Annotated in this window: 101 protein-coding genes, 2 pseudogenes and 1 riboswitch (2 of these 104 running past the window's edge); of the genes and pseudogenes, 38 read left to right on the top strand and 65 right to left on the bottom strand. The window is 35.7% G+C overall.

Features of this window, described 5'->3' with window-relative positions:
• Positions 1-136, top strand: the 3' portion of a protein-coding gene (locus JFT89_RS17815; protein ID WP_002068565.1) for a DUF2529 domain-containing protein. The gene continues 389 nt to the left of window position 1, outside the view; only the last 136 of its 525 coding nucleotides appear in the window; its start codon lies off the left edge, out of view; it ends in the stop codon at positions 134-136.
• Between the two features lie 32 nt (positions 137-168).
• Here JFT89_RS17815 and pyrG read toward each other — a convergent pair whose 3' ends face one another.
• The 8 genes from pyrG to JFT89_RS17855 form a co-directional block, all read right to left on the bottom strand.
• A complete protein-coding gene (gene pyrG / locus JFT89_RS17820; RefSeq protein WP_002016314.1) occupies positions 169-1,776 on the bottom strand; it encodes a CTP synthase in 1,608 nt (535 codons plus the stop codon).
• A gap of 257 nt (positions 1,777-2,033) precedes the next feature.
• A complete protein-coding gene (rpoE, locus tag JFT89_RS17825; RefSeq protein ID WP_002016316.1) occupies positions 2,034-2,564 on the bottom strand; it encodes a DNA-directed RNA polymerase subunit delta in 531 nt (176 codons plus the stop codon).
• Between the two features lie 165 nt (positions 2,565-2,729).
• Positions 2,730-3,359: a TetR/AcrR family transcriptional regulator gene (locus JFT89_RS17830; protein WP_002034889.1), complete on the bottom strand. Its 630-nt coding sequence runs from the start codon at positions 3,357-3,359 to the stop codon at positions 2,730-2,732.
• A gap of 64 nt (positions 3,360-3,423) precedes the next feature.
• A complete protein-coding gene (acdA, locus tag JFT89_RS17835) occupies positions 3,424-4,563 on the bottom strand; it encodes an acyl-CoA dehydrogenase AcdA (RefSeq protein ID WP_002016320.1) in 1,140 nt (379 codons plus the stop codon).
• 22 nt (positions 4,564-4,585) lie between these two features.
• Complete coding sequence (locus JFT89_RS17840; RefSeq protein WP_002016321.1) at positions 4,586-5,716, bottom strand: acyl-CoA dehydrogenase; 1,131 nt, start codon at positions 5,714-5,716, stop codon at positions 4,586-4,588.
• Positions 5,717-5,788: 72 nt separating this feature from the next.
• Positions 5,789-6,640, bottom strand: a complete 852-nt coding sequence (locus tag JFT89_RS17845; RefSeq protein ID WP_002016322.1) for a 3-hydroxybutyryl-CoA dehydrogenase — start codon at positions 6,638-6,640, stop codon at positions 5,789-5,791.
• A gap of 49 nt (positions 6,641-6,689) precedes the next feature.
• Positions 6,690-7,973 (bottom strand): acetyl-CoA C-acetyltransferase, encoded by a 1,284-nt coding sequence (locus JFT89_RS17850; protein WP_002068561.1) that lies wholly within the window; start codon positions 7,971-7,973, stop codon positions 6,690-6,692.
• Positions 7,974-7,982: 9 nt separating this feature from the next.
• Positions 7,983-10,094 (bottom strand): (Fe-S)-binding protein, encoded by a 2,112-nt coding sequence (locus JFT89_RS17855; RefSeq protein ID WP_002016324.1) that lies wholly within the window; start codon positions 10,092-10,094, stop codon positions 7,983-7,985.
• 378 nt (positions 10,095-10,472) lie between these two features.
• On the opposite strand from JFT89_RS17855, the gene cls reads away from it, so the two are divergent.
• From cls to JFT89_RS17870, 3 genes are all read left to right on the top strand, one after another.
• A complete protein-coding gene (cls, locus tag JFT89_RS17860) occupies positions 10,473-11,666 on the top strand; it encodes a cardiolipin synthase (protein ID WP_016096479.1) in 1,194 nt (397 codons plus the stop codon).
• A 33-nt stretch (positions 11,667-11,699) separates the two neighbouring features.
• Positions 11,700-12,653, top strand: coding sequence for a UV DNA damage repair endonuclease UvsE (uvsE, locus tag JFT89_RS17865; RefSeq protein ID WP_002068558.1), 954 nt, complete (start codon positions 11,700-11,702; stop codon positions 12,651-12,653).
• A gap of 126 nt (positions 12,654-12,779) precedes the next feature.
• Positions 12,780-15,458: a DUF4084 domain-containing protein gene (locus JFT89_RS17870; RefSeq protein ID WP_016096478.1), complete on the top strand. Its 2,679-nt coding sequence runs from the start codon at positions 12,780-12,782 to the stop codon at positions 15,456-15,458.
• A 17-nt stretch (positions 15,459-15,475) separates the two neighbouring features.
• Here JFT89_RS17870 and JFT89_RS17875 read toward each other — a convergent pair whose 3' ends face one another.
• Both JFT89_RS17875 and JFT89_RS17880 read right to left on the bottom strand, forming a co-directional pair.
• A complete protein-coding gene (locus tag JFT89_RS17875) occupies positions 15,476-15,622 on the bottom strand; it encodes a quorum-sensing peptide PapR (protein ID WP_002068556.1) in 147 nt (48 codons plus the stop codon).
• An 88-nt stretch (positions 15,623-15,710) separates the two neighbouring features.
• Complete coding sequence (locus JFT89_RS17880) at positions 15,711-16,568, bottom strand: helix-turn-helix domain-containing protein (protein WP_016096477.1); 858 nt, start codon at positions 16,566-16,568, stop codon at positions 15,711-15,713.
• Positions 16,569-16,738: 170 nt separating this feature from the next.
• Between JFT89_RS17880 and JFT89_RS17885 the strand changes: the two genes are divergently transcribed.
• On the top strand, positions 16,739-18,490 hold the full coding sequence (locus tag JFT89_RS17885; RefSeq protein ID WP_002068553.1) for a M4 family metallopeptidase: 1,752 nt from the start codon (positions 16,739-16,741) through the stop codon (positions 18,488-18,490).
• A 38-nt stretch (positions 18,491-18,528) separates the two neighbouring features.
• On the opposite strand, the gene JFT89_RS17890 is transcribed toward JFT89_RS17885, so the two are convergent.
• Genes JFT89_RS17890 through JFT89_RS17905 form a run of 4 tightly spaced genes read right to left on the bottom strand, consistent with a single transcriptional unit; the run spans position 18,529 to position 21,892 of the window.
• Positions 18,529-19,131 carry a response regulator transcription factor gene (locus JFT89_RS17890; RefSeq protein WP_002123732.1) on the bottom strand — a complete coding sequence of 201 codons (603 nt, stop codon included), beginning with the start codon at positions 19,129-19,131 and terminating at the stop codon, positions 18,529-18,531.
• Entirely contained in the window at positions 19,128-20,258 is a 1,131-nt protein-coding gene (locus tag JFT89_RS17895; RefSeq protein ID WP_002068550.1) for a sensor histidine kinase, read from the bottom strand. The genes JFT89_RS17890 and JFT89_RS17895 overlap by 4 nt, the downstream gene beginning before the upstream one ends.
• Positions 20,259-20,993, bottom strand: coding sequence for an ABC transporter permease (locus tag JFT89_RS17900; protein WP_002144692.1), 735 nt, complete (start codon positions 20,991-20,993; stop codon positions 20,259-20,261). It lies immediately after the preceding gene.
• Positions 20,990-21,892 carry an ABC transporter ATP-binding protein gene (locus JFT89_RS17905; protein ID WP_061673819.1) on the bottom strand — a complete coding sequence of 301 codons (903 nt, stop codon included), beginning with the start codon at positions 21,890-21,892 and terminating at the stop codon, positions 20,990-20,992. The genes JFT89_RS17900 and JFT89_RS17905 overlap by 4 nt, the downstream gene beginning before the upstream one ends.
• Before the next feature lie 157 nt (positions 21,893-22,049).
• On the opposite strand from JFT89_RS17905, the gene map reads away from it, so the two are divergent.
• From map to JFT89_RS17925, 4 genes are all read left to right on the top strand, one after another.
• Positions 22,050-22,844, top strand: coding sequence for a type I methionyl aminopeptidase (gene map, locus JFT89_RS17910; RefSeq protein WP_201040424.1), 795 nt, complete (start codon positions 22,050-22,052; stop codon positions 22,842-22,844).
• 786 nt (positions 22,845-23,630) lie between these two features.
• Positions 23,631-31,943, top strand: a complete 8,313-nt coding sequence (locus JFT89_RS17915; RefSeq protein ID WP_201040425.1) for a SpaA isopeptide-forming pilin-related protein — start codon at positions 23,631-23,633, stop codon at positions 31,941-31,943.
• Positions 31,944-32,592: 649 nt separating this feature from the next.
• On the top strand, positions 32,593-33,993 hold the full coding sequence (locus JFT89_RS17920; protein ID WP_016096473.1) for a M28 family metallopeptidase: 1,401 nt from the start codon (positions 32,593-32,595) through the stop codon (positions 33,991-33,993).
• A 145-nt stretch (positions 33,994-34,138) separates the two neighbouring features.
• Positions 34,139-34,513: a hypothetical protein gene (locus JFT89_RS17925; protein ID WP_002016341.1), complete on the top strand. Its 375-nt coding sequence runs from the start codon at positions 34,139-34,141 to the stop codon at positions 34,511-34,513.
• 337 nt (positions 34,514-34,850) lie between these two features.
• Here JFT89_RS17925 and argS read toward each other — a convergent pair whose 3' ends face one another.
• The gene (gene argS, locus JFT89_RS17930) at positions 34,851-36,521 is read right to left on the bottom strand and encodes an arginine--tRNA ligase (RefSeq protein WP_002068538.1); all 1,671 of its coding nucleotides are present in this window, start codon (positions 36,519-36,521) and stop codon (positions 34,851-34,853) included.
• Positions 36,521-36,958, bottom strand: coding sequence for a YwiB family protein (locus JFT89_RS17935; protein WP_002089794.1), 438 nt, complete (start codon positions 36,956-36,958; stop codon positions 36,521-36,523). Before JFT89_RS17935 ends, argS begins: the two co-directional genes overlap by 1 nt.
• Before the next feature lie 148 nt (positions 36,959-37,106).
• On the opposite strand from JFT89_RS17935, the gene JFT89_RS17940 reads away from it, so the two are divergent.
• The gene (locus JFT89_RS17940) at positions 37,107-38,147 is read left to right on the top strand and encodes a S66 family peptidase (protein WP_195743304.1); all 1,041 of its coding nucleotides are present in this window, start codon (positions 37,107-37,109) and stop codon (positions 38,145-38,147) included.
• A gap of 25 nt (positions 38,148-38,172) precedes the next feature.
• On the opposite strand, the gene JFT89_RS17945 is transcribed toward JFT89_RS17940, so the two are convergent.
• Positions 38,173-38,535: a YxeA family protein gene (locus JFT89_RS17945; RefSeq protein WP_002130097.1), complete on the bottom strand. Its 363-nt coding sequence runs from the start codon at positions 38,533-38,535 to the stop codon at positions 38,173-38,175.
• A gap of 234 nt (positions 38,536-38,769) precedes the next feature.
• Here JFT89_RS17945 and JFT89_RS17950 point away from each other — a divergent pair, with 234 nt between their 5' ends.
• Entirely contained in the window at positions 38,770-39,807 is a 1,038-nt protein-coding gene (locus JFT89_RS17950; protein WP_002068536.1) for a PTS sugar transporter subunit IIC, read from the top strand.
• A 203-nt stretch (positions 39,808-40,010) separates the two neighbouring features.
• Here JFT89_RS17950 and JFT89_RS17955 read toward each other — a convergent pair whose 3' ends face one another.
• From JFT89_RS17955 to JFT89_RS17975, 5 genes are all read right to left on the bottom strand, one after another.
• Positions 40,011-40,166 (bottom strand): hypothetical protein, encoded by a 156-nt coding sequence (locus tag JFT89_RS17955; protein WP_002068534.1) that lies wholly within the window; start codon positions 40,164-40,166, stop codon positions 40,011-40,013.
• An 82-nt stretch (positions 40,167-40,248) separates the two neighbouring features.
• Positions 40,249-41,121 carry an agmatinase gene (speB, locus tag JFT89_RS17960; protein ID WP_002016350.1) on the bottom strand — a complete coding sequence of 291 codons (873 nt, stop codon included), beginning with the start codon at positions 41,119-41,121 and terminating at the stop codon, positions 40,249-40,251.
• 218 nt (positions 41,122-41,339) lie between these two features.
• Positions 41,340-42,167 (bottom strand): polyamine aminopropyltransferase, encoded by an 828-nt coding sequence (gene speE, locus JFT89_RS17965; protein ID WP_000424693.1) that lies wholly within the window; start codon positions 42,165-42,167, stop codon positions 41,340-41,342.
• Positions 42,168-42,353: 186 nt separating this feature from the next.
• Positions 42,354-43,517, bottom strand: a complete 1,164-nt coding sequence (locus JFT89_RS17970; RefSeq protein ID WP_201040426.1) for an MFS transporter — start codon at positions 43,515-43,517, stop codon at positions 42,354-42,356.
• 5 nt (positions 43,518-43,522) lie between these two features.
• Positions 43,523-43,930: a MerR family transcriptional regulator gene (locus tag JFT89_RS17975; RefSeq protein ID WP_002016353.1), complete on the bottom strand. Its 408-nt coding sequence runs from the start codon at positions 43,928-43,930 to the stop codon at positions 43,523-43,525.
• Positions 43,931-44,080: 150 nt separating this feature from the next.
• Here JFT89_RS17975 and JFT89_RS17980 point away from each other — a divergent pair, with 150 nt between their 5' ends.
• Positions 44,081-44,806 carry a glycerophosphodiester phosphodiesterase gene (locus JFT89_RS17980; protein WP_002068526.1) on the top strand — a complete coding sequence of 242 codons (726 nt, stop codon included), beginning with the start codon at positions 44,081-44,083 and terminating at the stop codon, positions 44,804-44,806.
• A gap of 100 nt (positions 44,807-44,906) precedes the next feature.
• Positions 44,907-46,958, top strand: a complete 2,052-nt coding sequence (locus tag JFT89_RS17985) for a transglycosylase domain-containing protein (protein ID WP_201040427.1) — start codon at positions 44,907-44,909, stop codon at positions 46,956-46,958.
• A gap of 32 nt (positions 46,959-46,990) precedes the next feature.
• Here the strand turns inward: JFT89_RS17985 and JFT89_RS17990 are convergent, their stop codons facing one another.
• Positions 46,991-47,500 carry a YwhD family protein gene (locus JFT89_RS17990; protein WP_002016357.1) on the bottom strand — a complete coding sequence of 170 codons (510 nt, stop codon included), beginning with the start codon at positions 47,498-47,500 and terminating at the stop codon, positions 46,991-46,993.
• Positions 47,501-47,525: 25 nt separating this feature from the next.
• Positions 47,526-48,200, bottom strand: coding sequence for a site-2 protease family protein (locus JFT89_RS17995; protein WP_002016358.1), 675 nt, complete (start codon positions 48,198-48,200; stop codon positions 47,526-47,528).
• A gap of 112 nt (positions 48,201-48,312) precedes the next feature.
• Here JFT89_RS17995 and JFT89_RS18000 point away from each other — a divergent pair, with 112 nt between their 5' ends.
• Complete coding sequence (locus JFT89_RS18000; RefSeq protein WP_001147171.1) at positions 48,313-48,498, top strand: 2-hydroxymuconate tautomerase; 186 nt, start codon at positions 48,313-48,315, stop codon at positions 48,496-48,498.
• Between the two features lie 39 nt (positions 48,499-48,537).
• Here the strand turns inward: JFT89_RS18000 and JFT89_RS18005 are convergent, their stop codons facing one another.
• From JFT89_RS18005 to JFT89_RS18030, 6 genes are all read right to left on the bottom strand, one after another.
• Positions 48,538-49,842, bottom strand: a complete 1,305-nt coding sequence (locus JFT89_RS18005) for an HD domain-containing protein (protein WP_000262735.1) — start codon at positions 49,840-49,842, stop codon at positions 48,538-48,540.
• A 145-nt stretch (positions 49,843-49,987) separates the two neighbouring features.
• Positions 49,988-50,923, bottom strand: coding sequence for an ABC transporter substrate-binding protein (locus JFT89_RS18010; RefSeq protein WP_002068515.1), 936 nt, complete (start codon positions 50,921-50,923; stop codon positions 49,988-49,990).
• 202 nt (positions 50,924-51,125) lie between these two features.
• Complete coding sequence (locus JFT89_RS18015; protein WP_002034935.1) at positions 51,126-51,938, bottom strand: ABC transporter ATP-binding protein; 813 nt, start codon at positions 51,936-51,938, stop codon at positions 51,126-51,128.
• A gap of 15 nt (positions 51,939-51,953) precedes the next feature.
• On the bottom strand, positions 51,954-52,970 hold the full coding sequence (locus JFT89_RS18020) for a FecCD family ABC transporter permease (protein ID WP_201040428.1): 1,017 nt from the start codon (positions 52,968-52,970) through the stop codon (positions 51,954-51,956).
• The gene (locus JFT89_RS18025) at positions 52,967-54,022 is read right to left on the bottom strand and encodes a FecCD family ABC transporter permease (RefSeq protein ID WP_201040429.1); all 1,056 of its coding nucleotides are present in this window, start codon (positions 54,020-54,022) and stop codon (positions 52,967-52,969) included. The genes JFT89_RS18020 and JFT89_RS18025 overlap by 4 nt, the downstream gene beginning before the upstream one ends.
• 237 nt (positions 54,023-54,259) lie before the next feature.
• Entirely contained in the window at positions 54,260-54,484 is a 225-nt protein-coding gene (locus JFT89_RS18030; RefSeq protein WP_000526075.1) for a YuzB family protein, read from the bottom strand.
• Between the two features lie 289 nt (positions 54,485-54,773).
• Between JFT89_RS18030 and JFT89_RS18035 the strand changes: the two genes are divergently transcribed.
• Together JFT89_RS18035 and lipL are read left to right on the top strand one after the other, a co-directional pair.
• Positions 54,774-55,466 (top strand): RsfA family transcriptional regulator, encoded by a 693-nt coding sequence (locus JFT89_RS18035; protein WP_016096470.1) that lies wholly within the window; start codon positions 54,774-54,776, stop codon positions 55,464-55,466.
• Between the two features lie 148 nt (positions 55,467-55,614).
• Positions 55,615-56,460, top strand: a complete 846-nt coding sequence (gene lipL / locus JFT89_RS18040) for an octanoyl-[GcvH]:protein N-octanoyltransferase (RefSeq protein WP_016096469.1) — start codon at positions 55,615-55,617, stop codon at positions 56,458-56,460.
• Between the two features lie 75 nt (positions 56,461-56,535).
• Here lipL and pta read toward each other — a convergent pair whose 3' ends face one another.
• Positions 56,536-57,507 carry a phosphate acetyltransferase gene (pta, locus tag JFT89_RS18045; protein ID WP_002016367.1) on the bottom strand — a complete coding sequence of 324 codons (972 nt, stop codon included), beginning with the start codon at positions 57,505-57,507 and terminating at the stop codon, positions 56,536-56,538.
• A 277-nt stretch (positions 57,508-57,784) separates the two neighbouring features.
• Here pta and hemQ point away from each other — a divergent pair, with 277 nt between their 5' ends.
• The 4 genes from hemQ to gerQ all read left to right on the top strand — a co-directional run bounded on the left by hemQ (position 57,785) and on the right by gerQ (position 61,057).
• Positions 57,785-58,528 (top strand): hydrogen peroxide-dependent heme synthase, encoded by a 744-nt coding sequence (gene hemQ / locus JFT89_RS18050; RefSeq protein WP_002068598.1) that lies wholly within the window; start codon positions 57,785-57,787, stop codon positions 58,526-58,528.
• Positions 58,529-58,723: 195 nt separating this feature from the next.
• On the top strand, positions 58,724-60,001 hold the full coding sequence (locus JFT89_RS18055; protein ID WP_016096468.1) for a serine hydrolase: 1,278 nt from the start codon (positions 58,724-58,726) through the stop codon (positions 59,999-60,001).
• A 174-nt stretch (positions 60,002-60,175) separates the two neighbouring features.
• Positions 60,176-60,598, top strand: a complete 423-nt coding sequence (gene cwlJ / locus JFT89_RS18060) for a cell wall hydrolase CwlJ (RefSeq protein ID WP_002068596.1) — start codon at positions 60,176-60,178, stop codon at positions 60,596-60,598.
• A 27-nt stretch (positions 60,599-60,625) separates the two neighbouring features.
• Positions 60,626-61,057 carry a spore coat protein GerQ gene (gene gerQ / locus JFT89_RS18065; RefSeq protein WP_201040430.1) on the top strand — a complete coding sequence of 144 codons (432 nt, stop codon included), beginning with the start codon at positions 60,626-60,628 and terminating at the stop codon, positions 61,055-61,057.
• A 30-nt stretch (positions 61,058-61,087) separates the two neighbouring features.
• On the opposite strand, the gene JFT89_RS18070 is transcribed toward gerQ, so the two are convergent.
• The 4 genes from JFT89_RS18070 to JFT89_RS30800 all read right to left on the bottom strand — a co-directional run bounded on the left by JFT89_RS18070 (position 61,088) and on the right by JFT89_RS30800 (position 62,177).
• Complete coding sequence (locus JFT89_RS18070; RefSeq protein ID WP_002089827.1) at positions 61,088-61,456, bottom strand: DUF423 domain-containing protein; 369 nt, start codon at positions 61,454-61,456, stop codon at positions 61,088-61,090.
• Positions 61,457-61,519: 63 nt separating this feature from the next.
• Entirely contained in the window at positions 61,520-61,807 is a 288-nt protein-coding gene (locus JFT89_RS18075; protein ID WP_016096467.1) for a YwdI family protein, read from the bottom strand.
• A 6-nt stretch (positions 61,808-61,813) separates the two neighbouring features.
• Positions 61,814-62,113, bottom strand: coding sequence for a cation:proton antiporter regulatory subunit (locus tag JFT89_RS18080; RefSeq protein WP_016096466.1), 300 nt, complete (start codon positions 62,111-62,113; stop codon positions 61,814-61,816).
• The gene (locus JFT89_RS30800) at positions 62,076-62,177 is read right to left on the bottom strand and encodes an ion channel (RefSeq protein ID WP_002130114.1); all 102 of its coding nucleotides are present in this window, start codon (positions 62,175-62,177) and stop codon (positions 62,076-62,078) included. The genes JFT89_RS18080 and JFT89_RS30800 overlap by 38 nt, the downstream gene beginning before the upstream one ends.
• Positions 62,178-62,348: 171 nt before the next feature.
• On the opposite strand from JFT89_RS30800, the gene JFT89_RS18085 reads away from it, so the two are divergent.
• From JFT89_RS18085 to JFT89_RS18095, 3 genes are all read left to right on the top strand, one after another.
• Positions 62,349-63,632 carry a purine/pyrimidine permease gene (locus tag JFT89_RS18085; protein ID WP_002167308.1) on the top strand — a complete coding sequence of 428 codons (1,284 nt, stop codon included), beginning with the start codon at positions 62,349-62,351 and terminating at the stop codon, positions 63,630-63,632.
• 205 nt (positions 63,633-63,837) lie between these two features.
• On the top strand, positions 63,838-64,659 hold the full coding sequence (locus tag JFT89_RS18090) for a Cof-type HAD-IIB family hydrolase (protein WP_002068608.1): 822 nt from the start codon (positions 63,838-63,840) through the stop codon (positions 64,657-64,659).
• A 209-nt stretch (positions 64,660-64,868) separates the two neighbouring features.
• On the top strand, positions 64,869-65,162 hold the full coding sequence (locus JFT89_RS18095) for a DUF3817 domain-containing protein (RefSeq protein WP_000953390.1): 294 nt from the start codon (positions 64,869-64,871) through the stop codon (positions 65,160-65,162).
• A 38-nt stretch (positions 65,163-65,200) separates the two neighbouring features.
• Here JFT89_RS18095 and JFT89_RS18100 read toward each other — a convergent pair whose 3' ends face one another.
• From JFT89_RS18100 to JFT89_RS18120, 5 genes are read right to left on the bottom strand one after another with little or no spacing between them, the layout of a single operon-like run.
• The gene (locus JFT89_RS18100; RefSeq protein WP_016096465.1) at positions 65,201-65,878 is read right to left on the bottom strand and encodes a uracil-DNA glycosylase; all 678 of its coding nucleotides are present in this window, start codon (positions 65,876-65,878) and stop codon (positions 65,201-65,203) included.
• Positions 65,879-65,897: 19 nt separating this feature from the next.
• Positions 65,898-66,890: an ABC transporter permease gene (locus JFT89_RS18105; protein ID WP_002138969.1), complete on the bottom strand. Its 993-nt coding sequence runs from the start codon at positions 66,888-66,890 to the stop codon at positions 65,898-65,900.
• The gene (locus tag JFT89_RS18110; protein ID WP_016096464.1) at positions 66,883-67,800 is read right to left on the bottom strand and encodes an ABC transporter ATP-binding protein; all 918 of its coding nucleotides are present in this window, start codon (positions 67,798-67,800) and stop codon (positions 66,883-66,885) included. Before JFT89_RS18110 ends, JFT89_RS18105 begins: the two co-directional genes overlap by 8 nt.
• Complete coding sequence (locus JFT89_RS18115) at positions 67,797-68,678, bottom strand: SGNH/GDSL hydrolase family protein (RefSeq protein WP_002191323.1); 882 nt, start codon at positions 68,676-68,678, stop codon at positions 67,797-67,799. Before JFT89_RS18115 ends, JFT89_RS18110 begins: the two co-directional genes overlap by 4 nt.
• A 10-nt stretch (positions 68,679-68,688) precedes the next feature.
• Positions 68,689-69,666 (bottom strand): LacI family DNA-binding transcriptional regulator, encoded by a 978-nt coding sequence (locus JFT89_RS18120; RefSeq protein WP_016096463.1) that lies wholly within the window; start codon positions 69,664-69,666, stop codon positions 68,689-68,691.
• A 98-nt stretch (positions 69,667-69,764) separates the two neighbouring features.
• On the opposite strand from JFT89_RS18120, the gene JFT89_RS18125 reads away from it, so the two are divergent.
• Positions 69,765-70,391 (top strand): YczE/YyaS/YitT family protein, encoded by a 627-nt coding sequence (locus tag JFT89_RS18125; RefSeq protein ID WP_016096462.1) that lies wholly within the window; start codon positions 69,765-69,767, stop codon positions 70,389-70,391.
• Positions 70,392-70,420: 29 nt separating this feature from the next.
• Here the strand turns inward: JFT89_RS18125 and JFT89_RS18130 are convergent, their stop codons facing one another.
• The 3 genes from JFT89_RS18130 to JFT89_RS18140 form a co-directional block, all read right to left on the bottom strand.
• Positions 70,421-71,716: a homoserine dehydrogenase gene (locus JFT89_RS18130; protein WP_002166390.1), complete on the bottom strand. Its 1,296-nt coding sequence runs from the start codon at positions 71,714-71,716 to the stop codon at positions 70,421-70,423.
• Positions 71,717-71,857: 141 nt separating this feature from the next.
• Positions 71,858-72,763, bottom strand: coding sequence for a homoserine O-acetyltransferase MetA (gene metA, locus JFT89_RS18135; protein WP_016096460.1), 906 nt, complete (start codon positions 72,761-72,763; stop codon positions 71,858-71,860).
• The gene (locus JFT89_RS18140) at positions 72,747-74,045 is read right to left on the bottom strand and encodes a bifunctional O-acetylhomoserine aminocarboxypropyltransferase/cysteine synthase (RefSeq protein WP_016096459.1); all 1,299 of its coding nucleotides are present in this window, start codon (positions 74,043-74,045) and stop codon (positions 72,747-72,749) included. Before JFT89_RS18140 ends, metA begins: the two co-directional genes overlap by 17 nt.
• Before the next feature lie 234 nt (positions 74,046-74,279).
• Positions 74,280-74,384, bottom strand: a riboswitch (SAM riboswitch).
• 319 nt (positions 74,385-74,703) lie between these two features.
• Here JFT89_RS18140 and JFT89_RS18145 point away from each other — a divergent pair.
• Entirely contained in the window at positions 74,704-75,933 is a 1,230-nt protein-coding gene (locus JFT89_RS18145) for a chloride channel protein (RefSeq protein WP_016096458.1), read from the top strand.
• Between the two features lie 60 nt (positions 75,934-75,993).
• On the opposite strand, the gene JFT89_RS18150 is transcribed toward JFT89_RS18145, so the two are convergent.
• The 3 genes from JFT89_RS18150 to JFT89_RS18160 form a co-directional block, all read right to left on the bottom strand.
• Positions 75,994-76,620 carry an FMN-dependent NADH-azoreductase gene (locus tag JFT89_RS18150; protein ID WP_002167303.1) on the bottom strand — a complete coding sequence of 209 codons (627 nt, stop codon included), beginning with the start codon at positions 76,618-76,620 and terminating at the stop codon, positions 75,994-75,996.
• A 190-nt stretch (positions 76,621-76,810) separates the two neighbouring features.
• A complete protein-coding gene (locus JFT89_RS18155; RefSeq protein WP_016096457.1) occupies positions 76,811-77,458 on the bottom strand; it encodes a response regulator in 648 nt (215 codons plus the stop codon).
• Between the two features lie 20 nt (positions 77,459-77,478).
• Positions 77,479-79,050: a GAF domain-containing sensor histidine kinase gene (locus JFT89_RS18160; RefSeq protein WP_201040431.1), complete on the bottom strand. Its 1,572-nt coding sequence runs from the start codon at positions 79,048-79,050 to the stop codon at positions 77,479-77,481.
• 134 nt (positions 79,051-79,184) lie between these two features.
• Between JFT89_RS18160 and pdxK the strand changes: the two genes are divergently transcribed.
• A complete protein-coding gene (gene pdxK, locus JFT89_RS18165) occupies positions 79,185-80,009 on the top strand; it encodes a pyridoxine/pyridoxal/pyridoxamine kinase (protein ID WP_002113152.1) in 825 nt (274 codons plus the stop codon).
• Between the two features lie 118 nt (positions 80,010-80,127).
• Here the strand turns inward: pdxK and JFT89_RS18170 are convergent, their stop codons facing one another.
• The 8 genes from JFT89_RS18170 to JFT89_RS18205 form a co-directional block, all read right to left on the bottom strand.
• The gene (locus JFT89_RS18170; protein ID WP_016096455.1) at positions 80,128-81,183 is read right to left on the bottom strand and encodes a diguanylate cyclase; all 1,056 of its coding nucleotides are present in this window, start codon (positions 81,181-81,183) and stop codon (positions 80,128-80,130) included.
• 146 nt (positions 81,184-81,329) lie between these two features.
• A complete protein-coding gene (locus tag JFT89_RS18175; RefSeq protein ID WP_002144639.1) occupies positions 81,330-81,533 on the bottom strand; it encodes a YbdD/YjiX family protein in 204 nt (67 codons plus the stop codon).
• Positions 81,526-83,601: a carbon starvation protein CstA gene (cstA, locus tag JFT89_RS18180; RefSeq protein ID WP_016096454.1), complete on the bottom strand. Its 2,076-nt coding sequence runs from the start codon at positions 83,599-83,601 to the stop codon at positions 81,526-81,528. The genes JFT89_RS18175 and cstA overlap by 8 nt, the downstream gene beginning before the upstream one ends.
• 122 nt (positions 83,602-83,723) lie before the next feature.
• On the bottom strand, positions 83,724-84,440 hold the full coding sequence (locus tag JFT89_RS18185; RefSeq protein ID WP_016096453.1) for a LytR/AlgR family response regulator transcription factor: 717 nt from the start codon (positions 84,438-84,440) through the stop codon (positions 83,724-83,726).
• A 208-nt stretch (positions 84,441-84,648) separates the two neighbouring features.
• Positions 84,649-85,848, bottom strand: a complete 1,200-nt coding sequence (locus tag JFT89_RS18190) for an MFS transporter (protein ID WP_002138953.1) — start codon at positions 85,846-85,848, stop codon at positions 84,649-84,651.
• A 154-nt stretch (positions 85,849-86,002) separates the two neighbouring features.
• Positions 86,003-86,743 (bottom strand): WecB/TagA/CpsF family glycosyltransferase, encoded by a 741-nt coding sequence (locus tag JFT89_RS18195; protein ID WP_016096452.1) that lies wholly within the window; start codon positions 86,741-86,743, stop codon positions 86,003-86,005.
• 21 nt (positions 86,744-86,764) lie between these two features.
• Entirely contained in the window at positions 86,765-87,874 is a 1,110-nt protein-coding gene (locus tag JFT89_RS18200) for a glycosyltransferase family 4 protein (RefSeq protein WP_002089874.1), read from the bottom strand.
• Between the two features lie 95 nt (positions 87,875-87,969).
• Positions 87,970-89,421: an O-antigen ligase family protein gene (locus tag JFT89_RS18205; RefSeq protein ID WP_016096451.1), complete on the bottom strand. Its 1,452-nt coding sequence runs from the start codon at positions 89,419-89,421 to the stop codon at positions 87,970-87,972.
• Between the two features lie 495 nt (positions 89,422-89,916).
• Between JFT89_RS18205 and JFT89_RS18210 the strand changes: the two genes are divergently transcribed.
• From JFT89_RS18210 to JFT89_RS30810, 3 genes and pseudogenes are all read left to right on the top strand, one after another.
• Positions 89,917-90,549, top strand: a complete 633-nt coding sequence (locus tag JFT89_RS18210) for a trimeric intracellular cation channel family protein (RefSeq protein WP_002016412.1) — start codon at positions 89,917-89,919, stop codon at positions 90,547-90,549.
• A 241-nt stretch (positions 90,550-90,790) separates the two neighbouring features.
• Positions 90,791-91,171, top strand: a pseudogene (locus tag JFT89_RS30805) (protoglobin family protein); the annotation flags it as partial.
• Entirely contained in the window at positions 91,166-91,972 is an 807-nt protein-coding gene (locus JFT89_RS30810; protein ID WP_374191880.1) for a methyl-accepting chemotaxis protein, read from the top strand. The pseudogene JFT89_RS30805 and the gene JFT89_RS30810, both read left to right, overlap by 6 nt.
• A 91-nt stretch (positions 91,973-92,063) precedes the next feature.
• On the opposite strand, the gene JFT89_RS18220 is transcribed toward JFT89_RS30810, so the two are convergent.
• A complete protein-coding gene (locus JFT89_RS18220; protein WP_016096449.1) occupies positions 92,064-93,377 on the bottom strand; it encodes an ArnT family glycosyltransferase in 1,314 nt (437 codons plus the stop codon).
• A gap of 366 nt (positions 93,378-93,743) precedes the next feature.
• Here JFT89_RS18220 and JFT89_RS18225 point away from each other — a divergent pair, with 366 nt between their 5' ends.
• From JFT89_RS18225 to JFT89_RS18255, 7 genes are all read left to right on the top strand, one after another.
• The gene (locus tag JFT89_RS18225) at positions 93,744-94,256 is read left to right on the top strand and encodes an acyl-CoA thioesterase (protein ID WP_000412118.1); all 513 of its coding nucleotides are present in this window, start codon (positions 93,744-93,746) and stop codon (positions 94,254-94,256) included.
• A 218-nt stretch (positions 94,257-94,474) separates the two neighbouring features.
• Complete coding sequence (locus JFT89_RS18230) at positions 94,475-95,203, top strand: glycosyltransferase family 2 protein (protein ID WP_000021472.1); 729 nt, start codon at positions 94,475-94,477, stop codon at positions 95,201-95,203.
• A gap of 6 nt (positions 95,204-95,209) precedes the next feature.
• Positions 95,210-95,554, top strand: coding sequence for a DUF2304 domain-containing protein (locus JFT89_RS18235; RefSeq protein ID WP_002191336.1), 345 nt, complete (start codon positions 95,210-95,212; stop codon positions 95,552-95,554).
• Between the two features lie 231 nt (positions 95,555-95,785).
• The gene (locus JFT89_RS18240) at positions 95,786-96,766 is read left to right on the top strand and encodes a glycosyltransferase family 2 protein (protein ID WP_201040432.1); all 981 of its coding nucleotides are present in this window, start codon (positions 95,786-95,788) and stop codon (positions 96,764-96,766) included.
• A gap of 93 nt (positions 96,767-96,859) precedes the next feature.
• Positions 96,860-98,281 carry an oligosaccharide flippase family protein gene (locus JFT89_RS18245; RefSeq protein ID WP_088040507.1) on the top strand — a complete coding sequence of 474 codons (1,422 nt, stop codon included), beginning with the start codon at positions 96,860-96,862 and terminating at the stop codon, positions 98,279-98,281.
• A gap of 322 nt (positions 98,282-98,603) precedes the next feature.
• On the top strand, positions 98,604-101,276 hold the full coding sequence (locus tag JFT89_RS18250; RefSeq protein ID WP_201040433.1) for a YfhO family protein: 2,673 nt from the start codon (positions 98,604-98,606) through the stop codon (positions 101,274-101,276).
• A 92-nt stretch (positions 101,277-101,368) separates the two neighbouring features.
• Positions 101,369-102,307, top strand: a complete 939-nt coding sequence (locus JFT89_RS18255; protein ID WP_002130144.1) for a glycosyltransferase family 2 protein — start codon at positions 101,369-101,371, stop codon at positions 102,305-102,307.
• A 48-nt stretch (positions 102,308-102,355) separates the two neighbouring features.
• Here JFT89_RS18255 and JFT89_RS18260 read toward each other — a convergent pair whose 3' ends face one another.
• Together JFT89_RS18260 and JFT89_RS18265 are read right to left on the bottom strand one after the other, a co-directional pair.
• Complete coding sequence (locus tag JFT89_RS18260) at positions 102,356-103,294, bottom strand: SDR family NAD(P)-dependent oxidoreductase (protein WP_016096445.1); 939 nt, start codon at positions 103,292-103,294, stop codon at positions 102,356-102,358.
• A 58-nt stretch (positions 103,295-103,352) separates the two neighbouring features.
• Entirely contained in the window at positions 103,353-103,925 is a 573-nt protein-coding gene (locus JFT89_RS18265) for a TetR/AcrR family transcriptional regulator (RefSeq protein ID WP_002130146.1), read from the bottom strand.
• A 169-nt stretch (positions 103,926-104,094) separates the two neighbouring features.
• On the opposite strand from JFT89_RS18265, the gene JFT89_RS18270 reads away from it, so the two are divergent.
• A complete protein-coding gene (locus tag JFT89_RS18270) occupies positions 104,095-105,648 on the top strand; it encodes an ABC-F family ATP-binding cassette domain-containing protein (protein WP_002130147.1) in 1,554 nt (517 codons plus the stop codon).
• Between the two features lie 23 nt (positions 105,649-105,671).
• On the opposite strand, the gene JFT89_RS18275 is transcribed toward JFT89_RS18270, so the two are convergent.
• Entirely contained in the window at positions 105,672-106,553 is an 882-nt protein-coding gene (locus JFT89_RS18275; RefSeq protein WP_016127608.1) for a TetR/AcrR family transcriptional regulator, read from the bottom strand.
• Between the two features lie 297 nt (positions 106,554-106,850).
• Here JFT89_RS18275 and JFT89_RS18280 point away from each other — a divergent pair, with 297 nt between their 5' ends.
• Complete coding sequence (locus JFT89_RS18280; RefSeq protein WP_201040434.1) at positions 106,851-109,967, top strand: efflux RND transporter permease subunit; 3,117 nt, start codon at positions 106,851-106,853, stop codon at positions 109,965-109,967.
• 25 nt (positions 109,968-109,992) lie between these two features.
• On the opposite strand, the gene msrB is transcribed toward JFT89_RS18280, so the two are convergent.
• The 7 genes and pseudogenes from msrB to lytS form a co-directional block, all read right to left on the bottom strand.
• On the bottom strand, positions 109,993-110,445 hold the full coding sequence (gene msrB / locus JFT89_RS30815) for a peptide-methionine (R)-S-oxide reductase MsrB (RefSeq protein ID WP_374191881.1): 453 nt from the start codon (positions 110,443-110,445) through the stop codon (positions 109,993-109,995).
• 45 nt (positions 110,446-110,490) lie between these two features.
• Positions 110,491-110,958: pseudogene (gene msrA / locus JFT89_RS30820) on the bottom strand (peptide-methionine (S)-S-oxide reductase MsrA); the annotation flags it as partial.
• A gap of 101 nt (positions 110,959-111,059) precedes the next feature.
• Entirely contained in the window at positions 111,060-112,094 is a 1,035-nt protein-coding gene (locus JFT89_RS18290; protein ID WP_002068682.1) for an AI-2E family transporter, read from the bottom strand.
• A gap of 333 nt (positions 112,095-112,427) precedes the next feature.
• The gene (lrgB, locus tag JFT89_RS18295) at positions 112,428-113,120 is read right to left on the bottom strand and encodes an antiholin-like protein LrgB (protein ID WP_016096441.1); all 693 of its coding nucleotides are present in this window, start codon (positions 113,118-113,120) and stop codon (positions 112,428-112,430) included.
• Between the two features lie 34 nt (positions 113,121-113,154).
• Complete coding sequence (gene lrgA / locus JFT89_RS18300) at positions 113,155-113,586, bottom strand: antiholin-like murein hydrolase modulator LrgA (RefSeq protein WP_002068680.1); 432 nt, start codon at positions 113,584-113,586, stop codon at positions 113,155-113,157.
• 132 nt (positions 113,587-113,718) lie between these two features.
• Entirely contained in the window at positions 113,719-114,459 is a 741-nt protein-coding gene (locus tag JFT89_RS18305; RefSeq protein ID WP_016096440.1) for a LytR/AlgR family response regulator transcription factor, read from the bottom strand.
• Positions 114,437-115,343, bottom strand: the 3' portion of a protein-coding gene (lytS, locus tag JFT89_RS18310) for a two-component system sensor histidine kinase LytS (protein ID WP_016096439.1). The gene runs 863 nt beyond the window's last position; only the last 907 of its 1,770 coding nucleotides appear in the window; its start codon lies beyond the right edge, outside the window; it ends in the stop codon at positions 114,437-114,439. Before lytS ends, JFT89_RS18305 begins: the two co-directional genes overlap by 23 nt.

Consider the following 115,343-nt stretch of genomic DNA (forward strand, 5'->3'; position numbering starts at 1 on the left):
TATTGATACAAAGCTGTTAAAAGGTCTTATTCCAGATGATGAAGGTAACCGCTATGGGTTCCCAAGTTTAATTATAGCTTTATTTGCTTATCACGGATTGAAATTTACAATTGATGAAATGTTAAACGAATATTAAAAAAAGCGCCCTATTTCAGGCGCTTTTTTTTATTACTTGCTCTCTTTATTCGTAATAGAAGCACTTACGAAGTCATGGAACAATGGTTGTGGACGGTTTGGACGAGATACAAGTTCTGGATGGAACTGTGCTGCCACGAACCAAGGGTGATCTTGTAATTCAATAATTTCCACTAGACGACCGTCTGGGCTTGTACCAGAGAATACAAATCCTGCTTTTTCCATATCTGGACGGAATTGATTGTTGAACTCATAACGATGACGATGACGCTCATATACAACCGGCTCATTGTAAGCATTGTAAGCATTTGTTTCTTCAGCAAGCTTACATGGATATAGACCAAGACGAAGTGTACCACCTAAATCTTCTACATCTTTTTGTTCTGGTAATAAATCGATAATTGCATAAGGTGTGTCAGGATTAATTTCAGAAGAGTTAGCTCCTTCTAATCCTAATACGTTACGTGCAAATTCGATTGATGCAAGTTGCATACCTAGGCAAATTCCTAAGAATGGAACTTTGTTTTCACGAGCATATTGAATTGCAACGATTTTACCTTCTACACCACGATCGCCGAAGCCACCTGGTACAAGGATACCATCTGTGTCGCCAACTAATTCTTTTACGTTCTCTGCTGTTACGTGCTCAGCATTTACCCATTTCACTTCTACATCTGTGTCGAATGAATAACCTGCATGACGAAGCGCTTCTACAACAGAAATGTATGCATCTTGAAGCTCTACGTATTTACCAACAAGAGCGATTTTTGTTTTCTTAGAAAGGTTACGTACTTTATTAACTAGCGCAGTCCAATCTGTCATATCTGCAGCTGGATTGTCTAACTTCAAGTGATCACAAACGATTTGGTCCATGTTTTGTTCTTGAAGAGATAATGGAACGGCATATAAAGTATCTGCATCGCGTGCTTCGATAACTGCTTTTGTATCGATGTCACAGAATAATGCAAGCTTGTCTTTCATGTCCTGAGAAACAGGTAGTTCTGTACGAACAACGATAATATTTGGTTGAATACCTAAGCTGCGAAGCTCTTTAACGCTATGTTGCGTTGGTTTTGTTTTCATTTCACCCGCTGCTTTTAAGTACGGGATTAACGTACAGTGAATGTACATTACATTGTCACGACCGATGTCGCTCTTAATTTGACGAATTGCTTCTAAGAATGGTAGAGACTCGATATCACCAACAGTTCCACCGATTTCTGTAATAACAACGTCGGCATTTGTTTCGCGACCAGAACGATATACACGTTCTTTAATTTCGTTAGTAATGTGAGGAATAACTTGAACTGTTCCTCCTAAATATTCACCACGACGCTCTTTTTGAAGAACTGAAGAGTAAATTTTACCTGTTGTTACGTTGCTGTATTTATTTAAGTTGATGTCGATAAAACGCTCATAGTGACCTAGGTCTAAATCCGTTTCTGCACCATCATCTGTTACGAATACCTCACCGTGTTGGTAGGGGCTCATAGTCCCTGGGTCTACGTTAATGTATGGATCAAACTTTTGAATAGTTACGTTTAAACCACGATTCTTTAAAAGTCTTCCAAGAGATGCTGCTGTAATACCTTTACCTAAAGACGATACTACACCGCCTGTTACAAAAATATACTTAGTCATGAAAATACTCCCTTCTACTTCGTTGTTATATAATCACCGTTGCAAAGCGCAACGTATGTAGATAACACTGTATCTATCTTATTGTTAGGCTCTTTTTATTTTCTAAACAAAAAACAAAAAAGAAAATTGCTCCCCTCATCACATAAAGTAATAAGTAGGGAGCAATTTTCTTTTATATTTACACTTTAAAAGTATTATCGTCTTTTTTTAAAGAGCCCAAAAATGATTCTACATGGACGATAATGAAAAGTCAAGAACTACCGCTCTTCCTCTTCTTCTTCTTCAGTTTCATCATACTCAAGTTCTTCTTCTGCGAAGTCTTCATTATCTTCTTCTAAATCATCAAGATCATCATCTTCATCGTCTGCGTCTTCGTCTTCAAGAACTTTGTCCAAATCTACTACATCTTCTTCTACTTCTTCTGCTTCTTCTTCTTCTACATCATCTTCTTCAATGTAGTCGTCAAAACCGTCTTCTTCAACTTTGCGTTTCTTCTTCGGTTTTGGCTGAGGCAGAATTTCTTCATCAATTTGCTCATATGGGTACCAGCTACGTAGCCCCCAACGATTTTCTCCTAAATTAATGAAACGTCCATCGATGTTTAAATCTGTATAAAATTGTGCGAGTTTCGTATTAACTTGCCCTTGAGATAGTCCCAGCACTTGAGCGATTTCTTGAACCAACTCGTTGAATGTCGTTGCTTGTCTTTTATTCCCTAAAACACTATGTACAACTTCAATCATTGAACATTCTTTTAGCTCTTCTGGTGAATATTGCTTAAAACCCACTTATGCGGCACTTCCTTTCTTCAAATATAAGCTTATATATAACGGTCTGCTTAAAAAAATCCATACTATTCATTATAAACAAAAGTCGCACAAATATGCTACAAAAAAAACGGGAAACTTTTATCCCGCTATTTACGGGCAATAAAATTATAATTTGTCCATTCTTTATTTCGGAGACATATGTGCTCCTTGCAGTACATACCTAATTTGCATTTCTGTATATTCTTCGAGAGTATACAGTTTTTGCAGGGCCCAACGTCTAAATCCCCACATTTGTCCTTGTATGAAAATATTATGTGCAAGAAGCTGTATTTCCTTTTTATTTAGTGTAAATGTCCCATTTTCCGTACACTGCTCTAAAATATCCTCAAACATCCCGACCATTTGAAACTCTTTTTCTAATACATATGGGAGTGATTCTTTCGGTAAAAAACGTACCTCTTGATACATAATTAATACTTCTTCTTGCAATTCATCCATCACTTTAAAATAATTCATTATCGCTATCTTTAAGCTTTCTATACTTCCCTTCTCTGTACACACTACTTCCTCTAACCGCTCTTTTACATGTTCATAAATACTATCACAAACTAAATATAATACATCATCTTTTGTGCGAATATACTCATAAAGTGTTCCGATACTAAATCCAGCCGCTTTCGCAATTTCTCTCGTTGTTGTACGCGGGAATCCTTTTTGCTTAAACAGCTGCACCGCACCTTTAATCATTTGTTCACGTCTTAACGCAACTAACTTTTCATCTTTCACTGACGCATGTACATTATGTTTAACCATCCCTTCACCTCTCTCTATTATTTTTGGAAGTAAAAAGCGTAGGAAAATACCTACGCTTTCGTTCCTACTTCGTTAACATACGAGAAATTACAAGCCTTTGAATCTCTTGTGTTCCCTCATATATTTGTGTAATCTTTGCATCGCGCATATAACGCTCTACTGGATAATCTTTCGTATAACCATAACCACCAAATACTTGTACCGCTTCAGTCGTTACCTTCATCGCTGTATCACCTGCAAATACTTTTGACATCGCTGACTCTTTCCCATACGGAAGCCCTTCAGATTCAAGCCAAGCCGCTTGATATGTTAAAAGACGCGCTGCCTCTACATCCGTTGCCATATCCGCAAGTTTAAAGCCAATTCCTTGTTGCGCCGCAATTGGCTTCCCAAACTGATGACGTTCTCTTGCATATTCTACAGAAGCATCTAAAGCGGATTGTGCAATACCGACTGCTTGTGCCGCAATACCATTACGGCCGCCATCTAATGTCTGCATCGCAACTTTAAATCCTTGGCCCTCTTCCCCTAGTAAATTCTCTACAGGAATACGGCAGTCTTCAAATATAATTTCAGTTGTTGGCGAAGAACGAATCCCTAGCTTACTTTCCTTCTTCCCAACCGAAAATCCTAGCGTATCACTCTCCACAATAAATGCACTCGTGCCGCGCTGCTTCGAATCAGGATCTGTTAATGCAAAAACAACATAAATATCAGCAATACCGCCATTTGTAATAAAAATTTTCGAACCATTTAAAATGTAATGGTCTCCATCTCGTTTTGCAGTCGTCCTCATTCCACCAGCATCTGATCCAGAGCTTGGTTCTGTTAAGCCATATGCACCAATTTTCTTCCCTTCAGCCATTGGGCGCAAAAACTTTTGTTTTTGCTCTTCCGTTCCAAATTTAAAAATTGGCCATCCAGCAAGTGAAGTATGTGCAGACAACGTTACACCTGTAGAAGCACAAACGCGGGATAATTCTTCAACGGCAATTACATACGCCAAGTAATCGCTTCCAATTCCGCCGTATTCTTCAGGCCACGGAATACCAGTTAAACCAAGCTCTGCCATTTGATCGAATAAAGCGCGATCAAATCGCTCTTCCTCATCACGCTCTGCTGCTGTCGGTGCTACTTCATTCCTCGCAAAATCCCGAACCATTTTTCTTATCATTTCATGTTCTTCTGATAATTTAAAATGCATTCCCGTCTCCCCCTCTGCCTTTTTATAAAGCTCGACTAATTACAAGCTTTTGTATTTCGCTCGTTCCTTCATATATTTGTGTGATCTTCGCATCACGGAAAAATCTTTCTACTGGATAATCTTTCGTATAACCATAGCCACCAAATACTTGCACCGCCTCAATCGCAACTTCAACAGCCGTCTTAGAAGCAAATAATTTCGCAATAGAAGCTTCTTTACCGCATGGTAATCCTTGTGCTCTTAGCGATGCTGCTCTGTATACAAGTAATCGCGATGCTTCTACACTTGTTGCCATATCTGCAAGTTTGAATCCGAGTCCTTGCTGCGCCGCAATTGGCTTTCCGAATTGCTCACGCTCTTTCGCATAATCAATCGCACATGCAAGCGCCGCTTCCGCGATTCCTAATGCTTGCGCTCCGATTCCAATTCGCCCAACATCTAAATTCGCCATTGCCACCTTAAATCCTTGTCCTTCTTCACCAAGTAAATTCTCGGCCGGCACTTTCATATCTTCAAACGTAAGTTGCACTGTACGAGAACCAAGAAGACCCATCTTATGCTCATCTTTTCCAATGATTAAGCCTGGTGTATCTTTCTCTACTATAAATGCTGAAATCCCGCTTTTCCCCGCATCTGGATTTGTAGACGCGAAGACGATATATGTACTTGCTTCACCACCATTTGTAATAAAGACTTTCGATCCATTAATGATGTAGTGATCGCCCTTTTTTACAGCTCTTGATTTCAAACTACCTGCATCTGATCCTGCATTCGGTTCTGTTAGAGCAAATGCGCCTAAATATTCACCAGTCGCCAGTTTAGAAACATATTTCTGCTTCTGTTCTTCTGTTCCGAAGTATAAAATCGGATTCATTCCAACTGACGTATGTACAGCTAAAATTACACCAACCGTTGCACTTACCTTTGAAATTTCCTCAATTGCTAGAATGTAAGAAATAAAATCCATTTCTGCCCCGCCATATTTTGCAGGCGCTGGAATACCCATTAGTCCAAGCTCACCCATCTTTTGCAAAATCTCTTTCGGGAACACCCCTTGTTCCATACTAGGAACAAAGGGAGCTATTTCCTTCTGCGCAAAATCTCGAACCATTTTCCTCATCATTTGTTGCTCTTCAGTAAAATGAAAATTCATGTACTTCGCCTCCGTTTGCTATATATCTTCTTAACAATTTGGTCAGACCACTACTTTAATAAAGGGAGGAATTTATTCGTAAACGTAGAAACCACGACCCGTTTTACGTCCTAACCATCCTGCATTCACATACTTACGTAATAATGGACATGGGCGATATTTACTATCTCCTAATCCTTCATGCAACACTTCCATAATGTATAAACACGTATCTAAACCGATAAAGTCAGCTAACGTAAGTGGTCCCATCGGATGATTCATACCGAGTTTCATTACTTCATCAATCGCTTCTTTCGTCGCCACTCCTTCGTATAACGTATAAATCGCTTCGTTAATCATCGGTAATAAAATACGGTTCGATACAAACCCTGGGAAATCATTTACTTCAACTGGCACTTTCCCGATTTTTTTCGTAATATCCTCAATCGTTTCGTACACTGCATCATCTGTAGCTAAACCACGAATAATTTCAACGAGTTTCATAACTGGAACTGGATTCATAAAGTGCATGCCGATTACTTTCTCAGGACGTTTCGTTACCGCTGCAATTTCCGTAATTGGTAACGATGACGTATTCGTCGCTAAAATTGCGTGTTCTGGAGCGATTTCATCTAAATTCGCAAAAATTTTCTTTTTAATATCCATTTTTTCAACAGCTGCTTCAATAATAAGATCAGCTTCTTTGACACTATTTAAATCGAGCGTCCATGTAAGACGATTTAAAGTCGCATCTTTCTCTTCTTCCTTCATACGGCCTTTTTCTACTTGGCGGGCTAAATTTTTCGAAATAACAGCTAACCCTCTATCTAATTGCTCTTGCTTTAAATCTTGCACTTTCACATCATAGCCTGCCATTGCACACACTTGTGCGATACCTGAACCCATTTGCCCTGCACCAATTACAACAATCTTTTGTACACTCATTTTTTCTTCCCCCTTAATTGTTAATAAACTATATATCTTCTAATCTTAATTAGTGAACTTCAATCATCACTGCATCACCTTGACCGCCACCGCTACAAATAGAAGCAATTCCAATTCCGCCGCCGCGCTGCTTCAGTGCATGGATAAGTGTAACGATAATACGTGCTCCGCTCGCTCCAATTGGATGTCCCATTGCTACAGCACCGCCATTTACATTCAATTTCTCCGGATCGATCCCTGCGATTTCTGTACTTGCAATTGCTACAGCCGCAAATGCCTCATTGATTTCAAATAGATCTATGTCTTCAATTGTCTTACCTGTCTTTTTAAGCAATTTATTAATTGCATAACCTGGCGTTCTTGGGAAATCCTTCGATTCTACCGCAATCGCCGTATGCGCCAAAATTGTCGCTAATGGTTTTCTTCCTTCTTGCTTCGCTCTGTCCTCGCTCATTAATACAAGTGCAGCACCGCCATCATTTAGTCCCGGAGCATTACCTGCTGTCACCGCTGACGTCTTATCAAATACAGGCTTTAATTTCGCTAATTTTTCAATCGTTGTATCCGCGCGTGGCGCCTCATCCTTAGCCACGACGATAGGATCGCCTTTTCTTTGCTGAATTGTTACTGGTACAATCTCCTCTTCAAAACGCCCTTCTTTATGTGCCGAAACCGCACGTTGATGGCTACGATATGCCCATTCATCTTGTGCTTCGCGAGAGATTCCATCTTCCTTCGCAACTTCTCCGCCATAAACACCCATGTGTATACCTGAAAATGCGCATGTTAAACCGTCTGCAACGTTTAAATCGATAACTTCGTTGTTACCCATTCTGTATCCCCATCTTGCCCCTCGTAAAATGTAAGGGCTGTTACTCATCGATTCCATTCCACCAGCTACAATCAGTGATTGATCACCAGTACGAATAATTTGATCTGCTAACGTAACTGCGCGAAGCCCTGATGCACAAACTTTATTTATTGTTTCTGTCTGCACTTCCCAAGGAATGCCGGCCGCTCTTGCTGCTTGGCGTGATGGAATTTGTCCTTGCCCTCCTTGGATAACCGTTCCAAATATAACTTCTTCAACATCACTAGCGGAAACATTCGCTCTTTCAAGCGCTGCCTTAATTGCGATTCCTCCAAGCTCTGTTGCTTTCACGTCTTTTAAAGTTCCTCCAAATTTTCCAACCGGTGTTCTTGCAGCACTTAAAATAACTGTTTTACTCATGTTTCTTTCCCCCATTTCTTTTTTTAGCACCGAGCGCTCGCTCGGTATCCTTGCGCCTAGAAGAGGTGCAATTTTTGCACCTCTTTCTAAATTTGAATGCATTCCTACAAACTACATTGCTTCTTTCTTCTGTCCGATAACTGAGCGTTCTAAAATCTCTGTTACGTCCAAAGTTTGAACTGTTTCTTCAACTTCTTTCGCTTTCGTGCCGTCACTAATCATCGTTAAGCAATACGGGCATCCTGTACCGATAATTGACGGCTGTACAGCTAGCGCTTGTTCTGTACGAGCAACGTTAATACGAGAACCTGTCGTTTCTTCCATCCACATTAGGCCGCCACCCGCACCACAGCACATTCCCGTTTCACGGTTACGCGCCATTTCTACAAGGTTTACACCTGGAATTGCTTTTAGAATATCGCGCGGAGCTTCGTATACTTCGTTGTATCTTCCTAAGTAACAGGAATCATGGTACGTAACTGTCTCTTCAATAGAATGGACAGGTTTTAAACGACCTTCCTTCACCCACTGGGCTAGTAATTCTGTATGATGATAGACTTCTGCTTGTAAGCCAAAGTCCGGGTACTCATTTTTAAAAGTGTTATAAGCATGAGGGTCAATCGTAACGATTTTCTTCACTCCTGCTTTTTCAAATTCTTCAATATTTTTATTCGCCATTTCCTGGAATACAAATTCATTTCCAAGGCGGCGCGGTGTATCACCAGAGTTCTTTTCCTTATTACCAAGAATTGCGAATGAAATGCCTGCTTCGTTCATTAGCTTCGCAAATGATATCGCAATCTTCTGACTGCGATTGTCATACGAACCCATTGATCCAACCCAGAATAAGTATTCAAACTCTTCGCCAGCTTTTGATTTCTCCTTTACAGTTGGAACTGTTACTTCATCGTCACCTTGGCGCCATGTTTCACGCTCTTTACGGTTCAGTCCCCACGGATTACCTTGACGCTCAATGTTTGTCATTGCACGCTGCGCTTCCGCGTCCATTTTTCCTTCTGTTAAAACGAGATAGCGGCGTAAATCAATAATTTTGTCAACATGCTCATTCATAACTGGGCACTGGTCCTCACAGTTACGACACGTTGTACATGCCCAAATCTCTTCTTCTGTAATAACGTCTCCGATTAAACTTGGGTCGTACGCTAGCGCTGTAGCCGCTGATTCTTGTTGTCCTTTTCCAGCTGCCATCATCGCTAACTGATTTCCTTGTGTATTATTAAAAGCAACAACTGGAACCCACGGTGCTTTTGATGTTACCGCTGCTCCTTTATCAGTTAAATGATCACGAAGTTTTAAAATTAAATCCATCGGTGATAACATTTTCCCTGTTCCTGTTGCCGGACACATATTTGTACAACGACCACATTCGACGCAGGAATATAAGTCGATAAGTTGATTTTGTCTAAAGTCTTCAATTTTACCAACACCGAATGTTTCTTGTGTTTCATCTTCAAAATCAATTTTTTCAAGTTTTCCCGGATTTGAAAGACGACCAAAAAACACGTTAACTGGTCCAGCAATTAAATGCGCATGTTTTGATTGTGGAACATAAACTAAAAACGTTAACAAAATTAGTAAATGCACCCACCAAGAGAAATAGAACACTGAAATGGCTACGGTTTCATTTAATCCCGAGAAAACGTAAGCGATTGCAGAAGCGATAGGTTCACTCCATGAAAGCTCCTCGCCGTGCCATATAATTCCCATCCCATTACCAAGTAGCACAGAAATCATTAAGCCACCAATAAAGATAAGAACAAGGCCTGATTTAAAATTACGTTTCAAACGAACAAGCTTTTCAATATAGCGTCTGTGAAAAGCCCAAAAGACTGCAATTAAAATAACGAGTGTGACAATTTCCTGGAAGAATGTAAATGCAGGGTATAGTGGTCCAAGTGGAAGATGCGATCCTGGTGCAAGTCCTTTCCAAACGAAGTCAATTGCTCCAAATTGGACAAGAATAAATCCGTAAAAGAACATAACGTGAATGATGCCGCTCTTTTTATCTTTCAGCAGCTTTTTCTGACCGAAAACATTGACCTTAAGAAGATCCCAACGCTCTTTAAAACGACGGTCAAATTCAATCTTTTTTCCTAATTGTATGTAGGCCATCCTTGTTCGTATAAGATATACAAACAAATACCCCGCATAAGCAATAACAGCAATGGCAGCCAGCCAATTAATGATTAGTAAGCTATTCATTTTATGCTACCCCTCTCTTTGTAAGCTCTCTTTCTTTTTTAGAATCTTCGAAAATATATAATTTTCTGAATTATATCCCCTATTCCCATTATATAATGAGTGAGCATTCAGTCAACAGTTTTTTGTTATACAACAACACATTTTTTAATAAAGCTGTTTATTTCGGTGAAACTATAAAGTGAAACTTTAATCGGCGGAGAGCTATTCATCCCCACTGAGTAAAAGCCCTCACCAATCGGGCTTTTACGGGCGGCCCGAATCCCAACCAACTTCTTTGCTTTAGGTGGGCGTCTTACTGTCCGCAAATAGCGGGATACAGTGAAATTTTGATTTGTAAAAAATTGATGGTGAAAAGACCGTGAAGGAGGGAATTTACTTATGTTTTTCTTATCTCTCTTATTATTAGGCAGCGCTCTCTGGATTACAATCGACCTTTCATATGGGAGAATTGTTCATTTAAAGCGTGTACGTTCTCGTTCTTTCCCTTTACGTCAAAGTGATTTTCGCCTTTATACATATGGAAATGATCTATACGATGCTCTCTTTACTGATATAAAACAAGCTAAACACCATGTGCACGTTTTATTTTTTATTGTAAAAAACGATGATATAAGTCGTACGTTTTTAAAGTTACTTATCGATAAAGCACAAGAAGGAATTGAAGTAAGACTTTTACTCGACCGGTTTGGAAGTCATTATTTATCAAAAGAAGCGATTTACTCCCTACAAAAACATGGTGTCTCTTTTTCATTTTGTCATAAAGTAAAATTTCCTTTTCCTTTCTTTTCTGCAAATCAAAGAAACCATAGAAAAATTACAGTTATTGACGGGAAAATTGGTTATATTGGTGGATTTAACATTGGCGAGGAATATTTAGGGCATAATCAAAGGTTAGGGTTATGGCGAGATTATCATTTACGTCTTACAGGAGAAGGGATACAAGATTTACAAAAACAATTTTTACATGATTGGCTCGACGATACAGACCAAAATTTATTAGATTCATCTCTTTATTTTCCTATGCAACAACCAGGGACCATTCTACATCGTTTCATCCCTACTGATGGTGCCTATTTACAAAATACATTTTTACATTTAATCGAAAGCGCGAAAAAAGAACTCTTTATCGGTACACCATATTTTATTCCTGGAAAAAAAATTATGAATGCATTATTAAAAGCGCGAAAACGTGGGGTTCAAATAACTATTCTCGTTCCACAAAAGGCTGATCATGCCCTCGTTCGAGAAGCAAAATTCCCATATTGCCGAAAGTTAATACAAGCTGGTTGTAATATTTACGCTTTCCAGCAAGGATTTTTCCACGCAAAAATCATTATAGTAGACGATCATATTTGTGATATCGGAACTGCTAATTTCGATATGAGAAGTTTATATATTAACCATGAAATCAATTGCCTTTTATACGATAAACATTTCATACAAGAAGTAAAAAGTAAATTCGAGGAAGATTTGGGACGCTCCTCATTACTTTCCTTTGAAGATGTCAGCCCTCTCTCCATTATCGATAGAGGAAAGGAATGGATAGGAACGATACTCGCGTTCTTTTTATAGAGAAATTTCAAGAGCCAAAGAGGTGCATCACATATGATAATTCGATTTGGATATGTCTCACATGCTACGGCATTATGGGACTGTTCGCCCGCCAAAACAATGACATTTACAAGCTGGAAAAAGCTAAAAAAACAAGAGCGTGAAGATAAATTATATAATGTTACACTGCAAAATCTAGAACACACAATACGCATCCTTCATTACAATATTGCACACGAAATTCCATTATATCGTTTATCATCTTCTATCGTTCCGCTTGCAACACATCCTGAAGTTGAATTTGATTACATTCAACTATTTGCTCCACTATGGCGTAAAATAGGAGCATTAATTCAAGAACACAATTTACGCGTAAGTTTTCATCCCAATCAATTCACACTATTTACAAGCGACAAACCACATATTACAACTAATGCTATTACAGATATGACCTATCATTATAATGTGTTAAATGCTATGGGAATTGCAGATTCTTCCTACATTAATATCCATGTAGGTGGTGCGTATGGAAATAAGGAGAAGGCAATCGAACGTTTTCATGAAAACATACAAAAACTTCCTTACCATATAAAAAGACAAATGACTCTTGAAAATGACGATAAAACATATACAACTTCTGAAACTTTGGCTATTTGTCAAAAAGAAAAAATCCCTTTCGTGTTCGATTATCATCATCACATAGCGAACCTTTGTAATGAACCGCTAGAAGAATTACTTCCTATGATATTTAAAACTTGGTCACATACAAATGTCCTTCCTAAAGTTCATATTTCTTCTCCTAGATCAGAAAAAGAATTTAGGGCCCACGCAGATTATATTGATTTAGAATTTATTAAACCCTTTTTGCACATCGCAAAAAAAATTAATCATAATTTTGATATTATGATTGAAAGTAAACAAAAGGATTTAGCACTTCTTCAGTTAATAGATGAAATCGCTTCTATAAGGGGAGTGAAAAGAATAAAAGGCGCAACACTACAATGGTAAATTGTAACGTTGCGCTATTTTTTTCAAAAAGTATTTCTTATAGTAAAAAAGCTCCTGTTTTATATGCTATTATTTAAATTAGCATTTTCCCCCTGTGATTCAACTTTATTGAAACGGAGCCATTATATGATTAATCAAAAAAAATATGTACAATTTGTCATGATGTATATAATTATATTTTCTCTTTGGATATTCCTTATCCCTAGGAATTTAAATATAAAAGAAATTGGAATTCTCTTCTTATTTTGTTTTGCTACACTCTTTTCTTGCTATTGCTTATATAAAGCAATTAAGAAGATGAAGCACGGTGACAAACTATTTTGGGTTCTAGTACTATGCACTTGTATATGTGGATTAGCTATGGAAATAACTTTATTTCTTCATTCACTTTCTATATATGATCAAGTCATATTCTCATATAAGGCATTGCCTTTTTTCATCATACAATATATTTTGCTCTTTTCTGGCTTTGCTATAAAGTTTATAAAACATTACTCTATTAGAGGCCTTGCTCAATTTTCATTCGACAGCATCTTTATTGTTATTATGAATATTTATTTTACCTTAACCTTTATTTTAGATATTTCAAGCTTTCGTATGTTAACGAAGGAAGCGTGGATTTTGATTGGGTATTTTATTGCACAATCATTAGTAATTTACGCCGTTATTAGCCTATATAGAAGAGAACGGTATTCTTCTAGTAGAATCTCATTAATTATTGGCTTTACTATCATACTTGTGTACGGATATATACATCTATTCCAATTAAACACGGGCATGGGAACTTCTTCTGAAGTCTCTTATTTAATACATACTGCTTCGATTTTACTAATCGGTTTATCATCCATACTGTACATTTTGGATAAACCAATGCAACATGAAACGAAAACGAAATATTATCGATTCGATTATGTACGCTTTATATTACCTTATTTTAGTATAATCATTACTTTTTCCTTTGCTGTTATTCAGCCTTGGGATGATAAGTTCATGCTAATCGGTCTAGTATTATCACTAGTCTTATTATTCCTACGACAACTTTTCATGTGGAAAGATAATCAAGTATTAATCGATACGTATGAACAGTTGACTACACAACTAGAAGGTGAAGTTGAAGAAGGCGTATCTGCCCTATCAAAAAGTGAACAACGTTATAAATCTTTATTCGAAGATCATCCTGATGCTGTTTTTTCTTTAAATATGAATGGGATTTTTCAACAATCTAATAAGGCTTGTGAAAGTTTATTTACAGCCTATTATTGTGAAGTAACAAGCTATTCTCTTCAACACTTCATTGATCCACAAGATCATGAATTATTGAAGAAATCTTTACAAATTACAAAAGAAGGTAGACCACAAACTCTAGAAATTCGTACAAAAGAAAAAGAAGGATATTATTATCACCTTCACATTACATTCATCCCTATTTTTATAAATAGAGAAGTTGTTGGGATGTTTGGTATAGCACGTGATATTACAACTTTATATGAAAAACAAAAGCAAGTAGAGCATATGGCTTTCCATGATGCACTTACAGGACTACCGAATCGACGGAAATTCGAAAAAGATTTAAAAACGATTTTAAATCTAGCCCAAAACAACACTAATGACGTTGCGGTCATGTTCCTCGACCTAGATCGATTTAAAAAAATTAACGATCGACTCGGCCATGATGTTGGGGATCTATTATTAATTGAAGTAGCAAAAAGATTACGTGGATGTTTGCGTTCTAAAGATATCGTTGCCCGCCAAGGTGGAGATGAATTCACGATTCTATTACCAGATATGTACTCTGAAAAAAGTGCTTCTTTTATCGCTGAACAAATTTTAACTATTTTAAATAAGCCTTACTTTATTAAGGATGAAGAACTTTCTGTTACACCGAGTATCGGAATTGCGATGTACCCTGACTACGGAACCGATGTAACCGAATTAATGAAAAATGCAGATATGGCTATGTATCGAGCAAAGGCAAATGGAAAAAACAGATTCGTTTTCTTCTCAAAAGAAATGAGTATTGCTCAAAATGAAATACACTTCCTAGAAGGTGAGCTTTCAAAAGCACTACAACAAAATGAATTTTTCCTTGAATACCAGCCACAAGTAAACACAAAAACAAAACAAATTATCGGTTTTGAGGCGTTAATTCGTTGGAAACACCCAAAACTCGGGATTGTATCACCTGCCCAATTCATCCCTCTAGCAGAGGAGACAGGATTTATTATTGAACTTGGTAATTGGATTTTACGTACAGCCTGCTTAGAAGCAAAGAAGTGGCATAACCAAGGATTTTCTCACTTAAAGGTTGGTGTGAATTTATCTGTTGTTCAATTTAATCACGCAGATTTAATATCAACTATTTCAAAAGTCTTGGAAGAAACAGAACTAAAGCCGGAAGCGCTAGATATTGAGATTACGGAAAGTATCGCGATTAATCAAAATCATTCTGTAATTGCTAAACTAGAAGAACTTCAAAATCTCGGTATTCAAATTTCAATTGATGACTTTGGAACTGGTTATAGTTCTTTAGCTTATTTAACGAAATATCCAATCAATACATTAAAAATTGCTCGAGAATTTATTTGTGGAATTACAAATAGCCCTTTAGAAGAAGCCATTATCGCTTCCATTATTACGCTATCAAAAGAATTAAATTTAGAGGTTATTGCGGAAGGTGTAGAAACAGAAGAACAATGGAAGTTTTTACACGAGCAAAACTGTGACCACATTCAAGGATTCCTCTTTAGCAAACCTGTTTCTAGTAAAGATGTTTGGATGTTACTCCATAAAAAAACAACCGTCTAAGTAAGACGGTTGTTTTTTTAATACTCAAAAGGCATATCTGAAGCTAATTGTACCTCTTGATCATTATGAGAAATTACTTGGCTTTTCTCTAAAGCTGTATCTGCTAATGAAATACCCCATGCCATCGCTAACGTTAATAGACTACCAATAAGTAGTTTTTTCATATTCCATCACCCACATTTTTCTTTTAATATATCATGAAAATTTATCCATATCGTATGCAATTATGCATATTTATTTTTTAGGTCGTTTTTATTTCTTCATTTTTTTTATAAGCGTTTCTTTATACGCATGCATTTCTAATATATCGAAAAAGAAGCAAGCTTTTTCATAAGCATCTTCAATCTCTGCCCCATCATACTCTAGCTTTTCTAAGCATTCACCTTTTTGATAGTATAACTGTCCAATCAATGCCATACTATTAATTCGACATGATATTTCAATGGCTTTATTTATTTGATAAAGCGCTTCTTCATATTGATTATCTAAGTATAATGTTTTTGCATGATTATGTCTTACCTTCACATCAAACTCTTTATTTTCAGGCAATACCTCTAATTGCTTTAATATACCTTCAAATAACTCCATACCCTTCTTAAAATAACCATTTTCAGCATAAATATTTGCAATTGCATTTTCTATATAAAGTTTTTGATACACGTCTATTCCAGTTAACTGTTGATTTAGTAGCTTTTTTAGCTCCAGAATACAATATTCATAATCAATCTTCTTTAGCACATACGCAGATACATGATATTGCCATTGAAGAAACTGCTGAAACTCAGGATGATATTCTTCCTTTTTCAGTTCATTCCATACTTTATTATATATTTCTTTATATTTCTTTTGCTTACAAAGCATAATGATTTGATCTTTTAACTGCTTTTTCCTCTCAATATCAGAATAAATGAGTACCTCATAAAAATGAATAATGGGAACTTGTAACTTTGCTGCAATACCTTGCAATATATCCATACTTGGGTATACCGCGCCCGACTCAATTCTGCTCACCTCCGATTGATGACATACATTATCGGAGAGTTGTTTCTGTGTTAATCCTCTCATTCCCCTAATTTTCTTTATTTCGCTTCCTAGTTTTTCTGCGTGCATACTTGCTCACCGTCCCATTATAACAATCTAATTTTTTAAGTTGTCATACCACTACAATAATGTGAATTCGACAATTTTTGATATGAAATAATGCATAATATATATAAAATTCGGCAAATTCCTCATACAATTCATCTCACATACACAATACAAGATTAGGAGTGTTATAGATGAATTATAGAAAACTTGCTAGTGCTTTCGTTACATTCGGTCTTCTTTGTCCTTTATCAACAGAAGCTATTCACGCTCAAGAATTAGATAAAAATGAAGTGAAAGTTGAAATTGCTCAGCCTGGTTTAACAATCGGAAAATTAACACAACCTCAAAACGATACAAAAGAGAATATTGCTAAAAAGTATTTAAAAGGTGAGGTAAATGGGGCTAAAGCTCAACAAGAGCAAGTTACTACTGAAAAGAATGTCGATTTTCAACCTACAAATACAGAAACAAAAGAAAATCAAACCGAATTACGCCTTGCACAAACATACAAAAACTATAAAGTATATGGTCAAGATCTCATTGTAAAAGTAGATAAAAATGGAGTAATTACAACTGTTAGTGGTAAAGTTGCCCAAAATTTAGACCAACAACTTAATCTTACTATAACAAATTTTTTGTCGAAAAATGAAGTAAAATCTAAATTACGCAATATACTTCAAATTCCAAGTGATGCGACAGAAACAGAATTTTCTAGCGAAACGGTAGTTTATACGAAAAAAGATGGGCATTATACATACGCAACGGTCCTTACATTTACTTATGAAAACAATGAACAAGTTATAAACGGAAATGCAATCATGGACTTACAAACTGGTGAAGTACTTTTCCAAGAAAAGTTCATTAAAAATAAAGAGAATAAAACTATTAATCAAGTAACAGCACCTAAACTATCACCAGCGAAAGAACAAGGAACTGGGAAAAATGCGCTACAAGAAAATGTATTATTTAATATCGCAAAAGGTACTGACGGAAAATTTTATTTAGCTGATTTATCCCGTGGAAATGGTATTTATATTTATAACGCAGACTATGCTGACTCTCTTGGTGGCGATAGCCAAGCCGGTTATCCAGGGACACTTATTTCAAGCAATACTTCGAGCTTTGCAGATAAAGAAGCGGCTGGTGTTATGAAAAATATGAGTGATATTTACGACTATTTTAAGAAAGAACATAATCTAAAAAGTTATGATAATAAAGATTCGAAAGTTGTTGCTAGCGTCCACGGATTCGATTCTACTGAAGTTAGTGATGGTGTAAAAGAAAACTATGTAAATGCATTTTGGCATCCAGGTTGGAATCAAATGGTCTTTGGTGACGGGCTAAATGGAAAATTAACCTCTGCTCTTGACGTAACAGCCCATGAATTTGGACATGCTGTATTTAGTGGTACGACAAAGAATAAAATTGTGAGATATCCAAGCGCTGAAACATCTGCGTTAAACGAAGGACTAGCAGATTTCTGGGGCACGCAAATCGAATATTATGTAAAGAAAGATAAGGGAAACTGGATTATGGGCGATACACTAGGTGGCCTAACAATCCGTGACATCCCGGGAGAAATTGGTGACGGCGGCAACAAACTATATACAAACTTACAAGATTTCTATAATGACGGAAATGATCAAGAGTCGCACGTAAATTCTGGTATCATTAGTCACGTATTATATCAATTAGCTGAGGGTAAGACATATAACAATGTTGCTGTTCAAAAACAAGGCAATGAAAAGGTAAGTAAAGTTGTTATGCTGGCATTGCAAAACTACGCAACTTCAGCTGAAGATTTTGAATCACTTCAGTCCCACATCGTACAGGCTGCAAAAGATTTATACGGAAATGCCGTATCAAATGAATTTGCAAAAGCATTTGAAGCACATGGTTATAAACCATTACAAAAAGTAAATAGAGTAATAGAAGTACAATAATAAAAAAGAAGTTTACCGATTATAGGTAAACTTCTTTTTCATATCCATCCCTTTTCTTCCGCAATTGTAATTGCCTCAATTCTATTTTTCGCATCGAGCTTCGTTAATACTTCAGAAATATAATTACGCACTGTACCAGGTGAAAGATAAAGTGCCTTCGCAATTTCATTTGCTGTCTTTCCTTCTTTCGCAAGTAACAGCACTTCTTTTTCACGATCCGATAACGGATTCTGCTCTTGCCATAAGCCAAACATTAACTCTTGAGAAATCTCTCGTTTCCCTTTCATTACGTTACGAATCGCCGAAGCTAAATCCTCACTTGGGCTATCTTTTAATAAATATCCGTGAACACCAGCTTTCATTGCCCTTTCAAAATAGCCCGGTCGTGCAAATGTTGTTAAAATCATTACTTTACAAGATGATTTTTCTTTCTTTAACGTTTCAGCAACATCTAAACCACTTTGAATTGGCATTTCAATATCCATAATACTTATATCGGGTTTTAGCGATTCGATTAATTTTAGCGCCTCTTCCCCGTTCGCTGCTTGCCCAATTACTTCGATATCATCTTCTAGATCAAGCAGGGCTCCTAATGCACCACGAAGCATTCGTTGATCTTCCGCAATAATAATTCGAATCATGCCCTCACCTCATCTTTTCCTGTTCTAATGACAACTGGTACTTTTACTGTTAATAGCGTCCCTGGATGTATCGTATTTAGTTCAACAAATCCATCAATAAGAGCAATTCGCTCTTTCATACCGCGGATACCGTTTCCATCATGATTTTGATCCTCTAAACCGATACCATCGTCTTCTACTGTTAAAATTAATTCACCCTGTGATTCCAATACAGAAACTGTACACCGCGATGCCTTACTATGCTTTACAACGTTCGTAACAGCCTCACGTAAACACATCCCGACAATATTTTGTTCAATTGGTGATAACGAACTTGAACTTGCTTCCTGCTTTATTTCCAATTCAATATTAGCTGCTTGTAAGATTGCTTTTATTTGCTCAAGCTCTTCTTCTACTGTAATCATGCGCATATCAGAAATTAATTCCCTCAGCTGTTTTAAAGCGGTACGAGATGTTTGTGTAATTTCCTTTGCTTCTATACTTGCACGCTCTGGATTTTTTACGATTAACTTCTCAACAAGCTGGCTTTTTAACGTAATAAGAGATAACGTATGACCTAACGTGTCATGAAGATCCCGTGCAATTCGCTGCCGTTCTTCCCGTTTTACTAAATCTTTAATTTGCTCGTTTGCTTCGTTTAATTGGTTCTTTAACATCTTTTTCTGATTAAAATTACGCATTCCAAATGGCGTAAGAAGCATTAAAATAAACATCGGAACGATATTCACTAAACTCGGGATTGTTAGTTGATTAATATTTATAAATATAAAAGCTCCAAGCATTACAACTAATAAACATAACAACACACGAAATGCCTTCTTACTTGGCGCAAATCCCATCGCACTCGCCGTGAAATATCCGAACAATATCATGAAGGGATTATAAAATAAAGCAAATGAGAAAGTGAGCATCATTTGAATACACGCCCATAAAATGAACGTCTTTTGAACGAAATAAAGTTGACGGTACGTGACGATGAAAACCATCAACATACCAATACCTATTACAAGCTTCCATCCCGATACTTGTGTTAAATTATAAATTGGAAATAACAGATAAACGAACCACATATACGGGAAGAAACCCATATGTTTCGGAAAAAACTCAAATCTCTTCTTCTCTATCATTTATACCGCTTCCTGTCTTTTTCTTATATATATTGATACTACAACAAATATAAGGAAATAACCTCCTAGTACCGCGATATTTTCCCAACCAATCGACTTTCCAGCTACAATATCCCATGCCCCGCTTCCGAAGTGATATGTTGGTGTCCATTCACCGATAGATCTTAATATTTTTGGAAATATTTCAATTGGCATCCATAAGCCGCCAAGAATTGCTAAACACATATTTAAAATATTGGCTAAACCAGCTGCTGCATCCGCCTTCTTAATTGAACCTATTACTGTTCCAAGGGCTAAAAATGGTGTCACGCCTAGTAATAGCCATAATCCTGCACCAATCCATTGGCCTATCGTTAACTCAACATTATTAATTAATATTCCTGCCATAAAAATAACTAAGATTGAAAAAGCATTCACTACTGTTTGAGCAATAATTTTAGCTGCTAAATATGCCCCCTCTGGAAGCGGTGTAATTTTTAACAAATGTGTCCATCCTTGCCCTTTTTCCTGAGAAAGTCTCACACCAAAACTAAAAAGGGCAGTCCCTACAATACTGAAAGTCGCCATTGAAATTAAATAATGTGCTTTCCATGCATCTCCGTTTTGCGGGACTTGAACAACATTTGTAAAGATGTAATAAAACATAACTGGCATTAATAATGAGAAAAAGATGAATAATTTATTGCGGAACGTACGTAAAACCTCTATTTTACATTGCATCCATAATGCTCTCATGCGATTCCCTCCTTCTGATTTGCAACAAACTGTTCAAATGCTTCATCGAGGCTTCCACGTTCAACTGAAACGTCTGTTACAGGTAGATTCCTCTGATAAATTGCTTGTAAAGTGGCATCTGTATCTTCCGTCGTTAAAGTGAAGCGCCCTTCATTTGACTGTACTTCTGTTACATGCGGTAATTCCTTTAGTAAACTCTTAGGAATTTTCTCTTTCGAATAAAACGAGATTGTTTTTCTAGAAATCGTCGCTTTCATCTCATCTGGTGTGCCATCTGCGATAATCTTTCCGTTCGCAAATAATAAAATTCGATCCGCTAGCGCATCCGCTTCTTCTAAATAATGTGTTGTTAAAATAATCGTTTTCCCTTCACTTGCTAATTTTCTAATCGTTTCCCAAAACGTTTTTCGAGACGTAATATCCATCCCTACAGTTGGTTCATCTAAAAATAACAACTCTGGATTTCCTGCAAGTGCCAGTGCAAAATTTAACCTTCTCTTTTGGCCACCCGATAATTTCTCACATCTTTGCTTTCGCTCTGATTCTAAATTTGATAGCTGAAGTAATGTTTCTTTCGCTACTGGATTCGTATAATAACTACGGAATAACTCAATTGCCTCTTCTACCGTGATACTATCAATCACACTTACTTCTTGTAGCATCGCACCAAGGCTATTACGAACATCTCTATGCTTCGGACTCTTTCCAAATATAGAGACATTCCCCTCTGTCGGATCTTTTAATCCGAGCATCATTGAAATTGTCGTTGTTTTCCCCGCACCATTTGGACCGAGTAATGCTACTATTTGCCCTTTATTTACATGAAATGAAACGTTATTTACTGCTTTTTTATGTTTAAATGTTTTAGAAACACCATTTACTTCAATAATCTTTTCCATCTCTCCACCCCCGCCGTTTCTTATATTTACATTGTATGCTCTGGAAAAGTTAGGAAACAGTATGATGCGTCATGACATCAATATGACAATTGTCATGTATTCTTTATGAGAGGAATCAACCCGCATACCGCACGCGAGTAGCAGTACAAAAACAAACATGATACAATCGGATAAGACATATATTCGAGGAAGGACAGTGGTTTTCATGATTATTCGTAATGAACAAGATTTAGAAGGTTTACGAAAAATCGGCCGCATCGTTGCACTTGCACGCGAAGAAATGAAAAAGCAAGCGAAGCCAGGTATGACAACGAAAGAGCTTGATTTAATTGGTAAAAAAGTATTAGATGAGCACGGTGCTATTTCAGCGCCTGAAAAAGAATATAAATTCCCAGGTGTAACTTGCATTAGTGTAAACGAAGAAGTTGCTCACGGCATTCCAAGCGATCGCGTATTAAAAGAAGGCGATTTAGTAAACGTAGACGTATCGGCCGCACTTGACGGATATTATGCAGATACAGGTATCTCATTTGTTCTTGGCGTCGATGAAGAAAAAGAAAAACTTTGCCAAGCAGCAGTAGACTCATTTTGGGAAGCAATGAAAAAAGTAAAAGCTGGCTCAAAACAAAATCAAATTGGTCGTGCTGTTTCTAACTTTGCACATAAAAATGGATATAATGTAATCCAAAACTTAACTGGTCACGGCATTGGTCTTAGCTTACACGAAGCCCCAAATCACATCTTAAGCTACTATGATCCAATGGATAATGCACTTCTAAAAGACGGCCTTGTTATCGCTGTAGAACCATTCATCTCTATGAAAGCTGATCATATTATTGAGCGCGGTGATGATGGTTGGACATTCGTTACACCAGACAAAAGCCTTGTTGCACAATGTGAACATACAGTTGTCGTAACACGCGGTGAACCGATTATTTTAACAGAAATCTAAAATAAAAAACGATCGATTTGTAGATTTCTTCTACTAAAACGGTCGTTTTTTTCACTTTTGGAAAATATATGAAATGTTATTGAACTCTTTATCATTTAAGTATATAATCTTTAGCGGAGGTTATTCATAATTATCTTTAACAAAAGATAATATCACTATAGTTTGAAATACCTTCTTTTTTATTATGTAAAATAACTTCAAAAATGACCGGAGAAATGATTTAGTCAAATATTCTAAACACCTTATATTTGTCTAATATGTAAGGAACAATAATACCTAAACTTCGGTCCACTAAGCGTACAACTCTCTTTTGACAAAACAGATAACTATGTTCAAAGTACATATTGTCTTCATCCTGACCAAAATCAACCCTATCTAGATTTTTATTTCCACATAACTTTAAGGCGAAAAACTGGCCTTCACAATGGGATACATTACTTTGGTTAGCATGTATCGTAAAACTTACCTTTATAACCATTCTTTTTTACCAACTTTACATGAAAATCATCTCACATATAAAGGGCTGATATCGTTCCTTTTATCAGTGTTTTTTCGACATTTTTTGTCGAATTATGCATATTTCATTCCATATAACTGTTTGAATATGCATTTTGTTTTACGTTATACATAATATTACTTTGAACATAATTTGTTTTTATCAGAGAACGTGTATAGAAACGGAGGGATAGTAAAAATAAATAGCTTATAACAAATAACTTTTTTATATTCCATTTGTTCATATGGAATAAGTCCCCAATGGACAAATGAATGTTCAAGGGAGGAAAAATGAAAAAACTTTTTAATATATGTTTAATTTTATTTGTACTATTTTCACAGTTTATTAGTTTCCCATACAATCAAGCAAAAGCTGAAACGTTAAAGGAAACTTCTTTATTTGACACTGTTGAAATGAAAGATGCAACTGGCCATATTATTGACGAAGCATTAAATCCTAAAAACTTAATAAAGATAGGATCAACCATTCAGTTAGAATATGCTTGGTCAATAAAAGATTCTCAAGTTTTACATGCAAACGATACAGCAGTGCTTCAAATACCACTTGCATTAAAAGTATCTAAAGATACGCAAGGAGATTTGGTGGTTGATCAAAAACATATTGGTCAATATTTTGTGACAGCTAAAGATAACAAACTGAAACTAATATTTAATGATCAAGTAGAAACTTCAAAAGATGCTAAAGGTAAAATTAAACTTGAAACTGTATTTAATCCAACTTTAAAATCCGATACAAAATCAGTTCAAATTGCTTTTCCTTTAGGTACGATGATTCATTCTATATCCGTTCCTGTTCAATTGGAAGATACTAAAGATAAAGAACAACCGGTTAAAGAAGCTGAAAAAGATGTAGCTAAACCTGCTACCGGGAAGCAAGAACAAGATCCAGCTAAGCCTGCTACTGAGAATCCGGAACAAAATGCAGCTAACAAACCTGCTGAGAATCCAGAACAAAACACAGCTAGCAAACCTGCTGGAAATCCAGAACAAAACGCAGCTAACAAACCGGCTAAGAATCCAGAACAAGACCCAACTAACAAAACTGCTGAGAATTCGGAACAAAATACAGCTAACAAGCCTGCTGAGAATCCGGAACAAGAGTCAGTTAACAACCCTACTGAGAATCCGGATCCATCTCCAAAACAAATAACGGAGAAAATTTTAACAAGTGTAAAATTGACGGACAAGGATGGGAAACCATTTAATAACGATGATAATCGTCCGAGCACAGATTCCCCTGCCAACATTGAGTTTGAATGGGAGCTGTTAAAATCAATGAATGTAAAAAGTGGAGATTACTATATTTTTGATCTTCCGAAACATTTTAAGATTTACAATACAATTAAAAGCCCCTTATATGATGATAAAAATAATGTGATTGGGGAATTTATCGTTACAAAAGAAGGAAAGGTCACAATGACATTCAACGATTATGTTGAAGAACATCCAGATCTTGTTGGTAACCTACAATTAAAGACAGAATTTAATAAAGCTGAAATTAAAGGTACAACAACACAAGAAATTCCTTTCCCAATTAAAGATAAAGATGTTTCTATTACAGTTGACTTTAAGCCTAATGTCCAAACAGCTACGAATAAAAAAGGGTTACCTGATAGGCCAATTAATACAAATGAAATTAATTGGACAGTAGAAATGAATAAAACGAAAGATAAGCTTATAAACGCTGTTTTTAAAGATACTATCCCACAAGGTACAAACTTAAATAAAGATTCTATTAAAGTTTATTATTTAGAAGTTGATGTTAATGGGAACGCAACACGTGGTGCAGAAGCTGATCCAGCAGATTACAAAATCACTTCATCGGATGGTTCAAAATTGGAGATTGCTTTTAAAGATAACATCGATAAAGCATACCAAATCGAATATACCACAAAAATTACTGATGAAAATGTTGAAAATTTCCAAAATAACGTTACGATAACGAGTGATAATCAAAAGCAACAAAACGCAAGCTCTACTGTAACAGTTTCTCGTGGTACACATTTAAACAAAACGAGTAAATATGATCCAAAGACGCAAATGATTGAATGGACAATTACTTACAATGGTGATCAAAGAGATATCAAAAAAACAGATGCAATTTTAAAAGATGTTTTTGACGCTGCACATGTACTAGATGAAAATTCTATTGTCGTGAAAAATGCTTCATATGATGATAAAGGAAAGCTTGTAACAGGAGACGCTGTTACTAATTACACTGTAAGTAAAAAGAAAAATGGATTCGACCTACAGTTTAATGAGGATATTAATAGTGCTTATGTAATTACCTATAAAACAAAGCCAACTGATAACGTCATAACAGATGGAAAAGTCAAAAATACAGTTACCGCAGATAATGGTTCAAGTAAAGAAAATGAGGCTAGCTTCAAGCAGCAAAACATTATTAAATCTAATAATAAAGCTGAAACAAACTACAAAGACAAAACAACAACTTGGACAATTATAGTAAATAATAACAACTATCCATTAAACAACGCGACCATTACGGATACCTTTGATCATGGTGGATTGCAATTAAAAGATAAGCAACTAGAAATTAAAGACGGAGATTATACTCTTCAAGCTGGGACTGACTATGTTTTAGATGTGACGGATAAAGGTTTCAATATTACGCTTATAGGTACATATCAGTCTAATATGACAAAGACATTAGTCGTAAAATATACTACAGACTTTGATTATACAAAATTAGAAAGTGGCCAAACTTCATTTAAAAATACAGGTAACTTATCTTGGATAGATACCGATTCTAAGCCACAATCAAATAAAGATGCAGCGAATTTTGATCCTGATACTTTCACAAAGGCGAATGGGTATAAATACGGTTCTTATAACGCCCAAACAAAGGAAATTACTTGGATAATAGGCTTCAATTATAATAATGTTGAGATTAAAGATCCTTATGTTATAGACGTAATAAAAGATAAACAAAAGTTAGTACCAGGATCCATTGAAGTACGTGACATGATTTTAAATGGAAGCCCGGATAATGCAAGACCTGGTAATGCTGTACCAACTGAGCAATATGAACTTGAAGAACCTACAGATAAAAATAACAACACCCTAAAGGTTCATTTCAAACAATCAATTAATTCACCTTATTATATTATCTTTAAAACAAGCCTTGATGGTGAGCTTATCCAAGCTACCTACAACAACGAGGCCGATTTAAAAGATGGCTCTAAAATTGTTAACACTCTTAAAGGTGATGCTCAAGTAAATAAAGGTGGCAGCTTCGTCACAAAAAAAGCTGTACAAGACGACAACTATATTAATTGGAGTATCGCAATTAATGAAAGCCAATCAACCATCGCAGACGCGGTTGTAACAGACGATCCAACAGATAATCAAGTGCTTGTGGAAGATTCATTCCACTTATACCCGACTACTGTTGATCCATATGGGAATTTAACAAAAGATACAGCAAATGAATTAAAAAAAGGAACAGACTATAAGTTAACGATCACAACAGACAATAAGACCGGAAAGCAACATTTCGAAATTGCCTTCTTGAAAAAAATTGATCGAGCTTATATTTTAGAATACCGCTCATTTATTAATGCGGACGATAAAGAAAAAGTGAGTAATAAAGCAAAAATCGCAGGTAATAGTTTAACAGTAAAAAATACTGAAACTACTGAAACGATTGAAGTTCGAATGTCTTCCGGTTCCGGTGGGGGCTCTGCTACTAAAGGCCGCGGAAACCTTGAAATTATAAAGGTAGATAACGACAATAAGAACGCACCATTGGCCGGAGCAGAATTTACTTTATACGATCGTACAGGGAAAACCGTTATCCGTAAAATAACAACAGACAAAGACGGTATCGCTAAGTTTAATAACTTAAAACGCGATAAATATTTATTAAAAGAAACGAAGGCCCCAGCAGGCTATGTAATTAGCTGGGATTTAAAGCAAGGCAGACTTGTTGAACTTGGTTCACAAGAAACGACAACATACAAACTTAGCAATAAGAAATTCGTTGGTAAAGCTGTGCTTACAAAGGTTGATGACCTGAACAATAACAAAACACTTAAAGGTGCAGTTTTCGCCTTACTAGATAAAAATAACAAAGTAATTCCTGGCTACGAAAAATTAGCAACTAATGAAAATGGACAAATTACTGTAGATCCATTGAAACCTGGAACTTATCAATTAAAAGAAATCGAAGCTCCAGTTCATTATGATCTAAATAGCCAACCAATCTGGTTTACTGTCTCAGAAGATCAAACAACAGTAATTAATGTAACTGCTAAAAATAGTCTGAAGAAGGGTTCAGTCATCTTAACGAAATTTGATGAGAATAAGAAACTTCTTGAAGGTGCCATTTTTAGCTTACAAGACGAAAAAGGCAAAGTAATCCCTGGCTATGAACAATTAACAACAAATAAAGATGGATATATTGAAGTAAAAAACTTACGTCCTGGCAAATATCAATTTGTTGAGACACAAGCTCCTCTTCATTACGTTACAGACCCGACACCTATTAAGTTTGAAATTGAAAAAGGACAAACAAAGGCGGTCTCTGTCAAAGCAGAAAATAACCTAATTAAAGGTGGCGTCACTTTAACGAAAGTTGACGACGTTGAAGAAAATGTAACTCTTGAAGGTGCGGTATTTAAAATCGTCAATGAAAAAGGCGATACAATTCAACAAAACTTAAAAACAGGATCAGATGGAAAGTTAATCGTTAAAAACTTAGAGCCTGGTAAATATAAATTTATCGAAACAGAAGCTCCTAAGTACTATGAATTAAATAAAGAACCGATTGATTTCACTATTGAAAAAAGTCAAACCTCCTTCGTTTCTGTTACTGCAAAGAACAGTTTAACGAAAGGTGACGCTGAATTAGTAAAAGTTGATAACGTTGATAAGAAAGAATCTCTAGAAGGTGCAGTCTTCAAGGTTATTGACGAACACGGAAAAGATGTTCGTACTGACTTAACTACAGATGCTGAAGGGAAAATTAAGGTTTCTGATTTACGTCCTGGCAAATATCAATTTGTTGAAACACAGGCTCCTGAGCATTATGAACTAAGCACAGAACCTATCAACTTCACAATTGAGAAGGGCCAAAAAGAAATCATCACTGTTACAGCAGAAAATCGTTTAGTACCGGGTAATGTTGAACTATTAAAAGTGGATGATGTGGATGGAAATGCTCTTGAAGGAGCAGTCTTCAAGATCGTTGACGAAAACGGAAAAGATGTTCATATGAACCTTATTACTAACAAAGAAGGTAAAATAGCTGTTTCTGGACTACGTCCTAGTAAATATCAGTTCATCGAAACAAAAGCTCCTGAACACTATGATTTAAACAAGAAACCGATTGATTTCACTATCGAGAAAAGTCAAACTGCTACAAAATCTATTACAGCTACAAACAGCTTAACTAAAGGCGGTATCGAATTAACGAAAGTAGATTCTTTAAACGATAAAGAAAAACTTGAAGATGCCGTATTTAAAATCGTTAACGACAAAGATGAAGACGTTCATACAAACCTTACTACTGATAAAGAGGGAAAATTAATAGTAAAAGATTTACGTCCTGGCAAATACAAAATTGTCGAAACAAAAGCTCCTATTTACTACGATGTAAATATAGAGCCTATTGAATTTACAATTGAAAAGAGTCAAAAAGAACTTCTTCCACTTACATTTAAAAATAGTTTAACGAAAGGGAAAGTTAAACTATTTAAAGAAGATGATGTGGACAGCAAAATAGCTCTTGCCGGTGCGGTATTCAAATTACAAGACGCAAACGGTACAGAAATTGCAAAAGATTTAAAAACAGATGATTATGGAGTACTAGTTATTCCTGATTTAGCACCCGGGGATTATCAATTTATTGAAACAGCTGCTCCTGAACATTATAAATTAGATCAAACACCTATTAAGTTCACGATTAAAAAAGGTAACGAGGCAGATTTACCTGTACCTGTCACTGTGAAAAATAGTTTACTTACAGGTGGCGTTACTTTAACTAAAGTTGATGACGTTGATAGCACTACTCTTGAAGGTGCAGAATTTATAATTGTTGATGCTCATGACACTAAAAAGGTAATTCGCAAAGGCTTAACGACTGATGAGAACGGTATAGTTACCGCTTCTGATTTACGTCCGGGAGATTATCAATTTATTGAAGTAAAAGCTCCAAAAGACTATGACTTAAGCAAAGACCCTATTCCGTTCACTATCGGAAAAAGTCAAAAAGAAAATATTACCGTTACTGCTAAAAACAGCTTAACGAAAGGTGCTGTCACTTTAACAAAAATCGATGACATCGATCGTACGATGCTGAAAGGCGCAATCTTTACAATCGTTGACATGGACGGTAAGGAAGTTCATACAAACCTTGTTACAGACGACAACGGCGAAATTTCTGTTTCTGACTTACGCCCTGGAGACTATCAATTTATTGAAACTCAAGCTCCTGAACATTATGTGTTAGACGGAACACCGATTCCATTTACAATTAAAAAGAGTCAAACAGAAACTATCACCGTTACAAGTAAAAACACTTTTAAAAAAGGTAACGTTGAATTAACAAAAATTGATGATATAGATACAAATACAACACTTGCTAACGCTGTATTTAATTTATTAGATGCAGACGGAGAACTAGTTGAAGAAGGCTTAAAAACAAATGATGAAGGAAAAATTGTTGTTGAAAATCTACGTCCTGGTACGTATCAATTCGTGGAAACAATAGCTCCTGAACATTACGGTTTAAATAAAAAACCGATCGTATTTACAATTAAGAAAAGCCAAACTGAAATTCTTCATGTTACAGCTAAAAATGCTCTAACAAAAGGTGCAGTGGAACTTTCTAAAGTGGATAACATCGATGACACTACCCTTGAAGGTGCAGTATTTAACATTGTTGATATGAATGGTACTGTAATTCATAAAGACCTTGTTACAAATAGTAAAGGGAAGATCGAAATTAACGACCTACGTCCTGGTGATTACCAATTCATCGAAACAGAAGCTCCTAAGCATTACGTTTTAGATGAAACGCCTATTGGTTTCACTATTGAAAAAGGACAGAAAAAATCTATTTCTTTAACTGCTAAAAATAGTTTAAAACAAGGTAGTATCGAATTAATTAAAGTTGATGATTTAAACGATCAAACAAAACTTGCCGATGCTGTATTTAATTTACTAGATCAAAATGGCAAAGTACTTAAAACAGATTTAAAAACAAACGGTGAAGGAAAAATCGTTGTTGAGAACCTACGTCCTGGCACGTATCAATTTGTTGAAACAACAGCTCCTAAACATTACGATTTAGATAAAAAACCTATCGTATTTACAATTGAGAAAAGCCAAGTAAGTATCGCTACTGTTACTATGAAAAATAGCTTAACAAAAGGCAGCGTGGAACTTTCTAAAGTGGATGACATCGATGGCTCTACTCTTGAAGGCGCAGTATTTAAAATTGTTAATATGAATGGCGATGTGATTCGCAAAGATCTTATCACGAATCAACAAGGTAAAATTAGCGTTTCTGACCTGCGTCCTGGTGATTATCAATTTATCGAGACAACAGCGCCGAAACACTACGATTTAAATAAAGAACCAATTCCATTCACAATCGAAAAAGGACAAGCTGAACCTATTTCTGTTACTGCTAAAAACAGTTTAACGAAAGGTGCAGTTGAATTAACTAAAGTCGACAACATCGACGGCTCTACTCTTGAAGGTGCTATCTTTAAAATCGTTGATATGAACGAGCACGACGTTCGTTCTGATTTAACTACTAATAAAGATGGGAAAATTAGTGTTTCTGATTTACGTCCAGGAGACTATCAATTCGTTGAAACGAAAGCTCCTACTGGCTATGATTTAAGTGCTAAGCCAATTCCTTTCACAATTACGAAGGGACAATCTGGGGTTACCTCTGTTAAAGCTTTAAATGGTTTAACAACAGGCTCAATTGAGTTAACTAAAGTTGATATTGATCACCGTGGAACACTTGAAGGTGCCATTTTCAATATCTTAGACCACGATGGAAAAATAATCCACGAAGGCCTAAAAACAGACCAACACGGTAAATTAATCGTAAATGATTTGAAACCTGGTAATTATCAATTAGTGGAAACAAAGGCTCCTGAAGGCTATCAATTAGATGCTTCACCGATAAGCTTTACAATTGAAAAAGCTCAAGCTACACCACTACAAATTACAGTTTCAAATAAGAAGATCGAATCTTCACCAGGTGGAGATGATAAACCAATTACTCCTCCAAATAAAGAGGAGAAACCAGGAAAAGAAACTTCCGAAGAACTAGAAAAAGGAAATCCTGAGACTCACGGAAAAGAAACTTCCGAAGAACTAGAAAAGGGAAATCCTGAGACTCACGGAAAAGAAACTTCCGAGGAACTAGAAAAAGGAAATCCTGAAACACAGACAAACAAACAGCAAGATGATCAAAATACAGATAAAAAACTTCCAAATACAGGTCATAAAGAAGATCATACACAAGCAGCAGGTATCGTTCTTCTACTAGCTGGATTGTTAAGTATTTTAGCCACAAAACGTAAAAAACAGTATAAATAATATATTTTACAGCCAATCAATTTATTAATTGATTGGCTGTTTTTTTTGTGCAAAAAAGACGATACACAAAGTATCGTCTTTTTAACGGGGTGAGGCTGTCCAAAAGTACGGAAAACTCTTGAACAGCCTCGTATTTTCATATGGATGCCTTACATATATCACTGATGACAATTATGAAATGCGGAAACATAGTTACCATCACATGATTGAAACAAAACAAAAGAAAAGAAACCCTATAACGGATCCCTTTTCCCTACATAATCTAAAGTTTGGGTACACTAGATTCATGCAATGTAGGAGCCTTCAGAACAGAAAGCGAACCTTCATTTAAAATGATAGCATACATATATCCGCTGAAAATATGCAAATGTGCATATAGCGTTTTTTATTTCTCAACATATATTTATTGAAAATTCAGATATATAAAGGTAAGATAAAGTGAAACTTTAATCAGTGAGGGTTTTGTCCATCCCTCATTGATTATTAGTTGAACCAATCGGGCTTTTACGGGCAGTTGATCTCCCATCTAACTTCTTTGCTTTACAGCTGAATTTTGAGATGGGGGTTCTACTGCCCGTTAATGCGGGATATAGTCGTTATCCGTCTTCTTTTGTCAGTCAGAGAGAATAGAAGAATGGGAGAGGAAAAAATGAGAAAATCACTGAAACAAAAAATAGTAAGCTCCTTACTTGCTGTATCACTCGCCGTTAGCTTAGCTCCAATCGGACAAGCAAAAGCTGATTCCACGTCAGAAATTACACAGACTCCACCTATTACAAAACAAGTTGATGCAAACCGCGCCATCGAGCATATCCGTTTCTTATCCGAAACAATCGGTCCCCGTCCGGGTGGTACAAAATCAGAAGAATGGGCTTCTCGCTATGTTGGTATGAAGCTTAAATCAATGGGATATGAAGTAGAGTATCAGCCCTTTCAAGTGCCGGATCAATACGTTGGATTTATCGAATCACCATTAGGGACAAAGCGTAATTGGCAAGCTGGTGCTGCTCCAAATGCACTAATTTCTACAGAAGCTGTTACAGCTCCGCTTATCTTTGTTCAAGGTGGTACAAAATTAGACGATATTCCAAATGAGGTAAACGGAAAAATTGTTTTATTCGAAAGAGGTGCAACAATAGCAGATTATAATAAACAGGTTGAAAATGCTGTTAGTAAAGGGGCAAAAGGTGTTCTTTTATACAGCTTAATTGGCGGACGCGGAAACTATGGACAAACTTTCAATCCTCGCTTAACTAAAAAACAGGCTATCCCTGTCTTCGGTCTTGCTTATGCTCAAGGAAATGCATTTAAAGAAGAAATCGCTAAAAAAGAGACAACAATTCTTTCCCTAAAAGCGAGACATGAATCTAATTTAACATCCTTAAATGTCATCGCTAAAAAGAAACCAAAAAATAGCACAGGTAATGAAAAGGCCGTCGTTGTAAGTTCACACTACGATAGTGTCGTTGGAGCACCTGGGGCAAATGATAATGCTTCTGGTACAGGATTAGTATTAGAACTGGCTCGTACTTTTCAAAATGTAGAAACTGATAAAGAAATTCGTTTTATTGCTTTTGGTTCTGAGGAAACTGGCTTACTTGGCTCTGATTATTATGTTAATAGTCTGTCCCAAAAGGAACGTGATCGAATTTTAGGTGTCTTTAACGCAGACATGGTTGCAACAAATTATAATAAAGCAAAAAATTTATATGCAATGACTCCTGATGGCTCAACAAACCTTGTAACAGATGCTGCCTTACAAGCAGGTAAACAATTAAATAATGATCTCGTTCTCCAAGGAAAATTTGGCTCTAGTGATCACGTACCATTTGCTGAAGTGGGTATTCCTTCTGCACTATTTATTTGGATGGGCGTCGATAGTTGGAATCCATTAATCTATCATATCGAAAAGGTATATCACACGCCTCAAGATAATGTATTAGAAAACATTTCGCCTGAACGTATGAAAATGGCATTGGAAGTTATCGGAACTGGTGTTTATAACACACTCCAAAAACCTGTTAATCAAATAGAACAAAAAGCGGCTTAATAATACGTAAAACCATCGATCTCTTCGGTGGTTTTTTATTGAGAAAAAATATATATGCATAAACGCATATTTTCTCCTATCAATTATCGTATACAATGTTAACTGTAACGAAAATGATTACAACTAATAAGGAGGCTTTTCTACTATGAAAAAAATTATTCTAGCAGGCGCGTTGACTTTAGCAGGTGTTACAGGAGCTACCGCTTTTATTCCTGAAACAAAGGCTGCTGCAGCTACTCAAGAACAGAACTTCACAAAATTTTATTCTATTCAAACTGGCAGTAGCTCTGAAAAAGAACCCATTTACCTTAAAAAAGGACAAGAGCTAACAATTCATCCTAATAGTAAAACCCCTAGTTACAGCATTTACGATACAAATAATAATCTCATCGGACGTTATTCTGATGGTTATGGGAGAATTTTTACCGCAAAAACAGATGGGAATATGTATGTTCAATTTCATGCACCTTTCGTTTACTACAGTCCTGTTAGCTTTTCTGTTACTTATACAATTCAATAGAAAAAGGGCCTCTTACAAGGCCCTTCTTTATGAAACAAATCCAATACTCGATCTCTCCACCTTTTCTTCCATCGTAACCCCTCTGTCACTTATATAAGACGATGCAAACTCTCCTTTTGTTGGATAATTTTTTTATTATTCCATATAAAAAAGCAATCACAACATCATGTGATTGCTTTTTATTTAAAACGAACACTCGGCTCCGCTTTTCTTTATGTCCAGCTCTGCCTCCTAGCCCCTTCTGTCTAAGAACCTTCCCCACGAGAAGATAAAATGCATCTTCTGTAGGAAAGAACCTTAGCCTTCGGGACTAAACAGTCGGCTCCGCTTTTCTTTATTACATTTTTTCTGGTGCAGATACTCCTACGATTGCTAATGCATTTTGAAGTGTCGTGCGTACTGCTTTCATTAATTCGTAACGAGCTTTACTTAATTCTAAGTTATCTTGGTTTAATACTTTTTCTGCATTGTAGAAGCTGTGTAATGCTGCAGCTAATTCAAATGCATAGCTTGTAATGCGGTGTGGCAAACGTTTTTGCGCTGCATCCGCAACTACAGCCGGGAATTCACCAAGTTTTTTCAGTAACTCTACTTCTTTCTCAGAAGTAACAAGTTTGTAATTCACGTCTCCGCCTGTAGCTAATCCTAACTCTTCACCTTGACGAAGGATACTGCATACACGAGCATGTGCATATTGTGCATAGTATACTGGGTTTTCATTAGATTTTGATACAGCTAAGTCCATATCGAAGTCTAAATGAGAATCACCGCTACGCATTGCGAAGAAGTATCGCATTGCGTCCACGCCTACTTCTTCCATAAGCTCACGAAGTGTAACTGCTTTACCTGTACGCTTACTCATCTTCATTTTTTCACCATTTTGGTACAGTTGTACCATTTGAATGATTTCTACTTCAAGAGTGTCTTTATCGTAACCAAGCGCTTGAATAGCAGCTTTCATACGAGGAATGTAACCATGATGGTCAGCACCCCAAATGTTGATTAGCTTATCGAAACCACGCTCTAATTTATCGCGGTGGTAAGCGATATCTGGCGTTAAGTATGTGTAAGAGCCGTCGTTTTTAATTAATACACGGTTTTTATCGTCACCGTAAGTCATTGAACGGAACCAAGTTGCTCCGCCTTCTTCAAAGATTTCGTCACGCTCTTTTAATACAGCAAGAGCCTGATCAATTTTTCCGTTTTTGTATAATGATGTTTCTGAGAACCACACATCGAAGTTAACACGGAAGCTTGCTAAATCTTTTTGAAGTTTTGCTAACTCATATTTCAAACCGTATGAACGATAGAATTCATAGCTTTCTTCTGCATCAGCTTTTGCATAACGATCGCCAAACTCTTCAGCTAAGCGTTTACCGATTCCAATGATGTCCGCACCATGGTAACCGTCTTCTGGCATTTCTTTCTCTAAACCTAAAGCTTGCATGTAACGAGCTTCAACAGAAAGAGCTAAGTTATGAATTTGGTTACCAGCATCATTAATGTAGTACTCGCGAGATACATCATATCCTGCTTTTGCTAATACGTTACATAAAGTGTCACCTACTGCCGCACCACGTGCATGTCCTAAGTGAAGATCGCCTGTTGGATTCGCAGATACGAACTCAATTTGTACTTTTTCACCTTTACCAGTATTCGTTTCACCGTATGCTTCACCGGCGCTTACGATTGTTGGGATTAAGTCTGTTAAGTAGCTATTATCCATGTAGAAGTTAATGAAACCAGGACCAGCGATTTCAATTTTTTCAATAGAAGCTTTTGCTTTATCGAAGTTTGCAACTAATTCTTCTGCAATCATACGAGGTGCTTTTTTCGCAACGCGTGCAAGTTGCATTGCCATATTTGTAGAGAAGTCACCATTTGTTTTATCTTTTGGAGATTCTAATACAACGTTTGGAATTTGTTCTTCTGTCGCTAGTTCTGCCTTTAATACAGCAGCTTGAATTTCTTCTTTAATCAATCCTTTTACTTGTTCTAAAGAATTCATTATTTTGCCTCCTTCAAATTAAGTGTAATTGTATATCTGCCAGCTTCTTGTTCACTTAGAAGCAATGCGTACGTTAAGAAGAGTTGTCCTTTTTTCTTTTCATCCGACCATTTAAAAAGAACGTTATCAGTTTTCGTTTGCAATGCAAACGTACCAAGTTCACTCGTATACGTACCAGTTGTCCATTCACCTTTCACATGCGTCTGACGCATAGAAATAGCACCTGAACGCATAATGAGAACTTGTTCATCTTGAATTTTAATAATTGTTTTCACTTCGCCTTGTTCGTTCGGCTCTTGGAATGTTATATATGTACCTTGACCTTTTACATAGTATTGACCATTTGCTTCAAAAGCAACGGTTTCCTTCCTCGCCCCTTCACGGATTTCTGTTACGAAATGAACGTGTACCGGCAAGCCTGCAAGTTGTTTCTTCACGTCTTGCACACCCTTCAAATGTTATAGATATTAAATACTACTTATAATAAATCACTTTTCCTATCATATCAAAAAAAGACTCTGTCTGTCTGCTGAAAAATCAGGAAAACTCCTTTTCAAAAAATAATTCACCTTCACTTTATTTCATATGTTAAAATATTTTTTAAATCTAAATATTCTTTCATTTAAAGGGGTGAATTTGGTGATACCAACAAAATTAAAAAAAGGTGATGAAATAAGGGTTATTTCACCATCTTGTAGTTTAAGTATTGTCTCAAATACGAACCGAGAGATTGCCACAAAAAGATTAACCGATATGGGCTTTCACGTTACATTCTCAAAAAATGCTGAAGAAATAGATCGTTTTTCTTCAGCCTCTATTTCTTCACGAGTTCAAGACCTCCACGAAGCATTTAGAGATCCTAATGTAAAAGCCATTTTGACGACACTTGGAGGATACAACACTAACGGTTTATTGAAACATCTCGATTATGATTTAATTCGAGAAAATCCGAAGTTTTTCTGCGGTTATTCTGATATTACCGCTTTAACTAACGCGATTTATGCTAAAACAGGCTTAGTTACATATTCAGGTCCTCACTTCTCTTCATTTGGAATGGAGAAAGGCCTCGATTATACGACCGATTACTTTTTAAAATGCTTAACTTCTAATGAGCCTATTGAAATATTGCCGGCTGAAACATGGAGCGATGACTCTTGGTATATTGATCAGGAAAATCGAGAATTTATTAAAAATGAAGGATATGTTTCAATTCAAGAAGGGGAAGCGATGGGAGATATTATTGGTGGCAATATGAGCACATTTAATTTACTGCAAGGTACACCATATATGCCAAGCTTACAGGGCAAAATTTTATTTCTTGAAGAGGATAGTTTAACAGGAAAATCTACCCTAAAAACTTTTGATCGATATTTACATTCTCTTATGCAGCAACCTGACTTTGAACATGTAAAAGGCATTGTTATAGGACGAATGCAAAAAGGAGCAGAATGTACGATAGAAGACATTCAAGAAATGATTGCTTCAAAGCCTGAACTTACACATATACCTATCATTGCAAATACAAGTTTCGGACATACAACTCCTATTTTTACTTTCCCAATTGGCGGAAGGGCAAAAATCATTTCTAATAAAGAAAGTTCAGCTATTACCATTTTAACTCACTAAAAAAGGAGCGAACGATTCGCTCCTTTTATGGTTTTTCTATTTTTTGCAACGCTTTTTGCGGGATTGATTCTTTCGAGATTTCAGCCCATCCTTTTCCCTGCATACCTTTTGCATAAATTTTTATAAAAGCACCCGTATGCAATTCACGGTTCACCATTCTTTTAATAACTTGTAACTTTCCATCTTCTGTATACCCTTTAAATGTATACAAATATTCATCGTCTTTTTTCTCACTTTTATCTATAACAGCATAATAATCTTGTATTTCTTTATTTGAAAAGAAGTTGTCTACAAAAGCATGCACACCTTCTGTTTTCGTGTTTAAATAATATGCTGTTCCACCTAAAATAATGGCGAACACAGCTAAAACTTTAATTACCAATTTCATAAATGCGCCTCCTGTTTGCACTTCTTTCTCACTAACTGTCTGTCTATACCTGTATTATACGAAAAAAAGCATACTATACTCTATCGAAATGCCTTACACTTTCCTTACATTATTGTAAGAGTTTTTCACCTTACAGCAATTTCCCAATAAAATTTTTTTCCGTTTAACAAACTTTTATATTATTATTGAATGATACAAATTTTTATTACAAAAATCAAAGGAGACAGTTTTCAAATGGCTATCTTGCAAGGTTTAGCACTATTACTTGTTGTACTTTGTCTATTTACACTTTTCAGTTACCGTGCGCCTTACGGAATGAAAGCAATGGGCGCTTTAGCTAATGCAGCAATCGCAAGTTTTCTTATTGAAGCATTTCACCGTTATATTGGTGGAGAAATGTTTCATAATGACTTTTTACAATCAGTAGGAGAAGCTTCTGGTAGTATGAGCGGTGTCGCAGCGGCAATTTTAGTCGCATTAGCAATCGGTGTTTCACCCGTATACGCTGTTTTAATCGGTATAGCTACTAGTGGATTCGGTATTTTACCAGGATTTTTCGCTGGATATGTTTGTGCTTTCGTCGTGAAATTTCTCGAAAAGAAATTACCAGCTGGTGTAGAATTTTTAGCAATCCTATGTATTGCCGCACCAATTTCACGTGGAATGGCCATGCTTATGGATCCACTCGTTAACGCAACACTCGGTAAAATCGGTTCTATGATTTCAGTTGCGACTACAGAAAGTCCTATCATTATGGGTATTATGCTTGGTGGATTAATAACAGTTATTTCTACATCTCCATTAAGTTCTATGGCACTAACTGCAATGCTTGGATTAACTGGTTTACCAATGGCAATTGGTAGTCTTGCCGTAGCAGCTTCTGCCCCAATGAACTTCATTTTCTTTAAACGACTAAAAATCTGTTCAAAGAAAGATACAATCGCCGTGGCAATCGAGCCGTTAACACAGGCCGATGTTGTCTCAGCAAATCCAATTCCTATCTATATGACAAACTTTGTTGGCGGTGCGCTTGCCGGTATTATTACGTCGCTATTCCAGCTCGTTAATAACGCACCAGGGACAGCATCACCAATTCCAGGACTTCTCGTACTGTTCGGATTTAATGATGTAATAAAAGTAACGATTGCTGCCGTATTATGTGGAATCGTTACCACTATTGTTGGATACGTCGGTTCCATTGTGTTCCGCAAATATCCAATCCGTTCTGCTGATGAAATTCGCGGAATTACTTCGGAAGAGAAAGTTGCGTAAAGAAAGGGAGCTATTCTCATCGTTTGAGAATAGCTCTTTTTTATGTCGCCTGACGGTAAGTGAAATTATATTGAACACAACTCCGCATATATCGACGTTTCGACAAAGGATATCGACTTAACTACTAAATAAGACAATAATAACCTACCTATTAATAAAAGAAACCGGCTCAAAACACTTTTTGAGTCGGCTTCACTTTTACTTTATCTAGCTACAGCGGCTAGAATGATCGGTGGCTTCTCTTCTTCCTTCGAGGCAAAAAACGCCTCTACGTCTGAAGCTCCATCCCCCTCATATTCTAAACGAGCCGCTTCCGCTTTTATTTCTATCCAGCTACGACAGCTAGAATCTCCGGCCATTTCACACTCTCGTTCGAAGCCAAAAGCGCTTCTCGGTCGAGCGTTCCAATGACCTGCGATTCTGAGCGAGCTGCCTACGCTTTTATTTAACCCAACCGAGCAGCATTTCCCGCACGAATTTGCTTGCTGCGATTGGTGTTTGATCACTATGATCGTAGACTGGAGCTACTTCTACTAAGTCTGCTCCGACTACTTTTATATTTGAATTTGCAATTGCTACGATGGACTCTAATAGTTCTTTAGATGTGATACCTCCAGCTTCTAATGTTCCTGTTCCAGGAGCGTGAGCTGGGTCTAATACGTCGATGTCAATTGTGACATAGACTGGGCGTCCTGCAAGTTTCGGTAATACTTCCTTTAACGGTTCTAATACGTCAAATTTATATAAGTTCATACCTACTTCTTTTGCCCATTCGAATTCTTCCTTCATTCCAGAACGAATACCGAAAGAATATACGTTTTCCGGACCAATTAAATCGCACACTTTACGAATTGGTGTAGAGTGGGATAAAGGCTCTCCCTCATATGACTCACGTAAGTCAGTATGAGCATCCATATGGATGATTGCTAAATCCGGATATTTTTTTGCCATTGCCTTAAAAATTGGCCAAGACACTAAGTGCTCTCCGCCGAGACCTAGTGGAAACTTACCGGCATCTAATAGTTTTGTTACATATTCTTCAATCATGTCTATGCTGCGCTGTGGATTCCCAAATGGTAATGGGATATCACCCGCATCAAAATATTTTACCTCTTCTAGTTCACGATCTAAATACGGACTATATTCTTCAAGACCGATTGATACTTCACGAATACGTGCAGGGCCAAAGCGAGATCCTGGACGGAAACTTACTGTCCAATCCATAGGCATCCCGTAAATAACTGCCTCTGACTCTTCAAAACTTGGATGACTTTTAATAAATACTTTACCTGAATAAGCTTCATCAAAACGCATACTCTTTTCCTCCTTATGTGGAACTTAAGGTATCCCAACCTTTCACTATTTCTCAAATTTGGAGCGCATTGCTCCTCTTTCTCGATTTACCTGGGCCTTCTTGTTATCACAAGAAGACTACTTCATTTGTAGCAGTGTAAGTAACTAGCATGTTCAAGCCTTCTAGACAAACACCTTAAATGAGTTACTTACACTTTATTTATTTCAATTTAACGCTCTTACTTAATTAAATCGCCAACAAATTTCGGTAATGCGAATGCTGCATTGTGTAATTCTTTTGTGTAGTATTTCGTTTCGATTTCGTGGAAACGCTCTTCACTTACTTCTAATGGATCATGTTTTTTAGATCCGATTGTGAACGTCCAAAGTCCACTTGGATACGTCGGAATGTTTGCTGTGTATAGACGAGTAATTGGGAAAATCTCTTTTACGTCTTTAAACACAGTTGTAATTAGTTCTGGTGTAAACCAAGGGTTGTCCGTTTGGGCAACGAAAATACCATCTTCTTTTAACGCTTTTGAAATTCCAGCGTAGAAGCCTTTTGTAAATAGGTTTACTGCTGGACCTACTGGCTCAGTAGAATCTACCATAATTACGTCATATTCGTTTTCGCTTTCTGCGATGTGTAGGAAACCGTCTCCTACTTTTACTTCTACACGCTCATCATCTAATGCACCTGCAATTGATGGTAAGTACTGCTTAGAGTACTCAATTACTTTTCCATCGATTTCAACAAGAGTTGCTTTCTTCACGCTTGGGTGTTTTAACACTTCACGAATAACACCACCATCGCCACCACCAACAACTAATACGTTCTCAGGGTTTGGATGTGTAAATAAAGGTACGTGCGCTACCATTTCATGATAAACGAACTCGTCCTTTTCTGTCGTCATAACCATGCCGTCTAAAATAAGCATGTTTCCGAACTCTTCCGTTTCAACCATATCAAGTTTTTGGAATTCTGTTTGCTCCGTATGTAATGTGCGGTTAATACGCGCCGTAATTCCAAAATGCTTTGTTTGTTTTTCAGTGAACCATAGTTCCATCGTACAATCACGCCTTTCAATGCAAATTTATAATAGGGACATCATTAATGTCCCCTAACAAAAATAAAACAAAACATCCAAAAAGTATAGTTAAAAGTAAAAAAATACCGAAAATATATTTTAGTCAGAGGGTTCTAACATATATGTGAAAAGGGATTGCTCTGTAATAGGAAAGAAAACCCTTTCTTAAGAAAGGGTTTTTGTCTCTATTTCTATCGGTTTACGAATCGGAATTAAGATCATTACGCAACCAACTAACACAACAATTCCACCGACTAAAAACGGACTTTGTGGTGAAACTGTATGACCGATGACTCCTGATAAAATTGGAGCAATCGCGCCCCCTAACCAACGAACGAAGTTATAAACACCTGATGTAACAGATCTTTCATAAGGTGAAATATCCATTACATAACTTGTAAATAACGCGTTATTTAAGCCTGATGCTAATCCTGATAGAACGATTAACACGATTTGTAACCACATGATTTTAACGAAGAATAGTGCAATTAAGAAAATCGCAAATACGAGTAAACTACCTTTTAACAATGTTTTTGGTTCATATTTACCTTCTAGCTTATGTGCTAAAATTGCTGATCCGTAAGCTAATGCTAATCCCCATCCGCAAAATACAAATCCTAATTGAATAGCAGATAAATGCATAATAAGTGGTGAATATGCTAACACGACGAAAAATCCGTAGTAGTATAACATTCCCGAAATAGCACCTTGCATAAACGGTTTATACTTCACCAGGTTAAGTAATTCACCTACGCCTGCTGCTTTACGCTTCACTTTTCGCTCCGGTTCTTTTACAAAAAAGAAAACTAAAATAAATGCTAAAGAAATTAAAATACTCGTCGCAAAAAATGGGTAACGCCAAGAATGTCCACCTAATATACCACCTAACAATGGGCCACCTGCCATCCCTAAACCGATAGCTGCTTCATATAATCCTACTGCTTCATGAACTTCTTTACTTAATGCAATTAATAATGTCATCGCCGTTGCAAAGAACATCGCATTTCCTAATCCCCACCCCGCGCGGAAAAGAGATAATTGAGCAATCGTTTGCGATATACCACATATAAATGCAAATACAGTTACAATCGCAAGACCGATCGTCATCATTCGTTTATCACCAAATCTTGATGCAAATATTCCAGCTGGTAACATCATAATTGCCATCGTTAAAATATATGCTGTAAATAACATCTCGACTTGCCAATGCGAAGCACCAATTTGTTCAGCAATACTTGGTAAAATTGGGTCGACTACTCCTATACCTGAAAAGGCAAGGAAGGTAGCCACCACTGTAATCAATCTCCCTAATTTTTGTTTGTTCTCCATTTTGATTACTCTCCTTTTGTATTCTCTAAAAATGTAACTGCACGGCTTAAACTATCCTCTAGCTCTGCCTTAACACGCTGCATTTGCTCCATTTTTTCGTCTAACGTTTGCACTTGTTTTTCAAGCATCTCTTTAATTTCTTGAATCACTTCACGGTCACGCGGATTCTCACTATTTCTTCTTTGTTCCATTCTTTCTTTTAACGATAAGAAATGTTGCATTTCTTGAAGCGTAATTCCTAGTACTTCTTTCGCTTCCACAATCCTTTTAATTCTCGCAATGTCTTCGTCTGTATACAGGCGAATGTTCCCTTCACTGCGTTCTGGGGGATGAATTAAACCAATTTCCTCATAATAACGAAGTGTACGCTTTGTTAAACCAACTTGCTTTGTTACTTCATCAATTTTATACATGTGTATTCCTCCCTTCACCGATTATTACATTTTACGTTAACGTTAACTTTTGTGCAACTGTTATACTTTTGTAAATGTTTGTCATATGAATTGTATTTTTCTCAAAGCAGTTTCATAATGAAAGAAAAGAGATGATAAGGAGATTTTCACATGAATAAACCACTTATTTTCGCTCATCGCGGGGTAAAAGGAACACACCCAGAAAATACGATGATTGCCTTCCAAGAGGCTGAACGCATTGGGGCTCACGGAATTGAACTTGATGTTCATCTATCAAAAGATGGTGAACTAGTTGTTATTCATGATGAAACGGTGGACCGCACAACAAATGGCGTGGGACTTGTTTCTGAGAAAACTGTAGAGGAATTACAAGCCTTAGATGCTGGTAGCCATAAAGATCCTTCTTTTCATGAGGCGAAAATCCCAACATTACGAGAAGTATTTATTTGGCTCTCTACAACAAATTTACAACTTAACATTGAATTAAAAACAGATGTTCTTCATTATCCAAATATTGAAGAAAAAGTTGTTGCTCTTGTTCGTGAATATCATCTATCCAATCAAATTGTATTTTCATCATTTAACCACGATTCCGTTTCATTATTAGCAGAAATTGCTCCAGAAATTCCAAGAGCGATTTTGTACGATACACCACTTGCAGATCCTATTGCTGAAGCAAAAAGGCGCGAGGCGACTGGATTACATCCAAACTTTCAATTATTAACGAAAGAGTTTGTCCAATTAGCACAGGGGCAAGGATACGTTTTTCGTCCTTACACCATTAATGAATATAAAGATTTACAAACTATGATTGACTATGGTGTAGATGTCATCATTACCGATTGGCCAGCACGTGCCTTTGAGCTCCTTTCTTAATTGAAGGGGCTTTTTTGTTTTCAAAATTTCATTGTTTAAAATAAACGAAAACCCTCAATACTAATACAATAATGCTTGTATTAATGAGGGGCTGAAAAAGATGGATCAAACTATGAATCCAAAACTTAAAAAATATAAACGTCTTTTCTTCACCGTAATGTTTTCTTGTGTTCTTTTTTTCGTTTTTTCCTTTTTTATTATCATTATAGCTGCAAAAATTACGGGGCCTCCCCCTGTTGCAGTGCCGCAAACGAGTGTCTTTTACGCTAATGATGACACTGTTATAGGACAAAGTAATGAAACACAAAAGCGCTATAATGTATCTCTTGATGAAATTTCTCCTTATGTAAAAGAGGCAACACTATCTATTGAAGATCAACGATTCTACAAACATCATGGATTTGATATAAAGCGCATTGTTGGTGCCATTGTTGCCGATTTAAAAGCAATGGCAAAAGTACAAGGTGCTAGTACTATTACACAACAGTATGCTCGTAACCTATACTTAGATCATGATAAAACGTGGAAGCGTAAACTATTAGAGGCAATGTATACCGTTCGCCTTGAAGTGAACTATAATAAAAATCATATTTTAGAAGGATATTTAAATACAATTTATTACGGGCATGGTGCTTACGGAATCGAAGCTGCTTCTCGCCTGTATTTCGATAAAACTGCAAAAGAATTAACATTAGCAGAAGCTAGTATGCTCGCAGGCATTCCGAAAGGACCTAGCTTCTACTCTCCCTTTTTAAAAGAAGAGCGTGCTAAAGGGCGTCAATCTCTCATACTAGATGAAATGGTAGAACAAGGTTATATTACAAAACAGCAAGCTGCCTCGGCAAAAAAGGAACCGCTAACTTTCGCCTCATTAGATACGAAAAAAGTGGCAGAGGTCGCGCCTTATTTCCAAGATGCTGTACAAGCTTCTCTTCTTCGTGATATCGGATTAGATGAGCAAGCCTTACAGCGAGGTGGCTTACGTATTTATACAACGCTAGACCCTAAATTACAATCTGTAGCAGAGCAAGCTGTAAAAAATCATATACCTGAAACAACAAACATCCAAACTGCCCTCGTCTCTATGAATCCAAAAACGGGTGAAGTGGCTGCCCTTGTTGGTGGAACTGATTATAATACGAGTCAATTTAACAGAGCTACACAAGCCGCTCGTCAGCCCGGCTCTACATTTAAGCCATTCCTATATTACGCAGCCTTAGAACGAGGATTCACCCCTGCTACGCGCTTAAAAAGCGAATACACTGTATTCACTTTAGGTGATGGTGTTTCCAAATATAAACCGAAAAATTATAAAAACTATTATGCAGACGACTTTGTGACAATGGCACAAGCACTCGCTGTTTCTGATAACGTATATGCTGTGAAGACAAATCTATTTTTAGGCGAAGACATTCTTACAAAAACAGCGAAGCAATTCGGTATTACTAGCGCATTAAAAGATGTTCCGTCTCTTGCTCTCGGCACATCTCCTGTAAAACCAATTGAAATGGTCAATGCTTATAGCATGTTTGCAAACGGCGGGAAAGAAGTAAAACCAATCTTTATAAGACGCATCGTTGATCATGAAGGAAATATGCTATACGACGCTCATTTAGAAAGTAAACAAGTTCTAGATAAAAGCAAAGCCTTTGTGATGGAAGAAATGATGGCAGGTATGTTTAATAAAAAACTAAGCAGTTATGCCGCTGTGACCGGTCAATCGATGTTATCAAAACTATCAAGAACATATGCTGGAAAGTCTGGTTCTACAGAAACTGATAGTTGGATGATTGGATTTACCCCACAACTTGTAACAGGGGTTTGGATTGGATACGATCAACCTAAATCCATTTCAAACGTAGCAGAACAAGGATACGCAAAAAAAATATGGACCGATACAATGGAAAAAGGATTAGATGGACAGCCTAAACAAGAGTTCAAACAACCAGCAGATGTTGTTGCAGTCGATGTTAATCCTGAAAACGGTAAGATTGCTACAAAAAATTGTCCCATTTCTGTGAAAATGTATTTCGCAAAAGGTACAGAGCCAACAGAGTATTGTATGGATCACGTTGATGATAAGGAAGAGTTCGAAAAGGTTAGTGAAGAGAAGAAAAAGACGGGTTGGTGGAAAAAATATCTCCCGTGGTAAAAAAATAGCTGACGGAAATCCGTCAGCTATTTTTATTCGCCTAATAATGCGTGGCGCAATTCTTCACTAGATTCGTTCCAAATTGCTTCATTATGCTCTTTTAAGAATGTACCAAGTACTTTTTTAGATGATTCATCCATATGATCAATCATGATGTGACGCTTTAGTGATTTATCCATTTTATTTACATGCTCTGGAAGTGATTTATATCCGCGGCGAATTTCACGATCAACTGTCATTTCACAGGCTGTTGCACCTGCGTAATAAGCACCGTTTGGTGTTCTTTCAATTGTTACCCAAACGAGCCAAAACGGTTTTCCGTTTGGAACTTCATCTTTATTTGTTAAAAACTTAATTCCTTTTTCTACTGTACTACGCGCATGCATCGCACCGATATCAACGAACGCAGTTTTCTCTAATACATCAACAAATACAGGAGAAATATTTTCTAAACTTAATGCCCCAACGCCAAAACCACCATGTCCATCTGTTGAATCATTTTTCACGATATTAAAACCGATTTTTTTCTTTTTCTCTGTCATATGTAAACTCCTCCTCGCTTAATGATTAAAAAAGCCTGAAAATAGGCGCAATGATATTTTGTAAAAATACTAATACATATGGAATAACAACATTGAAAATAGGTTGAATTGTGTAATTGCTAAGCGGTGTAATAACAAGAATTAATAACGCAATTGATCCATACTTTTCATACTGTGTCATTTTCGCACGAATATTTGCTGGTGCTAAATCTTCCACAACGCGATACCCGTCAAGTGGCGGGATTGGTAATAAATTAAATACAAGTAAAACAATATTAAGCATAATAAAAATCTGGAAAAATTGATCCAGCGTATCTGCTACTGCAAGTGGCATCGCATCTAACACACCAAATGTTATTAAGCTATACCAAATAATTAAACCAATTGCACTTAAGATAAGATTACTTATCGGTCCCGCAATAGAAACTAATATTCCTGCAAGACGCGGTCTTTTAAAGTTATATGGGTTAACAGGCACGGGTCTTGCCCAACCGAATCCAAGAATTAATACAGCAATCATCCCAATAGGATCTAAATGAGCCATCGGTGATAACGTTAACCGTCCTTGTTTTTTCGCTGTATCGTCTCCAAATTTATATGCAACATACGCATGTGCAAATTCATGCACAGATAGCGCAATAATAATCGCCATTGCTACCAATGGAATTTGTTGCAATGGGTATCTAAATAACTGATCCATAACTCATCTCCTCTTCAATATGTCAAAAAAAGAAATTATTTGTTTTTCCGATTGTTCTTCCTCATAATCCGCTATAATAAGAGTGTAACTTACATAAAAGGAGCGATTATATATGCCATACGTAACAGTGAAAATGCTAGAAGGACGCACAGAAGAACAAAAGAAAGCTCTTGCTGAGAAAGTAACAGCAGCAGTAAGCGAAACAACTGGTGCTCCTGAAGAAAACATCGTTGTTTTCATCGAAGAAATGTCTAAAAACCATTATGCAGTTGGCGGAAAACGCTTAAGCGACAAATAATTTCAAGTTTTTTCATAAGAAGCAGCTCTTAGCTGCTTCTTATTTCTTTCCTTCTAACAACTCGATAATTCTCTCTTTATATTTTCCTTTTCTTCCATCTTCATAGATTAAATCATGCGGATAGAATAGCTTTTGATCCGTTCGCTTCTTACCTGTAATCGCCTCAACAATATCCGATTCACGCGAAAGCTCTCTAAGTTCCCCGTTCGGCATAAGAAGTAAGATTGGCAGGCGCTCTTCTTCTTCTCCTGCGCGGTAAAAGTCATACGGTAAATCCGATGTTGAATCCACAACTAAGTAATACTCTGGATCGAGTCCAATCTTTTTAAATAAGCTACTTAGCTCCATCCAATTATCTAAGCCGTGCTTATCTGTAAACTCTACATATTTAAATAGATTTCGATTCATAAAACGGCGGCATAAGTCACTTAAAATCGGGTCTTCTTCGTCTTGCCATACTTGGAAGTAATAATACATTACGTTCTCGTCTAACTTTAAATAATCCTCTACTGTCACTTCTTCTTCAAATAAAGAATAGAAATGAACAGGATGATTTTTAAACGCATAATACTTCTCATGCAGTGATTTAGCTCGGTGTAAAATCTTCGTTAAAATTACTTCTGCACTACGTGTTACCGGATGAAAATATACTTGCCAATACATTTGATAACGGCTCATAATATAATGCTCTACAGCATGCATACCACTATTTTTAATGACAACTTGATTACCGTACGGGCGCATGACACGCAGTATACGTTCCATATCAAAGTTCCCATACTTTACACCAGTAAAATATGCATCTCTTAATAAATAATCCATACGATCGGCATCAATTTGGCTCGAAATCATACTAATCGCTAATTTATTAGTAGATGTTTTCGCAATTACATCTGCTACCTTTTGCGGGAAATCCTTATCCACACGGCTTAACACACGATTAATTTCCGTATCACCAACGATAATCTTTTGTGTAAATTTCTCATGATCTAACGAAAATACTTTTTCAAACGAATGAGAAAATGGGCCGTGACCGACATCATGAAGTAATGCCGCACATAAACATAATAATCTATCTTCAGCATTCCAGTTCGGTCTGCCATCAAACACATCATCAATCATACGACGAATAATTTCATATACACCTAACGAATGAGTAAAGCGACTATGCTCTGCACCGTGAAATGTAAAAAATGTCGTACCAAGCTGCTTAATACGGCGCAAGCGTTGAAATTCTTTCGTTCCGATTAAATCCCAAATAACGCGATCACGCACGTGTACATATTTATGTACTGGGTCTTTAAACACTTTTGTTTCGCTGAGTTTGTCGTTTAAATATACCACTTTCCGACATCCCCCTTTCTTTACTGCATTCTTACTATATATTATAAACGATATAGGAAACAGAAAGAAATGAAAGACTGTATTAATTCCTTGTATATAAAGAAAAATCACCTTTACCAAAGCAAAGGTGATTTTTCTTTATATATTATTTTCCTAAAATGAATTCAGTAACTTCGTCTAGGATCATTTCTTTACCTAGTGGGAAGTATCCTTTGTTTACATCTTCATTACTGATTGTAAATACGTGATTGTTTTTAACAGCGTTCATATTTTTCCAAATTGATTCTTCTTGGAATTCTTTTAGACGCTGAGAACCGTCACCAGTTGTAAATACGAATAAGTAATCTGGGTTGTAATCAATTAAAGCTTCTTTTTGTATTTGTACTAGCGGTTTATCAGTTGGTGTACCTTTAACTGCTGGTAATTTTAAATCACCAAAGATTACGCTACCGTAACCGTAGTCACCGTATACACGGAATGCATTTGGATATGCAGCCATTTTCATGAACGTTGCATCGCCAGTTTTAGCAACGATTTTGTCATGTAATTTGCTTGCTTTTTCATCATACTTTTTGAACCATTCTTTTGTTTCTTTCTCTTTACCGAAGATTTGACCTACTTCTTCGAATTTTGGACGCCATTGGTCTAATGGAGTTTTTAACATAACTGTTGGTGCAATTTTAGATAATTGATCATAAATCTTTTCTTGACGATTGTTTACAATAATTAAATCTGGTTTTGCAGCAGCCACTGCTTCGATGTTAATTTTATCGCCCCACGCAGAACCAACCGGTTTTACATCTTTCAATTTCTTCTCAATATGTGAATCAATTTTTTCTTGTGTTGTATTTGCAGTAATAATCGGTTTCATACCGAAAATTAATAATTCTTCTGTTGAACCACTAAGGTCAGCAATTTTCTTTGGATTTGCAGGGATTTTAATTTCCCCTTTTGCGTGTTGTACAGTGCGCTCTTCAGTCTTCGCATCTGCTTTCTTTTCTTCTTTGTTAGAACAAGCTGCAAATAGTACAGAAGTAACAACTAGTACCATTGCTAATAGTGCCATTTTAAAATTCTTCATATTCCGACTCCTTCTAGCTGTATTTCTCTTATAATTTGCATGTAACTATAAGAAACGCAAACAACATTTAATTAATATATTTTTATTAATTGTTGTTTATAACCCGTTCTAACGGGCGTTCAACTTCCCATCCGCGGGTAAGAAGCTCAACGTCCATTAGAACTCCCCCTCTCACCTCTTTAAGAGGGGGAAATTCTATTAATTATGCTTTTTTACGCAATTGATTATTAATCATCGCTAAATCGTATGTTAAACAAATTGGTTTACAGTTTACTGGACATGGAACGATTTGAGCTTCGATTTCAAATACGTTACGAAGCGTTTCACTTGTCATAACTTCATCTGGCGTTCCTTGTTTCATTAACTTCCCAGCTTTTAATGCAATCATATGATCAGAGAAACGAGAAGCATGATTTAAATCGTGAATAACCATAACAATCGTTCTGCCTTCTTCTTTGTTTAACTTCTTCAGTAAGTTTAATATCTCAAGTTGATGAGCCATATCTAAGTATGTTGTTGGTTCATCTAACACAAGTAAATCTGTTCCTTGTGCAAGAGCCATCGCAATCCATACACGTTGACGTTGACCACCTGATAAAGCTTCTGCTGGACGATTTGCGAATTCTGTCATCCCCGTCACTTCAAGTGCCCAATGAATGTAGCGATAATCCTCTTCTTTCAATGTTCCAAATCCTTTTTGATGAGGAAAACGTCCATATGAAACAAGTTCAAACACAGTAAGGCCTGTTGGCACTTCTGCAGTTTGTGGTAAAATCGCCATTTTCTTTGCGATTTCTTTCGTTGGCTGTTTCTCAATTGCTTTTCCATCAAGATAAACAGTACCTCGTTTTGCTTTCAAAATACGAGAAGCCGTTTTTAATAATGTGGATTTCCCACAACCATTTGGTCCAATAATCGTTGTAATTTGTCCTTCCGGAATTTCAACTGTTAATCCATCTATAATTAACCCTTCATTATACCCAACAGATACCGCATCAACTGCTAAAGTTGCCATACAAAAAGCCTCCCTTTATTTTGTCCTCATAAGTAAATATATGAAATATGGTGCACCAATTACAGAAATAACAAGACCGACCGGTATTTCTGAAGTTGGTAACACGCTTCTTGAAATTACATCTGCAAATAAAAGCAAGAACGTTCCTATTAATGCAGCCGTTGGTAACATAATTTGATGTTTACCACCAACGAGGCTTCTCGCTAAATGCGGAGCCATTAAACCGATAAAACCAATACCGCCCGCAACAGCGACAGATGCACCAGCTAAACAAACTGCAATAAATAATAATTTACGTCTTTCCTTTTCTACGTTTACACCAAGACCAACTGCTGTAGAGTCGCCTAAATTCATTACATTTAATATGTGCGCTTTACTAATGGCAAGTGGTAAGAAAATAACCATCCATGGGAGTACACTTAGTACGAACTTCCAATCTGTTCCCCATAAACTTCCTGCCAACCAAATCGTTGCAAAACGGAAGTCGTTCGATGTCATCTTCATAGAAAAAATTAAACTAACAGCACCAAATCCGGCTGCAACAGCGATACCAACAAGAATTAATCGAGTGGATGAAACGCCGTCTTTCCATGCTAGTAAATAAATAATAACCGCTGCTAATATCGCACCAACTAGCGCAAAGAATGGAAGGATAAATACAGATAAAAATGTACCTGTTCCAACTTTTCCAAAGAAAAAGTAGACGAATACAACAACTGTTAATCCCGCTCCAGCGTTAATACCTATAATACCTGGATCAGCAAGTGGATTTCGTGATAACCCTTGCAAAATTGCGCCTGACATAGCTAATGCAGAACCAACTAATATAGCAATAACCATACGTGGCATACGAAATTCAAATAAAATAACAGATTGATCTTCTGCACCTACTCCAACCAATGACTTTAATACATCTATTGGAGGAATTTTAAATGTTCCTGTATTTAAACTTATTAAAAATACAGCAACGATTAATCCTACTAAAATTGTTAAAATAGAAATGTTCTTTTTTGTTAAGACGCTCGTCCTCACATTTTCCCTCTCCCTTCATTACGTGCTAAGTAGAGGAAGAATGGAACTCCAATTAGCGCTGTAATTGCTCCAATTGGCGTTTCAAATGGTGGATTAATAACGCGAGATAACATATCTGCACATTCAATTAACAATCCACCTAAGACTGCAGAACATGGAATAACCCATCTATAGTCTGAGCCTACAAGGAAACGAGTCATATGCGGAATTACAAGTCCAACGAATCCAACCGATCCTGCCATAGAAACCGCAGAACCTGTTAATACAAGAACAAGTACTGTTCCGATAAATTTAATTAATGTCGTATTTTGACCAAGTCCAATCGCAATTTCTTCACCAAAGCTTAAAATGGTAATATACCTCGACATCATAATTGCTATAATGAGACAAGCAAGACCAATCGGTACTAACATATTAATACTTTGCCATTTCACTCCAGCAACACCGCCTGCATTCCACATACTTACCTCTTGGGCAAGGTTGAAATACAATGCAATTCCAGATGAAATTGCCCCTAATAAAGCACTAATTGCCGCACCAGCTAAAGCTAATTTCACAGGCGTTAATCCACCTGGTGAAGAAGACCCAATACCATATACAATGCTCGCTCCAAACGCAGCTCCAATAAAAGATGCAATAACAAACATTAAATAAGGTGAATTAGGGAAAAATGCATACATAATTGCAATCCCGAATACAGCACCATCTGTAATCCCCATTAACGATGGGGATGCAAGTGGATTTCGTGTCATACCTTGCATAATTGCTCCTGATACCGCTAAAAAGGCACCTGCAACTACGCCCCCTATTGCTCTAGGCATGCGAAGTTCTTGAATTACGTTATGATGCGTGATAGACCCATCAAACTGAAATACAGCTTGCCAAACGGTCTTTAAACTAATATCTGCTGCACCAAACGAAATAGAAACTGCCATGCTTAAAGCTAACAAAATTGTACCTGCTATTAAAATAATAGAAGCAACGAGCGGTCTGCTCTTAATCTCTTTAACATTCACATCTTGCTGTTCTATACTCCTTGCGCTCGCTTCCATCCCTCAACCATCCTAACCAACAACATATATTTAATAAAATGAAATTTATTCTCAAATAATAATAAAAAAATTAGGTGAATTGACCTTTTTCATGATAATGATTATCAGAATCAGATACTTTCTATTCTACCTACCACGTCAAAAGACTGTCAACCATTATTTTGAAATACGAATTCATACAAAGTGCTATCTCATAGGCATAAAAAAAGAAGAGTAATCTGTTCACTCTTCTTTTTCTTACTTATTTAACTTTGCTTCAATTTTTACAATTAATTCGTCTTCTGTTGGAGCCGCAACTGGACGATTATTTACAAACGCGAATGATTTTTTACGACCAGGGCCACAGTAAGACTGACATGCAACCTCAATCGTTGCACATGAATCTACTTTTTTTAACTTCGGAATCAGCGTTTTAACGTTCGTCGCCTGACAATCATCACACACACGAAATTCGTTTCCCATTATATATAACACTTCCTCTATTTTAAACTTTTCACAAGTACATTTAAAAATAAACACTAAATGGTATTTTACCGCTCTTTGAAGCTTGTTGCAAGTCTCCGGGCGTAGCTCTATTCCTATATAAAGCTACCTATTTTTTATATTTTCTCCTTCAAAAGCTTTCATCATTCATAGCCACATTTCTTCTCTTCATTGAAATCTACCATATTTTTAAAAGCTTTGTATAAAAGCTCATTTTTTTGCCCATTATAAAAATAGGAAGTTCATAAAAAGAAAGGGAGTTGAATCTATGAAAGTAAGACAAGATGCTTGGACAGACGAGGACGATTTATTACTTGCTGAAACGGTGCTTCGCCATGTTCGAGAAGGAAGTACTCAATTAAATGCTTTTGAAGAAATAGGAGATCAGTTAAATCGCACATCTGCTGCTTGTGGTTTCCGCTGGAATGCTGTTGTTCGCTATAGCTATGAACAAGCTCTTCAACTAGCAAAAAAACATCGTAAAGATAAAATGCGTGCTGCGGGCGGTGAACAGGCAAAAAAACGTTTGCTTTATACACCACCAGCTTCAGAGGCGATAACTGATTATGAAGAACACGTACCGTATGAAACAGCTGTTCAATATACAGAAGCTATTCCATATCAAGAGCCGACTGTTCCTGCTCCAAAAAGCTCAATAACAATGCAAGATGTTATTTACTTTTTACAAACAGTTGGATCTTCAAATATAAAAGTAACAGCTCTTGAAAACGAGAATACGAGATTGAAACAAGAAATTAAAGCGCAAATCTTACGAAATGAAGAACTAGAAAAGAAACTAGAAAGATTAGAACAACAATCTCATACTGTACAAGAAGATTACGAAACACTTATGAATATTATGAACCGTGCTCGTAAATTAGCAGTAATGGATGATGAGGAACGCTCACAAACATCTTTCCGCATGGATCGAAACGGTAACTTAGAAAAAATTGCAGAATAAAAAGGATGCATATGTGCATCCTTTTCTTATTTCACTTCAACCATATGTGCTTCTTCAACTTTAGAATCTCCCTTTATATATGGGAAACCCCTTTCTTCATTTTTTGCTATAATAAAGATTGTCATTTTATAAATAAGGGGTTAGTTATATGAGCAATTCCCGTTCGATTTTATCTCAGCCAGAGTGGCGCATTGTGGATCAGTCTAGTTTAGGACCAACATTCCATGCACTTCAGTCATTCGCAATGGATGACACATTATGCACAAGTATTGGAAATGGCGAATCAGCTGCAACAATGCGCTCTTGGGTTCATCACAATACAATTGTACTGGGCATTCAAGATTCACGCCTACCACATTTAGAAGAAGGTATTTCCTTTTTAAAACAAAACGACTTTAATGTTATCGTTCGTAATTCCGGTGGACTTGCGGTCGTACTTGATGAAGGTGTTTTAAACGTATCACTTTTATTCCAAGAAACAGAAAAAGGTATCGACATCAATCTTGGATACGATACAATGTGGCATTTAATTAAGGAAATGTTAAAAGATTACGATGTTACTATCGAGGCAAAAGAAATTGTTGGTTCTTATTGCCCTGGTAGCTATGATTTGAGCATTCGCAATCAAAAATTTGCTGGTATTTCTCAGCGTCGTATTCGCGGAGGCGTTGCTGTACAAATTTACTTATGTGCGACGGGAAGCGGATCTGAGCGCGCAGCCCTCGTTCGTGATTTTTACAACGTAGCAATTCAAGGAGAAGAAACACGATTTACGTATCCTGAAATTGTGCCAAGTACGATGGCTTCACTATCTGAATTACTTGGCGAAACAATTACAGTGCAAGATTTAATGATGCGTCTTTTAAAAACGTTGCAACAATTCGCTCCAAAGTTAACACCATCTCAACTAACATTGGATGAAGTCCCTTTATATGAGATGAATTTACAACGTATTATTGATCGTAACAATAAGGCACTTGGTTTAGAAAAATAAAAAACAAAAATGACCACCCTCATTCCGTTATACACGAAATATGGTGGTCATTTTTCATATCAATTCGTTATAGAATTAAAGTGCTTGAGCTGCTGTAATTAAAGCTAACTTGTACACTTCTTCTTCGTTACATCCACGAGATAGATCGTTTACAGGCATATTTAAACCTTGTAAGATCGGTCCTACTGCTTCGAAGTTACCTAAGCGTTGAGCGATTTTGTAGCCGATATTACCAGCTTCTAAGCTTGGGAATACGAATACGTTAGCATCACCTTTAATTGTAGAACCTGGAGCTTTTTTCTCAGCTACAGATGGTACGAATGCAGCATCGAATTGGAATTCTCCATCTAAAGTTAATTCAGGAGCCATTTCTTTTGCAATGCGAGTTGCTTCTACAACTTTTTCTGTTTCTGGAGATTTCGCAGAACCTTTTGTAGAGAAGCTTAACATAGCAACGCGTGGATCAATGCCGAATAGTTCAGCAGTTTTCGCACTTTCGATACCAATTTCAGCTAAATCTTGGCTATTTGGTGCAATGTTAATTGCGCAATCAGCGAATACATACTTCTCTTCTTCACGTACCATGATGAATACGCCTGAAGTTTTTGTAACGCCTGGCTTTGTTTTAATAATTTGAAGTGCTGGACGAACTGTATCAGCAGTAGAGTGAGCTGCACCACTTACTAAACCTTGTGCTTTGCCCATGTATACAAGCATTGTACCGAAGTAGTTTTCGTCTTTAAGGATTTTACGAGCGTCTTCTTCCGTTGCTTTACCTTTACGGCGTTCAACGAAAGATGCTACCATTGCATCCATTTCTTCGTATGTAGCTGGATCGTAAATATCAACGCCTGCTAATGTTAAGTTCATGCTAGCAGCTTTTGCGCTAATTTCTTCTTTATTACCAACTAAAATTGGTTTTACTAACTCTTCTTTTGCTAAACGCTCTGCAGCGCCTAAAATTCTTTCATCAGTTCCTTCAGGAAGTACGATAGAAATGCCTTTTCCTTGAACTTTTTCTTTTACTGCTGTAAATAAATTGCTCACGAATAAACCCTCCTACAAATGTTAAAAACTCTACCTTTAAGAATACTTCTTTTCAGCTATATTTTAAACTTATAGCTCCCAAAAAATAGATAAAATGAAAATGATTATATTTTCATAAAATTCAGCCATAAAATAAGGCCTACTTAAACCTTATTTTCTCCCGTTTTCCGGTAAATATAAATGTGACAGTTTTATGCACCGAAACTTTATTTAGATGTTTTTAATCCTATATATGCTATAGTTAACGTGTAAAATATCATTAACTGAGGTGAATAGAATGAGTGAAGCAACAACAACGTTAGATGGCTGGTATTGTTTACATGATTTACGTTCTATTGATTGGGCAGCATGGAAAACATTATCTAGTGACGAACGCGGACAAGCAGTGTCTGAATTTTTAAATGTCGTTGAAAAATGGAACGAAGTAGCTACTGCAAAAAAAGGCAGTCATGCAATGTATACAGTTGTTGGTCAAAAAGCAGATATTATGCTTATGATCTTACGTCCAACAATGGAAGAGTTAAATGAAATCGAAACAGAATTAAATAAAACAACATTAGCTGAATATTTAGTTCCTGCATATTCTTACGTATCTGTTGTTGAACTAAGCAACTATCTTCCAGCTGATGAAGACCCATACCAAAACCCACAAGTCTTAGCTCGCTTATATCCTGAGTTACCGAAAGCAAATCATATTTGCTTCTATCCAATGGACAAGCGTCGCCAAGGTAATGATAACTGGTATATGCTTCCTATGGATGAACGTAAGAAACTTATGTACAGTCATAGCAAAATCGGTCGCCAATACGCAGGGAAAGTACGCCAAGTAATTTCAGGATCAGTCGGATTCGACGATTTCGAGTGGGGCGTAACATTATTCGCTGACGATGTTCTTCAATTTAAGAAGCTTATATATGAAATGCGCTTCGATGAAGTAAGTGCTCGTTACGGTGAATTCGGTACATTCTTCGTTGGGAACATTTTACCAGACGAAAAAGTAGAGAAATTTTTACACATATAATAATGAAAAAGGAACGAATTTCGTTCCTTTTTTTATTATCCTCTATATTTACCCACAAAAAACTTCTTTTCTCTGCAAATTTGAACAAAAATCGTCAAATTCTTTTCAAATTCCTTGTAAGATTGTAACCTTTTCACATCCAAATTTATGCTAAAATGGTACGAGCTATATGCTAATAACGATGCGAAGGTGATAATGTATATGAAGAAAATCTTGTCTATTTTACTAATGTCTCTATTGTCATTTTCTTCCTTAGGAGTAACAACATCCCATGCGGAAGAAAAAATACATATAGAGGCAGCTGCTGCACTGCTATTTGATGCAGATACAGGAAAAATACTGCATGAACAAAATCCAGATGAATTACTAGCTATCGCTAGTATGTCAAAATTAATTGTTATTTATGCCGTATTAGAAGCAATTAAAGAAGGAAAAATCACTTGGGATACGAAAGTAAACATTTCTGATTACGCTTATGAAGTTTCACGTAATAATGAATTCTCTAACGTACCGTTCGAAAAGGGACGCCAATATACTGTAAGAGAATTATATCATTCTATCGTTATCTTCTCTGCGAATGGATCTAGTATTGCTTTAGCAGAATTACTTGCAGGTAGTGAGAAAAACTTCTTAAATCTTGCAAATGAACATGCAAAAAAACTAGGGTTAAAGAAATATAAATTTGTAAACGCTACTGGGTTGAATAACGCTGATTTAAAAGGGAAGCATCCTGAAGGAACTGATCCGAATGGAGAAAACTCTATGTCAGCTCGCGATATGGGTATTCTTTCAAAAACAATTATTACAAAGTATCCAGAAATGCTAGAGGATACAAAACAAAGATTTAGAAACTTCCCAGATAATCATCCGAAACCAATTCGTATGGAAAACTGGAACTGGATGTTACCAGGTGCTGCTTTCGCTTATGAAGGAGCAGATGGTTTAAAAACAGGAAGTTCTGATACTGCTGGATATGGCTTCACTATTACAGCAACACGTGGTGATTTACGCCTCATTTCAGTTATTATTAAAACAAAATCAATGGATGAGCGTTTCACAGAATCTCGTGCATTAATTGAATATGGATTTAATAACTTCGAAAAACAGAAATTAAAAATAGATAAAAATAACAAAATTTCTGTAGTAAAAGGAAAAGAAGACTACGTAACAGTTGCACCAGAAAAAGAAGTGACAGTAGTTACTGCAAAAGGTAGCAAATCACCTTACAAAATTTCTACTGAAGCAGATAAATCACTTGCTGAAGATGGGCATTTAGTTGCTCCTATTAAGAAAGATGCAAAGGTAGGTTCAATCGTCTTAGAACCATCTGATAAATATGGTTTCTTAGACGGAAATAAAAGTATAAAAGTTACTGCAAAAACGACTGAAGAAGTAGAAAAAGCAAATTGGTTCGTATTAACAATGCGTTCAATTGGCGATTTCTTCTCAAATTTATGGTCTAAAGTATTTTAATGATGAAAAGCTAGCTCACGCTAGCTTTTTTTATTTTCCCCTCTAGATGTAAAACTTCGTTTGGTTGTCATATCTGCGTCCTTTTTCTCATACGTATGAACTAGTAATTGTTCCACACTTCATCTAGAAAAAACCTCTTTCCGAAGGGTATTCCAAAAAGAGAGGTGACACATAATGGGTGTTATCGCGCATACAGAAGAAGATGTAAAGTTATTAGCTAGACTCATGCGTGCCGAAGCTGAAGGAGAAGGACAACAAGGCATGTTAATGGTTGGAAATGTCGGCGTAAATCGTGTCCGCGGAGATTGCTTAGACTTTAAAAAAGTCCGAAATTTACGTCAGATGGTTTATCAAAATCCTGGTGGTTTTGAAGCAACTCAAAAAGGGTATTTTTATCAACGAGCGAGAGAACAAGATATCGCCTTAGCCCGCCGGACAATTCAGGGACAACGTTTTTGGCCCGCCAACTTTTCCTTATGGTTCTTTAGGCCTGAAGGTCCTTGCCCGCCAACTTGGTATAACCAACAAAATTCAGGACGTTTTAAAAAGCACTGCTTCTTCCAACCATCTGGTGAAGATTGTCCTGGCGTATATTAAGGAATGAAAATGAGGAGGGATTTTTGAATGGCACAGCAACAAAACCCATACTATGGAACAGGTTTTTATCAACCATCCGGAACTTATGTGCAGCCACAACAAATGACCCCACAGCAACAGCAGCAACAACAGCAAGCGATGCAACAACAAGCTGCTCAGGCTCAACTTGCAGTTTCTCAAGGTATGTTACCACTAGAGCAATCGTATATTGAAAACATCCTTCGTTTAAATAAGGGTAAGCCAGCTACAGTTGTAATGACTTATGAACGCGGTAGTTCGCTTGGTACACAATCTTATACAGGGATCATCGAGGCAGCTGGCCGTGATCATATCGTAATTAGTGAGCCGAAATCTGGAAAACGCTTTTTACTACTAATGATTTATTTAGATTATGTAGAATTCCCAGGAGAAATTACGTATTTACCTGGTCAACAAGCAACTTATGCTCCAAGACCATAAAAAAAGCTGGCGAATGCCAGCTTTTGTTTTTTATAACCCTTTTACAACTGCAGTTCCGACTAAAATCCACGCCACAATAAACGCTACACCACCAAGGGGTGTAATTGGGCCAAAGAATTTAATACCTGTTGTACTTAATGCATAAAGACTGCCTGAGAACATAATAATCCCAGCTACCATAAGCCAACCTGCAGTGTTTAAAAGTGATGATTGCATTTTGTCCATTAATAGAGCAACTACGAATAAGCCACCTGCATGAAACATTTGATATGTAACGCCTGTCTTCCACACTTCTAACATTTTTGCAGAAATTTTATTTTCTAAACCATGTGCTCCAAAAGCCCCTAATGCAACAGATAGCCCCGCTGCAATACAACCTAGTAAAAAGAAAATTTTCATCTTAATTCCCCTTTTTATTTTTATCATAAGCAATTTTCACATATAATCCAAACGATTTAATCCCTAAAAATCAAATAAAGAATTACCATTTGCACCTTCTTCTTTTATATACACAGGTTCTCCAGAAGCTGGCATAACCGGTTGAACTGTTGTTATAGGCTGAGATCCGATTATTTGTGATTGAACTTGTGGTTCTCTATACGTAGAAGGCTCAACTTGTTCATCTAATAATAAATCACATAATGCACGCACAACTAATAAATGCTCTTTTGATTTTTGTCCTTCACTACTTTTTGCCTTTGCAATTTCACTCGCCATTTTATTTAAAACCTTATCGCTAGATACTTGCATTCCTTGTCACCTCTTACTTTGTAGTTCTTTCTCAAATTGCCTCAGTTTCTCCACTGAACCAAATACTATTATCATATCATGTTCTTGCAGTTTTTCCTGCCCCGTTGGATTATGGATAATATCCCCATCTCTTAAAATCGCTACAATTGTTACAACAAGTTGATTTCTCACATTACTCTCTAATAACGATTTACTAGCTAAGTTAGAATCTTTACCAACTTGAATTTCTTCAATTACAAATGATTTCTCTATTCCATACAATACTGTATCAATATAATGCACTGTTAACGGATTCGCAATATCCAACCGTTAATACAGTAATCATCGTCATCCAAAATGCTTGAAACAGGCTAATCTCTTCGATTGTCATAAATCATAGCATTCCTAGAATTACAACAAAAGTCATACATATAACCGCTATCCATAATTGCTTCCGTGCATTCATATTATGTTTCAACTCTTTTCTCTATCTACAATCTTTGCCAGAGGAAATGAAATACGTATATACTAGAAAACGGAATCTATGAAAGAGGTTGATATAATGAAGCTATTTCTTTCTGCCTTACAATGGGCACTATTTATTTTAGCTGGAAGTCTTATTGTACCAATTAGTGTCGCAACTAGTTACGGCCTTGATGGCGCTGAAGCTATCGCGTTTGTACAAAGAACATTATTTGTTCTCGGTTTTGCCGGTCTCTTGCAAGCTATATTTGGTCATAAACTTCCTATCCAAGAAGGTCCTGCAGGCCTTTGGTGGGGAATTTTCTCCTTGTATGCAAGTTTAGGCGTCGTATTATTTGGATCAAGCAATGAAACACTTAAGGTCCTTCAGTACGCTTTCCTACTAAGTGGCATCATTTGTATTATTCTTAGTGTTTTTGGACTTATTGATAAACTAGTTCGTTACTTTACACCGACAGTAATTGGAACGTATTTATTCCTTTTGGTCGCACAACTTAGTGGCTCCTTCTTAAAAGGCATGTTTGGCCTTGATGGACAACATACAGAAGTACAGCCAAAGGTATTTATTCTTTCACTCATTGTTATTTTACTATCTTTTTTCATTATGAAGCTACCTATTATTGGACAATATTCCGTTCTTTTCAGTATCGTCTGCGGCTGGATATTATTTGCGTGCTTCGGATTATCTAATCCAGTAACACCTGTGACAGATATAATTCGTCTTCCATCTCTGTTTGTTTTCGGAATGCCTCGCATTGAATGGAACATGGCAATTACGGTAGTTTTCGTCACACTACTACTTCTAACAAATATGTTAGCAAGTATTCGCGTTGTACAAAAGGTTGTTTCTAAGTATGAAGAAGATGCTGCGGAGAATCGCTTCAAACAAGCTGGCATTATAACAGGAATAAATCAATTGCTAGGCGGTCTATTTTCAGCCATTGGTCCTGTTGCCATTTCTGGATCCGCAGGATTTATTGCAACGACAAATATTTATAAGCGCCTTCCATTTATGTTAGGGTCAAGCTTTATCATTCTTGTTAGTATATTCCCAAAGATTACTTCATTCTTTGCAGCCATCCCCGTTGCAGTTGGGTATGCTGCGATTTATCCTGTATTTGCAAGCATGATTGGTCTCGCTTTCCGCGAATATGACACTGTACAAAATAAAGAACAATTATTTAAAGTAGCAGGCCTTTCAATCTTTACAGGAGTCGGCGTTATGTTCGTTCCAGCAGGAGCGTTTTCTACGCTACCACCATTTTTAGCTTCATTTTTAAGTAACGGTCTTGTTCTTGGATCTGTAATGGCTATCTTGCTGGAAATATTATTTTCTCGTTCGCACGAAAAACAACCATCGTAAATTGGAAAACTTCCATTATTGCACTCTATCTTTAGAGTTGTTACGATAATGATAAATTATCATGGGCAACACGCTCATGATAATTTATACTAACAATGCAGAACTTCTCCTAGTTTCATGCAAAGAAGTTCGATGTCTTACTATATATTCCCCACTATCTTCATAAAAATTTATTTCTATTTCAACAAAGAAAGGGATTTTCTATATGACTTATAAAATGATTGTTTTAGATTTAGATGATACTTTATTACGCGACGACCATACAATTTCACCTCGTACGAAAGAGGCTTTAATGACAGCACAAGAGCAAGGAGTTAAAGTTGTACTTGCTTCTGGGCGCCCAACGTTTGGTATGCGCAATGTTGCAAAAGAACTTCGTTTAGAGGAATACGGTAGCTTCATTCTATCTTTTAACGGCGCAAAAATTATTAACTGTAAAACAAATGAAGAAATCTTCAGTAGCACGCTATCTCCTGAAATCGTTCACAACCTATTTGAAATTAGTAAAACTGAAGATGTATGGATTCATACTTATATTGGCGATGATATCGTAACAGAAGAAAATAATCCTTATACTAAAATTGAGGGCGAAATTACTGGCATGCCGATTATTGAAGTAGATGATTTTAAAACTGCTGTTAAAGAACCTGTAGTAAAAGTATTAATGAATAAAGAAGCTGAACGCCTTGTTGAAGTAGAAAAGAAACTACAAAAACAACTAGAAGGTCAATTAAGCGTTATGCGCTCTAAACCATTCTTCTTAGAATTTACTGAACACGGTGTTACGAAAGGAACGAGCTTAAACCAATTAATCCAAAAACTTGGTATTAAACGCGAAGAAGTTATCGCAATGGGCGATAGCTATAACGATCAAGCGATGATTGAATTTGCTGGTCTTGGCGTTGCGATGGGCAATGCACCAGATGATATTAAAGAAATTGCAAACTATGTAACAGATACAAATATGAACGATGGCGTTGCTAAAGTTGTAGAGAAATTTGTACTAAAAAGCAAAGCGCTTGTTTAATATTTTCATTCATAAAACCTATTTGAAGTCAAATACTTCAAATAGGTTTTTATTTAAATTGCAATGCTTTTGTGACTATATTTTGAACTTTGCACTATTCTCGTAGTGTAAACTTTCTTTTTGTATATAATTAAACAAAATAGACTATTTCATTTTGAAAAAGAATACAAATTTACTATATACAAGCATACATTAAAGGAGGCTACTTCATGTTATCTACACCAATCGGAAGATTAAGAGCAATCGGCTTAATTGAGGGGATTTCTTTCCTATTACTATTATTTGTAGCAATGCCATTAAAATATTTTGCAGGGTTTGCAACAGCTGTTAAAATTACAGGCATGGCTCATGGCGTTTTATTTATTCTATTCATCTTTGCAGTAATTCAAGTAACAATCGTACACCGTAAATCAATTTTATGGGCACTTGGGGCATTCGTTTCATCAGTTATCCCATTCGGTACTTTTGTACTAGATGCAAAACTAAAGAACGAACAACAATAATAAAAAGGTAGTTAACAACTGTTAACTACCTTTTCTATTTATAAATTTGGAAGTTCCCAATCAATTTCTCTTTCGCCCATATTAACTAAAATCGTATTTACTTTAGAGTACGGCTTACTTCCAAAGAAACCTCGTCTTGCTGATAATGGACTTGGATGTACGGACTCGATAATATAATGATTCGTATTCGTAATTAACTTTTTCTTCGCCTGAGCATGGCGTCCCCATAATATGAAAATAACTGGCTTTTCACGTTCATTTAATAGCTCAATTATGCGATCTGTGAAATGCTCCCATCCTTTTCCTTTATGAGAATTTGCTTCAGCTTGACGAACCGTCAATACCGCGTTTAATAATAAGACTCCTTGCTCCGCCCATTTTACTAAATAACCGTTATTCGGAATTTCATAACCATATTCATCTCGAAGTTCTTTATACATATTTAGCAATGACGGTGGCGTTTTAATGCCAGGTTGTACAGAAAAGCTTAAACCATGCGCTTGATTCGGTCCATGATATGGGTCTTGTCCTAAAATAACGACCTTTGTACCTTCATAACTTGTATACTGAAGAGCGTTAAAGATATCTTCTTTCTTTGGATAAATCACATGCTCCTCATACTCTTCTTTTAAAAAATTAGCTAAAGCTTGATAGTATTCTTTCTCAAATTCTGACCCCAGTAATGGTCCCCAATCATTCTGCAAAATGTTTTCCATGCCTTCACTTCCTATCCAATTAATTCACCATATCCTGCCTTGTAAATACTACAAATGAAATGATAAGAGATACTACTGCCCAAACCGTTAAATTCATTAAAGAAAATCCCATTGATAATCCTTGTAATGCAGGCAGTTTTCCTGATAAATAATCCGTTAACGATAAATTGACACTAAAAATGTATTTCGCACCTTCCCAAGACGTTGCGAATGAACTTAAAATGCCGCCTGCGATTAACGCAGCTAACATAACGCCCATACCAGCTGGTGTATTTCGAATTAAAACAGAAACCATGAATGATATAGTTCCAACCACAATGGCAACAAACCAAGCTAATCCGTACGCCATTAAAATGTATTGCCACTGCGGAATAAGGTGTACAAAGTTTGTATTTAACGTTTCCTTATCAATGACGAATCCTGTTAATACAGGTAAATTCCATCCAGAGTATCCAAATACAAGCCCTGATAATGCGTAAGCAAACAAACCGACAAGAAGCAATATGAGCGAAATGAAAAATAACATCGTCACATATTTACTAAGGAGTATTTTCCAGCGCCGAATTGGCCTCGTCAGAAGCATTTTCATCGTACCATCGCTTCGTTCTCCTGAAACAATATCAATGGCGACAATCATAACGAGCAATGGAATAAATAACGTTATTCCTTGTTCAATAAATGCCCTCACAAATGTCGGTGCTCCTGGCGCAGTCGGATTAATATTATGATCTAAATAATATTGTTGTTGTTCCACTCTTACTTTTAACCAATCCCGCCATTCTTCTGGCAATCTAGAATTGTTCAAACGGTTTTGTGAATCAACAATTTGTTGCTGTAATGATACTTTCCAATCGGTCGTGCCCAGCCTTTTTTGTGTCGTTTCTATTTCACGATACTGAGCATACACAAAAAGTGGAATCAAGATTGCTAAAATAAGCATGACAACAACAATTCGTTTCTTACGATAAATCTTTTCTGATTCATTTAAAACTAGATTCGCAAATTCACGCATGTTGCTCACCCCTCGTGAGTTCAATAAATAAATCTTCTAGCGTAAATACAAGCTCTTTGACGCTATGTACATCTATCCCGTTTTCTACAAAATGCTTATTCCAAACATTAATAGACGCAACATCCATACGACATAATAAACGCTCATCTTCTACACTAACTTCCTCTATCTCTTCAGCAGCTTCTAACATGTCTTTCGCTTTGGAAATCGGTGTAACGGCCCATTCCACACGATCACTCGCTGTTTTGATCAACTCTTCAATAGGTGCAACTGTTATCATTTTTCCTTTATGAATAATAGCAACACGGTCGCATATCAGTTGCACTTCACTTAGCAAGTGACTCGAAATAAATACACTCATATTTTCTTCTTTTACAAGCTTATGTATAAATTCCCTAAGTTCTCTAATCCCAGCTGGATCTAAACCATTCGTCGGTTCATCTAATATGAGCAATTTCGGGTTTCCAAGTAGCGCCTGTGCAATTCCAAGGCGCTGCTTCATACCAAGGGAATATGTTTTTACCTTATCGTGAATACGCTCATCTAAATGAACCATTTTTGCAATTTCAATAATACGTTCATCTGATATATCACCAAGCATGCGCGCAAATTGCTTTAAGTTTTCCCATCCCGTTAAATATGTATAAAGCTCTGGGTTTTCAACGATACTTCCAATTTGACGCATCGCTTCTCTGAAATTTTCCTTAATAGAATAACCACCGATAGAAATAGTACCTTCTGTCGCTTTAATCAGTCCGACTAACATTCGAATTGTTGTCGTTTTCCCGGCTCCGTTCGGTCCTAAGAAACCAAACACTTCTCCTTGTTTTACATCAAATGAAATCTCCTCTACAAGCGTCTTCTTTCCAATTACCTTCTTCAAGTCTCGTACAGAAAGTATCGTCGTCATTTTATCCCTCCTTGCTCTAGTTTTAATTTACTTACAACATTTTGGACTAAACGCTCCGCCATATATGTGTAACCTACTTCATTCGGATGAAAATGATCTGAGTATAATAAATCTTTCCCACGATTTTGGAATAAATCAAATGTCGGTGTAATATATACATTTTTATCATTTAATGCTAACTTCTCTAAAGAAGCGTTCCAATCAACAACAATATTTGATGAACCTCTCAAATCTTCTACATCTTCAAAAGGATTGTATAATCCTAACCAAAAAATAGGGCTATCTGTGTTTAATTTACGAATTTCTTCTATAATTTTCTTCGCTTCATTTTGAAACGTTTCCGTATCAGGACGATACGTCTCTAAATCTATCTTTCCGAGCGATTCCCATCCTGGGAACAAATCATTTCCTCCAATTGTTAAAACAATTACATCTGCTTGCTTAATTGAATATTGAGCTCCGCTGCTTTCGATTTGTTTTAATAAATCGGGCATTTTCGCACCACTAACTGCCAAATTGCTTAGTGCAACTTTTTGTTTATAATCTTTTTGTAAATTCTCTTTCATTCGTCCAATATAGCCAATTCCTTCTTTATCACCAACGCCGCGCGTTAACGAATCACCTAAACTAACTACTTGTAACGTTCCTGTTTTCTTTTTCTCTTTTTCCACTACGTCAGTCTTCGTAATTAATTTTGAAGCTTTCGGATTTAATACATCATTTACACCCGAAACAAAACCGTATGCAAATAAACAGAAAGACGCAATTGTAATGAGTAGAATTACTTTTACTAATTTTGATCTCATATCAAAACCCCTTTTAGCCCCTATAGATTGTCCATAATTATACCAAACGAATTTTCGAAAAGCGATTTTCACACCTTCTCTATTATGTCGTTTCCCTATCTACCAAGTTTGGTAATAACTCTACATGTTTCACATCTATTTCCTCATCATTAATCTTTTCATATAATAATTCAAATGCCTTTATACCAACATTTTTACTAGAATGCGAAATCGTCGTAATACCTAATATATTTGCCACCTCTTGATCATCACATCCGATAATCGTAATATCCTCTGGGATACGAATTCCTTGTTTTTTCGCCTCCGTTACCATTCCTGCAGCAATATGATTGCAAGATACAAGAAAAGCCGTCGGTTTTACAGACATACGAGCCCATTCCCTGACTACATTGCGCCCATCTTCCACCGTAAAACAGCCCTTAAACTTCCAGGCATCTAACGGTGTTACAACAATCTGTTGAAGTGAATCCTCATACGCCTTTTTTCGCCTCTGGCTATTAATACTATTACTTCTTCCAATGCAATATCCGATACGTGTATGACCAGCATCTATTAAGCTTTTCATCCCGCGCAAAAATACTTTGTAGTAATCAATATGTACACTCGAAATGAAATTCGAATCTATTTCTTCACACATCACAATTGGACCAAACTTCGTATACTCTTCAAGTTTTTCCTTACTATTTGTCCGTGAACATATAATTACTCCATCAAGCTTTTTCATTTTTAACATATGTAAAATTTCAAGCTCTTTTTCTTCGCTATAATTTGTCTGGCAAAGCATCATATTATAATTGTTCTTTGCGGTTTCCTTTGATATCCCCCCAATAATGGCACTGTAATATTGATCATTTACGTGCGGCAATAAAACGCCAATTACATTCGTTTTTCCTTTCACTAAATGAATCGCATTCACATTTTGCGTATAATTTAATTCTTCAATAATCGCTAAAATCTCTTTTCGTTTCTGTTCATTCACATACGGATGATTATTGAGTACACGTGAAACAGTTGAAACAGATACCCCAGCGAGTTCAGCAATCTTTCTTATATTAGTCATCTCATTCTCCCCTTCCTCTCAAAAATTCTCGCTTGACCTGGTAAGCTTTCCACAGTATATCCTTTCTTAGCAAATACATTTTGAAAGGATATACAACTATGCTTCGATTCAAACTAGAATATATATTTTTCATTGGCGGTTTACTCATTCTCGCCATCGGTATTAATATGATGACGACAATTACTTCCTTTGGACTTAGCCCTTATGATTCCTTCTTTATTGCACTATATCAAAATTTTGGGATAAGTATTGGTTTTTGGATTTTCATGATTAACTTTGTTTTTACCCTGATCGTACTCTTTTGGGACAAAAAACAAATTACAATCGGCACAATTGTAACGATGATTCTTATTTCTCTTTTTGTTGATTGGGTTGGTTCTATTACGACCATTATGGACATTATCCGCTCTCTTCCAAAATATATAACACTTATTTGCGGAAATCTATTCGTCGGAGCCGGAATTGGTCTTTACGTCTCTACTAACCTTTGCGCAGCACCTCAAGAGGCTTTCGTTTTAACTGTTGCTGAGAAAAAGAAATGGACATTTAGAAGAACAGAAATTTCATTAGCTTTTTTATTTTTAACATTAAGCTTCTTATTAGATGGGCCAATCTATTTTGGAACAATTATCTTATCCTTTACAACAGGTTGGATTATTCAAGCATTTATTCAAGTTGGTACGAAGATTTTAAATAGAAAAAACCCTATTAAGCAAGCCGCTTAATAGGGTTTTTCGTTTTATTAGAAGAGATACTACTTAGCATCTCCTTCAATTCGATAGTTTGCTTTCACACAATCTATTTCTTCATACGATTGCAATGTATGTAGAATGTACTCATAATCCGCAAGAGAAGCACGATGCGTTACAATTACGATTTCTGCTTTCCCTTTCTCTTCAAGTGGCATTTGAATAATCTTTTCAAAACTAACACCGCGTTCAGAGAACAATGATGTAATTTTTGCAAATACACCAATTTCGTCTTTCACATGAAGTCTTAAAAACTTTTTCACAATAATTTCATCTGGCTCTTTTAGTACCTTTTGATATTGCGGGACTACCGCACTATTTCCTGTTACACCTAACCTAATATTTTGCATTACAGCAACTAGGTCAGAAACAACAGCTGTTGCTGTCGGTAAGCTTCCTGCTCCCGGGCCATAAAACATCGTTTCTCCTACCGCTTCACCATACACATAGACAGCATTATATTCATTTTGCACTGCCGCAAGAGGATGTGCATTTGGAAGTAAAGTTGGCTCAACTGTAACCTCTAATTTCTCGCCATCTCGCTTTGCAAGGCCAATTAATTTAATTGTATAGCCTAAGCTCTTACTATATTCAATATCTTCTGCTGTAATAGAAGTAATCCCTTTTACCTTCACATCTCCAAGCTCTACATTTGTAGAGAAACCGAGAGTAGCCAAAATCGTCATTTTTCTTGCTGCATCCAAACCTTCTACGTCTGATGTTGGATCTGCTTCTGCAAATCCAAGCTGCTGAGCTTCTTTTAACACGTCGTTATATGCTCTCCCTTCGTCTGACATTTTCGTCAAAATAAAATTTGTCGTTCCATTTACAATTCCCATTACTTTCGTAATAAGATCTGAGGAAAGTCCTTCTACGATGCTTCGTAAAATTGGAATCCCTCCAGCTACACTTGCTTCGTAAAATAAATCAGCCTTATTATCTTTTGCTACCGCTAAGAGTTCCGCTCCGTGTAACGCCATTAAATCTTTATTTGCAGTCACAACGTGCTTCCCGCTTTTTAAAGCTTGTAAAATATATGCTTTTGCATCATCAATGCCGCCCATTACTTCAATGACAACATCAATATTAGGATTATCTAAAATTTCATTCACATCTTGTGTTAATAGAGTAGAAGGCACGTCTACTTCTCTCTCTTTCTCAATGTTTTGCACCAATACTTTCGTTACTTTCACTGGACAACCTACTTGGTGTATAAGTCGTTCTTGATGATCTGTAATAATACGAACTACACCACTACCAACTGTCCCAAGACCTAATAACCCCACTTGAATGTCTTTCATAATACTGTCCACCCCTCAAAAATTGTGTTTAGATGCCATTATATAGACAAAAAATCTGAAAAACAATGTATTTTGAATATTAAGAAAAATAAAGGTTAATCTTTACAAATAAAACGCTACCACGTGTTATACAATCATTATTTACAATATATAAGGGGTTTCTTGATACACATAATAATTCAGCCAATTAGAGAATAATAAATTCCCATGACTCCTCCACCTAACAAGTGGCTTCTCATCTGGATTATTATGTTTAAAATAATTTTTTGGCACATCAATATTTAACCCTCTTTGGCAGTCCCGTTCGTATTCTTGCTTTAACGTATCACAACTATATTCACTATGTCCGAGTGCGAAAACTTGCCTTCCCTCTTGCCCAATAGCAAGATGAATACCTGCTTCTTCAGAATTGGCTAATAACGTTAATTCTTTCACCTTTTCAATATCACTCTCTCTTACTTCTGTATGACGAGAATGCGGAGCAAAAAACACTTCATCAAACCCTTGTAACAATTTCACATGTTGCTCGCGAACCTCATGTTCAAATACACCAAACATTTTTTCCGCAAGAGGATACTTCGGCACACCATAGTGATAATACAAACCTGCTTGTGCCCCCCAGCAAATATGAAGCGTAGATGTTACATTCGTTTTTGAATACTCCATAATACGTCCAAGCTCTTCCCAATAATCTACCTCTTCAAAAGAAAGAGTTTCAACTGGTGCTCCTGTAATAATGAGTCCATCAAATTTTTCATTCTCAATATCACGGAATGTTTTATAGAAGCTCGTTAAATGGTCCTGCGCTACATTGCGAGACAGATGTGATTCCATATGAAGTAAATGAACATCTAATTGCAACGGTGTATTTCCAATTAAACGAAGTAATTGCGCCTCTGTTTCTTGTTTTGTAGGCATTAAATTTAATATAGCAATTTTCAAAGCACGTATATCTTGTGTTACTGCTCGCTCCTTCGTCATTACAAAAATATTTTCCTTCTGCAATACTTTGCGAGCTGGTAAATCTTTCTCAATTATGATCGGCATGTTGTTTGCCTCCGACTAGCGCCGCTTCTAAATCTGCAATAATATCAGAAACATCTTCTATACCGACCGATAAACGGATTAAATCAGATGTAACGCCAGCTAAACGCTGATTTTCTGCGCTTAATTGTCTGTGCGTCGTACTAGCAGGATGTATTACACAAGTTCTTGCATCAGCTACATGCGTTACAAGAGTTGCAAGCTTTACATTTGCGATAAATTCTTTTGCTGCTTCTAATCCGCCCTTAATACCAAATGTTAAAACTCCACTAGCACCTTTTTTCAAATATTTTTGTGCTAACAAGTAATTTTCATTACTATCTAACCCCGGATAATTCACCCATTCAATACGATCATGATTAGCAAGCCATTTAGCAACTTCGAGAGCATTTTCACTATGACGCTCCATTCGTAAATGCAACGTTTCCAAGCCAATGTTGCTAATATATGCATTGAATGGGCTCATACAGTTTCCGTAGTCTCTTAATAACTGAACGCGTGCTTTCACAATATACGCTGCTGCTCCAAAATTTTGAACATAGCTTACGCCGTGATAACTCGGATCAGGTTCGACAAGCTCAGGGTACTTTCCATTTGTCCAATCGAAGTTCCCTCCATCTATTACAATGCCGCCTAGAGAACTTGCATGGCCATCAATATATTTCGTTGTAGAATGGACAATGATATTTGCCCCATGTTCAAAAGCCTGGCATAAATAAGGCGTCGCTAATGTATTATCAACGATAAAAGGTACTTCTAATTCTTTTGCTGCTGCTGAAAGTTCTTTGAAATTCAAAACGTTCATTGCTGGATTTCCTAACGACTCTGCATAAACGAGTTTTGTCTTATCATTAGCAAGTGCCGCAATTTCATCTGCCGTTAAATTAGGATTAAAGAACGTAACATCGATGCCAAGCTTACGCAAACTCACTCCAAATAAATTAAACGTCCCTCCGTAAACAGTTGAAGAACAAAGTAAATGGTCCCCACTACTGCAAATATTTAAAACCGCAAGCATAATAGCTGCCTGCCCAGAAGCTGTTGCAACAGCCCCTACACCGCCTTCTAAATCTGATAACTTCTGCTCAAATGCAGCTAGAGTAGGATTTCCAATACGCGTATATATATATCCTTCTGCCTCTAAATTAAATAGTGCTGCTAAATCATCTGACGTATCGTATTTATACGTTGTACTTTGATAAAGTGGCAAAACACGCGGCTCACCATTTTTTGGCGTATAGCCACCTTGCACACAAATCGTTCCTTTCCCCCATGATTCTCCCATCTCTCATTCTCCTTTCTTTTATCCCGCTATTTGCGGGTAGTAAGACTCCCACCTCCAAATTCGGCAAATGCGAGGAAGTTAGGTGGGAGATAACTGCCCGATTGATGAAGGCTAATAATTAGCGGGGGAGGGGCAAAACCCCCACTGATTAAAGTTTCACTTTATCCAAAATAAAAAACTGCCCCTTCCCTGAAAACAAGAAAGGAGCAGTTTGAAAACACGCTCTAAGGCTCTTTCTTATCTCTCAGGATTATTACCTGCAGGATTTGGCACAATTCCGTTATACGGCTGTTGCCAAGGTTTCATCGGGCCTGTCCCTCCACCTTTTCTTGATAAGACTATGCAATTACCGTTGATTTTATAGCAATAATTTCCTGATGTCAAATATTTTTTCTGAATGTTCTAAATTAAACGCAAGGAATTTAATACAAACAATAAAAGAAATATATTCCATATTCATTTGAAAAAGACCTTTTAAAAACTCCAATCCATATATAGAATTAAATAGGTGGTTTAACCGCGTTAGTTTCAAATTTTCATGAGATCCCAATATATTGAATAAGCCACCCCCTCAAAAAGATACTATATATATTCAAGTCATTTCACACTAGCATATTTAATCCTTTCTACATGAAAACTTACATAACGGAGGTAGAACATGACAAATAAAAAAGACATGCACCATATACTCGTCCTATATGGCATTCTTTTAGGCTCTATAGTAGGAGTCACAGTCTGGTCATTTTTAGTCACAATAAATATCGGAATTCACTTTATTTGGGGATACTTGCCTACTCTTTTCTCTTCTCCCCCTTATTACACCATTTGTGTAACAATCATCGGTGGTATCCTCGTTGGTTTAACACAAAAATACTTCGGTACATATCCACGTCTTATGCCGGAAGTGATGGCTGAATATAAAAAAACAGGTAGAATTGAATACCGTTTTGTACATAAAGCTACTTTAACTGCGATTATCGTTTTAATATTTGGAGCTAGTTTAGGACCAGAAGCTGCACTTGTTGGAATTATCGGTGGACTTTGTACATGGGTAGGAGATCGCTTTAAATTTGCTTTAAAGGGAATGAATGAACTAACAGAGGTTGGAATTGGTGCCACTTTAAGTGTTATTTTTAATGCACCATTATTCGGTTATTTAGCTCCGAATGAAAATGAGGATAAGCAAATTAATGAATTTTCAAAAGGAAAAAAAGCAATCGTATATTTAGCTACCACTTTTGCTGGTTTTTCCGTTTATTTATTGCTTAGTAAACTCGATAATCGTGGATCCTTTATTGTTGATTTTGGGGAAGGGTCTCTTGCTCTTAATGAATGGATCGCCTTTCTACCACTTGCTAGCATTGGTGCTATAGTTGGTTTCTTTTATTTCAAATTAGAATTCACATTAGAGAAATTAATCCACCCCTTCAGGGAATACAAGGTATCACTTGGAATTATAGGCGGTATTTTATTAGGGGTTACAGGAACTTTTCTCCCGTACACGTTATTTTCAGGGGAACATCAATTAAAAGATTTAGTCGTTGAATGGAGCCATTTATCCTTCTGGGTACTACTTCTTTCAGGAATTTTAAAATTATGTATTACTGCCGTTTGTTTAAATACGGGTTGGCGCGGCGGACATATTTTCCCAATTATATTTGCTGGATCAAGTATCGGATATGCTATAGCTTCTATTATCCCTATAGATCCAATAGCTTCTGTAGCCATCGTCACGACAGCTATTTCAAGCTATGCATTAAGAAAACCAATAGCTATAACATTACTATTACTCATGTTTTTCCCGCTCAATTTATTATTACCGATGCTCGGGGCAGCAGCGATTGGGAATGCATTTCCGCTTCCTAAACATAACGAAACTACAAATTAATATAAAAAAACAGCATTAACATGTAAATGCTGTTTTTTCGAGTGACGATTATATTTTTAATTAAAATTTACTTGCTACTTTAGCCGCTTCTTCAAGACCTGCTGCAATGATCTCTTCTGCTTTATCTGGGAATTGGTTATGTCCTTCAATAACTACCGTTTCCATATTTGTTGCGCCGAAGAAGCCCATCATGCTCGCTACATATTTTACAGCCATTTCCATTTCAGCTGCTGGTCCTTCAGAATATACGCCGCCGCGTGCATTTAATAACGCAATCTTCTTATCTCCAATAAGCCCAACTGGACCTTCTGGTGTATATTTAAACGTTTTACCAGCACGGTTTAAATAATCAATATACGTGTGTAATACGGCTGGAATCGTTAAGTTCCATAATGGGAAACCGAAAACTACTTTATCAGCTTCTAGAAATTGATTTAAATACTTATCAGCAACTGCTACCACTTTTGCTTCTTCTTCTGTTAAATCAAATCCTCTACCTGCTTTGAATGTACCATTAATCATATCTACGCCTACATATGGTAATTCTTCTTTATATAAATCAAGTTCTACCACTGTATCATTTGGATGCGCTTCTTTATAGTTTGCTAAAAATGCCTCGTATAATTTCACACTAACTGCTTGTTCCGCTGGGCGGTTGTTTGCTTTTACGAATAAAACTGTTGCCATTGTTTTTCCTCCTACTACTCACTCTTATGTTGTTATATATCACTTACGAAAAAGGGTACTCCCTTATAATTATTGTTGCTTACAAATACATTTTATCTTTATATCAAGACAATTACGTCCTCACATAGACGTATTTTTCCATAAAAAAAGTCCACCTTCTAAAGGCGAACTAGGTCTTACGACTTTTGTCTTATACAATTCCATTTTTCACTGCATATAATGCTGCTTGTGTGCGATCGGATAAATGTAACTTACTCAAAATACTACTCATATGAGCTTTTACCGTTTTTTCTGTAATAACTAAAACAGAAGCAATTTCTTTATTACTCATCCCTTTCGCCAATAACTGCAATACTTCATTTTCTCTCGCTGTTAATACATCCACTTGAACGGAAGGTTCTTCTTCTTTCTCTTCCTGTGGTAATGTTTGAGAAAGAAGGGCATTTGCTATATCTGGATGTAATTGAATATTACCTTTATACGCGCTTCGAATAGCTTCAACAAGCTGATCTGGTTCGATATCTTTTAAAATATAACCGCTCGCCCCAGCTTTTAGTGCCGGCAATACATGAGCTTGATCAGAAAAACTAGTCAATACAATTACTTTCACGTTTGGATATTCTTTTTTAATACAAGTTGTTGCCTCAATTCCATCCATCTCAGGCATATATAAATCCATTAATACGACATCTGGACTCGTTTCGCCTACTTTCACTAGCGCCTCTTTCCCATTGTTTGCTTCCCCAACTAATTCAAAATCTTCCTGTGTGCTTAGAAAAAATGCTAATCCTTTTAAAACAACTGTATGATCATCAACTAACAATACTTTTATTTTCACAAACTTCCCTCATTTTCACATCATAATGGTACATTTACTTTTACACTCGTTCGTTTCTTACTACTTACAATTTTAATTGTTCCACCAACTAATTCTACTCTTTCACGCATCGTAGTCATACCGAGTGATTTCTTCTCTTTTATATCCTTTTCTACAAACCCATTTCCTTGATCGACTATTTCTAATGATACATTTTTCTCCGTCACTTTGAAATAAATCGTCGCTTCTCTTACATTCGCATGCTTGCTTACGTTATTTAAAGCCTCTTGTCCAATTCGCCATAGCGCTTCTTCTACTACACGCGGCAAATCACGTACACCTGTAACTTGTTCCCGAATTTTCAATCCTAAACTTTCACCATATTGCTTTAAAGCTGGTAATAACCCTTTCTCTAATCCAGCCGGACGGAGCTGCCAAATTAATGTCCTCATTTCCTTTAAGGCACCTTGTGCTAATTCACGCATCTCATACAAAGACTGATCTACCTTTTCATTTTGACCCTTTAAGACAGCTTCAGCGCCTTTCGTCATAAATGTTAATGAAAACAACTTTTGTGAAACAGAATCATGTAAATCTCTAGCTAAACGATTACGCTCTTCCATTCGTACAAGTTCGCGGCGTTTTTCATTTAATCTTAAGTTCTCTATCATTAATGAAATATGATTTGCTAACGCTTGTACTACATCTATCGTATTTATATCAAATTCTCCATTATTAGAACTTACACTTAATACTCCAAATATATGATCTTGAATATGTATCGGAATAGCGATAACCGTCCCATTGGGATGCTCTATATTACCAACCTGACGCTTCGACAAGACAGACTCTTCTTTTTCCAACGCTTCCTGTGCTACTGCCCTCAAATCATCTTGTAGTTCACCTTTCTTATAAGAAGCTCTCACAGCTAGTTCATTTTCTTCTCTAATAAAGAATACAACTTGCTCCCATAGAAATAAGCTCCCTATTTGCATTACAATCTCTTCTGGTAATGCATTAAATTTATGAATTGTCCTTAAAGCTTGAATAAAGCGTTCTAACTTTACATAATAATGAGCTCTTCTCTTTTCATTTTCATACAGTTTTGTACGCTTTAATGCCGTTCCAATTTGAAAGGCAACTGATTGTAATAGTACTAATTCTTCTTCAGAAAAATGCGTTTTACCTGGGCTAGCTACATTTAACACGCCAAATTCATCTTCTCCCGCTTTTAGCGGTACTGTCGCATGATGTACAATCCCTTCTGTATCTCCCCAGTTGTATTCAATCGCATTATTAATTCTCTTACATTCAATAATATTAACTGCTCGCTCTAGTTTTCCTTCCACAAAGCGGTGTAAGCACCAGCAATTCCCCTCACACATCGGTCGTTTATTTTCGAATTTCAATCCCTCTGGTAATTGGTAATCAATTAATTTTGTATATCTACCATTTTCATCCGCAAGGAAAATCCATCCTGTCGTTAAACCAGTTACATTCAACAGCTTTTCCAGCACAGCTTGAAGTACGTGATATGTATCATTTGAGGTATTCAACGTTTCTGCAATCTCTTTTAATATAACTAATTCATTTGTACGATTCTCTTGAAACATAATTCGTCTCCTACATACAAGATTTTAAATAGTACTTAACATAAATCATCTACTTTTCACTTTGTACTTATTCGTAACATTGATATAATGGTGAAAACATAGTTTTCATTATATCACTTGAGGGGGCTTTCATAATGACATTGAATAAGGCACTTACTATCGCTGGTTCTGACACAAGTGGCGGTGCTGGTATACAAGCAGATTTAAAAACATTCCAAGAACTTGGTGTATATGGGATGACATCTCTTACGACAATCGTAACAATGGACCCACATAACGGTTGGGCACATAACGTATTCCCAATCGCGGCTTCTACATTAAAACCACAATTAGAAACGACAATTGAAGGCGTTGGCGTAGATGCTTTAAAAACGGGTATGCTTGGATCAGTAGAAATTATCGAAATGGTTGCGGAAACAATTGAAAAGCACAATTTCGAAAATGTAGTAGTTGATCCTGTTATGGTATGTAAAGGAGCGGATGAAGCGTTACATCCTGAAACAAATGACTGCTTACGTGACGTTCTTGTTCCAAAGGCATTAGTCGTAACGCCAAACTTATTTGAAGCATATCAATTAAGTGGTGTGAAAATTAATTCTCTTGAGGACATGAAAGAAGCTGCAAAAAAAATCCATGCTTTAGGTGCTAAATACGTACTGATTAAAGGTGGTAGCAAACTAGGCACAGAAACTGCTATTGATGTATTATATGACGGAGAAACATTCGATCTTCTAGAATCAGAAAAGATTGATACGACAAATACACACGGTGCAGGTTGTACATATTCTGCTGCAATTACAGCAGAACTTGCAAAAGGAAAAACGGTGAAAGAAGCAGTAAAAACTGCGAAAGAATTCATCACAGCTGCAATTCGTCATTCATTTAAGATTAACGAATATGTAGGACCAACACATCACGGTGCATACCGCAAATTCGTTGCACCGAAAGAACTTGTCTAACATAAAGCTTTTTATTAATAAATTTAAAAATAGATTAAAACCCACAGAACATTTATTGTTCTGTGGGTTTTAATTATTTCAGGAGCTTTTTGGGAAGATCCCCTTCCCTCCTTTGCCCTTATGATGCTGTACTAACTTTGTTTCTACCATTTCTTTTTGAATAGTATAATGCATCATCTGCTGATTGAATAAATTGTTCTGGGGATTTTTCATACTCTGAAATTCCGACCGAAACTGTAATTTTTATTTTTTCTCCATTTTGCAATTGGAATGAATACTTTTCAACAGCTAGACGAATTTGTTCCCCTATACGCGCTCCATATGCTAACCTCTTTTTTGGTAATAGCAGGGCAAACTCCTCGCCACCCTTCCGAAAAACCAAGTTTGAGAATGGTGCATTCTCTATTAAAATACGCCCCACTTGTTTTAATACTTCATCCCCAGCAGGATGACCATACGTATCATTTACATACTTAAAATGATCAATATCTATAAGCAATAAACAAAGTGAATCATTCTTCATATGTTTGTTACCAATATGACGATTCATCTCTAAATCAAACTGTCTTACATTTCCTAGATTCGTTAATGCATCTATCGTTGCATAATGCCTCATCGTTTGAAATAATTCATTGGATTGCAATACGTAACTTGCACTTACAAATGTGATGTATCCTGCAACAATACTACAAACAAAATATAATACCACTACAGATACATCCTTAAATAAAATAGACAGTGGTAATATTAAAATAGACAAGCTATACACATTAAGCCATATCCACTTTGTAAATATAGAAATTTTCATCCGCCAAATGAAGACAATACCAATTCCGGTTACTATGATAGTATAGCAAGCCAATTCAGAGGCTAAAGAGTAATCAGTAAAAAGTAGCCGAGTTATTAAAATGATAGCAACTGTTATACTACTGGCTATCGCCCCCCCAATTATAACCGCCAAAATAACTGCCAAGTAACGTAAATCCAACAGACTATCTTCAATATGTACACCAAAATGCATTAATAATACACCTAATATTCCAGTGAAAATACCTACTACACATTTTTGCCAAACAGCGAATCCCTCTTTTAACGGCTTATCTCTTAAAAGCTGACCACCTACAAAGATAAAGGAAAGAATAATTGTCATATTTACAAATAGATCTCTGAACATAAAATAATCTCCCTACTTTTTCTTTTCCATCTATCCCTTTCCATATGTTATTGTATTACGAAATCCCTATAATTCCCAAACTTTTTTATTTTGTTGTTCCACGTGGAACAACAAAATAAAAAAGGGACGAAATTTCGCCCCTTCCATTAACAACATCGTGATATTTTTCCGCCTTTTGCATTGAATCTAGCTTCTTGTGCCTCAGCAAAAAATTGTTTTTGACATAGGATTTCCTCTTCTGGATGATGTACTTTCATATGATTTACATATGTTTCATAACTTGGAACTCCGACAAGTAAACTAATAAATTGGTTTCTCTTTCCCCATACCTTCCGTAATCTTTTAAGCATAGTTCCTCGACTCACTTTCGTCTCTTGGAATATATGGAGCCTCTTTTAACGGCATTGGCTTATTTCTTAATACTTGAATCCAAATTCGAAGTGCAGAAATTAATACAGCAATTACAACTATCATAAAAATCCCACAAAGAGCTGCATCAATATAATCATTAAAAATAATTTGTTTCATTTGCGCAACGTTTTTAGCTGGAGCTAATACCTTTCCATCATCTAATGCTCCTTGGAACACTTTCGCATGGGATAGAAACCCTATTTTAGGATTTTCATGAAATAACTTTTGATAACCAGCTGTCATCGTTACAATCAGTAATCCTATAGTCGGAATAAGCGTTACCCAAACGTATGCCTTTTTCCCCATTTTGAATAAAATTGTCGTTCCAAGTAATAGTGCAATCCCCGCTAACATTTGATTTGCAATACCGAAAAGTGGCCATAGCGTATTAATTCCACCGAGAGGGTCAACCACCCCTTGATATAAGAAGTACCCCCAGCCTAATACGCATAACGTTGTAGCAACCACATTCGCTATTGTGGAATCTGTTTTCGCAAACGGCTTGTACACATGCCCTAAAATATCTTGAATCATAAATCGTCCTACACGTGTTCCAGCATCAATCGTTGTTAAAATAAATAGTGCTTCAAAAAGAATGGCAAAATGGTACCAAAATGCCATCATCGCCGTTCCGCCCATTACTTGTGAAAATATATGTGCCATACCAATTGCTAATGTTGGTGCGCCACCTGTACGTGATAAAATGGTCTGTTCTCCGACGTTAACAGCAAGTTCTTTTAATTCATTCGGTGTAATAGCAAATCCCCACGAAGAAATAACTTGAGCCGCTTGTGATACATCTGTTCCGATCAGTGCTGCTGGACTATTAATTGCAAAATAAGTTCCTGGTGTTAATACACAAGCTGCAATCATAGCCATCGCTGCTACAAATGATTCCATTAACATTGCCCCATAACCAATTGGCTGTGCATGACCTTCTTGCTCAATCATTTTCGGCGTCGTACCTGATGAAACGAGAGCGTGGAATCCAGAGACAGCACCGCAAGCTATTGTAATAAATAAGAACGGAAATAAATTCCCGGAGAAAACAGGGCCTGTTCCATCAATAAACTTAGATACTGCCGGCATCTTCAAATCTGGAGCTACAATTAAAATACCAATTGCTAATCCAAGTATCGTTCCTATTTTTAAAAATGTACTTAAATAATCACGTGGTGCAAGGAGCATCCAAACTGGTAATGCCGATGCAATGAATCCATATACGATAAGCATAATAGCAATTGTTTCACCACTAAAAGTAAACATACTTGCAAGTGTTGGATTTTCTGCTACATACTGTCCACCAATAAGCGATAGGACTAGTAGAACAATACCGATTACTGATCCTTCCCCTACTCGCCCTGGTCTAATATAACGCATGTAAACTCCCATTAAAATAGCAATTGGAATCGTTGCTGCGATTGTAAACATTCCCCATGGGCTCCCAACAAGTGCCTTCACAACTACTAAAGCTAATACCGCTAATAAAATGATCATAATACCTAAAATACCAATCATTGCAATTAATCCTGTAACAGGACCAATTTCATCTTTAATCATTTCTCCTAATGATTTACCATTACGTCTCATTGAAGCAAATAAAATTACAAAATCTTGTACAGCTCCGGCAATAACTACCCCAACAATAATCCAAATAGTCCCAGGTAAATACCCCATCTGCGCCGCCAAAATTGGTCCTACTAAAGGACCTGCCCCTGCAATCGCAGCGAAGTGATGTCCGAATAAAACCCATTTATTTGTTGGAACATAATCCTTCCCATCATTTAACGTATGAGCAGGCGTTTGCCTATTATTATCTAGGCCAAAAACTTTCCTTGCTATAAATCTACTATAAAAGCGATAAGCAATCGCATACACTGATACAGCAGCAACTAATAGCCATACAGCATTAATTGTCTCACCCTGTGATAAAGCTATTACACCAAAAGCAGATGCTCCTACTGCTGCAATAACTCCCCAAAGTAAAATTGATTTCAATGTTTTCACGTACAATCCCCCCATTACTACTTCTTAGAGGAGATTGTACTAAATTTTCTGAATATTTAATTTGAATCCTCCTTATCATGAAGGATTTCTAGGCTATTATGTTAAAATTCTCTCATTACTTGTCATAGCTCAATTTTATTTCGAAGTCGTTTTACATAATTACGGCTTACTGGAATCGGTTGCTCATCGTACCTGTCTAAATGCAAATTATACGTGCCATTATAATAAGGTTTAAGTTCTTGTACATATGACATATTAATTAAATAGCTTTTATGTACACGTAAAAAATCATATGCATTTAGTTTATTTTCTAATTCCTGGAGTGTGTATGTTGAAATATACTGATTATTCGTTGTATAAATTGAAACGGTTTTGTTTTCCTTATTTTTACTAATATATACAATATCCTCCGGGAGAATATATCTAATTCCCTCATGGCCTTCTATCGGCAGTTTACGCAGATGACTCTTTGCTTTCTCACCTTGTTCTTTTCCCATTTTATATAAAATGAATTGTAAATCTTCTTCACGAAATGGTCGTAATAAATAATAAAACGCTTGGAAACGAAAAGCTGTAATTGCCTCTTCTATATCCTCACCAATAAAAATAAATTTCGTATAACAATTCACTTCTCGTAACAAACTCGAATATTCAAAACCAGTACCATCCATTAATTGCGAATTTAAAAAAACAAAATCAGGTGTATGTTTTTTCATTATTAGCAAAGATTCTGTTCCAGTTTTCGCTTCAAAACATTCTACATTTCGAATGTTTTCAGTAAAGTCCTCAACTAATTTTCTTCGCTCTTCTGTTTCTTCCATGATAAGTAAGATTTTCATTTATCCAGCCACCTAATTCCTTTGTCCATATGTCTTGTTGTATACATTCGCTTTAGTAAGAAACATTCCCTTTTTCTTACTATACCATTATTTATCTAAAAAAACAGAAAAAAGGAAACCACTTTGGTTCCCCTTTTCTTTTATCCCGATTGGTGCGGGCTAATAATCAGTGGTTGATGGACAAAACACCACTGATTAAGGTTTCTCTTTATACTAATTCCCTCTGTTTCGTTTCTTGACCAAGTATAACTACAGCAAGTGCCCCAATTAAAATTGATCCACAGAAAATCGTAAATATTAGCGATAGTGAAGCTTGTGAAGCAACTAAATACCCTACTAATAGTGGTCCAAGAATACCACCAATACGCCCAAATGCAGCTGCCATTCCTGCACCTGTACCGCGAATAGTTGTTGGATACTGTTCCGGTGTATAAGCGTATAATGCACCCCAAGCACCTAAATTAAAGAAGGATAGTAACATACCCGCCACTATTAATGCTGTTAATGAATCCGCAATTCCGAACACATAAGCACTACATGCTGTACCAATTAAATACGTAACCAATACAAATTTACGACCAAGACGTTCAATAAACCATGCAGCTGTGAAATATCCTGGAAGTTGAGCTAAAGTCATAATGAGTACGTACTGAAAACTTTTTATTAAACTAAAGCCTTTCAGTACCATTACACTAGGTAACCAAAGGAACATTCCATAATAGGAAAAGACCACACAAAACCATAGAATCCATAACATAATTGTTGCTTTACGATATTCCCCAGACCAAACCGATTTTATATTTTCAATAACAGATGGCCTTTTTGCAACCTTTTGGAACCTTGGAGAATCGGGTAAATTCCATCTTAAATATAAAGCGTATAACGCTGGAACTGCACTTATTACCATAGCAACTTCCCAACCGTATTTAGGAATAACAAAATATGAGATAAGAGCTGCAATTAACCAACCACCAGCCCAAAAGCTTTCTAATAGTACAACTATTTTTCCACGTTCGTGCGCTTCAACACTTTCTGATACAAGAGTAGATGCAACTGGAAGTTCCCCGCCAAGTCCCATACCAATTAAAAAGCGTAAAACGAGGAACATCGCGAATGTCGTCGTTAAAGCAGTTAAACCACTACCGATAGAAAATAGTAATAATGTAATAATAAAGACTGATTTCCGTCCTATTTTATCTGATAGTATCCCAAAAAGGAGCGCTCCTACTGCCATACCAATTGAATTAACGCTACCTATCCAACCCATTTCTTGAGTACTTAATCCCCAATCTTTTTGGAGTGCTACAATTACAAATGAAAGCATTCCAACATCCATTGCATCAAATAGCCAGCCAAGCCCTGCTATACCAAGTAGCTTTCGCTTCGAAATTTCTTTTACCTTGCTCACAAGAAGTCCTCCTTACACAGCTGTCTTTACACATCATTTTACATGTGTGTATTGCATAAGTAAAATACTTTCTTATAAAAAATTCTCCTTCATCATTCCCAAAAAGTAAAATGTTTATCAAAAATAAACAAATAAAAAAAGTAGCGATGTTCCGCTACTTTTTTGAACGCATTACTTCTTTTAAAAATTCAGCTAATACTAACTGACGACGCCAACGTGTTGGATTACTACATAATCTGTAAAACCACTCTAAATGAATAGATTGAATCCATTTTGGCGCACGCTTTACCTCTCCAGCCCACACATCTAAACTACCGCCTACTCCAACAGCCATTTTCGTTTCTAAACGATGCTTATTGTTTTGGATAAAGTTTTCTTGTCTTGGAAAGCCAAGTGCAACAAGTAATAGATCTGGTTTTGCCTCTTGAATACGTGAAACAATATTCTCTTCTTCTTCTTGTTTAAAATATCCATCTTGTATCCCCACGATAGATGCAGACGAATATGTCTTCGTTAAATGATCAGCCGCGGCTTGTACAACATGTGGTTTTGCACCTAATAAGAAAACAGATACTGGTTTATTCTCTTCTGATAACTTCGCAAATAAATTACACATTAAATCAAAACCTGCTACACGTTCTTTTACAGGTGTACCAAGCATACCACTTGCTTTTACAACCCCAATACCATCAGGTGTAATTAAATCGGTATTTAGTAATGTTTTATGGAACTCTTCATCCTTTTTTGCACACATAACAATTTCAGGATTTGCTGTTACTACCTGAAAAGTATGAGTTTGCTCCAATTCTAGTTGTTCCTTTAAATATTGGACCGTTTCATCCATTGTCATTGTAGAGAAAGGAACACCTAGAATATCAACCGTTTGTACTGCCATATTTAACTATCCTCTCTATCATTAAAGGTTTTTCGCTATTAATTGCTTATATGTTTCTTTCGTATCTTCATATAATTTTTGAAGCGAGAAGTTCATAGTAGCATGCTCATAAATATGCTTGCCCATTACTGATAACTCTCCAGTTTTCCACTTATCATACGCCTCTTCTAATGCCGATGCCAATGCTTTTCCATCACCAGTTGGTACAATCCACCCATAAGTTTCATCTGCAATTAACGGTTCGATTTCTCCTGCTCTAGTCACAATTGATGGTACACGTTGATTTGCCGCTTCTAATAAAACTAATGGAAATCCTTCGCTATGGGAAGTTAACAAATTGACATGTGATGAAGCAAATAATTGTTTCACATCTTGACGATGCCCTAAAAATTCAACTTTATCATTAATCCCTTTTTCAGTAGCTAACGCCTTTAGTTCTCTTTCTAACGGCCCGTCACCAACTAATAATACTTTAATTTTCTCCAATTTTGTTTGTTGTAACGCATCGAATAAAACTTCATGTCCTTTAACAGGATGCAAACGCGCTACTTGGATTGCCGTAAACACATCTTCATCAATATTAAACATTTCCTTTTTATTATAGCCATCTGCTTTTTCCTGATCATATTCAATCCCGTTATAGATAACATGCATCTTTTCATTTGAAATACCTAATGCGGCTAAGCTCTTTTTCAACCTATTCGTTACAACAAAAAATAAATCTATATTTTTTAAAGCTTTCAAATTTAACTTAGTAAAAATCCAGCCTTTTAAGCCTTGTTTAGTAAAGTCTTGAAATGGATCACTATGAATTGTCGTTACCCATTTTGCCGCGAATTTCTTCTTCATTAGAGAAACAAAGAAATTCGCCCTAGGACCGTGTGTATGAACTACATCAAATTTTTCTTTATTAATGAATTCACTTATGTTCTTTAAAATGGATAAATCATAGCGAGATTTTTGTGAAAACACATGAACTTTTATTCCTAGCTCTCTTGCTTCTTTCGCAACAATTCCATCTTCAAATACTGCTAATTCTACTTCACCGTCCGGAAACTGATCGAGCAGTGAAATAATATGTGTTTTTCCTCCACCATCTTCTGCCCCTGCATTCATATGCAATATCCTCATATTTTTTCCTCCTTTAAATCCTCGCTACATTTCCATCTATCTTTATTTTACTGTACTAAAAAATAAAAGCTAACAAAAGTTAGCTTTTATTTTTATCATTCAATTTCTAGATCTACGATTAGATAAGCTAACACCACTACAAAGTAAATCCCGACTCCTGGTGCTGTCAAAATATGTCCTGCAATATATGCAATACCTAATGCTAATAATAAGCTTGCTGTAATCATTCCATATTTCACATTAAATATTTCCTTAAATCTTGTAACAAATGCTAGTAGGATTCTTACGCCGTAATAAATAAATGGAATCATCATTAACGCAAAACCAATAATTCCGAAATCATAAAACCAATCATGGAAGTCCATTTCGATTAGCTTCGGATCTGGCTGCTTTTGTTCATTATATTTATAGTTACCTGCATAACCCATTCCTAATAACTTTTGTGACATCGGCGCTTCTTTAAAGAACTGCTTATGTCTCTCTTCATATACTTGACGTCCACTGAAAATAAGATTTTCTTGATTTTCTTTCTTTTGCTCTTTCTCAAGCTCTTTCTTAACTTCAGCTTCTACCTTCGCCTTTTCTTCTGGTTTCTCAACTTTATGTTGTTTTTCTTCTTTTTTAATTTTCTCTTTAATTTCTTTTTCTTTTTGACCTTGCTGCGCTACATTTTGTTCTGATAAATAGTTGTTATGAATACCCATATTTTGTGCTAATGGCGTCATTTTAAACGTTCCAACAACACCAGCCAATAGAACAATAGCAATTAATCCATTAAGTACAAGAGACTTTTTGTTTGGATTTCTTCTATCAAATAATAATTGTAGTACGATAATCCCGATTGCTGCTGCTAACGTAGCACCAATTGAGCCCATCCCTACTTTCGTACCAACTTGAATTAACGAGTAAATCATTAAAAGCGATGGAATCCAATATAAAACGTGTTTCACGCTCTTTGTTTTTTGAATAGAATATAGTACCACAATAGGGAAAATAATAGCTAAGATTGACCCTAGTTCATTACCTGCATAGAACCACCCTCGGGAACCAACTTTCATCCATTGATAACTACCAAAGTCTGTAGATGTCGAAATAGAAATAACCATAATAGCGTTAATGATTAATGTTGAATACACAATACTATTTCTGACTTTGTCACTAATATTTACTTTCTTTTTCAATGATTTTAAAGCTAAAATGTATGATCCTAGCATAATATATATATATAATGCCTTCGCAACAAACTTAACTTCTTCACCAAGTACAATAGGATTCTTAACTAGTTTATTATTAATAAACCCTATCCCTAAAACTACTGCTAATAGTATTAAGTAAATTAAAAACTTCCTATTTTCCTTCTCTTTTGCCTGAATTAAAATGTAAATACCACCAACAGCCATAATAAGAAATCTTACCAAGATTCCAACAGTGGCATTTGACTTTAATAAAACGATGCTAAGAGACGTTAATAAATCTAAAACAGGCTGTAAAATAATAAAAAAGAGCAAAAAATGCTCAAATCTAACCCTAGCTTGATTTGCTAACATTCCAAGACCTCCATACAAAATCTTCACATTATCTTTTAATCATAGTTTTCTACTGTTTAAACACACCTAGCAATTATAACATAACTCATATTTAAATTGAGAACTATTTTTCATGCCGAAACTAGTCAAGTCCAGCATTATTAGTAACCGAAAACATTGTCCTTTAGCTATCCTTCCCTATCCCTATAAAAACTATCTAACACATATGCACTTATTTTCGACCGTACAGAAATATTTTTTTATCATTTTATACAAATGTAAAAAACGGACTTATCTTATTGTACCATCCCTCCAACTAAGCTACATCAAAAAACTATACTATTAATCTCTCCACACTTTTTCGCTTTACTTTATTGCTACTTATCAAGCATTTTCAAACGCTTTCTTTAGCTATTTCATCCATTTTTCTACATGTAGCGAAAAGTAATTGTTATTTCCAAAACTTTAGTGTATATTTTTTCTCTGGAACATCTTTAAGAGGAAGGAATTAAAGCCATGTTATTAATCGATATATTTACGTTTCTTGGCATTATCGCCGCTGCCATTTCTGGTACATTAGTTGGTTTGAAAAAAGATCTAGATTTATTTGGTGTCCTTTGTTTAGCTGTAGCTACTGCGCTCGGCGGCGGTATTATTCGTGATATTATGATTGGTAACCTGCCTCCTGTCGCATTTGTAAAACCCATTTACTTTTTCGTAAGTGTACTATCAGCATTATTCACATGTATGTTTTTTGAGCGCATCAATAAACTTCAAGTTGTTATTATGCTTTCTGATGCTGTTGGTTTAGGTGTATTTACAGCTATTGGTGCAAATGCAGCAATGTCACATCACGTTGACGCCTCGTTTTTAGTCGTTTCGATGGGAGTTATTACAGGTATTGGGGGCGGTATTTTACGTGACATTTGCGCTCAAGATATCCCGTATGTATTCCGAAAAGAGATATATGCAATTGCTTCTATTTTAGGAGCAGTTAGTTTCTTAATTACACATGCAATGGGGGCACACATATTAGCTTTCTATGTTTGTTTATTAATAACATTCGTTATTCGTGTAGTCACCGTAATATATAATGTACATTTCCCCGTTTTCTTTAAAACACATGCAAAAATTAATAAAGGCCATTAAGAGAATTCTACATAGAATTCTCTTAATTTATATACAATTCCATATACTATAGAGTAATTGTATATAAAAATATATAATTACATTAGAATAAAGAAATGAAAACGTTTTATAAACAGGGGGAAGAATGATGCTTGGGGTTTTTAAAAAAAATAAAACAAACACCAGTATAATTGAATTAAGCAAAGGCCAACAAATCATATTTAACGTGCCTGCTAATTCTGAACTAAAAACTCAAATGGATATGCTACATATTTCAAAGGAAGATTTAAAAATTGTTAAAGTATTACAGCCATTTATTTATGAGGAAATAGATTGGATAACAGAAAAATTCTACACCAACATCACAAAACAACCTAATTTAATTGCTGTTATTGAACGCTATAGCTCTATTCCCAAATTAAAACAAACTTTAAAGACACATATTAAAGAATTGTTCAGCGGGAATATGAATGAAGATTTTATTGAACAACGTGTTAGAATTGCAAAAAGGCACGTACAAATTGGTTTACATAGAAAATGGTATACTGCTGCTTACCAAGAATTATTCCGCTCCGTCATGAAGATTTTGCAAACGAAAATTTCAACGATAGACGATTTTTCTTATTCTATAAACGTAATAAACAAATTATTCACATTAGAACAAGAACTTGTTATTGCGGCTTATGAATCCGAATATGAAAGAATCCAAAAAGAACATGAAAAAGAAAAAGAACTGACAGCTATGACGATTACACATATTGCAACAGAACTAGCGGCAGTATCTGAAAAAACAAGCTCTTCTATTCAACAGTTAACATCTAAATCAGAAAGTATCGTAGGAATTGCAAAAACAGGTACATCATTAGCTACGACATCAGAAGAAAAGGCCAATAAAGGCAAAGAACAATTAAATCTGCAAAACAAACGAATGGAAAGCATCCAAACGAATATGGAAACTATCATTACTGATACTCGTGAACTTCTTGATATTTCTAACAAAATTAACGAAATCATTGATATTGTAAAATCAATCGCCGAGCAAACAAATTTACTAGCATTAAATGCTGCTATTGAATCTGCACGTGCTGGCGAATTTGGTAAAGGTTTTTCAGTCGTAGCGGGAGAAATCCGAAAGTTATCAGAGCAAACGAAAGAATCAATTTCCAACGTTACAAAACTCGTTGAAAAAACTAATGAACAAATTATACACGTCTCTTCTTCCGTGGAACAAATAAGCTCTCTCGTATCTGAAGGAACAGATAGTATGCATGCGACAGATCAATATTTCCAAGAAATCGTAAAAGATATGTCTAACTCTAAAGAACAAAATAAAAAAATTGAAAATGAATTAGAGACTATCTCACAAGTAATGAAGAGTATTCAAGACGATTCCTCAACAATGGCCTTAACAGCGGATAATTTACAACTAGAACTAAACCGATAAGACGAATCGATACAAAGTGGAGATTCTTCATCTCCGCTTTGCATTCATCCTTATCATCCATCTACAAAAAAAGAATCCAAAATGGATTCTTTTATTTTCTGAAAAATATTTTTTGGCAATAAAAATAACTCATATAAACACCAAAGCTTTGTAAAATAAACAAAGCTGGCATAATAATATTATAATATGCCATATCTACTCGGAAGAGCCTTAACGACACGTATCCGGTAATTAATAATACAAACAACATATATCCTTCATTTTGCTGTTTCTTAATTAGAAAATGTAATAAAGCTATGGCCATAAATAATGTCACCACTATATATATAAGCTTTTCACACTTAAAAATAATAGAATTTATTCCCTCGTCTGAAAGCTGGTTAATAACTGGTTTTAACAGTTTAAATCTTTCTACTTCCATTTCTTTTAACTCTTGATCAATGTGCTCTTTTACACTTTTATTTTTGGATGTTTTTTCTTCATTTTGACTTTTTCCAATTAAAACAGATTGAACATAAGTCTGATTAGAAATCGTATACTGTGACATTCCCATCATCTTGATACCATAGCTCACACCAAAATGAGTACTATAAAACAGAATAAGTATTCCCATCATTTTTAATAGTAATTTTTGTTTCGCCCCTGATTGAAATAATTCAATTAACAGCACATATACAGCTATAAAAATAGGTAAAAATAATCCCATTGGGAAAATCATATTGCTAAGCGCAAATAAAATGGCTGAAATTACCCACATATAAGGATGGTCTAATCCCTTATATAAAAATATGTAACAAGCACAATAAAATAAAAATATTGCGAGTGATTCCGCCGTTAATACAGAACTCATAAATATATTTGGAATATATAAAGCATAAAACATTGATGCAATACGACCACACTCTTCTCCAAAGACCATTGACGCAATGCGATAAATGAAAAATGCAGTTCCTGTACAAAATAAAATATTAAATAATTGTAAAGCGAATACCGTATCACCAAATATACGAATGATGATCGATTCATAAATAATAAAAGGTAACTGTGCTATATTTTCTATATTATTGCCAATTGCAATCTGCTTTGCAGACTCATACATAGCTTTCATATCACCTATCATTGGAACATCTACAAATAGAACTGTGATAAGTCTTACAACTATAGATATGCTTATAAGAAAAACAAGAAATTGTTTATCTGTAAAACGATATTGCAAAATTGATGCTACTAACAAAATAAGAATAACAAAAATCACTAATACAATTGTTATACTTGTTGTACTTCCCCCAAAAAATTGCTTACTTGTTTCAAAAGCCGCCCAACAACTATAGACAAAAAATGCGAGCATCGCACCAATCATTATTTTACTGAAGAAAGACGAAAAATTTGTTCTTATATGATTCATATGTCCATTGCACCTCTATTTCCATTCATAACAAAACGATTCTATCATGAATAAGCACAAGGTTAATAGGGAATTTCTATGACAAATACATAGTCATTACTTTTTCACTTGCAATGTAAGCGAATCCTCTTTTACACTACATTTTATATATGATAAATTTTCTTTCAGTTACATGAATACAAATACAGAAATTTCAATAAAGTGAAACTTTAATCCACGGGGGTTTTGTTCATTCCCCACTGACTATTAGCCCGCAAATAGTGGGATAATCCTCTTTTGGAACACTTTACTTCATTAAATATCTAATATGGGTACTCCACTTACACATGTCACTCTGATTGAAAACAGAAAATAGGGGATGAATATATGGAAAAGAAATTCATGCGAGAATCAAAAGCAATTAAAACAACACGTGTTTTTCCTAACGATTTAAATAATCACCAAACACTTTTCGGGGGGAAATTATTAGCAGAAATTGATAGTATAGCTTCAATTGCAGCTGCGAGACACAGCCGCAAACATTGCGTAACAGCATCTATCGATTCCGTTGATTTTTTAACTCCAATTCACCAAGCAGATTCTGTTTGTTATGAAGCATTCGTATGTTATACAGGAAAATCTTCAATGGAAGTTTTCGTAAAAGTAATTGCAGAGGATCTACTAGCAGGCGAGCGTAGAATGGCCGCAACGTGTTTCATTACATTTGTCGCATTAAAAGACGGAAAACCTTCATCTGTACCACAAGTAATTCCTGAAACAGAGGAAGAACATTGGCTACATACAACTGGTTCAGAGCGTGCAGAAAATAGAAAAAAGGGACGTTTGAAAAGTAAAGAAATGGCTGAAGTGTTAACTTTAAGTAAGCCTTGGAATATGTAACATTAGGATTTTATCTTATACATGCACAGGTTTTTTCTTCCTTGCATGTATTTTTTATTATAATAAAGTGTTACGCCTTAGCATTTTTATTCGATGCCTGTTTCCTAAAATCACCCATCAGCTTTTCCTTTATTTTGTTATACTATTAATGGTATATTAAATAATGTTCGTTTAAAAATAACCATAATATGATTAAGTATATAAGGGATGGTGCGGTAATGTCTATTGAGGTACCAATTTCAATACCAAAAACGTTAATTATTATTCCAGCGTATAACGAGGAAGAAGCAATTGCAGATACATTAACAAGATTATTAGAACTAAAACAGCATTTTACAGCATTAAGCATTTGCGTTATTAATGATGGATCAAAAGATAAAACAGCTCAAATCGTAAAAGATTTCCCTGTTCATCTTGTTAATTTACCATATAATCTAGGTATCGGTTCAGCTGTACAAACTGGATATAAATACGCCTATGAGAACGGATATGATATTGCGATTCAGTTCGATGCTGATGGACAACATAATCCTGATGATTTATACAAAATCATACAGCCTATTGCCGAGGATCAATGCGACATGGTGCTTGGTTCACGCTTTACAGAAAAAACAGCATATAAAGGTAGTATTTCCCGAAGAATCGGTATTTTTTATTTTACCGCTCTACTGAAAGTACTAACAAAACAAACATTTATGGATCCAACTTCTGGGTATCGTGCTATCAATCGAGAAGTAATTAAGATTTTTGCACACAATTATCCAAAAGATTATCCAGAACCAGAAGTCCTTATTCATTTAAAAAAGAAAAAACTTCGCATTAATGAAATATCTGTAAATATGCAAGAGCGACAAGGTGGACAATCTTCCATCACTCCCCTTAAATCTGCATATTACATGGTTAAGGTGAGTCTTGCTATATTGATGCAAAAAATCGTGAAAGGTTGATAATGAATGCATATAATTACCTTTTCATTCATCTTTATTTTATTACTATTCTTCTCAATTATTAATTCCATTCGTCGTGGGACTTTAGAAACAAAATATGCTATTTTATGGATTTTCGTTTGTATTGCAATGGCTATTTTAAGTTCTACGGATAAAATTATAAATTGGATTGGAAAACTATTAAACGTAGAATATCCTCCGTCCATTTTATTCTTATTCGGACTATTATTCTGTTTTATCTTAATTTTTGACCTGACGAGAAAAATCTCCAAATTACACCATCAACTTGTAACATTAACGCAAGATTATGCATTATTAAAACAAAAATTAAAGATAACAGATAAGGAATAACTTCCTAACTAAATACTAATATACTAAAGCTCCTGAATTTTGCTTGAAAAATTCAGGAGCTTTTATCATTTCAAATTATTTCTTTCTAATTATACGAGGTACCACAATAGAAAGTTGATTTACAAAGTTTATATGCGTTAAACTTATACAGATGTTCTTGTAGTCTTCTTCCTTTCAAAAGACTTGTATATATGGTACAAAACATAAAAAATTTGAGGAGATAAAAACTCTATGATGGAACAAAAACAACTCGTTTCCGTTGTCATACCTCTGTATAATACGGAAAAATATATTGAAGAAACGATGCAATCAATACTAGATCAAACATATAAAAACATTGAAATTGTAATTGTAGATGATGGAAGCAAAGATCAATCACCTTCCATCGTAAAAAACCTTGTACAAAAGTACCCCGGACAAATAAAATACGTCCCACAAGAAAATCAAGGCGTTTCAGTTGCTCGTAATACAGGAATTGAAAATGCTAGCGGAGAATATGTTGCTTTTCTTGATAGTGATGATTTATGGCACCCAACAAAAATAGAAAAACAAATCGATAGTATGCATACAAACAACATGAACGCTTGTTATTGTGGCTATATGAACTTTTACGAAGAGACTGGTGAAAAAGTTGAGCACACGACAAACTTTATTAAAGGTGATATGACAAAAGCTTTCTTAACACATCAAGTTGTTGCTCAGACGAGCACTTGGATTTTCAAAAAATCTATCGTGATGGATCATAATATTCGTTTCACACCAGGATGTAGCTGGGGAGAAGACTTAGAATTTCTATTTAAATTAATGAGTGTAACAAATGTATGCTATGTAGATGAATATTTAACATATTATCGAATCTTATCCGAAGGAAATCTTTCTTCAAAGTATAAAGATTATGAATTAAAAACAGCAAAAGAATTAGAAGTATTTAATTGCATGAAGGATTGGGTTCATAATAAATCAAAAGACTTGATCGTGAATGATTCTACGGAACTTATTGAAATCCTTGAAACTTATCTATTCCCATATACAGTCATTAACAATGCTTGTATATACATTAAAGGAAGCTCTAAGTTAGATAAATCACAAGTTCAATTAATCAAGGGCGATATAAATAAATATTGTCGCAAAATTTATTCGAAAAATGGAAAACGAAGCAAAAAGCTATACGCAATGCTTTGGTTTGTACGAATAAAGTTTATGTTTTCTTAAATAAAGAATACGCTTTTAAACATACTTTCCGTAAACAAATCAAATTTACAAATAGGACGAAGTGCGTCCTGAAAAATAGAAAGGTCTTGTTCCATGAAAACAAATAAAATCCTTAAAAACGCCTCCTACCTATTTGTAGGAAATATTACTGTTCGATTTGTACTTGCTATTGCGACCATTTTCTTTGCAAGATATGTTTCACCAAAGGAGTATGGGATGTTTACAACTGCTTTAGCAGTTTCCGCTGTTATTTGTTATTTTACAGATGCAGGTTTGACACATACATTTATGCGTGAAGGAACGAGAAGCAACGCTAACATTAGCGTACTAATTAGTAGTTATTTACGTATTCGTTTAGTATTAGCTATCGTAATTTCTGTGCTCTTCGCTATTTTCGCTCAGTTCTTCTATCCTGATGCTTACTTACGTGCGATGGTATATTGGGTTGTACTGCCGACCATGTTTGGAGCCACTTTACAAGGTGTTGGGATGGCTTACTTCCAAGTAACAGAACGCATGCAATTTACAGCGATTATTTCTGTAATACAAGGTGTAACAGCCGCAGCTGCTCTTCTACTAGGAATGTCCTTTAAATGGTCACTTATGATGGTTGCTGCCATGTACGGGATATCCAGTCTCGTAACAGGACTCATCGCCTTTATAATGGTAATTCGCCATACAACAGTTCATAAGGGCTGGGATAAAGGTATTTTAGATCAATTGCTCATTTTCACAATCAATGGCATTATCATTATGCTCTTACCACAGTTAGGGCCCATTATATTAGAAAAAGTCTCAACGTATGAGCAAGTTGGATTCTTTGGAGCTGCTTCTAAAATACCTGCTGTCCTTTATCAAATTCCTGGTGTAATTGCAGCGGCCTTTTATCCAAAGTTATTTGCTTTTGGAAATGAAAAGAATATTGATGAACATAGAAAACTATCTCAGTTCGAATTAAAACTTATGTCTTTCTTAGGAATGGGAATCTCGATTCCATTTATCGCCGACCCAAGTTTTTGGATTGTTACTTTATTAGGTGAAAAATATGCACCAGCCGGTGATGCTCTTGCAATTTTAGCCTTTATGGTTATTTTACAATCTATCAACTATCCACTTGCTGATAATTTAACAACTATTGGTCAACAGTGGAAGCGTGCGACAACGATGGGAATTGGATTAGCTGTCGCTATCGTAAGTTACATCGTATTAGGTAGCCAATTTGGAATGATGGGAGCTGCGGGAGCTGCTATCATTACTGAGGTTACTTTATTAATCGGATTTACTTTATTCGTTCGTAAAGGATTTACATTACTATTCAAAGGGATTGTATTTAATACACTAGCATTTATAATCAGTTACGCCCTATACCGCACAGTATTAATTAACTTACCACCACTGGTAGCTCTAACACTTACTGGTATATTGTACGGTATTATTGGCCTTGCAATTGATCCACAAATACGCGGGTTGATTTTAGGATTTGTAAATAAAAAATTAGTTCGTAAAAACGCTTAAAAGCCAAAAGCTTTTCCTATTAAGAATGGAAAAGCTTTTGGCTTTTTATATACCATCATTTACAGAACATAAACTCTGAAGACTGCACTTCATTATTCTCGAATTTTCAGTGGTTAAAAATGCTATATATTCCATGTCAAATTGACTTACTTTCTGAGAATGCTTTATACTAAATTACAAGTAAACTATGAAACTCAATGCTTGTAAAATATATATGATACAACAAAAATATATATTTTTTTATGCTAAAACTAAAAAACACACCTTCATAATTGGTGTGTTTTTATATGTAACAACTTTCGAAGGAGGATTATAAATTTTTATGAGCATAAAGCCGAACAATAAGATTCTCTCAAAGAAAACTATAATGATTATTCCGATATTATTATTGTGTGCTTTTGCTTTTCATTATTTCTTTTTAACATCTAATCAAATCTTTTCTGGTACAGGTGATGCATTAAGCCAATTTGGTTTCTTTACATTTCTCCTGCAACATGCCTTTAAAGATGGTAATCTTTTTTGGTCTTTTGATTATGGATTAGGTGGAGATTTATTTGGAGAGTTTAGTTATTATTACAGTACAGCGCCGTTCTTCTGGATTACGCTGTTACTTCCTAAATTAAATATTGAACAAATCTATGATATGAAATTATACATGAGTATTTTAAAAAACTTTTTAGCTATGTTATTCATGTATGGTTCTTTACGTTATCATAATAAAACAGTCTTCTCATCTTTTATTGCTGCTATTATGTATGGTGGATGTATTACTTTTATGCGCCATTCATTACTTTGGGATTTCATGGCTGATGCCATCGTATTTTTACCATTAGTAATATGGGGACTTGATAAATATATTATAGAAAAGAAACGTGGACTTTTCTTAGTAGCTGCTACTTTAATGTTAGCATCGAACTTTTATTTTGCTTTTATCACAAGTATTTTCATTTTCATTTACTCATTTTTCCAATACTTTGCCACACAGCAAAATAAAACAATCGTCTCTTTTCTAGCCTATTATATTAAAATTGGATTATTATACGGTCTATCACTTGGCTTGGCTGCAGTTTGCTTTATTCCATCAGTCAATGCGGTATTTAGTGCGGATCGGTTAACGAAGAAATTTGATATACCTTTATTCTTTGAAGATACATTTTATAAAGATCTAATGGAAACTATCTTCTTCGTATATGATGCTGAAAATCATCAATTAGCTTTACCAGCTTTAATTTTATTCCTAATCATATTTGGAATGTTTATACGTGATAAACTTGTTAAAAATAAAGTACTCTTTACGTTTTTCATGTTCATTCTGTTTATGCTTCCGTATACATACTCTGTATTTAATGGTTTCTCAGCAATGCAATATAGATGGCTTTATTTATTTGTATTTGTAATTGCTCAAACTATAGCATACATCTTAGATTGGATGATTGTTCATAAGAAAGAACTTAAATTACCTTATATAATAAGTTCATTAGTATCAATAGGATTATTCATTTATGCATTTTATAGAAAAGTAAATATAAATGTAAGTGATAAACCTTTACAGGTGGTTGACAATATTTTAATCGGAACTATCGTTCTTTCTCTCATTACAGTATGTTTATGGCGTTATCTTTCTAAACCTTTCATACAATTTTTAGTTGTAGTGAACGTACTCGTTAGTACAATTTCCATGAATTACATGTATGCTAATAATATACTTAGTACCGTTTTCGGACAAAGCAATGCTACAAAAGAAGCTTTACATGTATCTGGCTATGATAACAAAGATGAGATTGCTGCCATTCGTTATATACAAGAATATGATAAAGACTTTTATCGTATTCTTAACCCAGGTAGCGCCCATAACACACCAATGTTACAAGGTTATCATGGTACAAGTACGTACCAAAGCTTGATTAATTATTATGTTCATGACTTTATGAAAAATAAATACAACGTATTCCAAGGGTTCGACACTCCTTCGATGTTCTTCCAAGTTGATAGTCGACTACTACTTGAAAATATGTTAGGTGTAAAATATCGCGTACTAAGCGCTGATACAGATCAAAAAAATATACCATATGGATATAAACTATTAAAACAAGTAGGACCGTATAATATTTACAAAAATGACTATGCTTTACCGTTAGGGTATGTATATGATTCTGGTATAAGTGAAGAAGAATTTTCTAAATTAAACTTCGCTCAGCGTGACCAATTATTATTACATGCTGTAGTCGTTAATAATGTAAAAGACTTTTCATTAACCCATTTTGATAAAAAGAACCTTAATTCAAAAGCGGTATCTATCAAAATGGAAAAAGTACAACTAGAAAATATGGAAAAAGAGAATAATAAACTCATTGTCCATGGCAATGGAAATATGATTGTACCTATAAATTATCCTAATACTCCTGGAGATTTAATTGTAGAATTAAAGATAAAAAATAAAGGTTCATTCCATGCAGTAGTTAACGGGAAAGATATGGGGAAAGGTGAAGACACTGGTGCATACTCATATCCTTTAGAAAGATTTGTTTATAATTTAGGTAAGGACGATCGTCCAGACCAACTAACTATTTCTATTGATGCACCAGGTGAATACGAACTTGAAGACTTACAAGCAAATATCGTAAATTACGAAGGTGTACAAAAAGAAACAAAAAAACTAACTGAAAATAGACTTCAAAATATTTATTATAAAAACAACTATTTAAAAGGTGAAATCAACTCAAAAAAAGATGGATTACTATATTTATCTGTTCCATATAGTAAAGGTTGGACTATAAAAGTTGATGGAAAAGAAACAGAATTCACGAAAGCAAATTCTGCCTTTATTGGCGTACCAATTACAAAAGGAGCACATATAATCGAAATGACTTATGTTACACCTTACTTTAAATTAGGTATGATTATATCAATTATTTCACTAATTATTTGTGTAGCCTTACTAGTTTTTACAAATCAAAAAGGACGCCGAAAATTACCTTTTAAAAAGCAGCAATGAGCACTCAATAAATCATGAAGCTATCCAAAGTGGATAGCTTCATAAAAAATATTAAATAACGTTTTAACCATTATAAACAAGGAGGGTCAAAAATGACTCTTTCAATAGTCGTACCATGCTACAATGAAGAAAAGATGCTTCGAGCCTTTTATTCAGAGACTTCTCTAGAAATTCATAAATTAACTACCGATTATGAATTTGTTTTTGTAAATGATGGTAGTAAAGATGATACATTAAATATTCTACGTGATTTGGCAAATTCAGATGCAGCTGTTCATTATATATCATTTAGTCGGAATTTCGGCAAAGAAGCCGCTATGTTAGCTGGTTTAAAATACGCTACAGGTGATGCAGTTGTTATTATGGACGCCGATTTGCAACATCCTCCTACACTAATAAAAGAAATGTTAGAAGGATATAACGAAGGTTACGACCAAGTTATTGCAAAAAGAACAAGAACAGGTGATTCACCCGTTCGCTCTTTCGTTTCTCGTCTATACTATAAAGTGATGAATAAGTTTGTAGATATTGAACTAGTAGACGGCATTGGAGATTTTAGACTTTTAAGTAGAAGAGCTGTTGATTCTCTATTATCTTTAAGCGAATACAATCGCTTCTCAAAAGGTTTATTCTCCTGGATTGGATTTAATGAACTAATTATTGGATATGAAAATGTATTACGTTCTGATGGAGAAAGTAAGTGGACTTTTTCTAAATTGTTAAATTACGGAATAGATGGTGTTATCTCATTCAATAATAAACCATTAAGACTATCTATATATCTTGGATTATTAACAACTATTTTAGGGATTTTATACGTAATTACTACATTTATTCAAATTATTGTTGGTGGTGTTGAAGTCCCAGGATACTTCACTTTAATTTCCGCTATATTATTTATTGGTGGTATTCAACTCATTTTCCTAGGTGTTATGGGTGAATACATCGGTCGCATTTATTATGAAACAAAACGTAGACCACATTTTATTGTAGCTGAAAAGAAAGTTAGTGAAGTCAAACAAAAAGCATAATAAAAAAGTTACTTCTACCTACAGAAGTAACTTTTTTTATACTAATATTTACACACCTTTATGTTGCATAGATATAATCGTTTCTTTTAGCCCATTATAATAAGAGGTTTTTGGTATATTCCCAATATACCTCTCATATTTCTCTCCGCTTAATACAACAGGATTTTCTGTCAAATATAGCATTTCCACAAATTCTTTCATCTGCTTATCAAATAGTCCGATTAAATTTATCATACCTTTTTTTACTGTCATTACTGGTTTTGTATATCCCGTTAATTCTTGTATATGTTGAATCATCTCTTCACCTGTAATGACACCATAACCCGGTATGTTCCAATTTTGTCCATAGGCCTCATCACGTAAAGCTAATTCAACCATTGCTTTTGCACCGTCTGGTGTGAAAATATATTCACGAGCAAGCTTTTTATCTCCAACAAAGCTTGATAACTTATTTGCAAGTACACCTTTTAAAGTATGATGAACAAGCGTACTTTCTGCATTTGGGCCATAAAAATCAGGAAAATGTGCAATAAACATTTGTACATTTCCCTGTTTTGCCATCATTTCTAGCTGTAACCGAATTTTCCCTTTCTTCGTATGTGGTGCCTTTTTAACTTCTTCCACTACAAGTTCTTCCCCTTGCCTCCCATACGCATAAATATTATCAACTATCCCTAACTTACTGTCGTAATACCTTGCTACTTCTAATATATTTTTTAATAATTTTGGTTGCTTCTTCTCCCAATCTGAATATGGAATGTTTACAGCATGAAATATAATATCAACGCCTTTCGCAGCTTCCATTATATCCTCCTGTATAAATACATCTCCCGCTACAACTTTCACATTTTCTTCTCCAGAAAATAATATCTCTAATTTCTCTTTATTCCTCGCAAAGGCCACTACATGAATTCCTCTGCTACATAATTCTTTTACAATTGCATACCCCATTGATCCAGATGCTCCTAGCACTAAAGCTTTTTTCATTATATATCCCCCCTAAATTAATTAACCGATGTTCAATTAATATTAAAAAGAAAATCACTTACATAAGAAGTGATTTTGAAATAAACTCCACGTGTACCTTAGCTAATCCTTTTACTTCTTCAAATGTTTGATCATTCCCACAATAGTGTGCCACAAACCCATGTAATGATAGAAAAACAGACCATATTGTCATTACATTTACCTTCTCATTACACAAAGAAGATACAACAGTAGCAAATTTTTCGTAACTAACATTTGGGCCATCTGCTAAACATTCTTTTAACTCATCATCTCTAATTAAAAACATGATTTCATAATGACTTTGATTTTGCAAACCAAATTCAATAAAACCAAATAAAACAGCTTTCAATTGTTCCTCTTGTGGTAAATTTTGATCATTAATCTCATCTAACTTTTGATTCAGCAATTGAAAATCTTGCTCTACCATCGCATAGAAAAGCTCTGCTTTATTTTTAAAATGATAATAGATGGCACCATGGCTATATCCTAGTTCTGTTGCAATTTTACGCATTGAAGTATGCTGATAACCTAATTTTATAAATAAGTCTCTTGCTACATTCATAATCATTTCTCTCGTTAATTCTTGTTTAACTGCCCTTCTTGGCGACATTTTTCATACCTCACAATTTAATTAACCACTGTTCAATTAATATTATAACCTTTTCCCCAAAAAATACAATGAGTTTCTTACAAAAAGATACATTTTGAAAGGATAGCATTATACTCAATAATTTAGTATCATGATTCAAGGTACTATTTCAAGTTGGACGGAGGATACTATGAGCTTATTAACAGTAGAAAAACTAGGCCATACATTTGGCGATCGCACATTATTTAAAGATGTATCCATGCGTTTACTAGCAGGAGAACATGTCGGATTAGTCGGTGCAAACGGTGTTGGTAAATCAACATTTATGAATATTATTACTGGTCAACTTATCCATGATGAAGGCCGTGTAGAATGGACACCTGGTACAAATTACAGTTACTTAGACCAACATACAATTTTAACACCTGGTCGCACAATTCGTGATGTATTAGCTGACGCGTTTTTACCTTTATTTGAAAAAGAAAAAGCTTTAAATGAAGTTGCAGAAAAAATGGGAACGGCAACACCGGAAGAATTAGAGGACCTTCTTGAGCAGATGGCAGAAATCCAAGATGCTCTCGAAGCAGGTGGTTTCTATTTACTAGATATGAAAATCGAAGAGGCAGCAAGAGGTCTTGGAATTGATGCAATCGGTTTAGATCGTGATGTTTCAGCACTAAGTGGTGGGCAACGTACAAAAGTATTGCTTGCAAAGCTATTACTTGAGCAGCCAGAAGTGTTATTACTCGATGAGCCTACTAACTACTTAGACGTTGAACATATTCATTGGTTAACGAATTATTTAAAAGAATATCCACATGCATTCTTATTAATTTCTCATGATACGGAATTTATGAACAAATGCGTTGATGTTATTTTCCATCTAGAATTTACAAAAATGACGCGCTATACAGCGACATACGAAAAATTCCTAGAGTTAGCCGAAATTAATAAAAATCAACATATAAATGCTTATGAAAAACAGAAAGAGTTTATTAAAAAGCAAGAAGACTTTATTGCAAAGAACAAAGCTCGTTATTCAACGACAGGTCGTGCAAAAAGTCGTCAAAAACAACTTGATCGCATGGAGCGTATTGATCGTCCTGAAACAGCAATTAAGCCAGAGTTCTCATTTAAAGAGTGTCGTGCAAGTAGCCGTTTCGTCTTTGAAGGTGAAGATGTAGAAATCGGATATACACATCCGTTATTACCAAAACTAACAATGACAATTGAACGCGGTGAAAAAATTGCCATCGTTGGTTGTAATGGTGTTGGTAAATCAACATTACTAAAAACGATTTTAGGAAAAATTAAACCTTTAAGCGGTAAAACAAGTCTTGGTGACTTCTTAGAGCCTGCATACTTCGAGCAAGAAGTAAAAGCTGATAATATAACACCAATTGATGACGTTTGGAACACATTCCCTAGCATGGACCAACATCAAGTTCGTGCAATGTTAGCGAAATGCGGATTGAAAAATGAGCATATCTCTCGCCCGCTAAATCAATTAAGTGGTGGCGAACAAGCAAAAGTTCGTTTATGTAAGTTAATGGGTGAAGAAAGTAACTGGATCCTATTTGATGAGCCAACAAACCATCTTGATGTTACAGCAAAGGAAGAACTTCAAAAAGCTCTGAAGGCATATAAAGGGACAATCCTTCTTGTATGTCACGAACCAGAATTTTATGAAGGCTGGATTACAAAAACTTGGAATGTTGAAGAATGGTCACAAAATAATTCTTAATTATAATAGAAAATCCTTGCGTTCTATATGCAAGGATTTTTTATATTATAGTATGCCGTAAGCCTCAATCGAAACTCATTTAAACTAGGATATACCGCTAAATTAGCAAGCATACCTCTAATGACTGGAATTCTTGGATTTTGCAATCTCATTTCTGCTTCTAAAACATCTAAAGTTACAAGTAACTCATCATTTTCTAATTGATCAGCTAATGTTCGTTTAAATACAATAATTTCACTTAGAAAATGTTCTTTCACCTGTTCCTTAATAAGCTCGGAACTACAAAGAAATTCTCCTAGTCTCTCTTCATGTAGGACAGGTTCCTCCGAAGATTCTAGAAGCCCCTCTACTAAATTATCTATCCTCTGTAAAATAAAGGTCGAAACATAGGATAAATCAATTTCCGGTGCATTTAAAATAATTAATTGTAAATAACCGTGACATATTCCTTCTACCATAATTACTAAATCTAATAAATATGGACTGACTTTGTCACCATAAATGGACAGTAAGCTATTCCGATAAAATGCATGAGACTCTAATTTCATCCTCATCATAAACTCTTCTACTTCTTTATTAAACGGAATTGCATTTTCTCTTGCATGCATAATAATAAATTCTTTATGTTTTTGCACATCAGTAAACTGACAATATAATTGTTTTTCAAATTTTTCACGTGGTAATAAAGATTCTTTTTCAATATCCAGCATTTTCTTCTGAATCTTGTCATAATAATATCGAAGTGTGGCCAATAATAACTCATCTTTTGATTTGAAATATAAATAAAAAGCTCCTTTTGATATACCACATGCGGTTACGATTTCTTGTACTGACGTTGCATTTACACCCTTAGTTGCAAATAACCTCATAGCCATCTCTATAATTAAGCGCTCTTTTTCTTTCATATTCTCTCTCCTAAATTTAATCTCGCATCTTATGTAAATTCAAACTTGATTTTATTCCACATTAACTGAAAATAAAACTCCCCATCTAAAATTTAATGGAGTAAATGGTTTATATAGAAGCCTTTCCATCTATAAAATCCGGTTAGTAAAAGCCAATGATCAGAAAAAGAATAGGAAACCGACTACTTACAGTTTGATTTTATTACCATCTCTTTTCATTGACGACTGACCAATGGGTCAGTTATATTATGTATTAGACTGACCGATTGGTCAATACAATAAAAAGGGAGCGCAAACATGAACAAAATCATCAATTTCACGTTAAAAAATAAGTTCGCAGTTTGGCTACTAACCATTATTGTTACTATTGCGGGTATTTATTCTGGACTCAATATGAAGCTGGAGACAATTCCTGATATTACAACACCGATTGTAACAGTAACCACGGTTTATCCTGGTGCTACACCAGAAGAAGTAGCTGATAAAATTTCAAAACCAATGGAAGAACAACTCCAAAATTTAAGCGGTGTAAACGTTGTTAGTTCATCATCTTATCAAAACGCATCTTCTATTCAGGTAGAATATAATTTTGATAAAAATATGGAAAAAGCCGAAACGGAAATTAAAGAATCGCTCGCAAACGTGAAACTGCCAGAAGGTGTGAAAGACCCGAAAGTCTCACGAGTAAACTTTAATGCCTTTCCTGTTATTTCATTAAGCGTAGCGAGTAAAAATGAATCTTTAGCTGCCTTAACAGAAAATGTAGAAAAAAATGTTGTTCCTGGATTAAAAGGACTTGATGGTGTCGCATCTGTTCAAATCGCAGGTCAACAAGTAGACGAAGTACAGCTTGTCTTCAAAAAAGATAAGATGAAAGAATTAGGTTTAAGTGAAGATACTGTGAAAAATATGATTAAAGGTTCGGACGTATCGTTACCACTTGGCTTATATACATTTAAAGATACGGAAAAATCAGTTGTTGTCGATGGTAACATTACAACAATTAAAGCATTAAAAGAATTAAAAATTCCAGCTATCCCTTCATCACCAAATGGGCAAGGTAGCCAAAACGCTGGTGCTGGAACACAAGCACCACAGATGAATCCGGCCGCTATGAATGGCATACCAACGGTTACATTAGAAGAAATTGCTGATATTAAAGAAGTTGGAAAAGCAGAATCCATTTCTCGAACGAATGGAAAAGAAGCAATCGGTATTCAAATTGTGAAGGCTGCTGATGCGAATACGGTTGATGTTGTAAATGCAGTTAAAGATAAAGTAAAAGACCTTGAGAAAAAATATAAAGACTTAGAGATTATTTCAACATTCGATCAAGGTGCGCCTATTGAAAAATCAGTCGAAACAATGCTTAGCAAAGCTATTTTCGGTGCTATCTTTGCGATTGTTATTATTATGTTGTTCCTGCGAAACATTCGAACAACACTAATCTCTGTCGTTTCTATACCACTTTCTTTATTAATTGCAGTTTTAGTAATAAAACAAATGGATATTACCCTTAACATTATGACACTTGGAGCAATGACAGTTGCTATTGGACGCGTTGTTGATGACTCAATTGTTGTTATTGAAAATATTTACCGACGTATGTCTTTATCAGAAGAGAAATTACGTGGGAAAGATTTAATTCGTGAAGCTACGAAGGAAATGTTTATCCCGATTATGTCTTCTACAATTGTAACAATCGCTGTATTCTTACCTCTTGGTCTTGTAAAGGGTATGATTGGTGAAATGTTCTTACCATTTGCTTTAACAATTGTTTTTGCCCTACTTGCTTCCTTACTTGTGGCAGTTACAATTGTGCCGATGCTAGCACATTCCTTATTTAAGAAGGAAAGCATGAGAGAAAAAGAAGTACATCATGAGGAAAAACCAAGCAAATTAGCAAACGGCTATAAACGTATACTTGAATGGGCGTTAAACCATAAAATTATTACATCAAGTATCACAGTCCTCCTATTAGTAGGCAGTCTTGCACTTGTACCAATCATCGGTGTCAGCTTCTTACCATCTGAAGAAGAAAAAATGATTATCGCAACGTACAAACCTGAGCCAGGTCAAACGTTAGACGACGTTGAAAAAATTGCAACGAAAGCTGAAAAGCATTTCCAAGATAAAAAAGACGTCAAAACGATTCAATTCTCATTAGGCGGCGAAAACCCAATGAGCCCTGGTCAAACAAATCAAGCGATGTTCTTCGTTCAATATGATAACGATACGAAAAACTTTGAAAAAGAGAAAGAACAAGTCGTTAAAGATTTACAAAAGATGTCTGGAAAAGGTGAATGGAAAAACCAAGATTTCGGAGCAGGTGGCGGTAGTAACGAGATTAAGCTATACGTTTATGGGGATAGCTCTGAAGAAATTAAGCCTGTCGTGAAAGACATTCAAAATATCATGAAGAAAAATAAAGATTTAAAAGACATAGACTCTAGTGTTGCAAAAACATATGCAGAATATACTTTAGTCGCTGATCAAGAAAAGTTAAGTAAAATGGGGCTAACTGCTGCTCAAATTGGAATGGGACTTTCTAATCAACATGACCGCCCTGTTCTTACAACAATTAAAAAAGATAACAAAGATATAAATGTATATGTAGAAACTGAAAAACAAAACTATGAAACGATCGATGACTTAACAAATCGTAAAATTACAACACCACTTGGTAATGAAGTTGCTGTTAAAGATGTTATGACTGTAAAAGAAGGTGAAACTTCTAACACAGTAACACATCGTGATGGCCGTGTTTATGCGGAAGTTAGTGCAAAACTAACATCTGATGACGTTTCAAAAGCATCTGCTGCTGTTCAAAAAGAAGTAGATAAAATGGATCTTCCTTCTGGTATAGATGTTTCTATGGGTGGTGTTACACAAGATATTCAAGAATCATTCAAACAACTTGGCTTAGCGATGTTAGCTGCGATTGCCATTGTATACTTCGTTCTTGTTGTTACATTTGGCGGTGCCCTTGCACCATTCGCAATTTTATTCTCGCTACCATTCACAATCATTGGTGCACTCGTTGCCTTATTAATTTCTGGCGAAACGTTAAGCGTATCTGCGATGATTGGGGCTCTTATGCTAATTGGTATCGTTGTAACGAACGCAATCGTGCTCATTGACCGTGTTATTCATAAAGAAAATGACGGCCTATCAACACGTGAAGCATTATTAGAAGCTGGTACAACACGCCTGCGTCCTATCTTAATGACTGCAATTGCAACAATCGGGGCTCTTATCCCGCTTGCATTAGGATTTGAAGGTAGCGGCTTAATTTCTAAAGGACTTGGCGTAACAGTAATTGGTGGATTAACAAGTTCAACGTTATTAACACTTCTTATTGTTCCAATCGTTTATGAAGCATTAAGCAAATTTAAAAAGAAAAAAGTAAAATAAAAAAATAACCTCGCTGACTGCGAGGTTATTTTTTATTCCCAAACAAGATTAGGAAATCACCATATCCTTCTTTTTCTAAATCTTCTTTTTGAATAAAGCGTAGCGCTGCCGAATTAATACAATAACGAAGGCCATTTTGTCCTGGGCCGTCTGGAAATACATGCCCAAGATGTGAATCTCCTTCTTTACTTCTCACTTCCGTACGTGTCATATTATGGCTAACATCCATTTTTTCTTTCACACTAGCTGACATAACTGGTTTCGTAAAACTCGGCCATCCACAGCCGCTATCGAACTTATCGAAAGAAGTAAATAATGGTTCACCCGAAACAATATCTACATAAAGCCCTTCTTCTTTATGATTCCAATACTCATTTTGAAAAGGCGGTTCTGTCCCATTTTCCTGTGTTACATAAAACTGCATCTCGTTTAATCTTTCTTTTAAATGAGAATTATTCTTTGGCCAATGTTGTTTAATAAAAGCATCTCGACCTGAGCCTTTACGATATAACTCATAGCGAAATGTATTCTTCTTATAATATCCTTGGTGATATTCTTCAGCTGGATAAAACGTAACAGCTGGCAATATTTTTGTCGCAATTGGCTTCGAAAAATGCCCACTTTTCTCGAGCTCTTCTTTTGAAGCCTCTGCCTTTTTATGTTGTTCTTCATTATGATAAAAAATCACCGTTTCATAAGACTGCCCGCGGTCGTGGAATTGTCCCCCTATATCAGTCGGGTCAATTTGTCTCCAATATATATTTAACAACTCTTCATACGGCATTTTATTTGCATCAAATGTAATTTGTACTGCTTCATAATGCCCAGTTGTTTCCGAGCACACTTCTTTATACGTTGGATCCTCTTTATGGCCACCTGTATAGCCTGAAACAACCTGTATAATCCCTTCCATCTCTTCAAATGGCGAAACCATACACCAGAAACACCCTCCGGCAAACGTAGCTAACTCTATCTTTTCATTTACAGCCATTATTTCACCCCTATTCTATCTTCTCCTTACAGTATGGCATAAGGAACGTCATGTTATAAAAGAAAAAGCATCGAACATCGATGCTTTTTCTTTACTTCACTTTATTTTTTTTCAACGTCCTTCTCCATTTCATCACTTGTCACATCTAAGACATCTAATAAGAAAATGAAGATTGGAATACCGATAATAAGTCCCCACACACCTAAGAAATGCTCAGAGAAAATTAATACCATAAATGTGTAGAAGATTGGTAAGTTTGTTTTTTGTGACATAAACTTCGGATTTAATACATAGCTCTCAAGTGCATGAATTACTGTTACGATAACTACAATATAAACAACATACATAATACCGCCAATATTGTAAGCAATCATACAAAGTGGGAATAACGAGATAATGACACCCGCCACTGGAATTAAACCAAGCAAGAAAATCATTAACGCTAAACCTAGTAATTGCGGGAATCCTAATATCCATAATGCAATAACAGATAAAACACAGTTAACAATTGCAATTAAAAATTGTGCTTCGATTACTTTTCCAAATGAACGTGCAAATTTCTTTCCGAAATACTCTATTTCGTTATAGAAAATTGCAAGTCGGCTTTCTTTAAATTTCGAAGTAAAAGCAACGATACGTGCTTTTTCAAGTAAGAAAAATAAGCTTAAAATTACAGAAAGTAAAACTTGAAGGCCAAATTTCCCAACATTCGTAATAGATTTATACAAAATGTCTACGCCTTGCCCCACATATTTAGAAAGCTCCATATGATTAACAGCATTAACTGCATACTTAATTAATTCACTATCAGGTGGATTTCTTAAAAATACATTAAATTGATAAATCAATTGTGAAATTTGTATTGTTAATACCGGTAAATATTTAAATAGCGTAATGGCAATTCCTGCCACCAACATTACATATAAAAGCGCTATAATAATTTTTCGATTAATTGGCATGAAATGATCTAATTTACGAGAAATAAACTTTTGGAATCGATCCATTAAATACGTCAACATAAACGTAATTAAAATTAAATTTAACATACTTTGCATCCCATACAATATGAGAGCAAGTAATACTAATACGATTAACCTCTGAAATCCTTTGCTTTGAAACAGGTTTTTTATTTGCATAATCGACGAGTACTCTCTCCTGTCCTATAAAGTAAAACGTTAACAAGTAGATCTCTCTCTATTCTCTACTTATAATTATCCTTTAATATTAAAGCCATTGCGAGCAATTTATATTCAACCCTAACCACCCGTTAATTGTGCTATATATTATGTTACTTCTTATTTTACAATACAATGACCTATTTCAGAACGCATTATACGTAGTATTAATGAAGATTTAAGGAAACTTTTATCCTTCAATAGGTCTTACCACTACTGTAACATAAAAAGCAAGCTATCAGTAGAAATCCGTCCTACAAATAACTTGCTTTTATATTTTTTTAGTAAGTTTTATCATCCAATAAACGGCATGAACATTGGAATAACCACCACTGTTACGACACCAACCACTGTCACAGCGATACTGGCCATAGCTGCTTCTACTTCACCCATTTCGATACCTACTGCAACCCCTAACGCATGTCCTGCTGTTCCAAGCGCTAAACCTTTAGCAATCGGGTGTTTCACTCTAAATGTTTTTAAGAATAACGCACCTAATGCGTATACGATAACAGCATTAAAAATAACTGCAAATGATGTAATTGCTGGAATACCACCGATACTTTCAGATATTGGTAATGCAATTGCTGTTGTTGCTGCCTGCGGTAACATTGAGTTCATTACAGCTATATCTAGACCAATTGCTTTTGCGACAATGAACACAACAACCACTGAACAAATAGATCCAACCACAATAGCCGATAAAATTTGCCACCAATATTTTTTTAACTTATCAACTTGTTTATATAATGGAATTGCAAACGCGATTGTTGCTGGTTCTAAGAAGAAGCTAATCATTTTTCCGCCAGTATTATATTCTTCAAAAGTAAAGTTACCTACTTTTAGAAAGACAATCCCTAATACCATCGCTACGAATAATGGTGTGAATAAGAAGAATCCTTTTGAATGCTTAAATAATAATGTTCCGATTCCGTATGCGATTAATGAAACGACGATTCCGAAATATGGAGTCATTGTGCTTGCCATGTTCATTCCCTCCTAACAATATATACTAAATTGGTTACGCAACTTTTCCGTGCTTGCGTCCTTTATTTACTACTTTCAATTCTTTCGTATCTTCTATTTCTTTATCGTCTTTTCCTAAAATAAATTGTGCAAATAATCCTGTTACAGCGAGTAAAATAATTGTTGCGACAACAATTACAGTTAAAATTTGTACAAAATATTGTCCCATTACACCGAGAGAATTAATAACCGAAATACCTGATGGAACGAAAAGGAATCCGATAATACCTGTTAAAGCCGTTCCGAATGATTCAACTTGTTCCAATTTAATAACTTTTAAACATAATAGGCTAAATAAAATAACTAATCCGATCACCGATGAAGGCATCGGAATTGGTAAATGCGTTGCAATAATATTAGAAACTAACATAATAGCTGAAAATATGAATGCTTGTGATAAGAAACTATATACTTTTTTCGTACTCATTTTGGCCACCTCTTTCGATTTGGTACCTTTATTTTATAGGATATAAACACCTAAGTAAGCGTTTACATAACGGGATGTCAAATATAAACAGCCAATTACAAAAATCATACGGTGAAATACAAAAACTGCTTCTTAAATACGAAGCAGCTTTTTAAGTTCTTTTGCATATGTACGGCTAACCGGGACTTTGGATCCCTCTTTCATAATTAAGTTATAAGTCGAATTAAACCACGGCTGTATCTCAGAAATATGATTAATATTAGCAACGAAACTACGATGCACACGCATAAAAATTGTTTGTGGTAATTTCTTTTCCAAAATGACAAGCGTATCATGTGTTACATATGTTTCTTTCATTGTTTTTACAGTTACTTTCCCATCTACAAGCCCTACATAAATAATATCTTCAATGTTAACAAGTACAATTGATTCCTCAATTGGTAATGCTAATTTATGCATCTCGGCCGTTACATCTACACTCTTTACATCTTGCTTTGTTTCTAATTTTATTTGTTTTTGCTTTTTATATTTCTTTAATGTCTGTACGATACGTTCTTCATCAAATGGCTTTAAAATGTAGTCTAACGCATCTACTTCAAATGCTTGCAACGCATATTGATCATAGGCAGTAGCAAATACAATTGCAGGTGGATTTTTCATCTTCTTTAATATATTTGCGATTTCAAATCCATTATCATCAGATAATTGAATATCTAGAAAAATAATATCTGGTTTGTTTTTCATTAATTCTTCTAATGCATCCTCTACACAATCCGCCTCACCAATTATCTCTACTTCTTTTGTTTTCTCTAATAAATATTTCAATTCATCCCGTGCTAACATTTCATCATCAACTACTAATACTTTTAACACTCCGTTTTTCCTCCTCTACTTTTTTCGGAATCACAAAGAGGATCTTTGTCCCTTGCTCTAATTCACTTTCAATTTGAAGCATTGTCTCTTTCCCAAATAACCCGATAAGTCGTTCATTAATATTATATAAGGCTGTTCCCGTCCCTTTCTTTGATGGAACTACCATTTTTCCTAATTGCTCTAGACGTTCACTCTCAATCCCTTGTCCATTATCCTTTACTTCAAAGTGAACCATCCCTTCTTTTTCAAACACATGTACCTCGACTTGGCACACTGGCTGCTTTTTCGGAAAAGCATGGCGCAATGCATTTTCAACTAATAGCTGAAGCACAAATGGTGGAACTAAAGTCACCTTTATTGCCTCTTCAATGTACATCTTCACTTCATACTTATTCGGAAACCTCGCTTGCTCTAACGATAAATATGCATGTACATGATTCAACTCTTGTTCTAATGGAATAAGTAATTGTCGTGCCCCTTGCAAATTACAACGAAAATAAACGCTAAGCTGCAATAATAATTTTCTCGCTTTCTCTACATCTGTTCGGCATAAAGCTGATACTGTATTAATTGCATTAAATAAAAAATGCGGATTGATTTGTGCTTGCAACGCTTTTATTTCGGCATCTTGCAATAACTTACTTTGTAACTCAGCTTCACCTAACTCAAGCTGTGTGGAGAATATTTTCGCTAGCCCTTCCGCTAACTCTTCTTCAACACGACTTAATTGATTAGGGTTTTTAAAATAAAGTTTTAATGTTCCTATCGTATTTCCATGTGAAGTTAATGGAATAACAACTGCCGCTTGTAATGGACACCCTTCATGTTGACAATTAATAATCTCACGTGATTTTGCCTTCATTATTTTCCCTGTTTTTAATACT

Origin of the sequence: Bacillus sp. TH25, from assembly GCF_016650935.1 — a bacterium.
Classification (GTDB): domain Bacteria; phylum Bacillota; class Bacilli; order Bacillales; family Bacillaceae_G; genus Bacillus_A; species Bacillus_A mycoides.

What these genes read in the sequence shown, in the direction of transcription:
- pyrG (WP_002016314.1), bottom strand. Translation starts at nt 1,776, where the DNA reads ATGACTAAGTATATTTTTGTAACAGGCGGTGTAGTATCGTCTTTAGGT.
- JFT89_RS17830 (WP_002034889.1), bottom strand. Translation starts at nt 3,359, where the DNA reads ATGGTTAAACATAATGTACATGCGTCAGTGAAAGATGAAAAGTTAGTT.
- acdA (WP_002016320.1), bottom strand. Translation starts at nt 4,563, where the DNA reads ATGCATTTTAAATTATCAGAAGAACATGAAATGATAAGAAAAATGGTT.
- JFT89_RS17840 (WP_002016321.1), bottom strand. Translation starts at nt 5,716, where the DNA reads ATGAATTTTCATTTTACTGAAGAGCAACAAATGATGAGGAAAATGGTT.
- JFT89_RS17845 (WP_002016322.1), bottom strand. Translation starts at nt 6,640, where the DNA reads ATGAGTGTACAAAAGATTGTTGTAATTGGTGCAGGGCAAATGGGTTCA.
- JFT89_RS17850 (WP_002068561.1), bottom strand. Translation starts at nt 7,973, where the DNA reads ATGCATTCAAATTTAGAAAGAGGTGCAAAAATTGCACCTCTTCTAGGC.
- JFT89_RS17855 (WP_002016324.1), bottom strand. Translation starts at nt 10,094, where the DNA reads ATGAATAGCTTACTAATCATTAATTGGCTGGCTGCCATTGCTGTTATT.
- cls (WP_016096479.1), top strand. Translation starts at nt 10,473, where the DNA reads ATGTTTTTCTTATCTCTCTTATTATTAGGCAGCGCTCTCTGGATTACA.
- uvsE (WP_002068558.1), top strand. Translation starts at nt 11,700, where the DNA reads ATGATAATTCGATTTGGATATGTCTCACATGCTACGGCATTATGGGAC.
- JFT89_RS17870 (WP_016096478.1), top strand. Translation starts at nt 12,780, where the DNA reads ATGATTAATCAAAAAAAATATGTACAATTTGTCATGATGTATATAATT.
- JFT89_RS17875 (WP_002068556.1), bottom strand. Translation starts at nt 15,622, where the DNA reads ATGAAAAAACTACTTATTGGTAGTCTATTAACGTTAGCGATGGCATGG.
- JFT89_RS17880 (WP_016096477.1), bottom strand. Translation starts at nt 16,568, where the DNA reads ATGCACGCAGAAAAACTAGGAAGCGAAATAAAGAAAATTAGGGGAATG.
- JFT89_RS17885 (WP_002068553.1), top strand. Translation starts at nt 16,739, where the DNA reads ATGAATTATAGAAAACTTGCTAGTGCTTTCGTTACATTCGGTCTTCTT.
- JFT89_RS17890 (WP_002123732.1), bottom strand. Translation starts at nt 19,131, where the DNA reads ATGATTCGAATTATTATTGCGGAAGATCAACGAATGCTTCGTGGTGCA.
- JFT89_RS17895 (WP_002068550.1), bottom strand. Translation starts at nt 20,258, where the DNA reads ATGATAGAGAAGAAGAGATTTGAGTTTTTTCCGAAACATATGGGTTTC.
- JFT89_RS17900 (WP_002144692.1), bottom strand. Translation starts at nt 20,993, where the DNA reads ATGAGAGCATTATGGATGCAATGTAAAATAGAGGTTTTACGTACGTTC.
- JFT89_RS17905 (WP_061673819.1), bottom strand. Translation starts at nt 21,892, where the DNA reads ATGGAAAAGATTATTGAAGTAAATGGTGTTTCTAAAACATTTAAACAT.
- map (WP_201040424.1), top strand. Translation starts at nt 22,050, where the DNA reads ATGATACAATCGGATAAGACATATATTCGAGGAAGGACAGTGGTTTTC.
- JFT89_RS17915 (WP_201040425.1), top strand. Translation starts at nt 23,631, where the DNA reads ATGAAAAAACTTTTTAATATATGTTTAATTTTATTTGTACTATTTTCA.
- JFT89_RS17920 (WP_016096473.1), top strand. Translation starts at nt 32,593, where the DNA reads ATGAGAAAATCACTGAAACAAAAAATAGTAAGCTCCTTACTTGCTGTA.
- JFT89_RS17925 (WP_002016341.1), top strand. Translation starts at nt 34,139, where the DNA reads ATGAAAAAAATTATTCTAGCAGGCGCGTTGACTTTAGCAGGTGTTACA.
- argS (WP_002068538.1), bottom strand. Translation starts at nt 36,521, where the DNA reads ATGAATTCTTTAGAACAAGTAAAAGGATTGATTAAAGAAGAAATTCAA.
- JFT89_RS17940 (WP_195743304.1), top strand. Translation starts at nt 37,107, where the DNA reads ATGTTAAAATATTTTTTAAATCTAAATATTCTTTCATTTAAAGGGGTG.
- JFT89_RS17945 (WP_002130097.1), bottom strand. Translation starts at nt 38,535, where the DNA reads ATGAAATTGGTAATTAAAGTTTTAGCTGTGTTCGCCATTATTTTAGGT.
- JFT89_RS17950 (WP_002068536.1), top strand. Translation starts at nt 38,770, where the DNA reads ATGGCTATCTTGCAAGGTTTAGCACTATTACTTGTTGTACTTTGTCTA.
- JFT89_RS17955 (WP_002068534.1), bottom strand. Translation starts at nt 40,166, where the DNA reads ATGGCCGGAGATTCTAGCTGTCGTAGCTGGATAGAAATAAAAGCGGAA.
- speB (WP_002016350.1), bottom strand. Translation starts at nt 41,121, where the DNA reads ATGCGTTTTGATGAAGCTTATTCAGGTAAAGTATTTATTAAAAGTCAT.
- speE (WP_000424693.1), bottom strand. Translation starts at nt 42,167, where the DNA reads ATGGAACTATGGTTCACTGAAAAACAAACAAAGCATTTTGGAATTACG.
- JFT89_RS17970 (WP_201040426.1), bottom strand. Translation starts at nt 43,517, where the DNA reads ATGGAGAACAAACAAAAATTAGGGAGATTGATTACAGTGGTGGCTACC.
- JFT89_RS17975 (WP_002016353.1), bottom strand. Translation starts at nt 43,930, where the DNA reads ATGTATAAAATTGATGAAGTAACAAAGCAAGTTGGTTTAACAAAGCGT.
- JFT89_RS17980 (WP_002068526.1), top strand. Translation starts at nt 44,081, where the DNA reads ATGAATAAACCACTTATTTTCGCTCATCGCGGGGTAAAAGGAACACAC.
- JFT89_RS17985 (WP_201040427.1), top strand. Translation starts at nt 44,907, where the DNA reads ATGGATCAAACTATGAATCCAAAACTTAAAAAATATAAACGTCTTTTC.
- JFT89_RS17990 (WP_002016357.1), bottom strand. Translation starts at nt 47,500, where the DNA reads ATGACAGAGAAAAAGAAAAAAATCGGTTTTAATATCGTGAAAAATGAT.
- JFT89_RS17995 (WP_002016358.1), bottom strand. Translation starts at nt 48,200, where the DNA reads ATGGATCAGTTATTTAGATACCCATTGCAACAAATTCCATTGGTAGCA.
- JFT89_RS18000 (WP_001147171.1), top strand. Translation starts at nt 48,313, where the DNA reads ATGCCATACGTAACAGTGAAAATGCTAGAAGGACGCACAGAAGAACAA.
- JFT89_RS18010 (WP_002068515.1), bottom strand. Translation starts at nt 50,923, where the DNA reads ATGAAGAATTTTAAAATGGCACTATTAGCAATGGTACTAGTTGTTACT.
- JFT89_RS18015 (WP_002034935.1), bottom strand. Translation starts at nt 51,938, where the DNA reads ATGGCAACTTTAGCAGTTGATGCGGTATCTGTTGGGTATAATGAAGGG.
- JFT89_RS18025 (WP_201040429.1), bottom strand. Translation starts at nt 54,022, where the DNA reads ATGGAAGCGAGCGCAAGGAGTATAGAACAGCAAGATGTGAATGTTAAA.
- JFT89_RS18030 (WP_000526075.1), bottom strand. Translation starts at nt 54,484, where the DNA reads ATGGGAAACGAATTTCGTGTGTGTGATGATTGTCAGGCGACGAACGTT.
- JFT89_RS18035 (WP_016096470.1), top strand. Translation starts at nt 54,774, where the DNA reads ATGAAAGTAAGACAAGATGCTTGGACAGACGAGGACGATTTATTACTT.
- lipL (WP_016096469.1), top strand. Translation starts at nt 55,615, where the DNA reads ATGAGCAATTCCCGTTCGATTTTATCTCAGCCAGAGTGGCGCATTGTG.
- hemQ (WP_002068598.1), top strand. Translation starts at nt 57,785, where the DNA reads ATGAGTGAAGCAACAACAACGTTAGATGGCTGGTATTGTTTACATGAT.
- JFT89_RS18055 (WP_016096468.1), top strand. Translation starts at nt 58,724, where the DNA reads ATGTATATGAAGAAAATCTTGTCTATTTTACTAATGTCTCTATTGTCA.
- cwlJ (WP_002068596.1), top strand. Translation starts at nt 60,176, where the DNA reads ATGGGTGTTATCGCGCATACAGAAGAAGATGTAAAGTTATTAGCTAGA.
- gerQ (WP_201040430.1), top strand. Translation starts at nt 60,626, where the DNA reads ATGGCACAGCAACAAAACCCATACTATGGAACAGGTTTTTATCAACCA.
- JFT89_RS18070 (WP_002089827.1), bottom strand. Translation starts at nt 61,456, where the DNA reads ATGAAAATTTTCTTTTTACTAGGTTGTATTGCAGCGGGGCTATCTGTT.
- JFT89_RS18075 (WP_016096467.1), bottom strand. Translation starts at nt 61,807, where the DNA reads ATGCAAGTATCTAGCGATAAGGTTTTAAATAAAATGGCGAGTGAAATT.
- JFT89_RS30800 (WP_002130114.1), bottom strand. Translation starts at nt 62,177, where the DNA reads ATGACAATCGAAGAGATTAGCCTGTTTCAAGCATTTTGGATGACGATG.
- JFT89_RS18085 (WP_002167308.1), top strand. Translation starts at nt 62,349, where the DNA reads ATGAAGCTATTTCTTTCTGCCTTACAATGGGCACTATTTATTTTAGCT.
- JFT89_RS18090 (WP_002068608.1), top strand. Translation starts at nt 63,838, where the DNA reads ATGACTTATAAAATGATTGTTTTAGATTTAGATGATACTTTATTACGC.
- JFT89_RS18095 (WP_000953390.1), top strand. Translation starts at nt 64,869, where the DNA reads ATGTTATCTACACCAATCGGAAGATTAAGAGCAATCGGCTTAATTGAG.
- JFT89_RS18100 (WP_016096465.1), bottom strand. Translation starts at nt 65,878, where the DNA reads ATGGAAAACATTTTGCAGAATGATTGGGGACCATTACTGGGGTCAGAA.
- JFT89_RS18105 (WP_002138969.1), bottom strand. Translation starts at nt 66,890, where the DNA reads ATGCGTGAATTTGCGAATCTAGTTTTAAATGAATCAGAAAAGATTTAT.
- JFT89_RS18110 (WP_016096464.1), bottom strand. Translation starts at nt 67,800, where the DNA reads ATGACGACGATACTTTCTGTACGAGACTTGAAGAAGGTAATTGGAAAG.
- JFT89_RS18120 (WP_016096463.1), bottom strand. Translation starts at nt 69,666, where the DNA reads ATGACTAATATAAGAAAGATTGCTGAACTCGCTGGGGTATCTGTTTCA.
- JFT89_RS18125 (WP_016096462.1), top strand. Translation starts at nt 69,765, where the DNA reads ATGCTTCGATTCAAACTAGAATATATATTTTTCATTGGCGGTTTACTC.
- JFT89_RS18130 (WP_002166390.1), bottom strand. Translation starts at nt 71,716, where the DNA reads ATGAAAGACATTCAAGTGGGGTTATTAGGTCTTGGGACAGTTGGTAGT.
- metA (WP_016096460.1), bottom strand. Translation starts at nt 72,763, where the DNA reads ATGCCGATCATAATTGAGAAAGATTTACCAGCTCGCAAAGTATTGCAG.
- JFT89_RS18140 (WP_016096459.1), bottom strand. Translation starts at nt 74,045, where the DNA reads ATGGGAGAATCATGGGGGAAAGGAACGATTTGTGTGCAAGGTGGCTAT.
- JFT89_RS18145 (WP_016096458.1), top strand. Translation starts at nt 74,704, where the DNA reads ATGACAAATAAAAAAGACATGCACCATATACTCGTCCTATATGGCATT.
- JFT89_RS18150 (WP_002167303.1), bottom strand. Translation starts at nt 76,620, where the DNA reads ATGGCAACAGTTTTATTCGTAAAAGCAAACAACCGCCCAGCGGAACAA.
- JFT89_RS18160 (WP_201040431.1), bottom strand. Translation starts at nt 79,050, where the DNA reads ATGTTTCAAGAGAATCGTACAAATGAATTAGTTATATTAAAAGAGATT.
- pdxK (WP_002113152.1), top strand. Translation starts at nt 79,185, where the DNA reads ATGACATTGAATAAGGCACTTACTATCGCTGGTTCTGACACAAGTGGC.
- JFT89_RS18170 (WP_016096455.1), bottom strand. Translation starts at nt 81,183, where the DNA reads ATGTTCAGAGATCTATTTGTAAATATGACAATTATTCTTTCCTTTATC.
- JFT89_RS18175 (WP_002144639.1), bottom strand. Translation starts at nt 81,533, where the DNA reads ATGCTTAAAAGATTACGGAAGGTATGGGGAAAGAGAAACCAATTTATT.
- JFT89_RS18185 (WP_016096453.1), bottom strand. Translation starts at nt 84,440, where the DNA reads ATGAAAATCTTACTTATCATGGAAGAAACAGAAGAGCGAAGAAAATTA.
- JFT89_RS18195 (WP_016096452.1), bottom strand. Translation starts at nt 86,743, where the DNA reads ATGGCAGTACAAACGGTTGATATTCTAGGTGTTCCTTTCTCTACAATG.
- JFT89_RS18200 (WP_002089874.1), bottom strand. Translation starts at nt 87,874, where the DNA reads ATGAGGATATTGCATATGAATGCAGGGGCAGAAGATGGTGGAGGAAAA.
- JFT89_RS18205 (WP_016096451.1), bottom strand. Translation starts at nt 89,421, where the DNA reads ATGTTAGCAAATCAAGCTAGGGTTAGATTTGAGCATTTTTTGCTCTTT.
- JFT89_RS18210 (WP_002016412.1), top strand. Translation starts at nt 89,917, where the DNA reads ATGTTATTAATCGATATATTTACGTTTCTTGGCATTATCGCCGCTGCC.
- JFT89_RS18220 (WP_016096449.1), bottom strand. Translation starts at nt 93,377, where the DNA reads ATGAATCATATAAGAACAAATTTTTCGTCTTTCTTCAGTAAAATAATG.
- JFT89_RS18225 (WP_000412118.1), top strand. Translation starts at nt 93,744, where the DNA reads ATGGAAAAGAAATTCATGCGAGAATCAAAAGCAATTAAAACAACACGT.
- JFT89_RS18230 (WP_000021472.1), top strand. Translation starts at nt 94,475, where the DNA reads ATGTCTATTGAGGTACCAATTTCAATACCAAAAACGTTAATTATTATT.
- JFT89_RS18235 (WP_002191336.1), top strand. Translation starts at nt 95,210, where the DNA reads ATGCATATAATTACCTTTTCATTCATCTTTATTTTATTACTATTCTTC.
- JFT89_RS18240 (WP_201040432.1), top strand. Translation starts at nt 95,786, where the DNA reads ATGATGGAACAAAAACAACTCGTTTCCGTTGTCATACCTCTGTATAAT.
- JFT89_RS18245 (WP_088040507.1), top strand. Translation starts at nt 96,860, where the DNA reads ATGAAAACAAATAAAATCCTTAAAAACGCCTCCTACCTATTTGTAGGA.
- JFT89_RS18250 (WP_201040433.1), top strand. Translation starts at nt 98,604, where the DNA reads ATGAGCATAAAGCCGAACAATAAGATTCTCTCAAAGAAAACTATAATG.
- JFT89_RS18255 (WP_002130144.1), top strand. Translation starts at nt 101,369, where the DNA reads ATGACTCTTTCAATAGTCGTACCATGCTACAATGAAGAAAAGATGCTT.
- JFT89_RS18260 (WP_016096445.1), bottom strand. Translation starts at nt 103,294, where the DNA reads ATGAAAAAAGCTTTAGTGCTAGGAGCATCTGGATCAATGGGGTATGCA.
- JFT89_RS18265 (WP_002130146.1), bottom strand. Translation starts at nt 103,925, where the DNA reads ATGTCGCCAAGAAGGGCAGTTAAACAAGAATTAACGAGAGAAATGATT.
- JFT89_RS18270 (WP_002130147.1), top strand. Translation starts at nt 104,095, where the DNA reads ATGAGCTTATTAACAGTAGAAAAACTAGGCCATACATTTGGCGATCGC.
- JFT89_RS18275 (WP_016127608.1), bottom strand. Translation starts at nt 106,553, where the DNA reads ATGAAAGAAAAAGAGCGCTTAATTATAGAGATGGCTATGAGGTTATTT.
- JFT89_RS18280 (WP_201040434.1), top strand. Translation starts at nt 106,851, where the DNA reads ATGAACAAAATCATCAATTTCACGTTAAAAAATAAGTTCGCAGTTTGG.
- JFT89_RS18290 (WP_002068682.1), bottom strand. Translation starts at nt 112,094, where the DNA reads ATGCAAATAAAAAACCTGTTTCAAAGCAAAGGATTTCAGAGGTTAATC.
- lrgB (WP_016096441.1), bottom strand. Translation starts at nt 113,120, where the DNA reads ATGGCAAGCACAATGACTCCATATTTCGGAATCGTCGTTTCATTAATC.
- lrgA (WP_002068680.1), bottom strand. Translation starts at nt 113,586, where the DNA reads ATGAGTACGAAAAAAGTATATAGTTTCTTATCACAAGCATTCATATTT.